This window comes from Variovorax sp. P1_G12 (assembly GCF_056405555.1).
Window position 1 is genome coordinate 112,425 of record NZ_JBFUBW010000006.1, and the last position, 108,553, is coordinate 220,977.

At 67.6% G+C, this 108,553-nt stretch carries 113 protein-coding genes, 1 tRNA gene and 1 other RNA gene (2 of these 115 only partly in view); 64 read left to right on the forward strand and 51 right to left on the reverse strand.

Annotated elements, in window-relative coordinates:
• Positions 1 to 422: the 5' end (the start) of a LysR family transcriptional regulator gene (locus tag AC1D2O_RS08855; RefSeq protein ID WP_478156745.1), read on the reverse strand. The gene continues 496 nt to the left of window position 1, outside the view; 422 of the gene's 918 nt are visible here — the first part of the coding sequence; it begins with the start codon at positions 420 to 422; its stop codon lies off the left edge, out of view.
• A 129-nt stretch (positions 423 to 551) separates the two neighbouring features.
• On the opposite strand from AC1D2O_RS08855, the gene AC1D2O_RS08860 reads away from it, so the two are divergent.
• Positions 552 to 1,199, forward strand: coding sequence for an FMN-dependent NADH-azoreductase (locus AC1D2O_RS08860; protein ID WP_478092303.1), 648 nt, complete (start codon positions 552 to 554; stop codon positions 1,197 to 1,199).
• 74 nt (positions 1,200 to 1,273) lie between these two features.
• Here AC1D2O_RS08860 and AC1D2O_RS08865 read toward each other — a convergent pair whose 3' ends face one another.
• The 10 genes from AC1D2O_RS08865 to AC1D2O_RS08910 form a co-directional block, all read right to left on the reverse strand.
• A complete protein-coding gene (locus AC1D2O_RS08865; protein WP_478156747.1) occupies positions 1,274 to 1,828 on the reverse strand; it encodes an NADPH-dependent FMN reductase in 555 nt (184 codons plus the stop codon).
• A gap of 41 nt (positions 1,829 to 1,869) precedes the next feature.
• Complete coding sequence (epsC, locus tag AC1D2O_RS08870; RefSeq protein ID WP_478094240.1) at positions 1,870 to 2,784, reverse strand: serine O-acetyltransferase EpsC; 915 nt, start codon at positions 2,782 to 2,784, stop codon at positions 1,870 to 1,872.
• A 75-nt stretch (positions 2,785 to 2,859) separates the two neighbouring features.
• Entirely contained in the window at positions 2,860 to 4,299 is a 1,440-nt protein-coding gene (locus tag AC1D2O_RS08875) for an amino acid permease (RefSeq protein ID WP_478094238.1), read from the reverse strand.
• A 542-nt stretch (positions 4,300 to 4,841) separates the two neighbouring features.
• A complete protein-coding gene (locus AC1D2O_RS08880; protein ID WP_028250350.1) occupies positions 4,842 to 5,057 on the reverse strand; it encodes a TOBE domain-containing protein in 216 nt (71 codons plus the stop codon).
• Positions 5,058 to 5,109: 52 nt separating this feature from the next.
• A complete protein-coding gene (locus AC1D2O_RS08885) occupies positions 5,110 to 5,940 on the reverse strand; it encodes an ATP-binding cassette domain-containing protein (protein ID WP_478091411.1) in 831 nt (276 codons plus the stop codon).
• Positions 5,937 to 6,779 carry an aliphatic sulfonate ABC transporter permease SsuC gene (gene ssuC, locus AC1D2O_RS08890; RefSeq protein WP_478091412.1) on the reverse strand — a complete coding sequence of 281 codons (843 nt, stop codon included), beginning with the start codon at positions 6,777 to 6,779 and terminating at the stop codon, positions 5,937 to 5,939. Before ssuC ends, AC1D2O_RS08885 begins: the two co-directional genes overlap by 4 nt.
• Positions 6,780 to 6,788: 9 nt before the next feature.
• Positions 6,789 to 7,958 carry an FMNH2-dependent alkanesulfonate monooxygenase gene (gene ssuD, locus AC1D2O_RS08895; RefSeq protein WP_478091414.1) on the reverse strand — a complete coding sequence of 390 codons (1,170 nt, stop codon included), beginning with the start codon at positions 7,956 to 7,958 and terminating at the stop codon, positions 6,789 to 6,791.
• A 149-nt stretch (positions 7,959 to 8,107) separates the two neighbouring features.
• Positions 8,108 to 9,064: a sulfonate ABC transporter substrate-binding protein gene (locus AC1D2O_RS08900; protein WP_478091415.1), complete on the reverse strand. Its 957-nt coding sequence runs from the start codon at positions 9,062 to 9,064 to the stop codon at positions 8,108 to 8,110.
• 267 nt (positions 9,065 to 9,331) lie between these two features.
• Positions 9,332 to 9,916, reverse strand: coding sequence for an NADPH-dependent FMN reductase (gene ssuE / locus AC1D2O_RS08905; RefSeq protein ID WP_478156749.1), 585 nt, complete (start codon positions 9,914 to 9,916; stop codon positions 9,332 to 9,334).
• 19 nt (positions 9,917 to 9,935) lie between these two features.
• Complete coding sequence (locus tag AC1D2O_RS08910; protein WP_478091418.1) at positions 9,936 to 10,964, reverse strand: sulfate ABC transporter substrate-binding protein; 1,029 nt, start codon at positions 10,962 to 10,964, stop codon at positions 9,936 to 9,938.
• 128 nt (positions 10,965 to 11,092) lie between these two features.
• On the opposite strand from AC1D2O_RS08910, the gene AC1D2O_RS08915 reads away from it, so the two are divergent.
• The 5 genes from AC1D2O_RS08915 to AC1D2O_RS08935 all read left to right on the forward strand — a co-directional run bounded on the left by AC1D2O_RS08915 (position 11,093) and on the right by AC1D2O_RS08935 (position 16,902).
• Positions 11,093 to 11,368, forward strand: a complete 276-nt coding sequence (locus tag AC1D2O_RS08915; RefSeq protein ID WP_478156751.1) for an oxidative damage protection protein — start codon at positions 11,093 to 11,095, stop codon at positions 11,366 to 11,368.
• 21 nt (positions 11,369 to 11,389) lie between these two features.
• Entirely contained in the window at positions 11,390 to 13,264 is a 1,875-nt protein-coding gene (gene mnmC / locus AC1D2O_RS08920) for a bifunctional tRNA (5-methylaminomethyl-2-thiouridine)(34)-methyltransferase MnmC2/FAD-dependent 5-carboxymethylaminomethyl-2-thiouridine(34) oxidoreductase MnmC1 (protein WP_478090726.1), read from the forward strand.
• A 79-nt stretch (positions 13,265 to 13,343) separates the two neighbouring features.
• Positions 13,344 to 14,240: a transglutaminase family protein gene (locus AC1D2O_RS08925; RefSeq protein WP_478090727.1), complete on the forward strand. Its 897-nt coding sequence runs from the start codon at positions 13,344 to 13,346 to the stop codon at positions 14,238 to 14,240.
• 217 nt (positions 14,241 to 14,457) lie between these two features.
• A complete protein-coding gene (locus AC1D2O_RS08930; protein WP_478090734.1) occupies positions 14,458 to 15,444 on the forward strand; it encodes a patatin-like phospholipase family protein in 987 nt (328 codons plus the stop codon).
• 3 nt (positions 15,445 to 15,447) lie between these two features.
• Positions 15,448 to 16,902: a GntP family permease gene (locus AC1D2O_RS08935; protein WP_478090728.1), complete on the forward strand. Its 1,455-nt coding sequence runs from the start codon at positions 15,448 to 15,450 to the stop codon at positions 16,900 to 16,902.
• Positions 16,903 to 16,911: 9 nt separating this feature from the next.
• Here AC1D2O_RS08935 and AC1D2O_RS08940 read toward each other — a convergent pair whose 3' ends face one another.
• Positions 16,912 to 17,175, reverse strand: coding sequence for a hypothetical protein (locus AC1D2O_RS08940; protein ID WP_478090729.1), 264 nt, complete (start codon positions 17,173 to 17,175; stop codon positions 16,912 to 16,914).
• A gap of 222 nt (positions 17,176 to 17,397) precedes the next feature.
• On the opposite strand from AC1D2O_RS08940, the gene AC1D2O_RS08945 reads away from it, so the two are divergent.
• From AC1D2O_RS08945 to AC1D2O_RS08990, 10 genes are all read left to right on the forward strand, one after another.
• On the forward strand, positions 17,398 to 19,464 hold the full coding sequence (locus tag AC1D2O_RS08945) for a carbon starvation CstA family protein (RefSeq protein WP_478090730.1): 2,067 nt from the start codon (positions 17,398 to 17,400) through the stop codon (positions 19,462 to 19,464).
• Positions 19,461 to 19,679 carry a CstA-like transporter-associated (seleno)protein gene (locus AC1D2O_RS08950; protein WP_478090731.1) on the forward strand — a complete coding sequence of 73 codons (219 nt, stop codon included), beginning with the start codon at positions 19,461 to 19,463 and terminating at the stop codon, positions 19,677 to 19,679. The genes AC1D2O_RS08945 and AC1D2O_RS08950 overlap by 4 nt, the downstream gene beginning before the upstream one ends.
• A gap of 52 nt (positions 19,680 to 19,731) precedes the next feature.
• Positions 19,732 to 21,348: an MFS transporter gene (locus tag AC1D2O_RS08955; protein ID WP_478090732.1), complete on the forward strand. Its 1,617-nt coding sequence runs from the start codon at positions 19,732 to 19,734 to the stop codon at positions 21,346 to 21,348.
• Between the two features lie 223 nt (positions 21,349 to 21,571).
• Positions 21,572 to 23,353, forward strand: a complete 1,782-nt coding sequence (locus AC1D2O_RS08960; protein ID WP_478091369.1) for a nitrite/sulfite reductase — start codon at positions 21,572 to 21,574, stop codon at positions 23,351 to 23,353.
• Positions 23,350 to 23,742, forward strand: coding sequence for a DUF934 domain-containing protein (locus AC1D2O_RS08965; RefSeq protein WP_478091370.1), 393 nt, complete (start codon positions 23,350 to 23,352; stop codon positions 23,740 to 23,742). Before AC1D2O_RS08960 ends, AC1D2O_RS08965 begins: the two co-directional genes overlap by 4 nt.
• A gap of 108 nt (positions 23,743 to 23,850) precedes the next feature.
• Positions 23,851 to 24,675 carry a phosphoadenylyl-sulfate reductase gene (locus AC1D2O_RS08970; RefSeq protein WP_478091371.1) on the forward strand — a complete coding sequence of 275 codons (825 nt, stop codon included), beginning with the start codon at positions 23,851 to 23,853 and terminating at the stop codon, positions 24,673 to 24,675.
• Positions 24,676 to 24,685: 10 nt separating this feature from the next.
• The gene (gene cysD, locus AC1D2O_RS08975) at positions 24,686 to 25,639 is read left to right on the forward strand and encodes a sulfate adenylyltransferase subunit CysD (protein ID WP_478091372.1); all 954 of its coding nucleotides are present in this window, start codon (positions 24,686 to 24,688) and stop codon (positions 25,637 to 25,639) included.
• A 125-nt stretch (positions 25,640 to 25,764) separates the two neighbouring features.
• The gene (locus AC1D2O_RS08980) at positions 25,765 to 27,093 is read left to right on the forward strand and encodes a sulfate adenylyltransferase subunit 1 (protein WP_478091374.1); all 1,329 of its coding nucleotides are present in this window, start codon (positions 25,765 to 25,767) and stop codon (positions 27,091 to 27,093) included.
• A 42-nt stretch (positions 27,094 to 27,135) separates the two neighbouring features.
• Positions 27,136 to 27,465 (forward strand): ferredoxin FdxA, encoded by a 330-nt coding sequence (fdxA, locus tag AC1D2O_RS08985; protein WP_478091376.1) that lies wholly within the window; start codon positions 27,136 to 27,138, stop codon positions 27,463 to 27,465.
• An 89-nt stretch (positions 27,466 to 27,554) separates the two neighbouring features.
• Positions 27,555 to 28,568 carry an NAD(P)/FAD-dependent oxidoreductase gene (locus tag AC1D2O_RS08990; protein WP_478156753.1) on the forward strand — a complete coding sequence of 338 codons (1,014 nt, stop codon included), beginning with the start codon at positions 27,555 to 27,557 and terminating at the stop codon, positions 28,566 to 28,568.
• A 41-nt stretch (positions 28,569 to 28,609) separates the two neighbouring features.
• On the opposite strand, the gene AC1D2O_RS08995 is transcribed toward AC1D2O_RS08990, so the two are convergent.
• On the reverse strand, positions 28,610 to 28,804 hold the full coding sequence (locus AC1D2O_RS08995; RefSeq protein WP_478091378.1) for a hypothetical protein: 195 nt from the start codon (positions 28,802 to 28,804) through the stop codon (positions 28,610 to 28,612).
• Positions 28,805 to 29,134: 330 nt separating this feature from the next.
• Here AC1D2O_RS08995 and AC1D2O_RS09000 point away from each other — a divergent pair, with 330 nt between their 5' ends.
• Both AC1D2O_RS09000 and AC1D2O_RS09005 read left to right on the forward strand, forming a co-directional pair.
• Entirely contained in the window at positions 29,135 to 29,467 is a 333-nt protein-coding gene (locus tag AC1D2O_RS09000; RefSeq protein WP_478091380.1) for a PRC-barrel domain-containing protein, read from the forward strand.
• Positions 29,468 to 29,870: 403 nt separating this feature from the next.
• Positions 29,871 to 31,208 (forward strand): purine-cytosine permease family protein, encoded by a 1,338-nt coding sequence (locus AC1D2O_RS09005; protein WP_478156755.1) that lies wholly within the window; start codon positions 29,871 to 29,873, stop codon positions 31,206 to 31,208.
• Here the strand turns inward: AC1D2O_RS09005 and thiD are convergent.
• Complete coding sequence (gene thiD / locus AC1D2O_RS09010) at positions 31,153 to 31,998, reverse strand: bifunctional hydroxymethylpyrimidine kinase/phosphomethylpyrimidine kinase (RefSeq protein WP_478092597.1); 846 nt, start codon at positions 31,996 to 31,998, stop codon at positions 31,153 to 31,155. The genes AC1D2O_RS09005 and thiD overlap by 56 nt on opposite strands.
• Before the next feature lie 139 nt (positions 31,999 to 32,137).
• Between thiD and AC1D2O_RS09015 the strand changes: the two genes are divergently transcribed.
• The 7 genes from AC1D2O_RS09015 to AC1D2O_RS09045 all read left to right on the forward strand — a co-directional run bounded on the left by AC1D2O_RS09015 (position 32,138) and on the right by AC1D2O_RS09045 (position 36,676).
• A complete protein-coding gene (locus AC1D2O_RS09015; RefSeq protein ID WP_478092598.1) occupies positions 32,138 to 33,235 on the forward strand; it encodes an FAD-dependent oxidoreductase in 1,098 nt (365 codons plus the stop codon).
• Between the two features lie 5 nt (positions 33,236 to 33,240).
• Positions 33,241 to 33,438: a sulfur carrier protein ThiS gene (gene thiS / locus AC1D2O_RS09020; protein WP_478092599.1), complete on the forward strand. Its 198-nt coding sequence runs from the start codon at positions 33,241 to 33,243 to the stop codon at positions 33,436 to 33,438.
• 11 nt (positions 33,439 to 33,449) lie between these two features.
• Positions 33,450 to 34,268, forward strand: coding sequence for a thiazole synthase (locus AC1D2O_RS09025; protein WP_478092600.1), 819 nt, complete (start codon positions 33,450 to 33,452; stop codon positions 34,266 to 34,268).
• On the forward strand, positions 34,265 to 35,182 hold the full coding sequence (locus AC1D2O_RS09030) for a thiamine phosphate synthase (protein WP_478092601.1): 918 nt from the start codon (positions 34,265 to 34,267) through the stop codon (positions 35,180 to 35,182). Before AC1D2O_RS09025 ends, AC1D2O_RS09030 begins: the two co-directional genes overlap by 4 nt.
• Before the next feature lie 102 nt (positions 35,183 to 35,284).
• Positions 35,285 to 35,360, forward strand: a tRNA-Asn gene (locus AC1D2O_RS09035).
• 177 nt (positions 35,361 to 35,537) lie between these two features.
• Complete coding sequence (locus tag AC1D2O_RS09040; RefSeq protein WP_478092603.1) at positions 35,538 to 35,720, forward strand: hypothetical protein; 183 nt, start codon at positions 35,538 to 35,540, stop codon at positions 35,718 to 35,720.
• A 272-nt stretch (positions 35,721 to 35,992) separates the two neighbouring features.
• A complete protein-coding gene (locus tag AC1D2O_RS09045) occupies positions 35,993 to 36,676 on the forward strand; it encodes a CDGSH iron-sulfur domain-containing protein (protein ID WP_478156757.1) in 684 nt (227 codons plus the stop codon).
• Between the two features lie 79 nt (positions 36,677 to 36,755).
• On the opposite strand, the gene AC1D2O_RS09050 is transcribed toward AC1D2O_RS09045, so the two are convergent.
• Together AC1D2O_RS09050 and AC1D2O_RS09055 are read right to left on the reverse strand one after the other, a co-directional pair.
• Positions 36,756 to 37,511, reverse strand: a complete 756-nt coding sequence (locus AC1D2O_RS09050) for an SOS response-associated peptidase (RefSeq protein ID WP_478091959.1) — start codon at positions 37,509 to 37,511, stop codon at positions 36,756 to 36,758.
• A 12-nt stretch (positions 37,512 to 37,523) separates the two neighbouring features.
• Positions 37,524 to 38,438 carry a protein NO VEIN domain-containing protein gene (locus AC1D2O_RS09055; protein ID WP_478091961.1) on the reverse strand — a complete coding sequence of 305 codons (915 nt, stop codon included), beginning with the start codon at positions 38,436 to 38,438 and terminating at the stop codon, positions 37,524 to 37,526.
• Between the two features lie 161 nt (positions 38,439 to 38,599).
• Here AC1D2O_RS09055 and AC1D2O_RS09060 point away from each other — a divergent pair, with 161 nt between their 5' ends.
• Positions 38,600 to 38,908 (forward strand): hypothetical protein, encoded by a 309-nt coding sequence (locus tag AC1D2O_RS09060; protein ID WP_478091963.1) that lies wholly within the window; start codon positions 38,600 to 38,602, stop codon positions 38,906 to 38,908.
• A 96-nt stretch (positions 38,909 to 39,004) separates the two neighbouring features.
• Positions 39,005 to 39,529: a thermonuclease family protein gene (locus AC1D2O_RS09065; protein WP_478091965.1), complete on the forward strand. Its 525-nt coding sequence runs from the start codon at positions 39,005 to 39,007 to the stop codon at positions 39,527 to 39,529.
• Positions 39,530 to 39,692: 163 nt separating this feature from the next.
• Here the strand turns inward: AC1D2O_RS09065 and AC1D2O_RS09070 are convergent, their stop codons facing one another.
• Positions 39,693 to 40,061, reverse strand: a complete 369-nt coding sequence (locus AC1D2O_RS09070) for a hypothetical protein (protein ID WP_478091967.1) — start codon at positions 40,059 to 40,061, stop codon at positions 39,693 to 39,695.
• A gap of 13 nt (positions 40,062 to 40,074) precedes the next feature.
• On the opposite strand from AC1D2O_RS09070, the gene AC1D2O_RS09075 reads away from it, so the two are divergent.
• A complete protein-coding gene (locus AC1D2O_RS09075; protein WP_478091969.1) occupies positions 40,075 to 40,248 on the forward strand; it encodes a hypothetical protein in 174 nt (57 codons plus the stop codon).
• Positions 40,245 to 40,847 carry a DUF2939 domain-containing protein gene (locus tag AC1D2O_RS09080; RefSeq protein WP_478091971.1) on the forward strand — a complete coding sequence of 201 codons (603 nt, stop codon included), beginning with the start codon at positions 40,245 to 40,247 and terminating at the stop codon, positions 40,845 to 40,847. The genes AC1D2O_RS09075 and AC1D2O_RS09080 overlap by 4 nt, the downstream gene beginning before the upstream one ends.
• 75 nt (positions 40,848 to 40,922) lie before the next feature.
• Here the strand turns inward: AC1D2O_RS09080 and AC1D2O_RS09085 are convergent, their stop codons facing one another.
• Positions 40,923 to 41,084, reverse strand: a complete 162-nt coding sequence (locus AC1D2O_RS09085) for a hypothetical protein (RefSeq protein ID WP_478091973.1) — start codon at positions 41,082 to 41,084, stop codon at positions 40,923 to 40,925.
• Between the two features lie 99 nt (positions 41,085 to 41,183).
• The gene (locus AC1D2O_RS09090) at positions 41,184 to 41,564 is read right to left on the reverse strand and encodes an FHA domain-containing protein (protein WP_478091974.1); all 381 of its coding nucleotides are present in this window, start codon (positions 41,562 to 41,564) and stop codon (positions 41,184 to 41,186) included.
• A gap of 119 nt (positions 41,565 to 41,683) precedes the next feature.
• On the opposite strand from AC1D2O_RS09090, the gene AC1D2O_RS09095 reads away from it, so the two are divergent.
• Positions 41,684 to 41,887, forward strand: a complete 204-nt coding sequence (locus AC1D2O_RS09095; protein ID WP_478091976.1) for a hypothetical protein — start codon at positions 41,684 to 41,686, stop codon at positions 41,885 to 41,887.
• Between the two features lie 11 nt (positions 41,888 to 41,898).
• On the opposite strand, the gene AC1D2O_RS09100 is transcribed toward AC1D2O_RS09095, so the two are convergent.
• The 5 genes from AC1D2O_RS09100 to AC1D2O_RS09120 all read right to left on the reverse strand — a co-directional run bounded on the left by AC1D2O_RS09100 (position 41,899) and on the right by AC1D2O_RS09120 (position 46,940).
• Positions 41,899 to 42,159, reverse strand: a complete 261-nt coding sequence (locus AC1D2O_RS09100; protein WP_478091978.1) for a hypothetical protein — start codon at positions 42,157 to 42,159, stop codon at positions 41,899 to 41,901.
• Between the two features lie 206 nt (positions 42,160 to 42,365).
• Entirely contained in the window at positions 42,366 to 43,856 is a 1,491-nt protein-coding gene (locus AC1D2O_RS09105; protein WP_478091980.1) for a Do family serine endopeptidase, read from the reverse strand.
• Between the two features lie 224 nt (positions 43,857 to 44,080).
• Positions 44,081 to 45,385, reverse strand: coding sequence for an ATP-binding protein (locus tag AC1D2O_RS09110; protein WP_478094950.1), 1,305 nt, complete (start codon positions 45,383 to 45,385; stop codon positions 44,081 to 44,083).
• An 83-nt stretch (positions 45,386 to 45,468) separates the two neighbouring features.
• On the reverse strand, positions 45,469 to 46,128 hold the full coding sequence (locus AC1D2O_RS09115; protein ID WP_478156759.1) for a response regulator: 660 nt from the start codon (positions 46,126 to 46,128) through the stop codon (positions 45,469 to 45,471).
• Positions 46,129 to 46,169: 41 nt separating this feature from the next.
• A complete protein-coding gene (locus AC1D2O_RS09120) occupies positions 46,170 to 46,940 on the reverse strand; it encodes an IclR family transcriptional regulator domain-containing protein (protein ID WP_478091203.1) in 771 nt (256 codons plus the stop codon).
• A gap of 122 nt (positions 46,941 to 47,062) precedes the next feature.
• On the opposite strand from AC1D2O_RS09120, the gene pobA reads away from it, so the two are divergent.
• Entirely contained in the window at positions 47,063 to 48,244 is a 1,182-nt protein-coding gene (pobA, locus tag AC1D2O_RS09125; protein ID WP_478091202.1) for a 4-hydroxybenzoate 3-monooxygenase, read from the forward strand.
• Between the two features lie 105 nt (positions 48,245 to 48,349).
• Here pobA and AC1D2O_RS09130 read toward each other — a convergent pair whose 3' ends face one another.
• Positions 48,350 to 50,698, reverse strand: a complete 2,349-nt coding sequence (locus AC1D2O_RS09130; RefSeq protein ID WP_478156761.1) for a xanthine dehydrogenase family protein molybdopterin-binding subunit — start codon at positions 50,696 to 50,698, stop codon at positions 48,350 to 48,352.
• A 111-nt stretch (positions 50,699 to 50,809) separates the two neighbouring features.
• On the opposite strand from AC1D2O_RS09130, the gene aat reads away from it, so the two are divergent.
• From aat to AC1D2O_RS09145, 3 genes are read left to right on the forward strand one after another with little or no spacing between them, the layout of a single operon-like run.
• Positions 50,810 to 51,562, forward strand: coding sequence for a leucyl/phenylalanyl-tRNA--protein transferase (aat, locus tag AC1D2O_RS09135; RefSeq protein ID WP_478091199.1), 753 nt, complete (start codon positions 50,810 to 50,812; stop codon positions 51,560 to 51,562).
• Positions 51,559 to 52,308 carry an arginyltransferase gene (locus AC1D2O_RS09140; RefSeq protein WP_478156763.1) on the forward strand — a complete coding sequence of 250 codons (750 nt, stop codon included), beginning with the start codon at positions 51,559 to 51,561 and terminating at the stop codon, positions 52,306 to 52,308. The genes aat and AC1D2O_RS09140 overlap by 4 nt, the downstream gene beginning before the upstream one ends.
• Before the next feature lie 30 nt (positions 52,309 to 52,338).
• Positions 52,339 to 53,133 carry an IclR family transcriptional regulator gene (locus AC1D2O_RS09145; RefSeq protein ID WP_478091196.1) on the forward strand — a complete coding sequence of 265 codons (795 nt, stop codon included), beginning with the start codon at positions 52,339 to 52,341 and terminating at the stop codon, positions 53,131 to 53,133.
• A gap of 81 nt (positions 53,134 to 53,214) precedes the next feature.
• On the opposite strand, the gene AC1D2O_RS09150 is transcribed toward AC1D2O_RS09145, so the two are convergent.
• Positions 53,215 to 54,252 (reverse strand): serine hydrolase, encoded by a 1,038-nt coding sequence (locus tag AC1D2O_RS09150; RefSeq protein WP_478156764.1) that lies wholly within the window; start codon positions 54,250 to 54,252, stop codon positions 53,215 to 53,217.
• Here AC1D2O_RS09150 and AC1D2O_RS09155 point away from each other — a divergent pair.
• Complete coding sequence (locus AC1D2O_RS09155) at positions 54,155 to 54,382, forward strand: hypothetical protein (protein ID WP_478156825.1); 228 nt, start codon at positions 54,155 to 54,157, stop codon at positions 54,380 to 54,382. The genes AC1D2O_RS09150 and AC1D2O_RS09155 overlap by 98 nt on opposite strands.
• Before the next feature lie 133 nt (positions 54,383 to 54,515).
• On the opposite strand, the gene AC1D2O_RS09160 is transcribed toward AC1D2O_RS09155, so the two are convergent.
• The 6 genes from AC1D2O_RS09160 to AC1D2O_RS09185 form a co-directional block, all read right to left on the reverse strand.
• Positions 54,516 to 56,054, reverse strand: coding sequence for a 2-isopropylmalate synthase (locus tag AC1D2O_RS09160; protein WP_478156766.1), 1,539 nt, complete (start codon positions 56,052 to 56,054; stop codon positions 54,516 to 54,518).
• A 10-nt stretch (positions 56,055 to 56,064) separates the two neighbouring features.
• Positions 56,065 to 57,768 carry a 2-isopropylmalate synthase gene (gene leuA / locus AC1D2O_RS09165; protein WP_478094021.1) on the reverse strand — a complete coding sequence of 568 codons (1,704 nt, stop codon included), beginning with the start codon at positions 57,766 to 57,768 and terminating at the stop codon, positions 56,065 to 56,067.
• Between the two features lie 445 nt (positions 57,769 to 58,213).
• Positions 58,214 to 59,038, reverse strand: a complete 825-nt coding sequence (pssA, locus tag AC1D2O_RS09170; protein ID WP_442283128.1) for a CDP-diacylglycerol--serine O-phosphatidyltransferase — start codon at positions 59,036 to 59,038, stop codon at positions 58,214 to 58,216.
• Between the two features lie 147 nt (positions 59,039 to 59,185).
• Positions 59,186 to 60,202, reverse strand: coding sequence for a ketol-acid reductoisomerase (gene ilvC, locus AC1D2O_RS09175; protein ID WP_478092247.1), 1,017 nt, complete (start codon positions 60,200 to 60,202; stop codon positions 59,186 to 59,188).
• A 44-nt stretch (positions 60,203 to 60,246) separates the two neighbouring features.
• A complete protein-coding gene (gene ilvN / locus AC1D2O_RS09180; protein ID WP_076998466.1) occupies positions 60,247 to 60,738 on the reverse strand; it encodes an acetolactate synthase small subunit in 492 nt (163 codons plus the stop codon).
• 130 nt (positions 60,739 to 60,868) lie between these two features.
• Positions 60,869 to 62,653, reverse strand: a complete 1,785-nt coding sequence (locus tag AC1D2O_RS09185; RefSeq protein ID WP_478156768.1) for an acetolactate synthase 3 catalytic subunit — start codon at positions 62,651 to 62,653, stop codon at positions 60,869 to 60,871.
• Positions 62,654 to 62,938: 285 nt separating this feature from the next.
• Between AC1D2O_RS09185 and AC1D2O_RS09190 the strand changes: the two genes are divergently transcribed.
• The 6 genes from AC1D2O_RS09190 (at position 62,939) to AC1D2O_RS09215 (ending at position 66,314) form a co-directional block, all read left to right on the forward strand.
• Complete coding sequence (locus AC1D2O_RS09190) at positions 62,939 to 63,505, forward strand: RNA polymerase sigma factor (protein WP_478092251.1); 567 nt, start codon at positions 62,939 to 62,941, stop codon at positions 63,503 to 63,505.
• Positions 63,502 to 63,936 (forward strand): DUF3619 family protein, encoded by a 435-nt coding sequence (locus AC1D2O_RS09195; RefSeq protein ID WP_478092253.1) that lies wholly within the window; start codon positions 63,502 to 63,504, stop codon positions 63,934 to 63,936. The genes AC1D2O_RS09190 and AC1D2O_RS09195 overlap by 4 nt, the downstream gene beginning before the upstream one ends.
• 13 nt (positions 63,937 to 63,949) lie before the next feature.
• Positions 63,950 to 64,744 carry a DUF3106 domain-containing protein gene (locus AC1D2O_RS09200; protein WP_478092255.1) on the forward strand — a complete coding sequence of 265 codons (795 nt, stop codon included), beginning with the start codon at positions 63,950 to 63,952 and terminating at the stop codon, positions 64,742 to 64,744.
• Positions 64,745 to 64,824: 80 nt separating this feature from the next.
• The gene (locus tag AC1D2O_RS09205; protein WP_478092258.1) at positions 64,825 to 65,319 is read left to right on the forward strand and encodes an RDD family protein; all 495 of its coding nucleotides are present in this window, start codon (positions 64,825 to 64,827) and stop codon (positions 65,317 to 65,319) included.
• On the forward strand, positions 65,316 to 65,705 hold the full coding sequence (locus AC1D2O_RS09210; protein WP_478156770.1) for a diacylglycerol kinase: 390 nt from the start codon (positions 65,316 to 65,318) through the stop codon (positions 65,703 to 65,705). The genes AC1D2O_RS09205 and AC1D2O_RS09210 overlap by 4 nt, the downstream gene beginning before the upstream one ends.
• 18 nt (positions 65,706 to 65,723) lie before the next feature.
• Positions 65,724 to 66,314 (forward strand): LOG family protein, encoded by a 591-nt coding sequence (locus tag AC1D2O_RS09215; RefSeq protein WP_478156772.1) that lies wholly within the window; start codon positions 65,724 to 65,726, stop codon positions 66,312 to 66,314.
• 132 nt (positions 66,315 to 66,446) lie between these two features.
• Here the strand turns inward: AC1D2O_RS09215 and AC1D2O_RS09220 are convergent, their stop codons facing one another.
• Complete coding sequence (locus tag AC1D2O_RS09220) at positions 66,447 to 66,785, reverse strand: P-II family nitrogen regulator (protein WP_286368035.1); 339 nt, start codon at positions 66,783 to 66,785, stop codon at positions 66,447 to 66,449.
• The gene (locus tag AC1D2O_RS09225; protein WP_478089721.1) at positions 66,782 to 68,476 is read right to left on the reverse strand and encodes an NAD+ synthase; all 1,695 of its coding nucleotides are present in this window, start codon (positions 68,474 to 68,476) and stop codon (positions 66,782 to 66,784) included. Before AC1D2O_RS09225 ends, AC1D2O_RS09220 begins: the two co-directional genes overlap by 4 nt.
• A 167-nt stretch (positions 68,477 to 68,643) precedes the next feature.
• On the opposite strand from AC1D2O_RS09225, the gene AC1D2O_RS09230 reads away from it, so the two are divergent.
• The 6 genes from AC1D2O_RS09230 to AC1D2O_RS09255 all read left to right on the forward strand — a co-directional run bounded on the left by AC1D2O_RS09230 (position 68,644) and on the right by AC1D2O_RS09255 (position 76,985).
• Positions 68,644 to 69,558 carry a DMT family transporter gene (locus AC1D2O_RS09230; protein WP_478089720.1) on the forward strand — a complete coding sequence of 305 codons (915 nt, stop codon included), beginning with the start codon at positions 68,644 to 68,646 and terminating at the stop codon, positions 69,556 to 69,558.
• On the forward strand, positions 69,555 to 70,814 hold the full coding sequence (locus AC1D2O_RS09235) for a GNAT family N-acetyltransferase (protein WP_478089719.1): 1,260 nt from the start codon (positions 69,555 to 69,557) through the stop codon (positions 70,812 to 70,814). The genes AC1D2O_RS09230 and AC1D2O_RS09235 overlap by 4 nt, the downstream gene beginning before the upstream one ends.
• Before the next feature lie 49 nt (positions 70,815 to 70,863).
• Positions 70,864 to 71,217, forward strand: a complete 354-nt coding sequence (locus AC1D2O_RS09240) for a cobalt-zinc-cadmium resistance protein (protein ID WP_478089718.1) — start codon at positions 70,864 to 70,866, stop codon at positions 71,215 to 71,217.
• Between the two features lie 72 nt (positions 71,218 to 71,289).
• The gene (locus AC1D2O_RS09245; protein ID WP_478156773.1) at positions 71,290 to 72,564 is read left to right on the forward strand and encodes a TolC family protein; all 1,275 of its coding nucleotides are present in this window, start codon (positions 71,290 to 71,292) and stop codon (positions 72,562 to 72,564) included.
• On the forward strand, positions 72,561 to 73,832 hold the full coding sequence (locus AC1D2O_RS09250; RefSeq protein WP_478089716.1) for an efflux RND transporter periplasmic adaptor subunit: 1,272 nt from the start codon (positions 72,561 to 72,563) through the stop codon (positions 73,830 to 73,832). The genes AC1D2O_RS09245 and AC1D2O_RS09250 overlap by 4 nt, the downstream gene beginning before the upstream one ends.
• A gap of 12 nt (positions 73,833 to 73,844) precedes the next feature.
• Positions 73,845 to 76,985, forward strand: coding sequence for a CusA/CzcA family heavy metal efflux RND transporter (locus AC1D2O_RS09255; RefSeq protein ID WP_478089715.1), 3,141 nt, complete (start codon positions 73,845 to 73,847; stop codon positions 76,983 to 76,985).
• Here the strand turns inward: AC1D2O_RS09255 and ppa are convergent.
• Positions 76,975 to 77,502 (reverse strand): inorganic diphosphatase, encoded by a 528-nt coding sequence (gene ppa, locus AC1D2O_RS09260; RefSeq protein ID WP_478156775.1) that lies wholly within the window; start codon positions 77,500 to 77,502, stop codon positions 76,975 to 76,977. The two genes, AC1D2O_RS09255 and ppa, sit on opposite strands and share 11 nt — an antisense overlap.
• A 252-nt stretch (positions 77,503 to 77,754) precedes the next feature.
• Here ppa and AC1D2O_RS09265 point away from each other — a divergent pair, with 252 nt between their 5' ends.
• Both AC1D2O_RS09265 and AC1D2O_RS09270 read left to right on the forward strand, forming a co-directional pair.
• A complete protein-coding gene (locus tag AC1D2O_RS09265) occupies positions 77,755 to 80,268 on the forward strand; it encodes a sodium-translocating pyrophosphatase (protein ID WP_478156776.1) in 2,514 nt (837 codons plus the stop codon).
• A gap of 5 nt (positions 80,269 to 80,273) precedes the next feature.
• Positions 80,274 to 80,642: a nuclear transport factor 2 family protein gene (locus tag AC1D2O_RS09270; RefSeq protein WP_478089819.1), complete on the forward strand. Its 369-nt coding sequence runs from the start codon at positions 80,274 to 80,276 to the stop codon at positions 80,640 to 80,642.
• Positions 80,643 to 80,652: 10 nt separating this feature from the next.
• On the opposite strand, the gene AC1D2O_RS09275 is transcribed toward AC1D2O_RS09270, so the two are convergent.
• The 4 genes from AC1D2O_RS09275 to AC1D2O_RS09290 form a co-directional block, all read right to left on the reverse strand.
• Positions 80,653 to 81,219, reverse strand: coding sequence for a hypothetical protein (locus AC1D2O_RS09275; protein ID WP_478089818.1), 567 nt, complete (start codon positions 81,217 to 81,219; stop codon positions 80,653 to 80,655).
• Between the two features lie 235 nt (positions 81,220 to 81,454).
• The gene (locus AC1D2O_RS09280) at positions 81,455 to 81,700 is read right to left on the reverse strand and encodes a hypothetical protein (protein WP_478089817.1); all 246 of its coding nucleotides are present in this window, start codon (positions 81,698 to 81,700) and stop codon (positions 81,455 to 81,457) included.
• Positions 81,693 to 82,043, reverse strand: a complete 351-nt coding sequence (locus AC1D2O_RS09285) for a hypothetical protein (protein WP_478089816.1) — start codon at positions 82,041 to 82,043, stop codon at positions 81,693 to 81,695. Before AC1D2O_RS09285 ends, AC1D2O_RS09280 begins: the two co-directional genes overlap by 8 nt.
• Positions 82,044 to 82,103: 60 nt before the next feature.
• On the reverse strand, positions 82,104 to 83,681 hold the full coding sequence (locus AC1D2O_RS09290; protein ID WP_478089815.1) for a phospholipase D-like domain-containing protein: 1,578 nt from the start codon (positions 83,679 to 83,681) through the stop codon (positions 82,104 to 82,106).
• Between the two features lie 93 nt (positions 83,682 to 83,774).
• On the opposite strand from AC1D2O_RS09290, the gene AC1D2O_RS09295 reads away from it, so the two are divergent.
• The 6 genes from AC1D2O_RS09295 to AC1D2O_RS09320 are packed head-to-tail and all read left to right on the forward strand — an operon-like array spanning position 83,775 to position 89,475.
• The gene (locus AC1D2O_RS09295; protein ID WP_478089814.1) at positions 83,775 to 84,329 is read left to right on the forward strand and encodes a peroxiredoxin; all 555 of its coding nucleotides are present in this window, start codon (positions 83,775 to 83,777) and stop codon (positions 84,327 to 84,329) included.
• A 37-nt stretch (positions 84,330 to 84,366) separates the two neighbouring features.
• Entirely contained in the window at positions 84,367 to 85,800 is a 1,434-nt protein-coding gene (locus AC1D2O_RS09300; RefSeq protein WP_478156778.1) for an aldehyde dehydrogenase family protein, read from the forward strand.
• A 54-nt stretch (positions 85,801 to 85,854) separates the two neighbouring features.
• Entirely contained in the window at positions 85,855 to 86,973 is a 1,119-nt protein-coding gene (gene moaA, locus AC1D2O_RS09305; protein ID WP_478089812.1) for a GTP 3',8-cyclase MoaA, read from the forward strand.
• A gap of 11 nt (positions 86,974 to 86,984) precedes the next feature.
• The gene (mobA, locus tag AC1D2O_RS09310; protein WP_478089811.1) at positions 86,985 to 87,635 is read left to right on the forward strand and encodes a molybdenum cofactor guanylyltransferase MobA; all 651 of its coding nucleotides are present in this window, start codon (positions 86,985 to 86,987) and stop codon (positions 87,633 to 87,635) included.
• 13 nt (positions 87,636 to 87,648) lie between these two features.
• Positions 87,649 to 88,956: a molybdopterin molybdotransferase MoeA gene (moeA, locus tag AC1D2O_RS09315; RefSeq protein WP_478089810.1), complete on the forward strand. Its 1,308-nt coding sequence runs from the start codon at positions 87,649 to 87,651 to the stop codon at positions 88,954 to 88,956.
• A 36-nt stretch (positions 88,957 to 88,992) separates the two neighbouring features.
• Positions 88,993 to 89,475 carry a Crp/Fnr family transcriptional regulator gene (locus AC1D2O_RS09320; protein ID WP_478156779.1) on the forward strand — a complete coding sequence of 161 codons (483 nt, stop codon included), beginning with the start codon at positions 88,993 to 88,995 and terminating at the stop codon, positions 89,473 to 89,475.
• A 244-nt stretch (positions 89,476 to 89,719) separates the two neighbouring features.
• Here AC1D2O_RS09320 and rnhA read toward each other — a convergent pair whose 3' ends face one another.
• A complete protein-coding gene (gene rnhA / locus AC1D2O_RS09325; protein WP_478089808.1) occupies positions 89,720 to 90,169 on the reverse strand; it encodes a ribonuclease HI in 450 nt (149 codons plus the stop codon).
• Positions 90,166 to 90,957, reverse strand: coding sequence for a class I SAM-dependent methyltransferase (locus AC1D2O_RS09330; RefSeq protein WP_478156781.1), 792 nt, complete (start codon positions 90,955 to 90,957; stop codon positions 90,166 to 90,168). The genes rnhA and AC1D2O_RS09330 overlap by 4 nt, the downstream gene beginning before the upstream one ends.
• On the opposite strand from AC1D2O_RS09330, the gene AC1D2O_RS09335 reads away from it, so the two are divergent.
• Both AC1D2O_RS09335 and AC1D2O_RS09340 read left to right on the forward strand, forming a co-directional pair.
• A complete protein-coding gene (locus tag AC1D2O_RS09335; RefSeq protein WP_478089806.1) occupies positions 90,956 to 91,438 on the forward strand; it encodes a hydroxyacylglutathione hydrolase C-terminal domain-containing protein in 483 nt (160 codons plus the stop codon). The two genes, AC1D2O_RS09330 and AC1D2O_RS09335, sit on opposite strands and share 2 nt — an antisense overlap.
• The gene (locus tag AC1D2O_RS09340) at positions 91,435 to 92,985 is read left to right on the forward strand and encodes a transglycosylase SLT domain-containing protein (protein WP_478156782.1); all 1,551 of its coding nucleotides are present in this window, start codon (positions 91,435 to 91,437) and stop codon (positions 92,983 to 92,985) included. Before AC1D2O_RS09335 ends, AC1D2O_RS09340 begins: the two co-directional genes overlap by 4 nt.
• Before the next feature lie 63 nt (positions 92,986 to 93,048).
• On the opposite strand, the gene AC1D2O_RS09345 is transcribed toward AC1D2O_RS09340, so the two are convergent.
• The 6 genes from AC1D2O_RS09345 to dnaX form a co-directional block, all read right to left on the reverse strand.
• Positions 93,049 to 93,882: an ABC transporter permease gene (locus AC1D2O_RS09345; RefSeq protein ID WP_478156784.1), complete on the reverse strand. Its 834-nt coding sequence runs from the start codon at positions 93,880 to 93,882 to the stop codon at positions 93,049 to 93,051.
• Positions 93,883 to 93,884: 2 nt separating this feature from the next.
• The gene (locus AC1D2O_RS09350) at positions 93,885 to 94,700 is read right to left on the reverse strand and encodes an ABC transporter ATP-binding protein (RefSeq protein ID WP_478094243.1); all 816 of its coding nucleotides are present in this window, start codon (positions 94,698 to 94,700) and stop codon (positions 93,885 to 93,887) included.
• A gap of 49 nt (positions 94,701 to 94,749) precedes the next feature.
• The gene (locus AC1D2O_RS09355) at positions 94,750 to 95,784 is read right to left on the reverse strand and encodes an ABC transporter substrate-binding protein (RefSeq protein WP_478094245.1); all 1,035 of its coding nucleotides are present in this window, start codon (positions 95,782 to 95,784) and stop codon (positions 94,750 to 94,752) included.
• A gap of 205 nt (positions 95,785 to 95,989) precedes the next feature.
• Positions 95,990 to 96,580: a recombination mediator RecR gene (gene recR, locus AC1D2O_RS09360; RefSeq protein WP_478094246.1), complete on the reverse strand. Its 591-nt coding sequence runs from the start codon at positions 96,578 to 96,580 to the stop codon at positions 95,990 to 95,992.
• Between the two features lie 17 nt (positions 96,581 to 96,597).
• Entirely contained in the window at positions 96,598 to 96,930 is a 333-nt protein-coding gene (locus AC1D2O_RS09365) for a YbaB/EbfC family nucleoid-associated protein (protein WP_442283093.1), read from the reverse strand.
• Positions 96,931 to 97,145: 215 nt separating this feature from the next.
• Positions 97,146 to 99,002: a DNA polymerase III subunit gamma/tau gene (gene dnaX / locus AC1D2O_RS09370; RefSeq protein WP_478156786.1), complete on the reverse strand. Its 1,857-nt coding sequence runs from the start codon at positions 99,000 to 99,002 to the stop codon at positions 97,146 to 97,148.
• Between the two features lie 113 nt (positions 99,003 to 99,115).
• Between dnaX and AC1D2O_RS09375 the strand changes: the two genes are divergently transcribed.
• Positions 99,116 to 100,237: a M12 family metallopeptidase gene (locus AC1D2O_RS09375; RefSeq protein WP_478092692.1), complete on the forward strand. Its 1,122-nt coding sequence runs from the start codon at positions 99,116 to 99,118 to the stop codon at positions 100,235 to 100,237.
• A gap of 39 nt (positions 100,238 to 100,276) precedes the next feature.
• Positions 100,277 to 100,373: signal recognition particle sRNA small type (ffs, locus tag AC1D2O_RS09380), an RNA gene on the forward strand.
• A gap of 125 nt (positions 100,374 to 100,498) precedes the next feature.
• Here ffs and AC1D2O_RS09385 read toward each other — a convergent pair.
• The 3 genes from AC1D2O_RS09385 to AC1D2O_RS09395 all read right to left on the reverse strand — a co-directional run bounded on the left by AC1D2O_RS09385 (position 100,499) and on the right by AC1D2O_RS09395 (position 103,105).
• Positions 100,499 to 100,792 (reverse strand): GYD domain-containing protein, encoded by a 294-nt coding sequence (locus AC1D2O_RS09385; RefSeq protein WP_478092694.1) that lies wholly within the window; start codon positions 100,790 to 100,792, stop codon positions 100,499 to 100,501.
• Positions 100,793 to 101,072: 280 nt separating this feature from the next.
• Positions 101,073 to 101,465 (reverse strand): hypothetical protein, encoded by a 393-nt coding sequence (locus AC1D2O_RS09390; protein ID WP_478092695.1) that lies wholly within the window; start codon positions 101,463 to 101,465, stop codon positions 101,073 to 101,075.
• A 401-nt stretch (positions 101,466 to 101,866) separates the two neighbouring features.
• On the reverse strand, positions 101,867 to 103,105 hold the full coding sequence (locus AC1D2O_RS09395; RefSeq protein ID WP_478156788.1) for a TIGR03862 family flavoprotein: 1,239 nt from the start codon (positions 103,103 to 103,105) through the stop codon (positions 101,867 to 101,869).
• A 129-nt stretch (positions 103,106 to 103,234) separates the two neighbouring features.
• On the opposite strand from AC1D2O_RS09395, the gene trxA reads away from it, so the two are divergent.
• Entirely contained in the window at positions 103,235 to 103,567 is a 333-nt protein-coding gene (gene trxA, locus AC1D2O_RS09400) for a thioredoxin TrxA (protein ID WP_183023723.1), read from the forward strand.
• Between the two features lie 183 nt (positions 103,568 to 103,750).
• A complete protein-coding gene (rho, locus tag AC1D2O_RS09405; protein WP_442283085.1) occupies positions 103,751 to 105,013 on the forward strand; it encodes a transcription termination factor Rho in 1,263 nt (420 codons plus the stop codon).
• A 34-nt stretch (positions 105,014 to 105,047) separates the two neighbouring features.
• On the opposite strand, the gene AC1D2O_RS09410 is transcribed toward rho, so the two are convergent.
• On the reverse strand, positions 105,048 to 106,109 hold the full coding sequence (locus tag AC1D2O_RS09410; RefSeq protein WP_478156789.1) for an oxidoreductase: 1,062 nt from the start codon (positions 106,107 to 106,109) through the stop codon (positions 105,048 to 105,050).
• A gap of 145 nt (positions 106,110 to 106,254) precedes the next feature.
• On the opposite strand from AC1D2O_RS09410, the gene AC1D2O_RS09415 reads away from it, so the two are divergent.
• The 3 genes from AC1D2O_RS09415 to AC1D2O_RS09425 all read left to right on the forward strand — a co-directional run.
• Entirely contained in the window at positions 106,255 to 106,524 is a 270-nt protein-coding gene (locus AC1D2O_RS09415; RefSeq protein ID WP_478156791.1) for a type B 50S ribosomal protein L31, read from the forward strand.
• Positions 106,525 to 106,608: 84 nt separating this feature from the next.
• Complete coding sequence (locus AC1D2O_RS09420; protein ID WP_478156793.1) at positions 106,609 to 108,348, forward strand: hypothetical protein; 1,740 nt, start codon at positions 106,609 to 106,611, stop codon at positions 108,346 to 108,348.
• Positions 108,341 to 108,553: the beginning of an MATE family efflux transporter gene (locus AC1D2O_RS09425; RefSeq protein ID WP_478156795.1), read on the forward strand. Its footprint extends 1,128 nt past the window's final position; only the first 213 of its 1,341 coding nucleotides appear in the window; its start codon is at positions 108,341 to 108,343; the stop codon falls past the right edge of the window. Before AC1D2O_RS09420 ends, AC1D2O_RS09425 begins: the two co-directional genes overlap by 8 nt.

Consider the following 108,553-nt stretch of genomic DNA (forward strand, 5'->3'; position numbering starts at 1 on the left):
AGGTCGACCCCCTCCTCGACCGGGTCGACCGGCCGGTTCATCACGCGCATCTCGACCCGGACCTGCGGATAGCGCCGAAGGAACTCGGGCAGCAGCGGACCGACGCTGCTCTGCGCCAGCGTGACCGGACAACTCAGGCGCACCGTGCCGCTCGGCTCGGTCTGGACCTGTGCGACCGCCTCGGAAGCCGCCTGCGCCGCGTCGCGCATCGCGGCGCAATGCTTGAGGTAGATCTCGCCCGCCGGCGTCAGGGACAGCCGCCGGGTGCTGCGCTGCATCAGCTGGACACCGAGCTGAGCTTCGAGCTCGGCCACCCGCCGCGACAGGCGGGACTTGGGGATGCCGAGCGCCCGGCTGGCGGCCGCGAAGCCTCCGCGCTCGGCCACCTCGGCGAAGAACACCATGTCGTTCAGGTCTTGCACGGGATGACTGTCCTATTTTTGGAACGAAGTAAGCCATTTTTACAGACTTATCATTCAATCGCCACAAAAATAGAATACTTCCAACGCCGACCGATTTCAGTGCCGGCGCTTTCAAGGAAAGCATTGATCATGAAGCTCCTGCACGTCGATTCCAGCGTCCTCGGTGGCCATTCCGTCTCCCGCCAACTCACGGCCGAAGTGGTGGCCGACTGGCGCAAGCTCCACCCGAACACGACCGTCGATTACCTCGACCTCGCGGTGGACACCCCCAACCATTTCAGCGCCGATGCGCTCGGCATCAAGGTCGGCGTCCAGGCCGAGCCCACCGAAGCCCAGCGCCGCGAGAACGAAGTCTCCGAGCGCCTGGTGAGCCAGTTCCTGGCGGCCGACGTGATCGTCGTCGGCGCCCCGCTCTACAACTTCACGGTGCCGACCCAGCTCAAGGCCTGGATCGACCGCCTGGCGCAGACCGGCCGCACCTTCAAGTACACCGACAAGGGCCCCGTCGGCCTCGCGACCGGCAAGACCGTGATCGTGGCTTCGAGCCGCGGCGGCATGTACTCGACCAGCGAAGGCGGCCAGGCGATGGAGCACCAGGAGAGCTACCTGAAGGTGGTCTTCGGCTTCTTCGGCATCACCGACGTGCGCTTCGTGCGCGCCGAAGGCGTCGGCATGGGCGATGCCGCCAAGGCTGCGGCGCTCGCCGCCGCGCGCGCCGACATCGCCGTGGCGACCGGTAAGGCGGCGAATCAGGACCAGGCCACCCTGGCGGCCTGATTCGGATCGGACGCTTGCGCGTCCGCATCAAGGAAGGGGCGGTCCGCATCCGAGCGACCCGCCCCTTTTGGCGTTTACTTCCCCGTGTGGGTTTTGATCCAGGCTACGTACCTGTCGACCCAGCCCTGCAGGAATTGCTTGCTGCCTTCGGCGATATGGCCCTTGTCGTCGAACAGGCCCTCCTTGTTCTGCAGGAAGACTTCGGGCTGGCCGAGCGTCGGCACGTCCAGGTAGGCCAGGATGCCGCGCAGATGCTGTTGCGCGACGGCGGTGCCGACGGCGCCGACCGACACGCCGACCACGCCCGCCGGCTTGCCGGCCCAGGCGCTCTGGCCGTAGGGCCGCGAGGCGTTGTCGAGTGCGTTCTTGAGGACGCCCGGAACCGAGCGGTTGTATTCGGGCGTGACGAACAGCAGGCCGTCCGCCGCGGCGACCTCGGTCTTCAGTCGCTTGACCGCAGGCGCCTGGTTGCCGTCTTCGTCCTGGTTGTACAGCGGCAGGTCGTCGATGCGTACATGCTCGAAGGTGAAATCCTCGGGCGCAAGATGCGCAATGGCGAGCGCGAGCTTGCGGTTCAGCGAATCCTTGCGCAGGCTGCCGATGACGACGGCAATTTTTTTCTGGCTCATGAAGACTCCTTGAGAACGGGTTGAGGGAATGGGACGATAGCTCAGGGCCGGCGCCGCTGCGGCGCGTTCTGCAGGCTGGCCTGCGACACGCTGGCCCCGGGCGGCACGTCATCGGTGATCCAGACGTTGCCGCCGATGGTCGCGCCCTTGCCCAGCGTGACGCGGCCGAGGATGGTCGCGCCGGCATAGATCACGACGTCGTCTTCCACCACCGGATGGCGCGGCAGTCCCTTCTGCAGATGGCCTTCGACGTCGGTCGGGAAGCGCTTGGCGCCGAGCGTGACGGCCTGGTAGATGCGCACCCGCTTGCCGATCACGGCGGTCTCGCCGATCACGACGCCCGTCCCGTGGTCGATGAAGAAGCCGGCGTCGATGCTGGCGCCCGGATGGATGTCGATGCCGGTCTGGCTGTGCGCGAGTTCGGCCGCGATGCGCGCGAGCAGCGGCAGGCCCAGGCCATAGAGCTGGTGCGCGAGGCGGTGGTGGATCATCGCCAGCACGCCCGGGTAGCAGAGCAGCACCTCGTCGACGCTGCGGGCCGCAGGATCGCCCTGGAAGGCGGCGAGCACGTCGCCGTCGAGCAGGCGCCGGATCGATGGCAGCGCCGCCGCGAACTTGCGCACCGCGTCGGTGGCTCGAGCGTCGATCTCGTCGCCACCGCCCGGCGCGTGGCGCGCCATGTAGCGCAGTTCGAGCCGCGCCTGGTTCAGCAGTGAATTGAGCGCCGCGTCGAGTGTGTAGCCGACGTAGAAATCCTCGCTCTCGTGGCGCAGTTCGGGCGGGCCGAGCCGCATCGGGAACAGCGCGCCCTTGAGCGACTCGACGATCCCGGCCAGCGCCTCGCGGGAGGGAAACTCGCGGCCGCCGGGCTCGCGCGAGCGCCGCTGCGCATCGCGCCACTCGTCGCGCGCATCGCGCAGCGCGCCGACGATCTCGCCGATATCGAACAAGGGCATGCAGACTCCTTCAATCGTGGGGGCATCGACGATGCATCATCGCGCAAGACCCCACGAACTGCGGGTCTTGGCCGCTCAGAACTGCTTTCTCAACTTGCTCCCGTCGACTTCCGCCAGCATGGTGAGCGGGATCTCGCGGCCCTTCACGATCTTCAAGTAGACGATCGACAGGCCGACGATCCAGATCACGCCACCGTACAGGGCGGGCCGGGAGGCCTCGTTGACACCGAGCAGGACGATGGTGAAGACCAGGAAGCCGATCGCGGCCGCCGGCGCGACCGGCCACCAGGGCACCGGAAACCGCAGCGCCCCAGCCACTTCCCGCGGCATCTTCCGCCGCATGCACCAGTGCGACAGCAGGATCATCAGCCAGACCCAGACCGTGGCGAACGTCGCCATGGCCGCCACGATGAAGAACAGGCCTTCCGGGTAGATCATGTGCAGCACCACGCCGGTCAGCATGGCGGCGAGCATCACGATCACCGGAATCACAGGCACGCCGGCCCGCGACACCGTGCCGAGCGCGTCGGGCGCATGCTTGTGCCTGGCGAGGCCATACATCATGCGCGCGGCCCCGAACAGGTCGCTGTTGATCGCGGAGACCGCGGCGGTGATCACGACCACGTTCAGGATATGGGCGGCCGACGTGATCCCGATGCTGCCGAAGATCTGAACCAGCGGACTGCTGGCGCCGGTGATCTCGTTCCATGGATAGATCGACATCAGCACGAACATCGTGCCCACGTAGAAGACCAGGATCCGCGCGGGCACGCTATTGATCGCCCGCGGCAGGCTTCTTTCGGGATCCTGCGCCTCGGCGGCAGTCAGGCCGATGATCTCGATGCCGCCGAAGGCGAACATCACGACCGCGAACGCCGACACGAATCCGAGCACGCCATTGGGAAACCAGCCGCCATGCGACCAGAGGTTGGCGATGCCCGAGGCCGCGTTCCGCACCACGGTGCCGTCGGAATGGGTCGACGTGTAGCCGAAGAAGATGATCCAGGCGCCGCCGGCGATCATCGCGCAGATCGCGACCACCTTGATCAGCGACAGCCAGAACTCCATCTCGCCGAACATCCTGACCGCGCACAGGTTCAGTTCGGCAATGATCAGCGTGATGCCGAGCGACCAAATCCAGGGCGGCACATCGGGGAACCAGAGCCCCATGTAGATCGAGAAGGCGATCACATCCGCGATGCAGACCAGGACCATCTCGATGATGTAGGTCCAGCCGGTGAGGAAGCCCGCCAGCGGGCTCAGGTAGTGGCTGGCATAGCCGCCGAAGGAACCGGGAAGCGGCTGGTGGAGGATCATTTCCCCCAAGGCCCGCATCACGATGAAGACTGCGGCACCGGCCAGCAAATAGGCGAAGATCACCGACGGGCCAGCCAGCTGTATGGCCTTGGCCGAGCCATAGAAAAGCCCGGTGCCGATCGCAGAACCCAATGCGATGAAGAGAATGTGGCGGCGATTGAGTCCCTGCTTCAGTTCCTGGTCTTGTGTGTTGCTCATTCTTGTTTCTCCCTCGTGATTTGGCTGTGGTGCGGATCAGGCAAGGACCATAGGTTCGCTTTCGATCGGAAGGTGAAAGGTGCGGCCGGCGACAAGGCGCGGCTGCGCGCGCGACGGTGCCCCGGGTACCGGGAACGGACACGTGGGAGGCGAAGCCGCTCGCGCGCTGGGCCGGCGACAGCTCAGCTGCCGGCTTCGGCGGCGGTGGATGGCGTGGAAACGGTCAGCGCGCTACAGCGGCGGCAGAACGGGTGATCGGCGCAACGAGGCCGGATCGCACGAAAGCGCACGAAAGCGCGCGGATGGGGCCGGCGTGCGTTGCGTCGTGACCGACGACAAGCGCTCGTGCATTCGGTGGCATTCGCCACGCGTTGTCTGGTGCATTGCTTCCACTCCCTGGATGAGTCTCCACGCCTGTGCCCAGATCGATTCGCCGAGCTTCAGACGCGATTCGAGCACCCGCGGGTGCTCGAATGAATGCAGATGGTAGATGCTCAAGCCCGCGAAAGCAATCGGCGACGCTTTCGAGGACTTGAGCGGGCTCACAGCTTCGCGATCGACACCTCCGTCGACTTCACCAGCGCCACGACGTCGGAGCCGGGCTTGAGCTGCAGTTCGTCGACCGAGCGCGTGGTGATGACCGAGGTCACGATGCCCCACGCGGTTTCGACGTCGACTTCGGAGACGACGTCGCCGCGGATGATCTCGCGCACCTTGCCCTTGAACTGGTTGCGCACATTGATGGCCTGGATGGACATGGAAGACTCCTTCGGGTTGGAAATGGGATGGATCAGCAATGAATGAACGGGGTCACACGGCCCAGCGCAGCACATGCGCCGGCCCGTCGGTCCAGCGGATGTCGTTGGCCGGCTCGGCGTCTGCGTCCGCCGGCTTCTGCAGCACCCGGTCGAGGATGCGTTTCTCGATCGCCGCGAAGGCTGCGTCGCCCTGCGACCGTGGCCGTGCCAGCGCGATGTGTTCATCGAGCGCGATGCGGCCGTCCTCGATCAGGATCACGCGATCGGCCAGCGCCACCGCTTCCTGCACGTCGTGCGTGACCAGCAGCGCGGTAAAGCGGTGGCGCAGCCACAGGCGCTCGATCAGGCGATGCATCTCGATGCGGGTGAGCGCGTCGAGGGCGCCCAGCGGCTCGTCGAGCAGCAGCAGCCGCGGCTGATGCACCAGCGCCCGGGCCAGCGCGACCCGCTGGCGCTGGCCGCCCGACAGACGTGCCGGCCACTCGCCGCGGCGCTCGGCCAGGCCCACCTGCGCCAGCACCTCCTCGCCGCGTGCCCGCCCCGCCTCGGGCAGGCCCAGCACGACGTTGTCGAGCACGCGCCGCCATGGCAGCAGGCGCGCTTCCTGGAACATGATCCGCGTGTCGTCGTGCAGACCGTCGACGGCCTGGCCCTCGACCTGCAGCGAACCTGCCGTTGCCTCTTCGAGACCGGCCACCAGGCGCAGCAAGGTGCTCTTGCCGCAGCCGCTGCGGCCCACGATCGCGATGAACTGGCCGGGTTCGATGGCCAGCTGCGTGTTGCGCAGCACCTCGCGCTCGCCGTAGCGTTTGCTCAAGGATCGGATGTCGAGGCGGACGCCGCCTGCATCGCCGGCGTGTGTTTGCTGAAGCCGCGCACTCATTTCGTCACTCCCGTCACTCCGTAGGCCGGATGCCAACGCAGCCACCAGCGTTCAAGACCGCGCGCGAACAGGTCGGCCAGCTTGCCGAGCAGCGCGTACAGCAGGATGCCCACCAGCACGATGTCGGTCTGCAGGAACTCCCGCGCATTCATCGTGAGGTAGCCGATGCCCGACTGCGCCGAGATGGTCTCGGCCACGATCAGGATCACCCACATGAGGCCCAGCGAGAAGCGCAGGCCCACGAGGATCGAGGACATCGCGCCCGGCAGGATCACTTCCCGGTAGAGCTGCCAGCGCGTGAGGCCGTAGGTGCGGCCCATCTCGATCAGTTGCGGATCGACATTGCGGATGCCGTGGAAGGTGTTGAGGTAGATCGGGAAGAACACCGACACCGCGATCAGGAACAGCTTGGCCGATTCGTCGATGCCGAACCACAGGATCACCAGCGGGATCAGCGCCAGCGCCGGAATGTTGCGCACCATCTGCAGGGTCGAATCGAGCAGCGTCTCGGCGAATCTCACCGAGCCGGTCAGGAGGCCCAGCGCGAGCCCGAGTCCGCCGCCGATCACCAGCCCGGTCAGCGCCCGTGCCGCGCTCACCTTGACGTGGGTCCAGAGTTCGCCCGAGGCCGTGAGCCGCCACGCAGCCTTGACCACGTCGATGGGCGCCGGCAGCACGCGGGTGGAGAGCCAGCCGAGCGACGACGCGGCCTGCCACGCGACGACCAGCGCGACGGGCACCAGCCACGGGACCAACCGCCGGGCGACGCCGATGGCGAAGCCCCTGGCGGCATCCAGCGAGGGCGCGGCCACGGGCAGGGCCTGTACTTGTTGATTCATGCGTGTCCTTCAGCTCTGGGAGACGAGCCGCGAAGGCGCATCGAGATTGGCGACCGCTTCGCCGAATGGCCCGCCCGGCACCGGGCCCGGCAGCCCCGGGCGCCGCTTGCGCGGCAGCAGCGGGAACACCAGCTCGGCGAAGCGATAGGACTCCTCCAGGTGCGGGTAGCCCGAGAGGATGAAGTGGTCGATCCCGAGCGCTGCGTATTCCTCGATGCGCGCCGCGACGGTCTTCGGATCGCCCACCAGCGCGGTGCCTGCGCCGCCGCGCACCAGCCCGACGCCGGCCCACAGGTTGGGGCTGATCTCGAGCTCCGCACGGGTGCGCCGGGCGCCGCCGGCGTGCAGCGCGGCCATCCGGCGCTGGCCTTCGGAATCCATGCGCGCGAAGGCGGCCTGGGCGCGGATCACGGTCTGGTCGTCGACCCGGCTGATCAGCGATTCGGCGGCCCGCCAGGCTTCGTCCTCGGTCTCGCGCACGATCACATGCAGGCGGATGCCGAACTCCACCGCCCTGCCCTTGCGATGCGCTTGCTCCCGCACGTCCGCGATCTTCTTCGCCACCTCGGCCGGCGGCTCGCCCCATGTGAGGTACGCATCGACCTGCTCGGCCGCCAGGTCGTGCGCCGCGGCCGACGAGCCGCCGAACCACACCGGCGGATGAGGCTTCTGGACCGGCGGGAACAGCAGCCTGGCGCCCTTCACGCGCAGGTGCTCGCCGTCGTAGTCGAAGCTCTGGTTGTCATGGCTGCGCGTGATGATCTCGCGCCAGATGCGGATGAACTCGGCCGACTGCGCGTAGCGTTCGGCATGGCCGAGGAACACGCCATCGCCCTCGAGCTCGGCCTGGTCGCCACCGGTCACGAGGTTCACCAGCAGGCGCCCGCCCGACAGCCGGTCGAAGGTCGCGGCCATGCGCGCGGCCAGGCTCGGCTCATGCAGCCCGGGTCGCACCGCGACCAGAAACTTGAGCCGCCGGGTCGCACCAATCAGGCTGGACGCGACGACCCAGGGGTCTTCGCACGAACGGCCGGTCGGAATCAACACGCCTTCATAGCCGAGCGAGTCGGCCGCGCCGGCGATCTGCTGCAGGTAGTCCAGGTCGACCGCGCGCGCGCCCTCGGTGGTGCCGAGGTAGCGGCTGTCGCCGTGTGTGGGCAGGAACCAGAAGATTTGCATCGGAATTCTCAGTCAGTGGAGGACAGGGAAAAACTGCTGCGCAGTTTCTTGGTCTGTCCCGCAAGGTTTTTGGTCAGTTGAGGACAGAGCAAAAACTGCTTCGCAGTTTCTTGGTCCGTCCCGCAAGTCTTGGTCTGTCCCGCAAGGTCTCAAGAGGTACCCGCGGCCGCGGCGTCGAGCAGGTTGATCTTCTTGGGGATCAGCCCGAGCGCGAGGAAGGTGTCGGCGATCTGCTGCTGCTCGGCCAGGATCGCCCTGGTGATCGGGCCGGTGCCGAACCGGGTGCGCGACACCGAGAGCTCGACCACCGGTTGCGGCAGGCCCCACAGCGCCGCGAGTTCGGCCGCGAAGGCACCCTTGTTGGCCTGGGCCCACTGGTCGACCTTGTCGAGTTCCTCGATCAGGATCTTGATCACGTCGGCGTTCCTGCCGGCATAGTCGAGCGACGAGAAGTAGAAGGCCCGGTTCCCCACCACGCCCGTGGCGTCCGCGAGCAGCCTGGCGTCGAGCGTCTTCTGCGCCGCCGCGAGAAACGGATCCCAGATCACCCAGGCGTCGATCGAGCCCTTCTCGAAAGCGGCACGCGCGTCGGCAGGCGGCAGGAAGACGACGTTGACGTCGCCATAGGCGAGGCCGTGCTTCTCGAGCAGCTTGACCAGGAAGTAGTGGACATTGCTGCCCTTGTTGAGCGCGACCTTCTTGCCCTTGAGGTCCTTGACCGACTGGAGGGTCGAGGCCTTCGGCACGATCACCGCTTCGGATTGCGGACGCGGCACGGTCGCCGCCACATAGGCCAGCGGGGCGCCCGCGGCCTGCGCGAAGATCGGCGGCGCCTCGCCGACGTCGCCGAAGTCGATCGAGCCGACATTGAGCGCTTCGAGCTGCACCGGCCCCGCGGTGAACTCGGTCCACTTGATGCTGACGCCCAAGGGCGCGAGGCGTTTCTCGAGCGTGCCGCGGCCCTTGAGCAGGCTCAGGTTGCCCTTCTGGTTGCCGATGCGCAGCGTGCGCGCGGGAGCCTGGGCGAAGGCGGCGAACGCCGGCAGCGCAACGGCTGCGGCTGCGCCCTGGATCAGTCGTCGGCGGATCGATGAATGCGAGGTCATGGTGATGCTTTCGTTCGGAGGGCAGGAGTTACAGGGGAGCAGCCGTGGTCGCGAGGAAGCCGGTGATCAGCACGGCCGCGGCCACCACCAGCGGGCTGATCGCGAGTCGGCGAGGATCCAGCGCAGCGGGCGCGAATCCTGGAAGTCGTCGGTGAAAACGGGCGGCATGTGTTTCTTTCAGGCAAAGGAAGTCCCGCGCCGCTGGGCGGCGAGTTCGTTCGGGACGGGGTTCTGGGGGAAGGGGCGCCGCGCGGGACGCCAGGCGCGTCAGACGCTACATCGCACGTGCGCGAAATCGATCGCCTCGAAGCCCCAGGCCGGCGGCAGCCTGAGCCCCTCGCTCGCCAGCGTCTCGACCGCGTCGTCGAGGCGCTGCGCGAGCTCGGCCTGCAGCTGGTAGGCGCCCTCGGGCTGCAGCGTCACCTGGCCGTCGGTCGCATAGACGCCCGGCAGGATGTGCCGTGCCGCCAGCGACTGCAGCACCGGGCGCAGCGCATAGTCGAGCGCCAGCATGTGGTGCGGACTGCCGCCGGTGGCCAGCGGCAGCACGGTCTTTCCCTTGRGCGCGGTCTGCGGCAGCAGGTCGAGGAAGACCTTGAGCACGCCGCTGTAGGCCGCCTTGTAGACCGGCGTCGCGATCACGACCACATCGGCGCGTCGCAGCTGGTCGACCGCATGCTGCACCGACGGGTGCGAGGCCTCGCCGAGCAGCAGCGCATGCGCGGCGAGTTCGCGGATCGCGAGCAGCTCGACCGGGACATGGCGCTCGGCGAGCCGCGCGGCCACCGCATCGAGCAGCACCGCCGAACGCGAGGGCGCGGAAGGACTGCCGGCAATCAGGAGAACGGACATCGGTGGCCTTGCGCGTGCGTTACTTCTGCTTGCTCAGGTAGATCTGGTCGAAGGACCCGCCGTCGGCGAAGTGCGCCTTGTCGGCCTTGGCCCAGCCGCCGAAGGCCTCGTCGATCGTGAACAGCGTGAGCTTCGGGAACTGCGTCGCGTACTTGGCCTTCGCCTTGTCGGAGGTCGGGCGGTAGTAGTTGCGGCCCGCCACATCCTGGCCCTCGTCCGAATAGAGGTACTTGAGGTATTCCTCGGCCACGGCGCGCGTGCCCTTCTTGTCGACCACCTTGTCGACCACCGTCACGGTGGGCTCGGCCAGGATGCTGATCGAAGGCACGACGATGTCGAACTTGTCGGGGCCGAATTCCTTCAGCGCCAGGAAGGCCTCGTTCTCCCACGCGAGCAGCACGTCGCCGACGCCGCGCTGCACGAAGGTGATGGTCGAGCCGCGCGCGCCGGTGTCGAGCACCGGCACGTTCTTGTAGAGGCTGCCGACGAACTCCTTGGCCTTGGCCTCGCTGCCGTACTTGCGCTTGGCGAATTCCCACGCCGCCAGGTAGTTCCAGCGCGCGCCGCCCGAGGTCTTCGGGTTCGGCGTGATCACCTGCACGCCCGCCTTGGCCAGGTCGTCCCAGTCCTTCAGGCCCTTGGGGTTGCCCTTCTTCACAAGGAAGACGATGGTCGAGGTGTAGGGCGCCGAGTTGTGCGGCAGGCGTTTCTGCCAGTCGGGCTTGACCAGGCCGCCGTGCGTCACCAGCGCGTCGGTGTCGCCGGCCAGGGCCAGGGTGGCGACATCGGCGTCGATGCCGTCGATGATCGAGCGCGCCTGCTTGCCGGAGCCGCCGTGCGACTGCTTGATCGTGACGTCCTGGCCGGTCTTGGCCTTCCAGTACTTGGCGAAGGCCTGGTTGTAGTCGACGTAGAGCTCGCGGGTCGGGTCGTAGGAGACGTTGAGCAATGTCACGCCCTGCGCGAACGACGGCATTGCCGTCAGGGCGATGCTGGCGGCAGCGGCGGCGCCGAGGGAAAGCTTGATAAAGTCGCGGCGAAGGCGCATGGTCTTGTGCTCGTAAATGGCATAAAGCTGAAGCCACGTATTCTGGATACGGCATATGGAATCGAGAACGACTGAGTTCTCAGTTCCAAATAACGAAATCAACTAAGACACCCACAAAGGCATCCAAAATGGCACGTATGGTCCAGTGCATCAAGCTCGGCAAAGAGGCCGAAGGCCTCGACTTCCCGCCCTACCCCGGCGAGCTCGGCAAGCGACTGTGGGAAAACGTCAGCAAGGAGGCCTGGGCCGCCTGGCTCAAGCAGCAGACCATGCTGGTCAACGAGAACCGCCTGAACCTGGCCGATGCGCGCGCCCGCCAGTACCTGGCGCGGCAGATGGAAAAGCACTTCTTCGGTGAAGGCGCCGACGTCGCGCAGGGCTACGTGCCGCCGCCCGCCGCCTGAGCTTTTAGGGTTTCCGTCCCCATGGCCGAGCCCGTCGATTGGCGCGCCGACGGCATTCCGCGCAGCGCGCGATTCGACGACATCTACCACTCCGAAAGCGGTGCTCCGGCGCAGGCCCGGCAGGTGTTCCTGGGCGGATGCGGCCTGCCCGCGGCCTGGGCCCGCCAGCCGCAATGGCGGATTCTCGAAACCGGATTCGGTTTCGGCCTCAGTTTCCTGACCAGCTGGCAGGCCTGGCGCGAGGATCCCGAGCGCCCGCACCTGCTGCACTTCGTCTCGATCGAGGCCTTTCCGGTCTCGCGCGACGATCTGCTGCGCGCCGCCACCGCCTACCCGGAGCTTCTTCCCCTGGCCGAGTCGCTGGCGGCGCAGTGGCACGGCCTGCTGCCCGGCTTCCACCGCCTGTCGTTCGACGAAGGACAGGTGCTGCTCACGCTGTGCATCGGCGACGTGCAGCCCATGCTGCGGGCCCAGCGTTTCGAGGCCGACAGCATCTTCCTCGACGGCTTCAATCCCCAGCGCAATCCGGCCATGTGGTCGGCCGACACGCTCAAGGCGGTGTCGCGCTTCGCCCGGCGCGGCACGCGGCTCGCCACCTGGACGATTGCGCGCGCGGTCTGCGACGCGCTGGCGCAAAACGGCTTCCAGCTCACCAAGGCGCCCGGCCTGCCGCCCAAGCGGGACCGTCTGCAAGGCGTGTTCGAGCCGGCCTGGCAAATCCGGCAGCGCGGGCCCGGACCGACCCAGCCGGCGACGGCTGGCCGTTGCGCGGTCATCGGCGCCGGCCTGGCCGGCGCGGCGGTCTCGGCCAGCCTGGCGCGCCGGGGCTGGGAGGTGCAGGTGCTCGAAGCAGCCGATCATCCGGCGGCCGGCGCATCCAGCCTGCCGGCCGGGTTGCTGGCGCCGCATGTCTCGCCCGACGACGCTCTGCTCTCGCGCCTGACGCGCGCCGGCATTCGCGCCACCTGGCAGCAGTTGGCGCAGTGGCTGGTGGAAGGCTCGGACTGGCGCGCGAGCGGCGTGCTCGAGCGGCGGGCCGCCGGCGACGATCGCCTGCCGGCCGGCTGGTCCGCCCAAGGGCCCAACGAGTCGTGGCATGCCGGTGCGGACCGGCTTCGCGCGTCGGGCCTGCCGGCCGGTTCCGCGGCCCTCTGGCATGCGCGCGCCGGCTGGGTCCGGCCGGCGCGGCTGGTCGAGGCCTGGCTCGCCCGGCCCGGCATCCGCGTGCAGACCGGCTGTCGCGTGGCACGGATCGAGCGCATCGGCACCGACCGCCCGCAATGGGCCCTGCGTGACGCGAGCGGCAAACTGCTGGCCGAGGCCGACCGGGTCGTCATCGCGGCCGGCTTCGAGAGCCGCGCGCTGGCGCCCGACTTTCCCCTGCAACCCGTGCGCGGCCAGGTCGAGTGGGGCCGCATGACGGGCGGCCTGCGCCTGCCCGACGCGCCGGTGAACGGCGACGGCCACCTGATCGCGGGCGTGCCGGGGGCCGGGGGCGCCCTGTGGTGCACAGGCGCCACCTTCGACCGCGACAGCATCGATGCCTCGCCGCGCGCCGCTGACACCGCCTTCAATCGCGAGCGGCTGGCGCGGCTGCTGCCCGAGGCCGCAGCGCAGCTCGATCGCGCGTTCGCGGACGGCGCCACCCAGGCCTGGACCGGGGTGCGCTGCGCCTCGGCGGATCGACGGCCGCTGGTGGGCCCGCTGTCGCCCCAGCTGGCCGACGGCATCTGGCTTTGCACCGCCCTCGGCTCGCGCGGACTCAGCTTCGCCGCGCTGTGCGCCGAGCTGCTGGCCGCGCGGTGGCACGGCGAGCCATTGCCGCTGCCGCTCAAGCTGGCGCAGGCGCTGGACAGCGCGCGAGCGGCCGATCAGAGGTTGGCCAGCGCCATGTAGTCGAGCGGGGTCGACACCCTGGTCCCGGTCGGACGCATCCCCAAATGGAACGAAAAGGCCGGCGCGGCCACAATGTCCCATGGTCATCCAGTACAACATCACCCACACCACCGTCTACCGCTACCGGACGCCCGTCACCTTCGGGCTGCATCGCGTGATGTTCAGGCCGCGCGACAGCCACGACCTGCGGGTGCTCGCGACCGACCTGGAAGTCAGCCCCAAGGCCTACGTGCGGATGATCCAGGACCCGCATTCCAACTCGGTGGCGCTGGTGCAGCCGATGGGCGAGGCGACCGAGCTGCGCATCGTCTGCTCCTTCACCATCGAGCACGTGCCCGCACGGCTGGATGAACTGGCGCTGGAGCCTTCGGCGGAACTGCTGCCCTTTGCCTATTCGCTACAGGAACGACTCGATCTCGAGCACTACCTGCGACCGCACCACGACGACCCCGACGGCACGCTGATCCGCTGGGCGCACCAGTTCCTCCATACCGACCAGCCCAACAGCACGCGCGAGGTGCTGACGCGCATGAACGCGCACATCGGCCAGAGCCTGCGCTATGTCGCGCGCGACGAGGAAGGCACGCAGACACCGCTGCAGACACTGGCGCTGGGCAGCGGCAGCTGCCGCGACTACGCGCTCCTGATGATGGAAGCCGCGCGCCGCCTGGGCGTCGCGACACGCTTCGTGTCGGGCTATCTCTACGACGCGGCACTCGACACCGGCGAAGCGGAGCCGGGGCAGGCAGTCACCGGTTCCGGCAGCACGCATGCGTGGCTGCACGCCTACCTGCCGGGCGCCGGCTGGATCGCCTTCGATCCCACCAACAATCTCATGGGGAGCACCCAGTTGATTCGCGTCGGCGTGGCCCGCGACCCGGCCCTGGCGGCGCCGATCTCGGGCAGCTGGTACGGCGACGCCGAGGCCTATGAGGGGCTGGAGGCGAGCGTGGTGGTGCGGCGAGTGACGAGCTGAGCCCCGCAGGAAGCGTCGCTTGCAGGCGCCTCATGACATTCGCGTGTCGGTCGCATGAAGCTTTCATGAAGTTGCCGGCACGCGAATTGCGTTGCCGTGGGCGGGTCGGGCCGCCGGATTCGGAATTAGGATCCACCCCAACCAACAAAAACCGCACGTCCCGTGCGCCACAACGCCTGAGGAGGGCCCATTGAAGATTGTTCCCATTGACCTTGCCTTGCAGGGTGGCGGTTCACACGGTGCTTTCACGTGGGGCGTTCTCGATCGCATGCTGGAGGAGCCATCGGTGCGTCTCGACGGCATCTCGGGCACCTCGGCGGGCGCGATGAATGCCGCGGCACTGGTGTCCGGCCATGCGGCGGGCGGCGCCGAGGGCGCCCGTGAATCGCTCGACAAGTTCTGGCGCGGCGTCGCCGATGCGGCCAAGTACAGCCCTTTCAAGCGGGGCTGGATCGACATGATCACCGGCACCTGGAGCCTCGAGAACTCGCCGGCCTTCATGGCCGCAGAGCTGGCGACGCGCCTGTGGTCGCCCTACGACCTGAATCCGCGTGGCATGAATCCGCTGCGCGGCATCCTGGCCGAGCTGATCGACTTCGACCGCCTCGCGGCCTCGCCGATCAAGCTTTTCGTCACCGCGACCAATGTGCGCACCGGCCGCGGCCGGGTGTTCCGCAATGCCGAAATGACGCCCGAGGTGCTGATGGCGTCGGCCTGCCTGCCGACGATGTTCCACGCGGTCGAGATCGATGGCGACCCTTACTGGGACGGCGGCTACTCGGGCAATCCGACGATGACGCCGCTGATCCGCGAATGCCAGGCGAGCGACACGATCCTGGTCCAGATCAACCCGATCGAGCGGGCCGGCGTGCCGCGCAGCGCGAGCGAGATCAACGACCGGCTCAACGAGCTGTCGTTCAACTCCCCGCTCTTGAAGGAACTGCGCATGATCGCCCTGCTGCGCCAGGTGGCGGACCCGGGCAAGGGCGAAGGCGCGGCCTGGGCCCGCATGCGCATCCACCGCGTCGCCACCGACGCGATGCTCGAACTTGGCGCCTCGTCGAAGATGATTTCGGAGTGGCCCTTCCTGTGCAAGCTGCGCGACGAAGGTCGACGCTCGGCGCAGGCGTTCATCGACGCACACAAGGGCGACATCGGGAAGCGCTCGACGCTCGATCTCGACGCTCTGCTCGAAGGAGTCTGAACGATGGGACTCCTTGGCATCTTCCTCGGCCTGGGTCTGCTGATCTGGCTCTCGTACCGCGGCTGGAGCGTGCTCGTGCTGGCACCGGCGGCCGCGCTGATCGCCGCGCTGTTCGCCAGCGAACCGCTGCTGGCGCACTGGACCCAGACCTTCATGGGCGCGGCGGCCGGTTTCCTGGCCCAGTTCTTCCCGCTGTTCCTGCTCGGCGCCGTCTTCGGCAAGCTGATGGACGACAGCGGCTCGGTGCAGACCATCGCCCGTTTCATGACCGAGAAGCTGGGACCCAAGCGCGCGATGCTCGCCGTGGTGCTGGCCGGCGCGCTGGTCACCTACGGCGGCGTCAGCCTGTTTGTCGCCTTCTTCGTGCTCGCACCGATGGCGCAGGCGCTGTTCCGCGCCGCCGACATACCGGCGCGCCTGATGCCGGCCGCGATCGCGCTGGGCACCTCCACCTTCACCATGTCGGCGCTGCCAGGAACTCCGGCGATCCAGAACGCGATCCCGATGCCCTTCTTCGGCACCACCGCCTTCGCGGCGCCGGGACTGGGCGTGATCGCCTCGGCCATCATGCTAGGCTTCGGCATGTGGTGGCTGCGGCGCGCCGAGTCCCGCGCGCGCGCCGCCGGCGAGAGCTTCGGCACCCTGACGTCGGACGCGCATATCGATGCCGCCGTCGATCCGGTGGTGCGAGAGCGCGCGACCACGGCCGGCAGCTTCGACCCGGCCGAGGTCCGGCACGGCGAACACGGCGCCGGCCAGCCCGGCATCGTCGTGGCGCTGGCACCGCTGGTGGTGGTGGTGCTCGTGAACCTGCTGATGGCGCTGGTGGTGCTGCCGAGCATGGACACCGATTTCCTGGCCGAGCCCCGCTTCGGCGGCATCAGCCTGGCCAACGTGGGCGGTGTCTGGGCGGTGCTGGTGGCGCTCGCCGCGGCGATGGCGGTGCTGGTCGCGCTCAACTGGAAGCGCCTGCCCTCGCTGCGCGCCACGGTCGACGCCGGCGCCAATGCCTCGGTGCTGCCGGTGGTCTGCGTCGCCAGCCTGGTGGGCTTCGGCGCCGTGGTGGCCGCGATGCCGGCCTTCGAGATGGTGCGCGAATGGGTGCTGGGCATCGGCGGCGGACCGCTGGTGTCGCTGGCGCTGTCCACCAACATCCTGGCCGCCCTCACCGGCTCGGCCTCGGGCGGCCTGACGATCGCGCTCGACGCGCTGGGCGGCACCTTCATGCAGCTGGCCGCCACCACCGGCCTCGATCCGGCGCTGATGCACCGGGTCGCGGTGATCGGTGCCGGCACGCTCGACAGCCTGCCGCACAACGGCGCGGTCGTCACGCTGCTGGCGGTCTGCGGCACCAAGCACCGCGAGAGCTACTTCGACATCGTGATGGTCGGCATCGTCGGCGCGCTGATCGCACTGGTCGCCGTGATCGTGCTCGGTTCGGCCGTCGGCTCGTTCTGAGCCGCCGGCTCAGCTCACTCGCCGCTGCAAGCCGGCGACGTGCAGCTCCGGCGGGGCCGCGAGGCGGCGCGCATAGGCCGCCTCGGCCTCCTCCAGCGCTTCGCAGAGGCGGTCGAGCGCCCGGATGTCCTGCACGCCCGGCGGCACCCCGCTGCCGCACATGAAGTCGCCGAGCGACTCGATCATCGCCTCGCGCGCGGCCGCCACCGCCAGCCGGCAGCGCACCGTTTCGCCCCGCAGCCTGGCCAGTTGACCTCTTTTCGACCGATGCACGGCATCTCCCCGGTTGTTATTCGACGACTTCGGAAGCGACGAACCTTAGGGCCTGGGCGGCGCCGGGTCCATATGACTTAGGCCCTATCCACTCCGGGCAGTCGCAATCCGATTCAATCTGCGCCTTGCGCCGGGGCCGCCGCCGCAGGAAGATGGCTGCCGCCGAAGGAGACATGCCGACGGCCATGTCCGAATCGGCGGCCTCGAGACAGGAGCCGCGCCATGAACAAGCTGACCTCCCTGCTGCTGTGGCCGGCGATCGCCCTGCTCGGTGCCTTCTCCTTTGCCGCGCTGGCGCTGGGCCGCGGCGAGAGCGTCAACGCGGTCTGGCTGGTCACCGCGGCACTGTGCGTCTATTTCATCGCCTACCGGTTCTACAGCAAGTTCATCGCCGACAAGGTGCTGCGGCTGGACGACTCGCGCGTCACCCCGGCGCTGCGCCACAACGACGGCATGGACTACGTGCCGACCAACAAGTGGGTGCTCTACGGCCACCATTTCGCCGCCATCGCGGGCGCCGGGCCGCTGGTCGGGCCGGTGCTGGCGGCGCAGATGGGCTACCTGCCCGGCACGCTGTGGATCCTCACCGGGGTGGTCCTGGCCGGCGCGGTCCAAGATTTCATCGTGCTCTTCGCCTCGGTGCGGCGCGACGGCAAGTCGCTCGGCGAGATGATCAAGATGGAGCTCGGCCCGGTGCCCGGCACGCTGGCGCTGGTCGGCGTGCTGGCGATCATGATCATCATCCTGGCGGTGCTGGCGCTGATCGTTGTGAAGGCGCTGACCGGCAGCCCCTGGGGCCTGTTCACGATCTTCGCCACCATCCCGATCGCGCTGCTGATGGGCGTCTACATGCGCCTGATCCGGCCCGGTCGCGTCGGCGAGGCCTCGATCTTCGGCGTGGTCCTGCTGCTGGCCTCGATCTTCCTCGGCCGCGTGGTCGCCGAGAGCCCGGCCTGGGCGCCGTGGTTCACCCTCACCGGCCCGCAACTGGCCTGGGCGCTGATCGGCTATGGCGCAATCGCCGCCAGCCTGCCGGTGTGGCTGATGCTGGCGCCGCGCGACTACCTCAGCACCTTCTTGAAGATCGGCACCATCGTCGCGCTGGCGCTCGGCATCTACTACGTCGCGCCGATGCTCGCGATGCCGGCCACCACGCGCTTCATCGACGGCAGCGGCCCGGTGTTCTCGGGCAAGCTGTTCCCGTTCCTGTTCATCACGATCGCGTGCGGCTCGGTGTCGGGCTTCCATGCCCTGATCTCCTCGGGCACGACGCCGAAGATGGTCGAAAAAGAGTCGCACATGCGCTTCATCGGCTTCGGCGGCATGCTGGCCGAGTCCTTCGTCGCGGTGATGGCGCTGACCGCCGCCAGCGTGCTCGACCCCGGCATCTACTTCGCGATGAACGCGCCGGCCGCGGTGATCGGCACCACCGCCGCCCACGCGGCCGAGGTGATCTCGGGCTGGGGCTTCACGATCACGCCCGAAATGATCAACCAGACGGCGATCGACATCGGCGAAACCAGCATCCTGTCGCGCGCCGGCGGTGCACCGACGCTCGCGGTCGGCATGGCGCAGATACTCGGCCAGGCCTTCGGAGGCAAGTCGATGGAGGCCTTCTGGTACCACTTCGCGATCCTGTTCGAGGCCCTCTTCATCCTGACTGCGGTCGATGCCGGCACCCGGGTCGGCCGCTTCATGATCCAGGACATGCTGGGCCACCTCTACAAGCCGCTCGGCAACACCGAGTTCCTGCCCGCCAACATCCTCGCCACGCTGCTCTGTGTCGGCCTCTGGGGCTACTTCCTGTACCAGGGCGTGGTCGACCCGCTCGGCGGCATCAACACGCTGTGGCAGCTGTTCGGTGTCGGCAACCAGATGCTGGCGGGGATCGCGCTGCTGCTGTGCACCAGCGTGCTGGTGAAGATGAAGCGCGAGCGCTACGTGTGGGTCACGCTGGTGCCGACCGCCTGGCTGCTGGTCACCACGCTCACCGCGGGCGTGCAGAAGATCTTCCATCCCGACCCGGCCATCGGTTTCCTGGCGCTGGCGCGCAAGTTCGGCGACGCTGCCGCGCAGGGCACGCTGATCGCGCCGGCCAAGTCGATCGCCGAGATGCAGCGCGTGGCCTTCAACAACACCCTCGACGCGGTCGTCTGCAGCTTCTTCGTGCTGCTGGTGCTTGCCATGTGCGTCTTCGCGGCCAAGATCTGCCTGCAGGCGCTCAAGCAGGCCCGACCGACCGCCCAGGAGATCCCGCCGATGGCAGGCGCCCGGGGAGCAGCGCCATGAACGAGGCCCTCGACGTCGACGACCGGCGCCCAATGGGCGCGCGCTGGCGCCGCGTCTGCTCGGCCTGCCGCCAGGTGTTCGGCATGCCGGACTACGAGCGCTATCTCGAACACGCCGCCGCCCGCCACCCGGGTGCGCCGGTGCTGTCGCGCAACGACTACTGCGCCACGGTGATCGAGCGCCGCTACGGCCAGGGTGCGGGCCGCTGCTGCTGAATTCCCGGGACCTCCGGCGGACGGCTAACATCCGGGCCCGAAAGCAGGCCCCGTGAAACCCCAGAACTTCGACTTCCACCATCCGCTCGCCTTCTGGACCGGCTGTGTCGCCATCATCGGCGGCGTGCTTGCGCACCTGCCGATGTTCATGATGGGCAGAAGCACCGGCTATCAGATGGTCGGCATGGAGATGGACGCCACCATGCTGACCGGCATGGCGATGATCCCATTCGGCGTGCTGCTCGCGGCCTATGGCCTGATGCCGCGCATCTCCGGCATGCGCAAGAGCCTGCACGGCGACAGCCACCTGCAGTTCCACGTGGCCGACGGCGTTCCGCTCAATCGCGAGCACTGGAAGCTGGTGCTCGTGCTGGTGGTTGCGCTGGCGGTCGACGTGCTGAAACCGGCCACGCTGGGCTTCGTGATGCCGGGCATGACGCACGAATACGAGATCAGCCGCGAGCGCGCCGGCGTGCTGGCCCTGGTGGCGCTCACCGGCACCACCGTCGGCTCGGTGCTCTGGGGCCGGCTGGCGGACCTGTTCGGGCGCCGCTCGGCGATCCTGCTGTCGGCCCTGATGTTCATCGGCACCGCGATCTGCGGCGCCATGCCCAGCTTCGAGTGGAACCTCGTCATGTGCTTCCTGATGGGCGCATCGGCCGGCGGGCTGCTGCCGATCACCTTCACGCTGATGGCCGAGACCGTGCCCGCGGCGCACCGCGGCTGGCTGCTGGTGGCGTTGGGCGGCATCGGCACCTCGGCCGGCTACCTGCTGGCGGCCGGCTCGGCGGCCCTGCTGGTGCCCGAGTTCAGCTGGCGCGCGCTGTGGCTGCTCGGCCTGCCGACCGGCCTGCTGATCGTGTTCCTCGGCCGCTACATCCCGGAGTCGCCGCGCTTCCTGTCGAATGCCGGGCTGGCCGACGAGGCCCGCGCCGTGCTTGCCCGCTTCGCAGGCGGGCAGCCGTCAGGCACGGGCGCCGCGGTCGCCGCCGCGGTGGTGGCCGAGGAGGAGGTCCCCGCCGGCGGCATCGCCCAATTGCTGCGCGGCGGCCACGCGCGCGTCACCTGGGGCCTGGCGGTCTGCGGCGTGGCCTGGGGACTGGTCAACTTCGGCTTCCTGCTGTGGCTGCCGACCAACCTCGGCAGCATGGGCATGGACGCCAGCGCCGCCAGCGCGCTGCTGGCCCGCTCCGCCCTGCTCGCCCTCCCCGGCATCGCGCTCGTGATCTGGCTGTACCACCGCTGGAGCAGCATCAAGGCGCTGGTGCTCTTCATCGGCCTGACGGCCGCCACGCTGCTGGTGTTCTTCGCACTCGGCCTGGCGCAGGTGCATTCGGCCCTGGCGATGGTCGTGACCACGGCCCTGCTGCTGGTGAGCTCCAGCGGCGTGATCGCGATGCTGATCCCCTATGCGGCCGAGATCTACCCGGTGCACCTGCGCGGCACCGGCTCGGGCGTGATCGCGGCCAGCTCGAAGTTCGGCGGCATCCTCGGCGCCGGCTTCGGCGTCGCCGGCGTGTTCGAGCACTTCACGGCCTCGGCGCTGCTGATCGCGCTGCCGATGGCCGTGGCGGCCCTGATGCTGGTGCGCAGCGGCATCGAGACCCGCGGCCGGCGGCTCGAGGACATCCAGGCGGCCTTCGCGGCGGCGCGAAGGCCGCTCCCCTGACTCCCGGACGCGCGCTTCCCTGGCTTCGCTCGCCTTCCGACCCGGTTTCGCCTTATCCGAAAAAGCCATCGAATCGCCTCGAAACCCGCATGGCGACTGGTGAATATGCTTATCCGCATAAGGCGCGAACCAAAAAATAGTTTGTTTCCATAAGCCTCGCTTTTACATTCCTCGCTCGCTTCGACGAGCAGTGGACGCACCGCTTTCCAGCTACTGACACACGATGTACCAATACACAGATTTCGACCGCCAGTTCGTGCACCTGCGTGCCGCCCAGTTCCGCGACCAGCTCGAACGCTGGCAGACGGGCAAGCTCGCGGAGGACGAATTCCGACCGCTGCGCCTGCAGAACGGCTGGTATGTGCAGCGCTACGCACCGATGCTGCGCGTGGCCGTGCCCTATGGCGAGCTGTCGAGCCGTCAGCTGCGCGTGCTGGCGAAGATCGCGCGCGTCTACGACGAGCCCGAGGCCGAGGTCTACAAGAACGCGCTGGCCACCCAGGGCAAGCTCGGCACGCACAAGCTGCCGACCCACTACGCCCACTTCACGACGCGCCAGAACGTCCAGTACAACTGGATCCCGCTGTCGAAGTCGGCCGACGTGATGGACCTGCTGGCGACGGTCGACATGCACGGCATCCAGACCAGCGGCAATTGCATCCGCAACATCACGAGCGACGAGCGTGCCGGCGTCGCGGTCGACGAGATCGCCGACCCGCGCCCGTTCGCTGAAATCATGCGGCAGTGGAGCACGCTGCACCCCGAATTCGCCTTCCTGCCGCGCAAGTTCAAGATCGCGATCACGGGTGCCACCGAGGACCGCGCCGCCACCGGCTGGCACGACGTCGGGCTGCACCTGCTCAAGAACGCGGCCGGCGAACTGGGCTTCCGGGTCCAGGTCGGCGGCGGCATGGGCCGCACGCCGATCATCGGCACCGTGCTGCGCGAGTTCCTGCCGTGGAACCAGATCATGAACTACCTTGAAGCGGTGGTCCGGGTCTACAACCGCTACGGTCGGCGCGACAACATCTACAAGGCCCGCATCAAGATCCTCGTGAAGGCCGAAGGCCAGCGCTACATCGATGACGTCGAGGCCGAGTACAAGCAGGTGATCGAGCACGACGGCGCGCCGCACACCATCACCCAGGCCGAACTCGACCGCGTGAGCGCCTCTTTCGTGCCGCCGACACTGGCGACCCGCGTGTTCCGCAGCGCCGAGGAGACCGATGCCGACCTGCGCGCCCAGGCCGCCGACGACGTGATGTTCGCGCGCTGGCTGCAGCGCAACGTGGCGCCGCACCGCAATCCCGCGCTGCGCGCCGTCACGCTGTCGTTCAAGCGCCTGCTGCAGGCGCCCGGCGACGCGTCGGCCGACCAGCTCGACACGGCAGCCCTGCTGGCCGACCGCTTCAGCGCCGGCGAAGTCCGCGTCACGCACGACCAGAACCTGCTCTTGCCCTGGGTCCATGCGGAAGACCTGCATGCGCTGTGGCTGGCGGCCCGCGAGGCCGGCTTCGCGAGCGCCAACGTGCACCTGCTGACCGACATGATCGCCTGCCCCGGCGGCGACTTCTGCGCGCTGGCCAATGCGCGCTCGATCCCGATCGCCGAAGCCATCACCGAGCGCTACCAGGACCTCGACGAACTCGACGACCTCGGCGAGATCGATCTCCACATCAGCGGCTGCATCAACTCCTGCGGCCATCACCACAGCGGCCACATCGGCATCCTCGGCGTCGACAAGGACGGCAAGGAGTGGTACCAGGTCACGCTTGGCGGCTCCGACGGCTCCACGCTCAGCGGTGCGGCGCAGGCCGGCAAGGTGGTCGGCCCGTCGTTCTCGGCAGCCGAAGTGCCCGACGTGATCGAGGCCGTGCTCAACACCTACCGCGACACCCGCGAAGCGGGCGAGACCTTCATCGACGCGCTGCGCCGGGTCGGTATCGAGCCGTTCAAGGCCGCCGCCAACGGCGCACGCTTCAAGGTCGAGGAGGTGGCTGCATGAACAAGACGCTTCGACTCATCGCCGCCGAGGACCACGTCGACAACGGCGAGCCGAATGTGCTGCAGCTGCCCAACGACGCCGACCCGCTCGCGATCGAGGTGTGCCTCACGGACGTCGAGCGCATCGACCTGAACTTCCCGAAGTTCACCGATGGCCGCGCCTACAGCCAGGCCTTCCTGCTGCGCCGCCGCCTGGGCTTCCAGGGCGACATCCGCGCCACCGGCGACGTGCTCATCGACCAGCTGGTGCAGATGCAGCGCACCGGCTTCTCGAGCGCGGTGCTGAAGGAAGGCGTCGACGCCTCCGCCGCCCAGCGGCAGTTCGACCGCTTCGCCGCCTTCTACCAGGGCGACGCAGTGCAAGCCACCCCCATCTTCAAACGGGCATGAAACCCACCCCCGTTGCTTGCTCACTGCGTGTCGCCGCCTCCCCCCTCAAGGGGGCAACGCCAGCGGCCCGGCAAAGCCGGTTCCGCGGCGTTCCCCGAAAAGACTGATATGAACGCCATCTCGCTCTACGCCAAGCCCTCTGCCGATTTCGACGACAAGCTCGCCGAGAGCGTGGCGCTGCTGCGCGGCGCAGCGACCGAATTCACGCCGATCACGCAGGCCTCCAGCCTCGGCGCCGAGGACATGGTCGTGACCGACCTGCTGCACCGCTTCCAGGTGCCGGCGGGCGTCTTCGTGCTCGAGACCGGCAAGCTGCACGCCGAGACGCTGGACCTGCTGGACCGGCTGCAGGTGCATTACGGCCGCCAGGTCGATGTCTACCGTCCGATCGAGGCGGATGCCGCCGCCTTCGTCGCCGAGAACGGCGAAGAGGCGATGTACCGCAGCCTCGAACTGCGCAAGGCCTGCTGCCACATCCGCAAGATGGAGCCGCTCGAACGCGCGCTGGCCGGCAAGCGCGGCTGGATCACCGGCCTGCGCCGCGAGCAGTCGGGCGCCCGCGCCGAGGTCGAGTTCATCGAGGAACAGGCCGAGCGCGTCAAGGTCAACCCGCTCGCGCGCTGGACCTGGGGCGACGTCTGGCACTACATCTCGCTGCATGAAGTGCCCTACAACCCGCTGCACGACCAGTTCTATCCGAGCATCGGCTGCGCGCCCTGCACGCGGGCCGTGACCCTGGGCGAGGACTTCCGCTCGGGCCGCTGGTGGTGGGAGCAGGAAAGCGCCAAGGAATGCGGCCTGCACGTGGCGGCCGATGGCAGCCACGAAGGCGAGGAGCCCGCGGCCTTCGAACCCTTATCCGCAGTTTCCGCAGTCTCCGCCGTCTCTCCACTGCCGAACCGCGCCATCCCCATCCGTGCCATCCCGAACTGAACCCCGCCTCATGAACGCCCGTACCGAACCCGATCTGCTGCTGCCGACCACGCAGTCGCTCACGCGCCTGTCCAACACGCAGCTCGATGCGCTCGAGGAGGAAACCATCTTCATCCTGCGCGAGGTGGCGGCCTCCTTCGAGCGGCCGACGCTGCTGTTCTCGGGCGGCAAGGATTCGCTGGTGTTGCTCAAGTGCGCCGAGAAGGCCTTCGGCATCGGCCGGATTCCCTATCCGCTGCTGATGATCGACACCGGCCACAACTTCCCCGAAGTGACGGCCTTCCGCGACGCCCGCGCCAGGGAACTCGGCGCCGAGCTGATCGTGCGCAACGTCGAGGACTCGATGAAGCGCGGCACGGTGCGCCTGGCCCATCCGGACGAATCGCGCAATGTGCACCAGTCGGTCACGCTGCTCGAATCCATCGAGGAGTTCCGCTTCGACGCGTTGATCGGCGGCGCCCGCCGCGATGAAGAAAAAGCGCGCGCCAAGGAGCGCATCTTTTCACACCGCGACAGCTTCGGCCAATGGCAGCCGAAGGACCAGCGCCCCGAGTTGTGGACGCTCTTCAACACGCGTCTCGCACCGGGCGAACATTTCCGCGTGTTCCCGATCTCGAACTGGACCGAGCTCGACGTCTGGCAGTACATCGACCGCGAGCGCATCGCCCTGCCCTCGATCTACTACACGCACAAGCGCGAAGTGATCGAACGCCGCGGGCTGCTCGTGCCCGTGACCGCACTCACGCCGCCGCGCGACGGCGAGCAGATCGAAGTGCGCGACGTGCGCTTCCGTACCGTGGGCGACATCACCTGCACCTGCCCCGTGGACAGCCTCGCAGCCGATGCGGCCGACGTGGTGATCGAGACGCTGGCGGCGGACGTCAGCGAACGCGGCGCAACCCGGATGGACGACAAGACTTCCGAAGCCTCGATGGAAAAGCGCAAGAAAGACGGGTACTTCTAGCTCGCCCCCAGGTTGGGCTCACTGCGTGCAGCCCGCCCACCCCCTACCGGGGGCAACACCAGCGGCCCGGCGGAGCCGGTTCCGCGGTGTTTCACGAACAGGACAGCGCATTGCAGAGAATGAATATGAACGCGACGATTTCAACCCTTGAACAGCATGCCGAGACCGGCGCCGCATTGCGCTTCATCACCTGCGGCAGCGTCGACGACGGCAAGAGCACCCTGATCGGCCGCCTGCTGGTCGACAGCAAGACCGTGCTGCAGGACCAGCTGGCCGGCGTCCAGCGCGGCGGCGAAACCGATCTGGCCCTGCTGACCGACGGCCTTTCGGCCGAGCGCGAGCAAGGCATCACGATCGATGTCGCCTATCGCTACTTCTCCACCGCGCATCGCAAGTTCGTGATCGGCGACGCGCCAGGCCATGAGCAGTACACGCGCAACATGGTCACGGCCGCATCCAGCGCCGACGCCGCCGTGGTGCTGGTCGACGCCACCAAGCTGGCCTGGGCCGCCGAGGTCGGCGACGGCGAAGTGGTCAGGCGCGAACTGCTGCCGCAAACCCGCCGCCACACGCTGCTGTGCCATCTGCTGCGCGTGCAGTCGATCGTCTTCGCGGTCAACAAGCTCGATGCGATCGACGACGCCGAACTCGCGTTCGAGCGCATCGCCGCCGCGCTCTCGAATTTCGCCGAAGCCGCCGGCGTGCAAGTGGCCGCCACGGTGCCGATCTCGGCGCTCAAGGGCTGGAACGTGGCCTCGCGCCATCCCGCCTGGGCCGGCTACGAAGGCCCCAGCTTGCTCGAACTGCTCGAGCAATTGCCGGTCACCGCCCAGGACGAGGCCGTCCCCTTCGCCTTCCCGGTGCAGTGGGTCGAGAAGTTCTCCGCCTCGGCCGACACCTCGCGCGGGCGCCGCGTGTTCTGGGGCCGGGTCGCCAGCGGCCATGTCGAGCCCGGACAGCGCGTCACCGTGCTGCCGAGCAACCAGCACGCCACCGTGGCGCAGGTACTGAGCCACACGCGCGATCCGAAGGCCGTGCATGCGGGTCACAGCGCCGGCATCGTGCTGGACCGGGAACTCGACGTCTCGCGCGGCGACTGGCTGCTGGCGCCCGACGCCTTCGAGCCGGTTCGCGAGATCACCGCGACCGTCGCCTGGCTCGACGACGAGCCGCTGGTCGCTGGCCGGGTGTACTGGGCGCTGCAGGGCCACCGCTGGGTCAAGGCCAAGGTGGCGCGCATCGTCGACCGGCTCAACATCACGACCCTCGATGCCGAGCCCACGGAGCGGCTCGAAGCCAATGCCATCGGTGACGTGGTACTGGCACTGCAGCAGCCGCTGGCCGTGCTGCCATTCACGCAATCGCGCACTCTGGGCTCGCTGATCCTCGTGGACACCGCTTCCCATCGGACCTCCGCCGCAGTGCTCGTGCGGCCCACCGCCACAAAGGCCTAAAATTCGGGGTTTCCCCGATCATTCCCCCCGCTTGCCAAGACCATGACCCACGTCGTCTCCGAATCCTGCATCCGCTGCAAATACACCGATTGCGTCGACGTCTGCCCGGTCGACTGCTTCCGTGAAGGGCCGAACATGCTGGTGATCGACCCCGACGAATGCATCGACTGCGCGGTCTGCATCCCCGAGTGCCCGGTCAACGCGATCTACGCCGAGGAAGACCTTCCGGCCGACCAGCTGGCCTTCATCAAGCTCAACGCCGAACTGGCGCTGGCCGACGGCTGGAAGAGCATCACCAAGCGCAAGCCGGCGCTGCCCGACGCGGAAGAGTGGAAGGACAAGACCGGCAAGATCTCGGAGCTGGTGCGCTGAAGCATGCGCCCCCCACGCTTCGCACTGCGTGTCATCGCTGCCCCCCGAGGGTGCCGCAGGCCGCCTAGGGGCGGCTCGGCGCCGGCCTGATGCCTCCGGTCGAAACCGACGCGCTGATCATCGGCGCCGGACCGGTCGGCCTGTTTCAGGCCTTCCAGCTCGGCCTGCTCGAGATCTCCTGCCACATCGTCGATGCCCTGCCGCGTGCCGGCGGCCAATGCGTCGAGCTCTACGGCGACAAGCCGATCTACGACATCCCGGGCACGCCGATGACCACCGGACGCGCACTGGCGGAATCGCTGCTGCAGCAGATCGCACCGTTCAAGCCGCAATTCCATTTCGGCGAGCAGATCGCGACCCTCGCCCGCCAGCATGATGGCCGGCTGCTGCTGGCCACGTCGCGCGGCAGCTCCTTCCTGGCCAAGACGGTCTTCATCGCCGCGGGCGTCGGCGCCTTCGTGCCCAAGCGCATCGCCGTCGAGGGCATCGAGCGACTCGAAGGCACCAGGCTCTTCTACCATCCCGACACCCTCGATCGCTTCGCGGGGCAATCGCTGATCGTCCAGGGCGGCGACGAGGCCGCGCTCGACACCGCGCTCGCGCTCGCGCCCCTGGCGAAGAAGGTCACGCTGCTCCACCGCCGCGACGTCTTCCAGGCCGACGAGCAAACGCTGCGAACACTGCGCGAGCGCATCGCAGCCGGCGCGATCCACCTGCAGATCGGCCAGCCCGTGGGCTTCGATGACACGCAGCTCCAGGTCGCCACGCCGGACGCGCAGACCGTGGCGCTGCCCTTCGACGCCTTGATCGGCTGCCTCGGCATCTCCCCACGCCTCGGACCGGTCGCTGAATGGGGCCTGGCGCTCGAGCGCAAGCAGGTGCCGGTCGACACCGAGAAGTTCGAGACGCGCGAGCGCGGCGTCTTCGCCGTCGGCGACATCAACACCTACCCCGGCAAGAAGAAGCTCATCGTCTGCGGCTTCCATGAGGCCACGCTGGCGGCCTGGGGCGCCACCGCGATCGTCTTTCCCGACAAGGCGATTCCGCTGCAATACACCACCACCAGCACGCGCCTGCACACGCTGCTCGGCGTCGCGCACTGACCTGCGGCTGCCGCCAGCGCTCGCATCCCCCGGTTCTGGTTCTAATTGCTCGCCGCCCCGATACGCAGGTGCTGCGGCGCGACCTGCGTGGTGGCGGTGCCCAGATCAACGGGCTCTTCGTCAGCGAAGAAGTTGTACACCAGTGTTCCGACCGCCACCAGGATCACGGCAACCACACCCCAGCGAAATGCAATGTCACTGGCGTTCTCGCCCATCTCTGCCTGCTCGGATTTCATGGCGATCCTCCATCCTGATGAGGTCGAAGGCGTGAAACTACGCCTGACCGTTGCAAAGATCTGTCGGACAAGAGCGCAGCGCGCTGTCGAGAAAAAAGCGGGCGCGAGGCCACTGCCGTTGCCTGCGCGGCGCTCGGGCGAGGTGCGCGCCGCTCTATCCCGGCGAAGCGGCTGCCGACCGGCGCCATTCAAGACGCAGTCTGATGGGGGAACGCCTACATCAAGACAAATCGAAAACCTATGCGGGCCGCCCTGCGTTGAGGCGATACATCGATTGCTGGGCTTTGCACACCCGCCGGTAGCCCCAGCCATCCCGGCATGGAGAAACTCATGGCTTCTGATGTCATTTCTTCCGACCGCGTGGAAAACACGAAGGTCTACAACGTCACGGGCGACAAGCTCGGCACGATCGACGACCTCATGATCGACAAGGTATCAGGTCAAGTGCGTTATGCCGTCTTGGAGTTCGGCGGTTTCCTGGGAATGGGAGCGGATCGCTATCCCATTCCATGGAGCATCCTCAAGTACGACACATCGAAGGATGGCTACGTGGTTCCGCTTGACAAGGCCCAGCTGGAAGGCGCGCCGCGCTATTCGACAGATGTTGTGCCTGACTACGACGAGATCTACCGGGCGAACGTCGACAAGTACTACGGCTCCTAGCCGCTTTGGGCCTGCGACACGTTGTTGAGAACCCGCCCCGCGCACGCCCGGCGGGTTCTTTTTCGTACGGCGCCACACGGATCCGTCTGACGGTGCGGAGTTCGGAAGGCCTGATTGCCACTGCTGCGTGAACTGCATTCAAAACGCGTCCCCTTCAGAGCCCGCGCAGACGCGGGCTTTTTTTGTCCGGAACTACAATGCGCGCATTCGCTGGGGGTGCTGGCCCGATCACTCGGGCCGGCTGAGATCACACCCTTTGAACCTGTTGTGCCACTGAGTGATTTTGGTGACTTGAGGTAATCCTCGCGCAGGGAAGCTGGTCCGGCGGCCGCCACGTTTCTCGCGCGGCGGTTCTGCTGCCGGCCTCGCCCACCTGCCAAACAATTTGCATGGGAGCAAATGGATGGCAAGAACGAACGACCCGACTGCGCCGCCCGGGGCCAACGAGGCACTGACGCCGCTGCGCGAATCCGGCCGCGTCTTCCAGTGGCACGACCACATGGCGCTGTGGTTCAGCCTCGGCGTGGGTCTGCTGGTGATGCAGATCGGCGCCTACCTGGTTCCGGCGGTCGGCACCCGCGACGCCGTGCTCGCGATCGCGCTGGGCTCCTGCATCGGCGCCGGCCTGCTGGCCTGGACCGCGCGGCTGGGCTGCGAGAGCGGGCTGGCCAGCGCCGGGCTGATGAACGCAACCTACGGCAGCGCCTTCGCGCGCCTGCCGGTGATGCTCAACATCGTGCAGCTGATCGGCTGGACCACCTTCGAAATCGTGATCATGCGCGAAGGCACCCAGGCGATCGGCGGCCAGGCCTTCGGCGGGTCGCTCGGCGGCCCCCTGGGCACGGTGCTCACCACGCTGCTGTGGGGCGCGGTGCTGCTGGCCCTGCTCGCAGGCTCGATGGTCAAGCTGGTGAGGCGATTCGTGAGCCGCTTCGGCCTGCCGCTGGTGGCGCTGTCGCTGGCCTGGCTGACCTGGCAGTTCGCGACCCGGCTTCATGCCAAGGGGCTGGAGGCTTTCTGGTTGCGGCCCGGCGACGGCAGCATGGGCATGTTCGGCGCCCTCGACCTGGTGATCGCGATGCCGGTCTCGTGGCTGCCGCTGGTGGCGGACTACGCGCGTCACGGCAAGCGCAGCACGGGCGGTCTGGGCGGCGCCTTCAACGGCACCTGGATCGGCTACGTGCTGGCCAACATCTGGTGCTATGCGCTCGGCGTGATGGTGGTGAGCGTCGCCGAACCCGGCACCAACCTGGTCGCGGCCCTGCTGCTGGCGCAGGGTGGCCTGGTGGCGCTGGGGCTGATCCTGATCGACGAGCTCGACAACGCCTACGGCGACGTGTACTCAGGCTCGGTTTCGGCCCACAGCCTGCAGCCGCGCTGGAGCGTGCGCCGCTGGGGCCTGCTGCTGGCCTCGATCTGCATCGCCTTCGCACTGGTGCTGCCGATGCACACGCTCGAACCCTTCCTGCTGCTGCTGAGCTCGGTCTTCGTGCCGCTTTACGGCGTGATCCTCGGACGGCTCGGCACCGGCAACGCACCGGTGCCGGTCGGCACGCGCCGCGTGGACCTGCCGGCGGCCGCGATCTGGATTTCCGGCATCGCGATCTACCACGCCTGCGCGGCCTGGGCCCCTCAGTGGGGCTCGGCGCTGCCGACCCTTGCGATCACCTTCGCGCTGGGCTGGATCACGCGCCAGTCGACGGCAGGCGGACGCTCGGCACTGGCGCAAAGCCGTGGTTGAGGGGACCGTGCCCCGCGCCGACTTTCACATCCGCCCCCGCCGCCATGGCGGCGACCACGTAGCCGCGCGCGCGCTCCACCGCCTGCGGCAGCGCGAATCCGAGCGCCAGGTGGGCGGCGATGGCCGACGACAAGGTGCAGCCGGTGCCGTGCAGGTTGCGGCTCCGGATGCGGGTCGAGGCCAGCTGCAGCCGCTCGCCGTCGGCCTCGGCCAGCAGGTCGACCACGTCGTCGCCCGGCAGGTGGCCGCCCTTGAGCAGCACCGCGCGGGCCCCGAGCGCGAGCAGTTCGCTGGCGGCATCGTCGAACGCATCCACACCGTCGATCGCATGGCCGATCAGCAAGGCCGCCTCGTCCAGGTTCGGCGTGACCACCACGGCACGCGGGAACAATTCGCGCACCAGCACCGCCACCGTTTCGGCGGCGATCAGGCGGTCGCCGCTGGTGGCGATCATCACCGGGTCGAGCACCACGTTCGGCAGTTTGTAGTGGTCGATGGCCCAGGCCACCACTTCGACGATCTCGGGCGCATGCAGCATTCCGAGCTTGACCGCGTCGACGCCGATGTCCTCGACCACCGCCTGGATCTGCGCCTTGAGGAACTCCGGCGGCACGCCGTGAATGCCCGACACGCCCAGCGTGTTCTGGGCGGTCAGCGCGGTGATGGCGGTCATCCCGTAGCAACCCAGCGCCGAGAAGGTCTTCAGGTCGGCCTGGATGCCGGCGCCGCCGCCGCTGTCGGAACCGGCGATCGAGAGTACGCGTGCGTAGCGAGAGAATGCAATGGTCATGTTGAAAATTATCGAGCAGGAAGGCTCCTCCCCAGGTTGCCCGCACGTCGTGTCGGGCGCCCACCCCCTACCCGGGGCAGCCCCGGCGGCCCGGCAAAGCGGGTTCCGCGGTGTTCCTGGAACGGGCAGCGAGATGGCGATGCGTGAAGCACTGCCCTTCCGCTCAGCCGCCGTGCTCGGCGCCGGGCTCATGGGGCGCCTGCTCGCGCTGACGCTGGCGCAGGCGGGCTGCGAGGTCGACCTGTTCGAGGCCGGCGGACCGGAGGCCGAAGGCGCGGCCGCGCGGGTCGCCGCCGCCATGCTCGCGCCGCTCGCCGAATCGGCCGTGGCGCCGCCCGCCGTGGTCCGAATGGGGCACTACGCACTCGACCGCTGGCCGGCGTTGATCGCGCCGCTGGCCGCGCCCGTGTTCTTCCAGCGCGAGGGCACTCTGGTGCTGTGGCACCGCCAGGATGCCGCCGAGGCCGCCCGGCTCAAGCGCGTGCTCTCGCACACCGGCGAGCTGGTGCCCGAGCTGCCCGCCATGCAGGTGCTCGACGCTGCCGGCATCGAGGCCGCCGAGCCTTCGCTGGGCCGGCGCTTCGCGCAGGGCCTGCTGCTGCCCGATGAAGGCCAGCTCGACAACCGCGCGCTGCTCGCCTCGTTGCTCGCCACCTTGCAGGCACTGCCGAAGGTGCGCCTGCACTGGCATTCGCCGCGCACCGTCGACGACTTCGCGCCCGGCGGGCCGGGCCAGCCCGATCGCGTGATCGACTGCCGCGGCCTCGGCGCCAAGCCGCAGTGGAATGCCCTGCGCGGCGTGCGCGGCGAAGTCATCCGCGTGCACGCACCCGAAGTGACGCTGAGGCGGCCGACGCGCCTGGTGCATCCGCGCTATCCGCTCTACATCGCGCCCAAGCCCGACCACCTGTTCGTGATCGGCGCGACCGAGATCGAATCGGACGACATGTCGCCGGCCAGCGTGCGCTCCACGCTCGAGCTGCTGAGCGCCGCCTACGCGGTGCACAGCGGCTTCGCCGAAGCGCGCATCGTCGAGATCGCGACCCAATGCCGGCCGACCCTGCCCGACAACCTGCCGGCCGTGCGCCAGCTGCGCCCGAAGGTGATGCAGATCAACGGCCTCTACCGCCACGGCTTCATGATCGCGCCGGCGATCCTCGACGTCGCAATGGAACTGCTCGCGACAGATTGCTCCGCGCTCGCCGGCCGCTTCGGCCTCGCGACCCGCCTCGAATGACATCCATGAACCTCCGGATCAACGACACGCCCTGCACGCTGCCTGCCGACGCGAAGGTGGCGGACGCCCTCGCGCTCATCGACGCCAAGCCGCCGTTCGCGGTGGCCGTCAACCGCCAGTTCGTGCCGCGTTCGAACTACGCCTCGCATGCCCTGCAGGCCGACGACCGCATCGAAGTGATCCGCCCCGTGACGGGCGGCTGAAAGAGAAGACCATGACCCTTGCCTCCGCCAACGACCCGCTCGTCCTCTACGGCCAGAGCTTCCAGAGCCGACTGCTGCTGGGCACCGCGCGCTATCCATCCCCCGACGTGCTCGAGGCAGCCGTCCGGCGCGCGCAGCCCGCGATGCTCACGGCGTCGCTGCGCCGCCAGACCGCGACCCCGAACGGCAGCGGCAGCGACAACGGCTTCTGGGACCTGCTGCGCCGGCTGGGCGTTCCGGTGCTGCCCAACACGGCCGGCTGTCACAGCGTGCAGGAAGCCATTGCCACGGCCCAGATGGCGCGCGAGTTGTTCGACACGCCCTGGATCAAGCTCGAACTGATCGGCGACGACTACACGCTGCAGCCCGACACGCTGAACCTGGTCGACGCCGCATCGCAACTGATCCGCGATGGCTTCCAGGTGCTGCCCTACTGCACCGAGGATCTGGTGCTGTGCCAGCGCCTGGTCGATGTCGGCTGCCAGGCCGTGATGCCCTGGGCCGCCCCGATCGGAACCGGCCGCGGGCCGGTCAATCCGTATGCGTTGCAGGTGCTGCGCGAGCGGCTCGCGGTGCCGCTGCTGGTCGATGCCGGCCTCGGCCTGCCCTCGCATGCCTGCCAGGTGATGGAGTGGGGCTACGACGGCGTGTTGCTCAACACCGCGGTGGCGCTGGCGCAGGACCCGGTCGCAATGGCCGGCGCGTTTGCCGATGCCGTGCAAGCCGGTCGCTGCGCCCATCACGCCGGCGCGATGGCGGCGCAGGATTCGGCCCAGCCGAGCACGCCGGTGCTGGGCACGCCGTTCTGGCATCACGCGTCTTCCCAATGACCCCCATGACCGACTCCCCTTCCATCGCGCGCGCCATCGTTGCGGCGCATGGGTCGCGCTTCGGCGAAGCGCCGAATGCAACCGCATCGTTCTCCTCGGACGACGTGCTCTACCAGGGCGTGAAGCAAGCCTGCGCAACGCTGGGTTTCATCGACATCGACGCCGAGTGCCTGGCACGCGCGTGGCGAGCGCAGACCGATCGCAGCGGCAACTTCGATCCCGAAGCCTGGCCCGAATCGCCAGCCGATTTCGGGATGCGCCCCTTTCCGCCGACGACGCGCGACGATGCGTTTCCGCCCTGCCCGACGAAGCTCGGCCTCTATGCGGTGCTGCCCGATGCGCACTGGGTCGCACGCATGGCGCGCGCCGGCGTGCCGACGGTGCAGTTGCGCTTCAAGTCCGACGATGCAGCAGCCATCGAGCGCGAGGTGGTCGCGGCGGTCGAGGCGGTGCGCGGCACCGGCGCCCTGCTCTTCATCAACGACCATTGGCGCAGCGCGATCGCGGCGCGCGCCTACGGCCTGCATCTCGGACAGGAAGACCTCGATGCGCTGACGCCCGAGGAACTGAAGACGATTCGGGCCTCCGGCCTTCGCCTGGGCGTCAGTACCCACGGCTACGCCGAGATGGTGCGCGCCGATGGTGCCAGCCCGAGCTACATCGCGATGGGCGCGGTGTACCCGACCACGCTCAAGCGGATGGCCACCGCGCCACAAGGCATCGCGCGACTTGCCGCTTACGCGCGCCTCATGCACGGCTATCCGCAGGTCGGCATCGGCGGCGTCGACGAGCAGCGCATGCCCGAGGTGCTGGCGACCGGCGTCGGCTCGGTAGCCGTGGTGCGTGCCCTGGTGGCCGACCCGGAACCCGAAGCGGCGGCGGCCCGTTTGATGGCGCTCTGCAACGGCGCTTGAGCCCCCGCGCGTCACGACCTTCAAAAAAAGTTGGAGAAAAATGTCGATTCGATCGGCGTCGGCCAAAGAGCCCAAAAAAGGACGCTATAATCTGAGGCTTGTTCCTCGATAGCTCAGTTGGTAGAGCGCCGGACTGTTAATCCGTAGGTCCCTGGTTCGAGCCCAGGTCGAGGAGCCACTACACGCCGCAAGGCCACTGGATGCCCCGCTACTCAAAAGGTAGCGGGGCATTTTCATTTGTGGCACCTTATTTGGCAATCGCCAAACATCCAGTGTGATGAGCCTCCGCGAAGAAGGCCGTCCAGCCCCTGGGCTACTTCGGCAGGGCGTGGCGATCAGGGATTTGGATTGACCGATGAATATGACTGACGAAATGCTCGTGGCCGCGATGAAGGAAGCGGTCAAGCAGGGCCTGGTGCCCAAGCACGCGGCCGACGACGAGGCCTACCTGAAGTACTGGCAGGCCGTCGAAGCGGTCGTGCGCGCAACGCTTGAGGCTGCCATCCGTTCCCGGCTGGAGGAAGACTCCGCCACGTAGGCTATGCAGCCGCGCAGGGACAACCAACGCGGCGGTTGATTGGGGTTCTCCACCAGCCCCGTGGACAGCCCTGTGGAAAACTGCATGCGAAACGTCGGGAATCGACTCCAGATGGGGCTTCCAACGCGATGCCTCAAAAACAGGCACTGTGGCGCCCGGACCGATTCGACTCGCGATGAGGTGATAGACCACGTCGTCCTCTCGGGGCCTTGTACGCGGGCTGGCGTCCGCGCACACTTGCGGCAGACCTTAAGGCCTGGAGGACTTGCAAGATGAAGCAGCACCCGGTCGCGGTCGTCGCGGATGGAGCGGGGAGCCATCCCTCTCCGGCGAAGACAAGACCCTGCATCAAGCTGTCGCGCAATGGGCCCTGTCTGGTCACCGTCGACGACCTGACAAACTCGAAGGGGGAGCGGCTCGATGGGTCGCACGGCATCGCGTTGTGTCGTTGCGGCGCGTCGAAGCGGAAGCCGTTTTGTGACAGCTCTCATATCCGCATCGGGTTTTCGGACGAGCGGCGCCCGGACCACACGCCGGATGGCGTCATGGACTACCCAGGCGCCGCCATCGTCGTGAGTTTCAACCGTCTCCAGTGCTCGGCGTCGGAGCGGTGTGCGAAAGCCCTGCCGCTGGTCTTCCGCGAAGGCCGAACGCCCTGGATCCAGCCGGATCAGGCAGACGCGGAGACCCTCATCGAGGTCGTTCGACGCTGCCCATCGGGCGCGCTTCGATACACACGCGATGGCCAACCCGGACCCAATGACGTGAATGCCCCGAGCATTCGTATCGCACGAAACGGCCCCTATGAAGTTCAGGGCTTTGATCTTGACACCGAGGCTTGGAGCGAAGGCGCCTCGCGTGAGCGCTTTACCCTGTGCCGCTGCGGCGGATCGAAGAACAAGCCGTTCTGCGACGGTACGCACCGGAGCATCAAATTTCAGGACGACGACAACTGAATGTGGGACGGCTTGCCATCGTCTGCTGGCGAGCCCGAGCCGGTTTTCCCGCGACGACGACCGCTTGCCTTGGATCCTCTCAGAAGAGGGATGGCTGCGGAGGTTCCTTCCTGACGCGCCCCGCCTTGGCCTTCGGCTCCTTTGGCGGCGGCGGTTCCGCCGTCATGGCCAGACGCTCGGCCGGGTACTGGTTCATGAAATCCATCGAGCGTTGCGCCGGTGCGTCGAGCCACTCTCCGTACTGCGCCTCCGGCAGGATCACGACCATCCGCTTGTCCTGCTGTTCGAGCGGCCGCTTCAGGTCCGGCCGGTGCATGAGCCGGAACAACGCGTGGTGGTCGGCATTGATCGTCAGCATGGTGAAGCTCAACTCCCAGGCATCCGTCTCCGGATTCCGCCACGGCGCCCACAGACCGGCCACGCCGAGCGTCTCGTCGTTGGCCGCGGTGAACCGCGTCGGGATGAAATCACCCGTGCGCCAGTCAGGCTCGTAGATCGCCTCGCACGGCACGATGCAGTGTCGGGCCTTCGCCCAGGCGTTCTTGAAGCTCGCCAGTTCGCGGACGGTCTCGGTGCGTGCGTTGTAGGTTTGAAGGCCGTACTTGGCGTCCTTCGCAAAGCCGGGCAGCAGCCCGAAACGCGCCTCCACCAGCTCGAAATCCGGCACGGCCTCATCGCCCGATCCGCGCTCGGGCGGCCGGCGGATGATCGGCGCCATCTGCGTGGGGTAGATGTGCAGGCCTCCAGGCGGCGGCTCCCAGTCGGGAGGCAGCGTGATCCCGAAGTGTTTTTCGATCTGCTTGCGGCGCTTCTCGGCCTGGTAGTGGCTGCACATCGGCAGATTGTGCTACTCCAGCAGCGGTTCGAGGCCGGGGGCCTTGTCGACCTCGGAGGGCTTGTAGAGTTTGTGCTGCGCCGCGGGTCCAATGGCGTCCGTGACCACCGCAAGGCGCCAGGGATCCCCTCGCTTTGCGCAGGCGCGCTCTTCGCCCGTGAGCTGGAAGCCTGCCATTCCTGCGACAGTGCCCTTCACCGCGAGCTTGAGCAATGTGGCGCCCTTCTTGTCCGACACCTCGATGTCGTAGCCCAGCTTCTGACCGGCGACGTTCTCGGTCTTGTAGCCGTAGCCCGCGAAGTGACGCGTCAGGTAGTCCATCGCGGCCGCCTGCACCTCTTCTCGCGATGCCTGGCCAGATGGGGCTTCGGGCGCCGCGGCCGGAACGCTGCCCCGCGCCCGTGCGGCCAGCATGTCTTCTTCGGTCGGCAGCCACCCGCGCGGGCCGCGGACCAGGACCGCGATCTTCTGCTCGGGATCCCACGTCGCGATGTGCCACTCCTGGTCGTCCGGCACCCGCATCGAAACCTTGGCAGCCTTGTCGGTCTCCAGATCGGAAATTGCGACTCGATTCGTCTGCAGGACGATCCTCAACCCCTGGCCCGCGTCCAGCGAGCGCTTGAGCAATTGGAGCCGGTCCTTGGCCCGCTGGATTTGCAGCGCACTTCGCTCGCCGCCGGCCAGCCGATGTTGCGTATCCAGGGACTCGAGATAGAACCATCGCCCGCCGGCTCCGATGCTCACGAACTCCGCCCACATGGTGGCGATGACGTTGTCGCCCGTTGCCAGCCAGGCGTGTTCGGACGCCTTCTCGCGCGCATCGAACACACCCATCTTGGCAATGATTTCGACGGGTGTGCGCTTCTCGCCCAGCAGGCGCTTTTCGTTGATGACCGCAAGTACCGCGGGGTCGACTTCTTTGTCCATTCGGAAGAATTCAAGTGTGTTGTGACCGCTTCAAGTATGCCGCGAAGCGCAGTGCAACTCTTCAGCAAATCCGCCATGGGGGATTTGGCGAGATCGCCGGAGTTGCTGTATACGGTGAGGCTGCTTTGGCGTACAAATACGCCGCAATCCAAGGAGTCAACATGCCTGCTTGCAGTCGTTCCGTGGCGGTCGCCATCGCCTTCGGCGCCATCGTCGGTGGTTGCGCCAACTACCAGCCCCCGGCGGTATTCGCCGGCTTCGCCTCGCCGCAGGTGTCGCGCACCAGCTGCATCGACGCCGTCTCCCGCGAGTACAAGGTGCCAAAGGCAAGCGTGACGCCGACCAGCGATGCGAGCACCATGAAGGACGGCATCTACGTCGTCACCCTCAGCATCGGAGCCGGACAACCGGCGATCAACTGCACCGTCAACGAGAACGGCAACGTCTCCGACGTGATTCGCGCGCGCTGAGCGCCGCCCGTTGGGCCGGAGACCGGGTCAGTTCGCGATCCTGGCTTCTTCTTGGAAGCCAGGATCGAACGATGGGTTCGACGCGAGAATCGTTCGATGCGACAACTTCTTGCGATTCTCCTGCTCACCCTGCCTCTTGCCATCCACGCCGCGCCGCAGACTTGCCTTGTCGTGGGCGTTTCGGACGGCGACACGCTCAAGGCGCGCTGCGGCCCGGGCGGACGCTACAAGGCGATCAAGGTCAGGCTCAACAGCATCGACGCGCCCGAGCGGCGCCAGCCCTTCGGCGAGCGCGCCAAGCGGGCCATGTCCAGCCTGGTCTACATGCGAGAGGCCGAACTCGACTGCATCGATGTCGATCGCTACGGACGCAGCGTCTGCAAGGTGATGGTGGCGCCCGCCTCGGCGCCGGGCGGGCCCAAGACGCTGGACGCGGGCCTGGCGATGGTCACCCTCGGGATGGCCTGGTGGTACCGGGCCTATGCCCGCGAACAAACGGCCCAGGAGCGCGGACAGTACGAGTTTGCCGAGGCGCAAGCCAGGGCGAAACGTGTCGGGCTCTGGCGCGACGCCGACCCGATGCCGCCGTGGGAATGGCGCCAGGCTGAACGCGGCGATTGACGCACCGAGTCCAACTCAGTGCTCCATGACGCCATCGCGTGACCCGCGACACATGAAACTGGCGCAGCCCAAGTCCAGGAATACCGCGGAACCGGCTTTGCCGGGCCGCTGGTATTGCCCCCTTGAGGGGGCAGCGCCGCAGGCGCTTCGGGGGTGCTTCATCCTAGTCCCGATCGCCGCGGTCATCCCAATCCCGGCGATGGTGATGCCGATGGCGCCAACGCTCGCCCTGTTCGTAGTAGCCCTGCGCAGGTGCTCCGTAGTACACCGGCGCCGGACGGTAGTACACAGGCGGCGGGTTGTAGTACGCGGGAGGCGCCGGCTGATAGTAGATCGGAGCCGGGCGCGAATAGACCGGTGCCGGCTCGTAGTACACGGGGCCAGGCTCGGCGACGCCGACCGACACACCGGGCACGTTGACGCCGACCGACCAGTTGACCTGGGCATTGGCCGACGCGGCAGCGAAAAGTGCACCGGCGGCCACGACACCGGCAGCGGCCCGTTTGAAGAAAGCAGATCGATCGACGTTCAAGGAGATTCCCCAGATGACGAGGGCGAAAATCGCCCCCTGTGCAGCACACAACGTGCGCCACCTCCAAGGGGCCTACGTCCGCACGGTGAAGATGGTTGCCGAACGTGACAACGGCAACCTGCGCAAGCGCCTTGACATCCGGCTCACCGGCTTGCGAACACCGGCACCGGGCAGAATCGGCGCATGAAAAAACGCCAAGCCGCCGCCGTCGCCCTCCTCCTGCTCCTGGCTCTTGCGGCCTACTGGTACTGGTCGCCCTTCCTGGCCGTTCGCCAGTTGCAGCAGGCGGCGCAGCGCGCAGACGCTGAAGCCTTCAATGCGCACGTCGACTATCCGAAGCTGCGCGAAAGCCTCAAGGGCCAGTTCTCCGTCCTGCTCGCGCAGAAGCTGGGTGCGCCCGGTGATGCGGGCAATCCGTTCGCGGCGCTGGGAAGCCTGATCGGGACCGGATTGGTCAATCAGCTGGTGGATGCGATGGTCCGGCCTGAAACGGTCATGGCCGCGATGCAAAACGGGAAGCTGGGCAAGACGCCTTCCGAGCCCTCGGCTGCACCGACGCCTGCCGGCACGCCGGGCCCTGCAGGCGACGCCGCGCCCGAGAAGAAGGAGAAGGCCCGCTGGGTCATCGACCGCCAGGGCGCCAGCCAGATGACGGCCTATGCGGTCGATCCCGCAAAGCCCGACGAACCGAACGCCGATCGGCTGGCCCTGGTGTTCGAGCGCAGCGGCTTCGTCGACTGGAAGCTCACGGACATCCGGATGCCGCCGTCGACCTTCAGGAAGTAGTCCGGCGCACCCCAGGCCGGCGCCAGGCGTCCCCGTGGCGTGCGATCCACACGAAGTGGGGCCGCGTGAGGTCCCTCACGGCAGCGGCACGCCGCGTATCGTGTCGAGCGACTTCTTGATCTGATCGGCCATCTGGCGCTGTAGCGGCGACGGGTCCCGATGACTGAGCAGGTCGATCAGCCAGCCTCCGGCAACCAGGATCGCCAATGCGCCAAGGGTCAAGACCTCTGAGTCCATGCTGTGCTCCTGCAATCGTCAAGGGTCGGACTGTGCGCCAGAAATGCGCGTGCGGGCATCCTCCAAACGGAGGGTGTTGCCATCCGAAAAGGCGTGCGCTCAGGGTTTCGCGCCGAGCCTTTGCAAATCGATGTCCGTCAGCCGGCCCGGCACGGTCACGAGCCGGAGCGCTTCCGCAGGAGCGATCGGACCGTCCTGCGACAGAAAGCGGATCTGGTAGCCGCCGATCTTGACCTCGTCGCCGTTGCGCAGCACGACGGATTCCATCCGCTCGCCGTTCACGTAGGTTCCGTTGTGGCTCTCCAAGTCGCGCAGCGTGAGCGCGTCGCCCACGGCCTCGAACACGGCATGGGAACGGCTCACGAGCGGGTTGTCCAGCACCAGGTCGCAGCTGTCGGCGCGACCGATGACGAAGGGAGTGTTCGTCACGTTGACCTGCCTGGCCGAGCCATTCTTCTGCAGCACGATCAGTCTTGTCATATCCATGTCCTTTGATTGCTCTGAAGGCGGTGCCCCCTTCCGGCCTATGTCGCTTTGGGGGTGCCCTGCCCCCTTCGGAGAGATTGGCGAAAGCGCGGCAGCCGCGTACCGTCAGGATCATGCAACATCCCTTCACGCTCGCTGCCAGGTTTCTGCTGCCGTTCGCGGCGGTCGGCTTCCATCGCAGGTCCCCGGCGCGCAGCATCGCGCCGACACCGCCGCGGCTGGTGCTGCGTGGCCTGTCCCAGCAATGCACCATCCGCTCGCAGGCGGCGCGGGTGATCGCGGTCACGGCGCTGCATTTCGACGCCCGGGACCACTAAGTTCCAGAGCGCTACAAGACCGAGTGGTCGGTCGTGAACATGCAGGAGTCCGGATCGTCGGACATGGCCGCCGAATGGCCCAAGTCGGGCGAAGCGCTTTCGCCGATGCTCACCGGCGTCTTCGGCTTGCCGAACGGAGCGAGGCCTTGCAGCACGCGAAGTGCCGAGGCCCCCTGGATCAGGGCTTCCGAATAGTCCGGAACCCCTTGTGTCGAACAGTCGACAGGCCGGAATCCCAGGCATTCCTCGGACTCGGCCTGGACTGCTTCCATCAGAACCCAATGGAATTCGTTGGGCTCGAGCTCAAGAACAGTCAGTGCAATATCGCGAAGTGCCACCGGGAAACCCCTTATTAAGTTGTTGCCGGATTGTTACTGTTCGGTGTTTTTCATGCCAAGGCACTTTTGCACGGTGCCTTGACGATGAACCCGCGAACCGGCACTTTGTCGCACTTGGGCCCGCTGCGCGCGGACCTGCTTCAGCCCAGGCGCACCGGCACGAAGATCTTGTTGCCGTCGCGCTGGATCAGCAAGGCCACCGACTTGTCGGCCTTCGCCACCACCTCGCGCACCTGCTCGATGCTCTTCGCCGGCGTGCCGTTGATGGCCAGCAGCACGTCGCCGGTCTGGACCCCAGCCAGCGCCGCCGGGCCGCCGACATCCGCGATCAGCAGACCGCCGTCGACGGCGGCCTCACGCTGCTCCTGCGGCTGCAGCGGGCGCAGTGCGAGGCCGAGCTTGCCCTGGTTGGCGCCACTCTCCTCGTTCTTCGCCACGGTGGCTGGCTTCTCGGCCGCGTCGCCGAGCTTGGCGGAGATTTCCTCGCGCGCGCCCTGGCGCCAGATCTCGAGCGTGATCTTGCTGCCCGGCTTCTTCTGGCCGATCAGCGCCGGCAGGTCGCCCGAAGCGACGATGGATTCGCCGTCGACCTTGCGGATCACGTCGCCCGAGCGCAGGCCGGCCTGGTCGGCCGGGCCGCCCTTCTCGACGTTCGACACCAGCGCGCCTTCGGGCTTGTCCAGCTTGAACGAATCGGCGAAGGCCTGGTTCACTTCCTGCACCGCGACGCCGAGACGGGCATGGGTGGCACGGCCGGTGGCGACGATCTGGTCCTTGACCTGCATCGCGACCTCGATCGGGATCGCGAACGACACGCCCTGGTAGCCGCCGCTGCGGCTGTAGATCTGCGAGTTGATGCCGACCACCTGGCCGCGGGTGTTCAGCAGCGGGCCTCCCGAATTGCCGGGATTGATCGCGACGTCGGTCTGGATGAAAGGCACATAGCCGTCATCGGGCAGCGAGCGGCCCTTGGCGCTGACGACGCCGGCGGTCACGGTGTTCTCGAAGCCGAACGGCGAGCCGATCGCGAGCACCCATTCACCGGCCTTCAGTTCCTTGGTGCTGCCCACCGAGAGCACCGGCAGGTTCTTGGCCTCGATCTTGATCACGGCGACGTCGGTCTTGGGGTCGGAGCCCAGCACCTTGGCGCTGAACTCGCGGCGGTCGGTCAGCTTGACCGTGACTTCCTTGGCGTCCTTGACGACGTGGGCGTTGGTCAGAATGATGCCGTCGGCGCTCAGGATGAAACCCGAGCCCTGACCGCGCACCGGGGTCTCGCGCTGCGGCTGCTGCTGGCCGCGCGGGCCCTGGCCGCCGCCGAAGCGGCGGAAGAACTCGTACATCGGATCGTCCGGGTCCATCTGCGGGCCGCCCTGCGCGCCGGCGGTCTTGGTGCTGCCGGTGACGCTGATGTTGACCACCGCCTGGCCGTCGCGCGCGGTGATGGTGGAGAAGTCGGGCATGGTCACCACCGGGGCGGTGGTGCCGGCGACGGCAACAGCAACAGGTTGCGCCGGCGGCGCGGCCACGGCACGGGCGCTGGTGTAGGCGCCGGTACCGACGGCACCGATCACGCCGGCGGCTGCCAGCGAAAGCACGAGCGCGCGGGGCGAGGTCAAACCGGTTTTCATCAGGAATCCTTTCGAGTGTTGGAACAGAGCACGAAAGGAATGTCGGGCCGGACCCTTAAAAAGGGCTTAAGGCTCGCCCCCAGGTTGCCCGGCACTTCGTGTCCGGGCGCCCACCCCCTACCGGGGGCAACACCAGCGGCCCGGCGAAGCCGGTTCCGCGGTGTTTCACCAACGGGCCTGGCTGCGCCGGCCGGGTCCACGCTCCGCGTCGGCTTGGAGCTAGCTCAGTTCGGGAAGCGCACCAGAACGCGCAGGCCGCCGAGGGGGGAGCGGTCGAGCGACACGGTCGCGACGTGGAGGTCGGCGATCGACTTGACGATCGCCAGACCCAGGCCGCTGCCGGGGGCCTGGGCTTCGCCCACGCGGTAGAAACGATCGAGAACGCGCTCGCGCTCGCTCTCGGGCAAGCCGGGCCCGCTGTCGTCCACGCTCAGCGCGATCCCGCCCGCGCCGGCCGCGATTCCGAGGTCGACGCGACCGCCGGGAGGCGTGTACTTGACCGCGTTGTCGAGCAGGTTGCGCAGCAAGGTGCGCAGCGCTTCGGGCTGGCCCTGCACCATGGCCGGGTCGGCCCGCGCGATGCCGATATCGATGTCGCGCGCCTGGGCCGCGGCCACAACGTCGGAAATGGCCAGGCGTGCCACCTCGGGCAGGCTGACGCGTTCCGGCTGCAGCCCGGCTGCCGCGCTGGCCTCGTGCCGCGCCAGCGCCAGCATCTGCTCGACCAGCCGGGTCGCGCGGTCGATGCCGGCCGCCAGGCGGGCCACGGCGAGTTCGCGGGCCGCGTCGTCGCCCGCCCGCTGCAGGCCCTGGACCTGGAGCTTGAGCGCCGCCAGCGGGGAGCGCAATTCGTGTGCGGCATCGGCGACGAAATGCTTCTGGGCCTCGAAGGCCTGGCGCACGCGCACGAACAGCAGGTTCAATTCGTGCACCAGCGGACGCACCTCCTCGGGCAGGTCGCCTTCGCTGAGCGGTGACAGGTCGTCGGCCTGCCGTGCGGCCACCTGCCGGCGCACGCGCGCCACCGGCGCCAGCGAGCGGCTCACGACCCACCAGACGACCAGCATCAGCAGCGGCGCCGCCAGCACGATCGGGCCGACGGTGCGCAGCGCCAGCGTGCCGGCCATCCGGCGGCGCGCCGCCATGTCCTGCGCGACCTGGATCACCAGTGCGCCGGTCGCCAGCGAAAACACCCGGTAGGTGGTGCCGCGCGCCTGCACGTTCGAGAAGCCGAGCACCGCGCGCTGCGGCAGGGCCGCCTGGGCCGCCGATTCGAAGATCCGGATGCCGTCCAGCGTCCAGACCTGGACGATGAATTCGAAGTTCTCATCGCCGCCGCCAAGGCCGCCGACCGCGGAACTGGGCGGCAGCCCGGCCCGCAGCGACAGTGCCATCTGACGCATGTGGTGGTCGAAGATGCCGTCGGCCTCCTCCAGCACCGCGCGGTAGGCCACGAAGGCCTGCGTGCTGGCCGCGAGCACGATCGCCGCCAGCAGGAACCACAACAGGCGCGCCCTCAGCGATTTCATGGGCCCCCACGCCCTGTGCTGCACTTCCTCGCTGTCCGCCGAAGGGATGCTCGCTGGCTTGGGGCGGCCCGGCCCGGCGCTCGTCATTCCTTGGGCACCATGTAGCCCACCCCGCGCACGTTGCGGATCAGGTCGGCACCGAGCTTCTTGCGCAGCCCATGCACGTAGACCTCGACCGCATTGCTGCTGATCTCGTCCTTCCAGCTGTAGAGCTTCTCCTCGAGCTGGGCCCGCGACAGCACCATGCCGGGCCGGGCCAGCAGCGATTCGAGCACCGCCCATTCGCGCGCCGAAAGCAGCACCGGCCGGCCGCCCACCGTGACCTCGCGCGTGGCCGGATTGACGCTCACGCCCATGTGTTCATAGACTGGCTCGGCCCGACCCGAGGCGCGCCGCAGCAGCGCCCGGATCCGCGCCAGCAGCTCGTCGAGGTCATAGGGCTTGAGCACGTAGTCGTCGGCGCCGGCATCGAGCCCCTCGATGCGCTGCTGGACCGAGTCGCGCGCGGTCGCGATCAGCACCGGCATGCGCTGCTTGCGGGCGCGCAGGGCGCGCAGCACCTCCAGGCCGTCGCGCCGCGGCACGCCGAGGTCGAGCAGCACCAGGTCGTATTGCTGGGTGCGCAGCGCGGTGTCGGCGGCGTCGCCGTCCTTGACCCAGTCGACCGCGTACCGCTCCGCGCGCAGCAGGTCGAGCACGGCTTCGCCGATCATCACGTCGTCTTCGAGCAGCAGCAGTCGCATGGTTCATTGATCCGTGTTGGGCTGCCCGAGATGGTAGCGGCTCACAACAGCGCCCTGACCTCTCGCGCCGCCTCGAACAGGAGCGGCAGCAGGTCGCGGCGCAGGGCCTCCTCCTGATGCCGGCCGCCGGACAGCACCACGTTGAGCGCCGCCACGGTGCGCCCCTGCATGTCGCGCAGCGGCACCGCCAACGCCTGCACGCCGAGTTCGTGTTCCTCGCTGGCGAAGCAGAAATCGTCCTTGCGCGCCTGCGCGATGCACTGTCGCAGCAGGCGTGCCTGGGTGATGGTCTGGGGCGTCAGCCGCGACAGCCGCCGGGCCTTGAGCCACTGCGTGAGCTGGGCCGGGCTCAGTGCGGCCAGCAGCACCCGGCCGGTCGAGGTCGCATGGGCCGGCAGCCGGGCACCGAGATGCAGGCCGTAGGCCAGCACGCGCGTCGGCGCTCCGTAGCTGCCACTGCGCGCGACGATGACCACCTCCTCGCCGTCGAGCACCACGGCCGAGAACGACTCCTGCGTTTGCGCCGCGAGCCGGTTCAGGGTCGGCTGCAGCGCCCGCGGCAGCCGCGACGAGGCCAGGTAGCTGCCCGAGAAGCGCAGCACCTTGGGCGCCATCCAGAAGTAGCTGCCGTCGGTCTCGAGGTAGCCCAGGTGGGCCAGCGTCAGCAGGTGCCGCCGGGCGGCCGCACGGGTCAGGCCAGCGCGCTCGGCCGCCAGGGTGGCGTTGAGCCGCTGGCGCTCGGTGTCGAAGCTCTCGAGCACGGCCATGCCCTTGGCGATGCCCTCGATGAAGTCTGCTTTTGCAATGGTCATGGAACGAACTGTTGCGCGATCATCGCGCAGGTGGTTTCATGATCGCACAGAGCCGCGCATCGCGGCACCCCGGATCGGCCTGACCGCCCTACGCTTGCCCGAAACCGCAACAGGAGACACGCATGCGAACACAAGTCGCCATCATCGGCGCAGGCCCCGCCGGCCTTTTGCTCGGCCAACTGCTCTACAAGGCCGGCATCGACAACGTCATCATCGAGCGCCAGACCGGCGACTACGTGCTGGGACGCATCCGGGCCGGCGTGCTCGAGCAGATCACGATGGACCTGCTGGCGCGCGCCGGCGTCGACAGGCGGGCCAAGGCCGAGGGGCTGCCGCACGAGGGCATCGAGCTGCTGTTCAAGGGCGCCCGGCACCGCATCGACATGCACGGCCTGACGGACGGCAAGCAGGTCACGGTCTACGGCCAGACCGAGGTGACGCGCGACCTGATGGAGGCGCGCCAGGCCGAAGGGCTCACGACGATCTACAGCGCATCCTCGGTCAGCCTGCACGACTTCGACGGCGCCCGGCCCCGCGTACGCTACGAGAAGGACGGCGCCACGCACGAAATCGAATGCGACTTCATCGCCGGCTGCGACGGCTACCACGGGGTCAGCCGTGCCAGCGTGCCGGCCGAGGCGCTTCACACCTACGAGAAGATCTACCCCTTCGGCTGGCTCGGCGTGCTGGCCGACGTGCCGCCGGTGTCGCACGAGCTGATCTACGCCAACACCTCGCGCGGCTTTGCCCTGTGCAGCATGCGCAGCGCCACCCGCAGCCGCTACTACGTGCAGGTGCCGACCGAGGAGAAAGTCGAGAACTGGAGCGACGAGGCCTTCTGGAACGAGCTGCGCCTGCGGCTCGACCCGGAAGCGCGCGAACGCCTCGTGACCGGGCCTTCGCTCGAGAAGAGCATCGCGCCGCTGCGCAGCTTCGTCGCCGAGCCGATGCGCTTCGGGAGCCTCTTTCTGGCCGGCGATGCGGCCCACATCGTGCCGCCCACCGGGGCCAAGGGCTTGAACCTGGCGACCGCCGACGTCGGCTACCTGTCGCGCGCGCTGGAGATCTTCTACCGCGAGAAATCGGCCTCAGCGCTCGACCGCTACTCCGATCTCTGCCTGCGCCGGGTCTGGAAGGCCGAGCGCTTCTCGTGGTGGTTCACCTCGCTGATGCACCGTTTTCCGGACACCGGCGAGTTTGGCCAGAAGATCCAGGAAGCCGAGCTCGACTACCTGGTGCACTCCCGCGCCGCCTCGACCTCGCTGGCCGAGAACTACGTCGGGCTGCCGCTCGAGAATTTCTAGCGCTTCAAAGCTGCGTCCAAACGGACTCGGCCCCTTCCAGGGATGCCGCGGAACCGGCTTCGCCGGGCCGCTGGCATCGCCCCTTTGAGGGGGGCGCCGCAGGCGCTATCGGGGGTGGTCCAAGGTTTCCGCCTGCATCAACTGCCAGACCCGGTCCGGCGTCAGCGGCATGTCCAGGTGCGGCGCCCGCCCGGCCATGCCGTTGCGCGCCAGGGCGTCCGCGACTGCGTTCACCACCGCCGGCGTGGCGCCGATGGTGCCGAGCTCGCCGACGCCCTTCACGCCCAGCGGGTTGTTCTTGCACGGCGTCGACTCGTCCATCTCCATGCGGAACATCGTGCCGATGATGTCGGCGCGCGGCGCCGCGTAGTCCATCAGGCTGCCGGTCAGCGGTTGGCCGGTCTCGGCGTCGTAGACCACCCGCTCGCACAGCGCCTGGCCGATGCCCTGCACTGCGCCGCCTTCGAGCTGGCCGCGCACGATCAGGGGATTGACCACGCGGCCGACATCGTTGACGGAGGCGTAGCTCAGCACGCTGATCTCGCCGGTCGGCGGATCGAGTTCGACTTCGGTGATGTGGCAGCCGTTGGGCCAGGTCGGGCCCGAGACGGTGCTGGTCGAGTCGACGAAGATCTCCCCTTCCGGCTGCTTGCCGGCCAGCGTGAACAGGTCGAGCTGAAGGTCGGTGCCCGCCACCTTGAAGACACCGGCGGCGTAGTCGATGTCGGCGGCGGCCACCTCGAGTTCCTTGGCGGCCAGTTCACGGCACTTGTCGATGGTGCGCTCGGCGCCGACCCGCACCGCCGAGCCGCCGGTGAACAGCGAGCGCGACCCGGCGCTGCCGAAGCCGTCGCCGCGGTCGGTGTCGCCCAGCACGATGTGCACCTGCTCGATCGGCACGCCGAAGGCGTCCACCACCAGCTGCGCCAGCGTGGTCGCGATCCCCTGTCCCATGGCGTTGACCGCCGAGAACACCTCGATGATGCCGTCGGGCCGCACCGAGACCGTGACGCGCTCCTCGAACACGTTGCCGCCGGTCCATTCGAGGAAGGTGGCGATGCCGAGGCCTCGCACCCGCCCCTGCTTCCTCGATTCGGCGGCCCGGGCCTCGAAGCCCTGCCAGTCGGCCAGCGCCAGCGCCTGGTCCATCACCGATTCGAAGGCGCCGGTGTCGTAGACCTGCTTCATCGGGTTGGTGTAGGGCATCTGCTCCGGACGGATGAAGTTGCGCCGGCGCAGTTCGATCCGGTCGATGCCGGTCTGGCGCGCGGCCTCGTCCATCAGCCGCTCGATGGTGTAGATCGCCTCGGGCCGGCCGGCGCCGCGGTAGGCACCTGTCGGCGCGGTGTGTGTCAGCACCGCCTTGAAGTGGAAATCGATGGTCTGGATGTCGTAGACGCTGGTCTGGACCCAGGGGCCGATCAGGAGCTGGATCGCGACCCCGGTACCGGTCGCGTAGGCGCCGACATTCGCGTGGGTCTTGATGCGCAGGCCGAGGATCTTGCCGTCGGCGGCCAATGCGAGTTCGGCCCGGGCCTCGATGTCTCGGCCATGCGAGGTCGAAATGAACTCCTCGCTGCGATCGGCCACCCACTTGACCGGCCGGCGCAGCGCCCGCGCCGCGAAGGCGATCGCGATGTCCTCGGGATAGGCGCCGGTCTTCATGCCGAAACCGCCGCCGACATCGCCCACAACCACCCGCACTTTTTGCTTCGCGAGACCGATCGCGTCGCATACCGAGTCGCGCACACCCGAGGGCATCTGCGTGCTCATGCGGATCGTGATCCGGTCGGAGGCGGCGTCGAAGTCGGCCAGCACGGTGCGCGGCTCGATCGTGAGCGCGACCACCCGCTGGTTGACGACGTCGAGCGCCACCACGTGGCTGGCCTTGGCGAAGGCCGCGGCGGTCGCCTCGGCACTGCCGTGGCGCATCTCGGCGGCGATGTTGCCGGTGGCCGGTTCCCAGACCTGAACCGCGCCCTCGGCGATGGCGCCCTGGAGGTCGACCACCATCGGCAGCGACTCGTAGTCGACCATCACCGCCTCGGCCGCGTCGCGCGCCTGCGAAGCCGTTTCGGCGATCACCATCGCCACCGGCTCGCCCACGAAACGGACCCGGTCGAGCGCCAGCACATGGCGCGGCGGCGTCGCGCAATCGGCGCCATCGGCGCGCTTGAAGGCCGCGGCGCCCGGCATCGGCTTGACGCCGGCCCCGGCCAGATCGGCGCCCGTGAAAACGCCCACCACGCCAGGCATGGCGGCGGCGGCCGCGGTGTCGACCGACGCCAGCCGGGCGTGCGGATACGGGGAACGCACGAAACACAGCCAGGTCTGGCCCGGCAGGGTGAAGTCGTCGGTGTAGCGGCCGGTGCCGGCCAGCAGCTTCTCGTCTTCCAGCCGCCTGACGGCCTGGCCGCTGCCGAAGCGCATGGGGTTCGTGTCAGTAGTCACCATGGTCCTTTGTCTTGATCATTTCTTCGCAAGCGCGACAACGACTATATGGGCTTCCGGAGCATTCGGCATGCGGCCATGCCGAGAGCCTCGAAGCCGTGTATACCTTCGACCATGCAACTGCCCTGGCTCGACCCCGGTGACCCCCTGCCCGATGCCGCCCTCGCCTGGGGCGAATCCGACCCCGTGCCCGGCCTGCTGGCGGCCGGCGGAGGACTGGATGTCGCCAGCCTGCTGCAGGCCTACCGCAGCGGCATCTTCCCGTGGTTCAGCGAGGGCCAGCCCATCCTCTGGTGGAGTCCCGATCCGCGCATGGTGCTCGATGTCTCGCGCTTCGCGCTGCACCGGTCGCTGCGCAAGACGCTCGAGCGCTTCCGGCTCGCCGGGGGCTGCGAGATCCGCATCGACCATGGCTTCGAAGCCGTGATCTCGGCCTGCTCGAAGGCCCCCCGGGCCGGCCAGTCCGGCACCTGGATCCTGCCCGAGATGGTGGCCGCCTACACCGCACTGCACCGTGCCGGACATGCCCACAGCGTCGAGACCTGGATCGACGGCGAACTCGCGGGCGGCCTCTACTGCGTCGCGATCGGGCGCGCGGTGTTCGGCGAATCGATGTTCACGCGCCGGCCCGATGCCTCCAAGATCGCGCTGGCGGCGCTGGTCGCGTTCTGCCGACGGCACGGGCTCGCGATGATCGACTGCCAGCAGAAGACCAGCCATCTCACCAGCCTCGGCGCCCGCGAAATGCCGCGCGAGGACTTCGTGTCGCACGTCGCCCACGCCCGCACGCTGAGCGCCCCTCGTTGGCGCTTCGAGCCCGTATACTGGACCGAACTCCTGCCCGCGCGAACCTCCTTCCCGACGTGACGCACCTCAAGGATCTCCCGCTCCACACGCTGCAGTTCTACGCAACGGCGCCCTATCCGTGCAGCTATCTGCCGGACCGGCAGGCACGTTCGCAGGTCGCCACGCCCAGCCACCTGATCCACAACGACGCCTACTCGGACCTGGTGCTGAACGGCTTCCGGCGCAGCGGCATGTTCACCTACCGGCCCTATTGCGATGGCTGCAGCGCCTGCGTGCCGCTGCGCGTGCTGGTCAACGAATTCAAGCCCACCCGCAGCCAGCGCCGAGCCCGGTCGCGTCATGCCGGCCTGCAGGCGCGGGTGCTCAAGCTGTGCTTCGTGCCCGAGCACTACCAGCTCTACCTGCGCTACCAGAACGGCCGTCACTCGGGCGGCGGCATGGACCACGACAGCATCGACCAGTACACCCAGTTCCTGCTGCAGAGCCGGGTCAACTCGCGGCTCGTGGAGTTCCGCGAGACGCTGCCAGACGGCAGCGCCGGCGCGCTCAAGATGGTGTCGATCCTCGACGTGCTGAACGACGGGCTGTCGGCGGTCTACACCTTCTACGAGCCCGAGCCGGGCGCGGGCTATGGCAACTACAGCGTGCTGTGGCAGATCGACCAGGCACGCCAGCTCGAGCTGCCTCACGTCTACCTCGGCTACTGGATCGAAGGCAGTTCCAAGATGACCTACAAGGCCCGCTATGCACCGCATGAAGTGCTGATCGACGGGCGCTGGCAGGCACCCACCCATTTCACCAAGTAAAATGTCGACCGGCCTTCAACCGCGTTGCACATGAGAAAACCACAATCCGACGTTCCAGCCACGCCCGTGATCCAGGTCATCGAGCGGATGTTCTCGCTCATCGACGTGCTGGCGTCCCGTGAAGAAGCGATTTCCCTCAAGGAGATCAGCGAAAAGACGGGGCTGCACCCATCCACCACCCACCGGATCCTCAACGACCTGGCGGTCGGCCGTTTCGTCGACCGTCCCGAGGCCGGCAGCTACCGGCTCGGCATGCGCCTGCTCGAACTCGGCAACCTGGTCAAGGGGCGGCTCAACGTGCGCGACGCCGCGCTGACGCCGATGCGCGAGCTGCACAAGCTGACCCAGCAGCCAGTGAATCTCAGCATGCGCCAGGGTGACGAGATCGTCTACATCGAGCGCGCCTACAGCGAGCGTTCCGGCATGCAGGTGGTGCGCGCCATCGGCGGCCGCGCCCCGCTGCACCTGACCTCCACCGGCAAGCTGTTCCTGGCGGCGGACGAGCCGCAGCGCATCCGCAGCTATGCCACCCGCACCGGGCTGGCCGGCCACACGCGCAACAGCATCACGCAGCTGCCGGCGCTGGAGCGCGAGTTGTCGAAGGCCCGCCAGTACGGCATCGCGCGGGACAACGAGGAACTCGAACTCGGCGTGCGCTGCATGGCCGCCGGCATCTACGACGATCAGGGAAGGCTGGTCGCCGGGCTGTCGATCTCGGCACCGGCCGACCGGCTGGACGAGGGCTGGCTGCCGAAACTTCAGGCCACAGCCAACGAGATCTCCAGCGCGCTCGGCTTCAAGGCCGACCAGCCGGCGGCCGCCTGAGACATTGCGGGGCAGACCAAGAAACTGCGCAGCAGTTCTTGCTCTGCCCTCAACTGATCAGAAGACCCCGCTCCCCCGCCCTCAGCTCGCAGCGTGCGCGAAGCTCTGCTGCAGGCCGGGGTTGGCGCGGGAGGTGGCTTCGACCCAGCGGCGAACGCGTTCGGCGTCGCCGATGCGGCTGAGCTTGCCGGCCGAATCGAGGAACACCATGATCAGCTTGCGGCCGGCGATCTTGGTCTGCATCACCAGGCATTGACCGGCTTCGGAGATGTAGCCGGTCTTCTGGACGCCGATGTCCCAATCAGGGCTCTTGACGAGCCGGTTGGTGGTGTTGAACTGCAGCACGCGGTTGCCGACTTCCACCTGATATTCCGGCGAGGTCGAGAGCTGACGCACGGTGGCGTCGGCATAGGCGGCGTTCACCAGCAACGCCAGATCCTGGGCGCTCGACTGGTTGCGGCTCGAGAGGCCGGTCGGCTCGACGTAGCGCGTGTCCTTCATGCCGAGCATCTTGGCCTTGGCATTCATGACGCTCACGAACGTGGCCAGCCCGCCGGGATAGGTGCGGCCCAGCGCATGGGCGGCGCGGTTCTCGCTCGACATGAGGGCCAGGTGCAGCAATTCGCCACGCGGCAGCATGGTGCCGATGTTCAGGCGCGAGCGGCTTCCCTTCTCGGTGTCGACATCGTCCTGCGTGATCGTGATCAGTTCATCCGACGGCAGCTTGGCCTCGCTGATCAGGAGACCGGTCATGAGCTTGGTCAGCGACGCGATCGGCAGCACCGCATGGTCGTTCTTGCTGAACAGGACTTCCTGGGTATCCTGGTCGATCACCAGGGCCACGCTGGACTTCAGGTCGAGCGCGTCTTCCGTGCTGTGCAGCCCGGCCATCTGGCCGAAGGATTGGCGCGCCGGCGTGGCGTCCACCACACGGACGATCGAACGGCGCTGCACGGCGACGACGGTCCGGCCGTTTTTCTGCCGGATCGATGCGACCACGTTGCGCCCGCCACTCACCACCTTGTCGGCTTTGTCAACCGTCGCGACTTGCCTGGAGCCTGCCCCGCGCTTCGAAGCCGCGGCCGAGGGCGCTGCTTTTCGCTTCGCATCCTCGCTCACCGACGTCTTCTTGGAAGCTTTCTTCGATTCCGTCGCGGCGTTCGCGCCGGGCAAGAAAAACGCCGTGGCGCAGAGCACGACGGCGGCGAGGCGAAGGGCGGGAAGGAACCGCTGGCTGGAAACTCGGTAGGAACGGGCTTCAGACATTTAATATTCTCCAGCGGCGACAAAAGGTCACCACAGTGTATCGAAATCAAAAAAGACACGCAATATCAGTTACTTGCACCCTCTTCTTCAATCGAAAACAAGGAGCACCGTAAAACCTAACCTTGTGCAGCAACTCTCTCAGCTTGGCTCTGTAACTTGTTGAGAGCACTTATGTATGCTTTTGCCGACGCGACCACGATGTCGGGGTCGGCACCGACCCCATTGACCACCCGGCCGGCATTCTGCAAGCGCACTGTCACCTCCCCCTGGCTCTCCGTCGATCCGCTGATCGCATTGACCGAATAAAGCACCATTTCGGCCCCGCTCTTCACATGGGACTCGATCGCCTTCAGTGACGCATCCACGGGACCGTTCCCGTCGGATTCGCCGGTGACCTCTTTGCCCTGCACAGTGAACACGATCCGCGCGTGGGGGCGCTCACCTGTTTCACTATGTTGCGACAAAGATACAAAGCCGAACTGCTCAGCAACGTGCGAGAGTGCCTCGTCGCTGACAAGCGCGAGGATGTCTTCATCAAATATTTCGCTCTTGCGGTCGGCGAGCTCCTTGAAGCGCGAGAACGCGGCGTTGATGTCGGCCTCGCTCTCCATTTCGACGCCCAGATCCTGCAGCCGCTGCTTGAAGGCATTGCGGCCGCTGAGCTTGCCCAGCACGATCTTGTTGGCGCTCCAGCCGACGTCCTCGGCGCGCATGATCTCGTAGGTGTCGCGGGCTTTCAACACGCCGTCCTGGTGGATGCCCGAGGCATGGGCGAAGGCGTTGGCGCCCACCACTGCCTTGTTCGGCTGCACCACGAAGCCGGTGGTCTGGCTGACCATGCGGCTGGCGGCCACGATGTGGCGCGTGTCGATGCCGACATCGAGCCCGAAGTAGTCCTTGCGGGTCTTCACCGCCATCACGATCTCCTCGAGCGAGCAGTTGCCGGCGCGCTCGCCCAGGCCATTGATGGTGCATTCCACCTGCCGGGCGCCACCGATCTTCACGCCGGCGAGCGAATTGGCCACCGCCATGCCGAGGTCGTTGTGGCAGTGGACCGACCAGACGGCCTTGTCGCTGTTCGGGATGCGCTCGCGCAGCGACTTGATGAAGTTGCCGTACAACTCGGGAACCGCATAGCCCACGGTGTCCGGCACGTTGATGGTGGTCGCGCCTTCGTGGATGACGGCTTCGATCACCCGGCAGAGGTAGTCGGGGTCGCTGCGATAGCCGTCCTCGGGGCTGAACTCGACGTCGGCCACCAGGTTGCGCGCGAAGCGCACCGCGAGCCGGGCCTGCTCGAACACCTCGTCGGGCGTCATGCGCAGCTTCTTCTCCATGTGCAGCGGCGAAGTCGCAATGAAGGTGTGGATGCGCCCGTTGGCCGCGCCCTTGAGCGCCTCGGCCGCGCGCGAGATGTCGCGGTCGTTGGCGCGCGACAGGCCGCACACGGTCGAGTCCTTGATCGCGTGGGCGATCGCGCTGACCGCGTCGAAGTCGCCGTTCGAGCTGGCCGGGAAGCCGGCCTCGATGACATCGACCCGCAGGCGCTCGAGCTGGCGCGCGATGCGCAGCTTCTCGTCCTTGGTCATGGAGGCGCCGGGCGACTGTTCGCCGTCGCGCAGGGTGGTGTCGAAAATAATCAGTTTGTCGGCCATCGTGGATCTCCTAGGCGGGTTCAGCCATCGATTGTGCGCTGTGCGCGCCCTGGGCCCGCGCCCGGGCCAGGCCCGACACGACGGCCTTCAGCGAGGCGGAAATGATGTTCGCATCGACGCCGACGCCGAAGAGCGTGATCGATTCGTCGACACGCAGTTCGAGGTAGGCCACCGCCTGGGCGTCGGCGCCGGCGCCGATCGCGTGCTGGTGGTAGTCGATCACGTGGATCGCGTGCCCGGTGGCGCTGGCCAGGGCATGGATGAAGGCGTCGATCGGTCCGTTGCCGCGGCCTTCGATGGCGCGGATTTCTCCTTCCCATGGCAGGTCCGCGCGCAGCAGCACCGAGGCGCCGGCGCCCTCGCCCTGCTCTTCGAGCACGCGGTGCTGGGGTCCGGCTGCGTCGCGCAGGCCGTACTCGCGCTCGAACAAGGCATGAAGATCGGCCGCGGTGAGCTCCTTGCCGGCGACGTCCATCACGCGCTGCACGGTCTGGCTGAACTCCATCTGCAGGCGGCGCGGCAACTCGAGGCCGTATTCGCTCTCCAGCAGGTAGGCGATGCCGCCCTTGCCGGACTGGCTGTTGACACGGATCACGGCCTCGTAGCTGCGGCCGACATCCTTCGGATCGATCGGCAGGTAGGGCATGTCCCAGAGGTCGCCCTCCCGGCGGGCGCCGAAGGCCTTCTTGATCGCATCCTGGTGCGAGCCCGAGAACGAGGTGTAGACCAGGTCGCCCACATAGGGGTGGCGCGGGTGCACCGGCAACTGGTTGCAGTGCTCGACCGTGGCCCGGATCTCGTCGATGTTCGAGAAGTCGAGTTCGGGCGAAACGCCCTGGGTGTAGAGGTTGAGCGCGACGTTCACGAGGTCGAGATTGCCGGTGCGCTCGCCATTGCCGAACAGGCAGCCTTCGAGGCGGTCGGCGCCGGCCATCAGCGCGAACTCGCCGGCGGCGGTGCCGGTGCCGCGGTCGTTGTGCGGGTGTACCGAGAGCACGATCGCTTCGCGCCGCGCGAGGTTGCGGTGCATCCACTCGATCATGTCGGCGAAGATGTTCGGCGTCGAATGCTCGACCGTCGACGGCAGGTTCACGATGCACTTGCGCTCGGGCGTCGGCGCCCAGACCTCGGTCACCGCATCGACCACGCGCTTGGAGAACGCAAGGTCGGTGCCCGAGAACATCTCGGGCGAATACTCGAAGGTCCAGTGCGTGTCCGGCTGCTTCGCGGCCAGCTCACCGAACATCCGCGCGTGCGTGGTCGCAAGTTCGACGATCTGATCCTCGTCCATGCCGAGCACCACGCGACGCATCACCGGCGCCACCGCGTTGTACAGGTGCACGATGGCACGCGGCGCGCCCTGCAGGGACTCGAAGGTGCGCGCGATCAGCTGGTCTCGCGCCTGCGTGAGCACCTGGATGGTCACGTCGTCGGGGATGCGGTCTTCCTCGATCAACTTGCGCACGAAGTCGAACTCGACCTGCGAAGCGGACGGGAAGCCCACCTCGATTTCCTTGAAGCCAATCGCCACCAGCGTCTCGAACATCTTCATCTTGCGGGCGATGTCCATCGGCTCCACCAGCGCCTGGTTGCCGTCGCGCAGGTCGGTCGACAACCAGATCGGCGCGCGGGCCAGCACGGCGTCGGGCCAGGTGCGGTCCTTCAAACCGATCGGAGCGAAGGCGCGGTACTTGCGGTTGGGTTGCTTCAACATCTTGGATTACTCGCTGTGGTTGGAATCCACCAGCAACCCCAAACAAAACGGCCCGTTGCTGGTGCGAACGGGCCGTGGTGAGGGATTTGCGCGCGCGCTCTACCGTCTCCGCCCGAAGGGGATCAGTAGTAGGGCCAGCGAAATCTTGTTCATGAGAGAAAGAATATAGCACACCCCCAGGTTGGCTCACTGCGTGTAGCCGCCCACCCCCTTGCAGGGGGCGCAGGCAGCGGCCCGGCGAAGCCGGTTCCGCGCCTGCCCACCAACAGGCGTGCTGCGCTGCGCGCAGCCGCCGAAGGCCGAAGAAGCGGAGTAAGTTTGTCGCGGCCGGCGCAGCCAGGCCTGTTGGTGAAACACCGCGGAACCGGCTCTGCCGGGCCGCTGGTGTTGCCCCCGGTAGGGGGTGGGCGCCCCGACACGCAGTGCGGGGCAACCTGGGGGCGAGCTAGTTATGCAATCCGCGTTCGTCGGGCTCGTCGGTCGAGATGCTGATCACGCTCACCTGCTGACCCTTGGCCTTGCGCCAGGCATAAACCACGTAGCCGCTCAAGCCATAGGCGACGAAGACCCCGAACAGCACGGTCGGCGGATGGATGTTGATGACCGCGATGCCGAGCGCGATCAGGACGATCACCGCGAAGGGCACGCTCTTCTTCATCTGGATGTCCTTGAAGCTGTAGAACGGCGCGTTGGTCACCATCGAGAGCCCGGCATACAGCGTGAAGCCGAAGGTGATCCAGGTGATCTGGTTCCACGAGAGGTACAGCACCTCGCCGCCGCGCTTTCCCCATTCGGTCATGAGCCAGATGAAACCCGCCACCAGCGCCGCCGCTGCGGGCGACGGCAGGCCCTGGAACCAGCGCTTGTCGACCACGCCGGTGTTGACGTTGAAGCGCGCCAGCCGCAGCGCCGCGCAGGCACAGTAGACGAAGGCCGCGATCCAGCCCCAGCGGCCCAGGCCCTTGAGCGACCATTCGTAAGCGATCAGCGCGGGCGCGGCGCCGAAGGACACCATGTCGGACAGCGAATCCATCTGCTCGCCGAACGCGCTTTGGGTGTTGGTCATGCGGGCCACGCGGCCATCGAGGCTGTCGAGGATCATCGCGGCGAAGACGCCGAGTGCCGCAAGGTCGAAGCGCGCATTCATCGCCATCACGACCGAATAGAAACCGCCGAAGAGCGCCGCCAGCGTGAACAGGTTGGGCAGGATGTAGATGCCCTTGCGGCGCTTGCGCGTGGGCACCTCGTCGGGAAGCGTGTCGTCATGCATGGGGTCGGCCTCCAGCGCAGAAGGGGCTCAGGTACGGGGCAGGACGGGGGGTGGCAAACATCGGTGGCAGTGTAGTTCAGGCGCAACGCGCGCCTCCATGAAAAAGGGCCACCGCGTGGTGGCCCTTCTGGCGTCGGAAGGCTCCGATCAGTTGCGGGTCTGGTCGACCAGCTTGTTCTTCTTGATCCAGGGCATCATCGCGCGCAGCTGCTCGCCGACGACTTCGATCTGATGCTCGGCATTGATCCGGCGACGGCTGATCAGCGCGGGCTGGCCGGCGGCGGCTTCGAGCACGAAGCTCTTGGCGTATTCGCCGGTCTGGATGTCCTTCAGGACCTGCTTCATGACCTTCTTGGTCTCTTCGGTGACGATGCGCGGACCCGTCACGTACTCGCCGTATTCGGCGTTGTTCGAGATCGAGTAGTTCATGTTGGCGATGCCGCCTTCATAGATCAGGTCGACGATCAGCTTGAGCTCGTGCAGGCATTCGAAGTACGCCATTTCGGGCGCGTAGCCGGCTTCCACCAGCGTCTCGAAGCCGGCCTTGATCAGTTCGACCGTGCCACCGCACAGCACGGCCTGCTCGCCGAACAGGTCGGTCTCGGTCTCTTCGCGGAAGTTGGTCTCGATGATGCCGGCCTTGCCGCCGCCATTGGCGGTGGCGTACGACAGCGCCAGGTCGCGCGCCTTGCCGCTCTTGTCGGCATGCACGGCGATCAGGTGGGGCACGCCGCCGCCTTGGGTGTAGGTGCTGCGCACGGTGTGGCCCGGAGCCTTCGGAGCGACCATCCAGACATCGAGGTCGGCGCGCGGCTGCACGAAGCCGTAGTGCACGTTGAAGCCGTGTGCGAAGACGAGCGAAGCGCCTTCCTTGATGTTCGGTGCGACGTCGTTCTTGTAGACGCTGGCGATCTGCTCGTCGGGCAAGAGGATCATGACCACGTCGGCCGACTTCACCGCGTCGGCCACTTCGGCCACCTTGAGGCCGGCCTTGCCGACCTTGTCCCACGATGCGCCGCCCTTGCGCAGGCCGACCACGACCTTGACGCCGCTGTCGTTCAGGTTCTGCGCGTGTGCATGGCCCTGGCTGCCGTAGCCGATGATCGCAACGGTCTTGCCCTTGATGAGGCTCAGGTCCGCGTCCTTGTCGTAATAGACTTTCATGAGAGTGCTCCTTCGTTGATTCGGTGGTGTGTGGATGGATGGGTTCAGACGCGCAGGATGCGCTCGCCGCGGCCGATGCCGCTGGCGCCGGTACGGACGGTCTCGAGGATCGCGCCGCGATCGATCGCTTCCAGGAAGGCGTCGTTCTTGCCGTGGTCGCCGGTGAGCTCGATGGTGTAGCTCTTGTCGGTCACGTCGATGATGCGGCCGCGGAAGATCTCGGCCATGCGCATCATTTCTTCGCGCTCCTTGCCGACCGCGCGCACCTTCACCATCATGAGCTCGCGCTCGGTGTAGGCGCCTTCGGTCAGGTCGACCACCTTGACGACCTCGATCAGCCGGTTCAGGTGCTTGGTGATCTGCTCGATCACGTCGTCCGAGCCGGCGGTGACGATGGTCATGCGCGAGAGGCTCGGGTCCTCGGTCGGCGCGACGGTCAGCGATTCGATGTTGTAGCCGCGGGCCGAGAACAGGCCGACGACGCGGGAGAGTGCACCGGGCTCGTTCTCGAGCAGCACGGCAATGATGTGTTTCATGTCAGCAGGACTCCTCTTTTCGCCGCCCTCCCCCGCGCACGGTAATGCGCGGGCTCGACAAGCAATAGATTCGCCAGGAAAAAAGTTAATGAAGGAGCCGAGTCCGCGCAGCGGACCGGCTTATCGTCTGTTAGAGGTCTTCGGACCCCAGCAGCATCTCGGTGATGCCCATCCCCGCCTTGACCATCGGGAACACGTTCTCGGTCGGGTCGGTGCGGAAATCCATGAACACGGTGCGGTCCTTGAGCTTGCGCGCCTCGCGCAGCGCCGGCTCCACGTCCTGGGGCCGTTCGATCAGCAGGCCGACATGGCCGTAGGCCTCGGCCAGCTTCACGAAGTTGGGCAGCGCGTCCATGTAGCTGTGGCTGTAGCGGCCCGAATACTCGATCTCCTGCCACTGGCGGACCATTCCGAGGTAGCGGTTGTTGAGCGAGCAGATCTTGATCGGCGTGTTGTACTGCAGGCAGGTAGAGAGCTCCTGGATGCACATCTGCACCGAGCCTTCGCCCGTGATGCAGAACACCTCGGATTCAGGCTTGGCCAGCTTGATGCCCATCGCGTACGGAATGCCCACGCCCATCGTGCCCAGGCCGCCCGAATTGATCCAGCGGCGCGGCTCGTCGAAGCGGTAGTACTGCGCGGCCCACATCTGGTGCTGGCCGACGTCGGACGTGATGTAGGTATCGGCATCCTTGGTCATGTTCCAGAGCGTCTCGACGACGTACTGGGGCTTGATCACATCCTTGTTGCCGCGGTCGTACTTGAGGCAGTCCTTGCCGCGCCATTCCTCGATCGTGCTCCACCAGCTGGCCAGCGCCCCGGCGTCGGGCCGGACCGTGCTCTCGCGGATCATCGAGATCAGCTCGGTCAGCACGTCCTTGACGTCGCCGACGATCGGGATGTCGACCTTGACGCGCTTCGAAATGCTCGAGGGGTCGATGTCGACGTGGATGATCTTGCGTTCGTTCTGTGCGAAATGCTTCGGGTTGCCGATCACGCGGTCGTCGAAGCGCGCGCCCACGGCCAGCAGCACGTCGCAGTTCTGCATCGCGTTGTTGGCTTCGATGGTGCCGTGCATGCCCAGCATGCCGAGGAACTTGCGGTCGCTGGCCGGATAGGCGCCCAGACCCATCAGCGTGTTGGTGACCGGGTAGCCGAGCATGTCGACCAGGGTGCGCAGCTCGTTGGTGGCGTTGCCGAGCAGCACGCCGCCACCGGTGTAGATGTAGGGGCGCTTGGCCGTCAGCAGCAGTTGCAGCGCCTTGCGGATCTGGCCGCCGTGGCCCTTGCGCACCGGGTTGTACGAGCGCATCTCGACCTTGTCGGGATAGCCGCTGTAGGGGGTCTTCTTGAAGGAGACGTCCTTGGGCACGTCCACCACCACCGGGCCCGGACGGCCGCTGCGTGCGATGTGGAAGGCCTTCTTCATCGTCATCGCCAGATCCTTCGGATCCTTGACGAGGAAGTTGTGCTTGACGATCGGCCGCGTGATGCCGACCGTGTCGCATTCCTGGAACGCGTCGAGCCCGATCGCCGCCGTCGGCACCTGGCCCGAGATGATCACCATCGGGATCGAGTCCATGTAGGCGGTGGCGATGCCCGTGACCGCGTTGGTCAGGCCCGGCCCCGAAGTGACCAGCGCGACGCCGACGTCGCCGGTGGCGCGGGCGTAGCCGTCGGCCGCGTGGACGGCGGCCTGCTCGTGGCGCACCAGCACGTGCTGGATGGTGTCCTGCTTGTAGAACGCGTCGTAGATGTAGAGAACCGCGCCGCCGGGATAGCCCCAGACGTACTTGACACCTTCGGCCTGCAGTGCCTTGACCAGCACTTCGGCGCCCATGAGTTCTTGGGGTTGATTGCCCATCCCTGAGGATGCGGCTGCTGCGGAAGCGAGTTCCGCCTTCGAGATTTCCATGATGAACCTTTGTGTTTTTTCGGGAACGAAAAACCTTGGGTGCCCCTTCGCCAGCTCTTTTGAAGCCGCGTCAGGACTTGAGGCCACAGCCATGGGCGTATCTGTATACCGCCGGACCGTGACCCGTTTGCCTTTTGACTTGCAAGGCGAATTATGACACCGGATCGGCGCCTCGCGGCTGGCCCCGGGCCCGATCCGGGCGCAGAGGCATAATCCGCGCGACAAAAAGACAAACGTCCCAGAGACACCTCCCCACGCGGCGCAGTTCCCCTGCGCCGGATTCGCTTGGCCACTGAACAAGAACTTTCCGATTTCCTGAAGAGCGTCGAAAGACGCGCTTTCAAGCGTTCCGTCTACCACGTGCGGGACGAGGAAGCGGCGCTCGACATCGTCCAGGACAGCATGATGAAGCTGGCCGAGCACTATGGCGACAAGCCGGCCAACGAGCTGCCGATGCTGTTCCAGCGCATCCTGTCGAACTGCACGCTCGACTGGTTCCGCCGGCAGAAGACGCGGCGGGCGCTGTTCTCCAACCTGAGCGACTTCGAATCGACCGACGACGACGGCGACTTCGACCTGCTCGAGCACGTCCAGTCCCCCACCGACACGCGCGAGACCGAGAGCGCCGAAGACACCACCCGAAGGGCCCAGATCTTCCACGAGATCGAGGAGCAGATCGCCGCTCTGCCCGGGCGTCAACGCGAGGCCTTTCTGATGCGTTACTGGGAGGACATGGACGTCGCCGAGACGGCCGCTGCGATGGGGTGCTCCGAAGGGAGCGTCAAAACCCATTGTTCGCGGGCCGTGCACGCCTTGAGCAAGGCGCTCAAAGCCAAGGGAATTTCGCTATGAACACACCAAACACTGCCCCGCCAGGGTCCGCCGTTGCCTTCGAAGAGCAATTCGGTCGCCGGGTCGCCGCGCGCCTGTCTGCCGGCAATCTCGAACTCTCGCACGAGGTCGGCGAACGCCTGCGGGCCGCCCGCGTGCAGGCGGTGGCGCGCCGCAAGACGGAGCCGCAGTTCAAGTCGGCACCGGTGGTGGTCTCCAGCGGAAGGGCAGCGGCCCTCGGCGGTGGCTGGTGGACCCGCATCGGCTCGGTGCTGCCGCTGGTGGCACTGGTCGCGGGCCTGATGGTGATCAGCGTGATCCAGGAAGAACGCCGCACCAACGAACTGGCGGAAGTCGACTCCGCGCTGCTGACCGACGACCTGCCGCCCGCTGCGTACACCGATCCCGGCTTCGCGCAGTTCCTGAAGACCAGCGACGCTGCCGAGCGCTGACTCCCCGCTTCGAATGCTGCGTTCTCTCCTCCCTTGCGCACAGGCGCTCCAGCCGGTGTACGCCTCGATGTCGGCAGCGCCTGTCTGGCTCGCCGCGCTGCTGACGCTGGGCGGCTTCGGGCTTGTGGCCGCCACGCCTGCCGGGGCGCAGCCCCTCAAGGCACAGACCCAGGCCACGAAGCCCCCGTCCAAGCCGACCTGGCGCGACCTGAGCGCCCGCCAGCAGCGAGCGCTGGAACCCCTGGCCTCCAGCTGGGACGAGTTGACCGAACCACATAAGCGCAAATGGCTCGTGATCGTGCGCGATTACGCGGAAATGTCGACCGCAGACCAGGAGATCCTGCATAGCCGCATGAAGGAATGGTCCAAGCTGAGCAACCGGGAGCGCGCTCAGGCCCGCCTGAATTTCGCCGATGCGAAGCAATTGCCCGCGGATGAGCGCAAGGCCAAATGGGAGGCCTACCAGGCACTCAGCGACGAGGAAAAGAACCGGCTCGCGGCCAGCGCCAGCCCGAAGGTGACGCCGGGTGCGGCCGCCACGATCCGGCCGGTGCCGGCGCAGAAGCTGGCGCCGGTGCCCTCGGCCGGTGCCGACGGCCAGCATGCGCCGCGCATTCAGCTCGCACCACCGCCGGCCGCCGCGCCGCCGGTGGCAGCAACGCGTCCGCCGGTTCCGGCGCCCTCTTCCGCCCCGGTCGCCGCCGAAGCGCAGGTGCCGCCGCCCGCCGCGAATACACCTGCCGCGGAGCCTCCGGTCACCTCGACGCCACCGGTTCGCTTGACCGAGCAACCCTCTTCGGCGCCCTGATCGGACACATGGCCCCCAGTTCCCCCGGCAACGCCGGACCCCACCCGGCCGCGACCGGAGACTCCACCGATCGACAACCCATGCACCTGGCCGCGCCCGGCCTCTGGCGCCGCATGGCCTGCTGGCTCTACGAGGGCATGCTGCTGTTCGCGGTGGTGTTCGTCGCCGGCTGGCTCTTCAGCACCCTGGGCCAGATGCGCGACGCGATGGATTCGCGCCGGCATCTGCTGCAGGCCTTCCTGTTCGTGGTCTTCGGCGTCTATTTCGTCTTCTTCTGGACCAAGGGCCAGACGCTGGCCATGAAGACCTGGGGCATCCGCGTGGTCGATCGTCATGGCAAGGCGCTGACCCAGGGGCGCGCGCTGCTGCGTTACCTGCTGAGCTGGGTCTGGTTCCTGCCGCCGCTGGCCGTCATTGCCCCCTTCAAGCTCGGCGGCGGCGAAGCGTCGGTGCTGATCCTCGGCTGGGTCGCGGTCTGGGCCCTGCTTGCCCGCTTCCATCCCGAGCGCCAGTTCTGGCACGACGCCTGGGCCGGCACCCGCCTGATCGCATCCAGGCCGATGAGCCGGCGATGAGCGGCACCGACCCCGCCAATCCGCAGGCCCTGCGGCGTGGCCTGACCCGCGTCTGGCATGCGGCGCTGATCTCGGTGAATGGTTTTCGCGCCGGCTGGCGCGAGGCCGCCTTCCGCGAGGAAGTGTTCTGCGCCATCGTGATGATCCCGGCCGCCTTCTGGGTCGGCCGCAGTTGGGTCGAGGTGGCGCTGCTGGTCGCCACGGTGGTGCTGGTGCTGATCGTCGAACTCCTCAACAGCGCGGTCGAAGCCGCCATCGACCGCATCGGCCCGGAATGGCATTCGCTGTCGAAGGCCGCCAAGGACCTCGGAAGCGCTGCCGTGCTGCTGTCCATTTTGCTGTGCAGCGGCGTCTGGATCGCGGCACTGTGGCAACGCTTCACATAAGCGCGGCATCATTGCGGGATGACTCCCTCTTTTTCGATATGCGTGTATTGCGGCTCGCGCCCCGGCGAGCGACCTGAATTCACGACCGTGGCGCAAGCGGTCGGCCGCTGGATCGGCGAGCGCGGCGGACAACTGGTCTATGGCGGTGGCCGGACCGGCCTCATGGGCACCGTGGCCGAGGCCACGCGTGCAGCCGGCGGCYGCGTGGTCGGCATCATCCCGAAAGCCCTGGTCGACAAGGAACTCGCCAACCGCCAGAGCGACGAACTGCATGTGGTCGACACGATGCACGAGCGCAAGGCCATGATGGGCGAACGCGCCGACGCCTTCCTGGCGCTGCCGGGCGGCATCGGCACCTTCGAGGAACTGTTCGAGATCTGGACCTGGCGCCAACTCGGCTACCACGACAAGCCGGTCGGCATCCTCAACGTCGGCGGCTATTACGACGGCATGCTGGCCTTCCTGGCCAACAGTGTGCGCGAAGGCTTCATGAACGACTGGCAGATGGACCTGGTGCGCACCGGCACCGACACCACCGCCCTGCTGGAAGCCCTGGCCGAAGAGGCGAGCCGTCACCCCAAGGGGGACAAACTCGCAGAAGTCCTTTGATCGCGCGGGGGCCGGCGCAGCCAGGCCCTCGTTGGTGGGACACCGCGGGCCCGGCTTCGCCGGGCCGCCGGTGTCGCCCCCGGTATGGGGTGGGCGCCCGGACACGAAGTGCCGAGCAACCTGGGGGCGAGCTTATACAGCGGCTTCGTCTTCTTCGCCGGTGCGGATGCGCACGACGCGCTCGACGTTCGTGACGAAGATCTTGCCGTCACCGATCTTGCCGGTGCGCGCGGCGCTGACGATGGCGTCGACGCAGCGTTCGACGTCCGCCTCGTTGACCACCACTTCGACGCGCATCTTGGGCAGGAAATCGACCACGTACTCGGCGCCGCGGTAGAGCTCGGTGTGCCCCTTCTGTCGGCCGAAGCCCTTGACTTCGGTCACGGTGAGCCCGGTGACGCCGACCTCGGCCAGGGCCTCGCGCACGTCATCGAGCTTGAACGGTTTGAGGATGGCGGTGATTTGCTTCATACGGTCTTTCTTCCGGCGGTTTCGTTGAACTTGCTGGTGATAGGGTAGCGCCAATCCTTGCCGAAGCTGCGATGGGTGACGCGGATACCCACCGGCGCCTGGCGTCTTTTGTACTCGTTGATCTTGATCAGGCGGGCCACCCGCTCGACCACGGCGCGCTCGTAGCCCGCCGCGATGATCTCGTCGATGCCCTCGTCGTCTTCCATGTAGCGCGCCAGGATGCCGTCGAGGATGTCATAGGGCGGCAGGCTGTCCTGGTCGGTCTGGTCGGGCCGCAGCTCGGCGCTCGGCGGCCGGGTGATGATGCGCTCGGGGATCGGCTCGGCGCCAGTGCCGTACGGATCGTGGGCATTGCGCCAGCGCGCCAGCGCGAACACCGTCGTCTTGAGCAGGTCCTTGATGACCGCGAAGCCGCCCGCCATGTCGCCGTACAGCGTGCAGTAGCCGGTCGCCATCTCGCTCTTGTTGCCGGTGGTCAGCACGATCGAGCCCAACTTGTTCGACAGCGCCATCAGCAGCGTGCCGCGGATGCGGGCCTGCAGGTTCTCCTCGGTCGCATCCTCGGCCAGGCCCTTGAATTCCTCGGCCAGCACGCCCCGGAACGATTCGAAAGTGTGCTTGATCGAGATCTCGTCATAGCGCACGCCGAGCCGCTTGGCCATTTCGCGCGCATCGATCCAGCTGATGTCCGCGGTGTAGGGCGACGGCATCATCACGGCGCGCACGCGGTCGCGTCCGAGCGCATCGACCGCGATCGCCAGCACCAGCGCCGAATCGATCCCGCCGGACAGCCCGAGGATCGCGCCGGGAAATCCGTTCTTGCCGATGTAGTCGCGCACGCCCACCACCAGCGCATCCCAGAGCTGAGCCTCGGCGTCGCGCGGGGCGGCAATGGCTGCGCCGCTGCGCGCGAAGCCGACGCCGGCAGCGCGGCGTTCGAGCTGTGCGAAGACCAGGCGCTCCTTGAAGCTCTCAGCCTGCAGCGCCGTTGCGCCATCGGCCTCGAGGGCGAAGGAGGCGCCGTCGAACACCACTTCGTCCTGGCCGCCGACGAGATGGGCATAGACCAGCGGCAAATTCACCGTCCTGGCGCGCTCGGCCATGCGCACGATGCGCTCGCCTTCCTTGCCGACATGGAAGGGCGAGGCATTGATGACCGCGAGGACCTCGGCGCCGGCCTCCTTCGCGAGTTGGGCCGGCGCGTCGAACCAGGCGTCCTCGCAGATCAGCAGGCCGACCGAGACGCCACCGGCCTCGAACACGCAGACGCCCTCGCCCGGCGTGAAATAGCGGCGCTCGTCGAACACCTGGTAGTTCGGCAGTTCGCGCTTGGCATAGGTGTCGAGAACGCGCCCCTCGCTGAGCACGCTGGCGGCGTTGTGGCGCAACTGCACCGCGACCGACCGGCTGCGCAGGCTGCCGCCCGTGGGATGCCCGACCACCACCACCATGCCGTCGAGATCGGCCAGTTCGGCGGCGACGGCGCGCACCGCGTCGTCGCAGGCGGTGACGAAGGCCGGGCGCAGGAACAGATCCTCGGCCGCATAGCCGCAGATCGACAGTTCGGGCGTGAGCAGCAGGCGCGCGCCCTGGCCGTAGGCGTCGCGCGCCGCGTCGACGATCTTGCGCGCGTTGCCGGCGAGATCGCCCACCACGAAATTGAGCTGCGCGATGGCAAGTTTCAGGGTCATATCAGAGCAGGAAAAGGGCTGGATGATTATGTCATCGGGGCCTGCCGCTCGCCCCGACGGCCCGGGCCCGGCGGCCGCGCGCCGTACGGCCGGCCTCGGGCGGCTTGCCCTGTTACCCTCGGAGGGCGATGCGCCCAGGTTCCTCTTTCGCCAGCTTCTTCGACTCCGTGCTTCCCAGGCCTCAGGGCCAGGCCTACCTGCTGCTCGTGTGCACCACCCTGATCTGGGGCGCCAACGCCGTGGCCGCGCGGCTGGCGGTGGGCGAGGTGTCGCCGATGATGCTGACCTTCTCGCGCTGGATCGTCTGCTGCGCCGCGCTGGCCATCACCGCGAGGCAGCCCATCGCCGAGCACTGGCGCGCGCTGCTGCCGTCCTGGCGCTCGATCACGCTGATGGGGGCCCTTGGCTTCACGGGCTTCAATGCGCTTTTTTATGCGGCGGCCCATCACACGACGGCGATCAACATCGCGATCATCCAGGGCACCATTCCGGTGCTCGTCCTGATCGGCAGTTTCTTCTTCTTCGGCACCCGGATCACGGCCCTGCAGATCATCGGCGTGGTGCTCACGCTCGGCGGCATCGCGGTCGTGGCCTCGCGCGGTCAACTCGCGCTGCTGGCCGACCTGGCCTTCAACATCGGCGATGTCTGGATCGTGGTCGCCTGCCTGCTGTATGCCGGCTATGCCCTGGGGCTGCGGCGACGCCCCGCGGTGCCCGCGATCGTTTTCTTTGCGGCGACCGCCGCGGTGGCCTGCGTGGTCTCGCTGCCGCTCGTCGCCGCGGAAATCGCGCTGGGGCAATTCTTCATCCCGACCGGCAAGGGCGTGGCGCTGGTGCTGTTCATCGGGCTCTTGCCCAGCTTCATCTCGCAGGTCACCTTCATCCACGCCGTGACGCTGATCGGGCCGGCGCGCGCCGGCGTCTTCCTCAACCTGGTGCCGATCTTCGGGCCGCTGCTGGCCGTCCTCATCCTCGGCGAGCCACTGTCGGCCTATCACGCGGTGGCGCTGGCCCTGGTGCTGGGCGGCATCTACATCGCCGAGTCCTTCGGGGCCGGCAAGCGCAAGACGGAACACCCTTGAGCACTCCGATCGTCCGCATCCACCGCTCGCCGACCGAGATCGACCCGGCGGCCTGGGACGGCTTGCTGGCCTTGCAGTCCGCCCCCTCCCCCTTCATGCGCCATGCCTACCTGTGCGCCCTGGACGCCAGCGGCTGCGCCTCGCCTGCGAACGGCTGGACGCCGCAGTTCATCACGCTGTGGCGGGGCAAGCAGCTCGCGGCGGCCTGCCCGCTCTACGTCAAGGACCACTCCTACGGCGAGTACGTCTTCGACTGGGCTTGGGCCAACGCCTACCAGCAGCATGGGCTGGCCTACTACCCCAAGGCGGTCGCCGCCGTGCCGTTCACGCCGGTGCCGGGCGCCCGCCTCCTGGCGCTCGACGCGGAAAGCCGCTTGCTGCTGGTGCAGGCCGCGGTCGCCTGGTGCAAGGAGGAAGCACTGTCCTCGCTGCACCTGCTGTTCGGCGCCGACGAAGACATCGCCGCCTGCGCCGAAGCCGGACTGATGCTGCGCCACACGGTCCAGTTCCACTGGATCAATGCAGCCCCCGCGGGGCTGCCCGGTGGGGGGACCACGGCCCCCACGCTCGGCACTGACGTGTCCTCGCTGCCCGGCGGGGAAACCAGCCCATGGAAGGACTTCGACGCCTTCCTCGCCAGCCTGTCGCACGACAAGCGCAAGAAGATCCGCCAGGAACGCCGCAAGGTGCACGACGCCGGGGTGAGCTTTCGCTGGTCGCGCGGCACGGACATCAGCGGTGCGGACTGGGATTTCTTCTATCGCTGCTACGACCGCACCTACCGCGAGCACGGCAACCCGCCCTACCTGAACCGCGAATTCTTCCACCGGATGGCCTCCGACATGCCGGAGGCCTGGCTGCTGTTCATCGCCGAGCGCGAGGGCCGACCGATCGCGGCCAGCCTGATCGCGCTGTCGGCCGGCCTCGGCGGCGCCGACGACTCGCCGGCGCCGCTGATCGCCTACGGCCGCTACTGGGGTGCGCTCGAGCGTGTGGACTGCCTGCACTTCGAGGCCTGCTACTACCAGCCGCTCGCGTGGTGCATCGCGCACGGCGTCGGGCGCTTCGAGGGCGGCGCGCAGGGCGAGCACAAGATGGCGCGCGCGCTGATGCCGGTGCGCACCACCAGTGCGCACTGGCTGGCACACCCGTCCTTCGCCGACGCGGTGGAGCGCTTCCTGGAGCGCGAAGGCGCGGGCATCGAGAACTACCTGGACCACCTGGGCGAACGCAGCCCGTTTCGCCACGACGAATGAAGGCCTGGGCGGCGCAGGGACAAGCGGCCCCCTTCTATACTCCGCGCCGATGTCCCGATTGCACCGATTCTGGTTCCTGCTCGCGCTGCTGCTGCCCCTGCAGCTGACCTGGGCCAGTGCCAGCGCCTATTGCGCTCACGAGAGCAATCCGGGCCACGCGACACACATCGGACATCACGGCCACCTTCATCAGGCCGACCCGCAGAAGGCCGCCTCGGGCCAGGGTCTGCTCGACAACGACTGCGGCGCCTGCCACGCGTCCTGCGCGCTGCCGCTGCCGGCATCGGACGGCTCGACCCACGCACCCGACCTCAGGCCAGGGCGCGCGTCGGTGCCGCCGCAGCACTACCTGTCCGCGCAGCCGCGCGCACCCGACCGGCCTCAGTGGCCCCGTCTCGCTTGACCGGCGAGACGCGCAACACACATCCCCGTTTCCGTCCCGCCGAATCCTCTGGTTCAACCCTCATGAGATTCGATGCGAAGACTTCTATGGCCGCTCGGGCTGGCGGCCGCCTTGTCCAGTCCCTTCCACGTCCAGGCCCAGCCTGAGACTTCTTCTTCAACTTCCCGCAGCCACGATCCTGCGAATGCGCTGACCCTGGCGACGGCCTCGGCCCTCGCGGAGGCCTACAGCCCGAGCGTGTCGGCGGCCCGCCGCGAGATCGAGGCCAGCGAAGGCGAGCGGCAGCAGGCCGGCCTGCTGCCGAATCCGGAACTGGCCCTGCTGGTCGAGGACGAGCGCCAGGCCTTTCGAACCACGACCACCCAGCTCAACATTCCGCTCGAGCTCGGTGGCAAGCGCGCCGCGCGCGTGGCGGAAGCCGAGCGAACAACCGACCTGGCCCGCGCCGCACTGGCCGGAGCGCAGGCCGATCTGCGCGCCGAGCTCGTCGCGGCCTTCTTTCGCGTGCTGGTGGCGCAAGAGCGCGTGACGCTCGCGGCCGGTTCGGCCGACCTCGCCGCCCGCGGCGCCGAAGTCACGGCCCGCAGGGTCACGGCCGGCAAGATCTCGCCGGTGGACGAAACCCGAGCGCGGGTGGAACAGGCCAACGCCGCGCTGGAACTGGCCGATGCGCAAGCCGAACTGCAAACCGCGCGACAGGCTCTGGCCTCGTTCTGGGGCAGCCCCGAACTGGCCTATGCCCAGGTGCGCGGCGACCTCGATGCCTGGCCGGTGCGGCCCGGGGTGCAGCAGCTGCTGGCCGAACTCGATACCTCGCCCGCGCTGACGGCGAGCCGGCTCGAATTCGAAAGACGCCAGGCCGGCGTGGACGTCGAGCGCAGCAAGCAGTACCCGGACCTCACGCTGAACGTCGGGACCAAGCGGCTCAACGAGACGCAGATCACGCAGGCCATCGTGGGACTCACCGTGCCCCTGCCCTTGTTCGACCGCAACCAGGGCTGGCTCCAGGCCGCCAGCAGCCGCGCGGCCAAGGCCGAGGACGACTTGCGGGCGGCGCGCACCCGGCTCGTGAATGAGGTGCAGCAGGCGTCGAGCCGCCTCGCGCGCGCCCGCGCGTCGGCCGAGATGCTGAAGGCCACGATCCTTCCGGCCGCACAGCAGGCACACGACGCGGCGACGCGTGGCTTCGAGGCCGGCAAGTTCGGCTTCCTCGACGTGCTCGACGCCCAGCGCAGCCTGCTGCAGGCGCGCGTGCGCTATGTCGATGTCGTGACCAGCGCCTACCAGGCCGCCACGACCCTCGACCGGATTCTCGGTCGCCAACCCCACGAACAGGCAGCGAAATGACACTCTCGAACAAGCAGAAGGTCGCGATCGCGGCCATCGTGATCCTGGGCGCGCTCGCGGGCGCCGCCATGCGGATGACCGGAGGCTCGCCGGAAAGCGCCGGTGCGGGCCATGGGCATGAAGAAGCCGCCGGCCATGACGACCACGAGCACCACGGCAAGGAATCCGCCGCCGGCCACAAGGAGTCCCAAGGCCATGGCGACAAGGCGAACGCCCACGGCGCAACGGAAGAAAAACAGGAAAGGGTCGAACTCTCCGCCGGGCAGATCGAGGCCGCCGGCATCGAACAGCAGGTGGCCGGCAGCGCCCGCGTGCAGGTCACGCTGCAGCTGCCGGGCGAGATCCGCTTCAACGAGGACCGGACCGCCCACGTGGTGCCGCGGCTCGCTGGAGTGGTCGAAAGCGTGCCCGTGCAACTGGGCCAGCAGGTCCGCAAGGGCCAGCTGCTGGCCGTGATCGCCAGCTCCGCATTGTCCGAGCAGCGCAGCGAACTGCTGACCGCGCAGCGGCGCCTCGAACTCGCCCGCTCGACCTACGAGCGAGAAGAGAAACTCTGGAAGGACAAGATCTCGGCCGAGCAGGACTATCTGCAGGCCCGTACGGCGCTGCAGGAAGCGCGGATCGCACTGCAGAACGCGCAGCAGAAGCTCGGCGCGGTCGGCGGCGCTGCGAATGCGTCGGGCGCGCTGAACCAGTTCGAGCTGCGCGCGCCTTTCGAGGGCACCATCGTCGAGAAGCACATGGCGCTCGGCGAGGCGGTGCGCGAGGACGCCAGTGTCTTCACGCTGTCGGACCTCTCCTCGGTGTGGGCCGAGATGGCCGTGCCCGCGCAGGACATCGACCGCGTCCGCGTCGGCGGCAAGGTGCTCGTGAGCTCCACGGCTTCCAGCGTCAAGGCCGAGGGCACCGTGTCCTATGTCGGCGCGCTGATCGGCGAACAGACGCGCACCGCGAAGGCGCGCGTCACACTGGCCAATCCGCAGCTCGCGTGGCGGCCCGGGCTGTTCGTCACGGTGACCGTGATCACGCAGGAGGCCGAGGCGCCGGTGACCGTGCGCGCCGATGCGGTGCAGACGCTCGACGACCGGAGCGTGGTCTTCCTGGCCGTGCCCGGCGGCTTCGTCGCGCAGCCGGTGACCCTGGGCCGCAGGGGTGGTCCTTTCGTCGAGATCACGCAGGGCCTGGAGCCGGGCGCCCGCTACGCCAGCTCGAACACCTACGTCCTCAAGTCCGAGCTCGGCAAAGCCGGCGCGAGCCACACCCACTGAGGCGCGAGACACATGTTCGAACGCCTCATACGCTTCGCCATCGAACAGCGATGGCTGGTGATCCTCGCCGTGCTCGGAATGAGCGCCCTCGGCATCTACAACTACGGGCGCCTGCCCATCGACGCGATACCGGACATCACCAATGTCCAGGTGCAGGTCAACACCTCGGCGCCCGGCTACTCGCCGCTCGAGATGGAGCAGCGCGTCACCTACCCGATCGAGTCGGTGATGGCCGGGCTGCCGGGCCTGGAACAGACCCGGTCGCTGTCGCGCTACGGCCTGTCGCAGCTGACCGTGATCTTCAAGGACGGCACCGACATCCACTTCGCACGCCAGCTCGTCAACCAGCGCATGCAGGAGGCCAGGGACAAGCTGCCCGACGGCGTGACGCCCACCATGGGCCCGATCTCCAGCGGCCTCGGCGAAATCTACCTGTGGACTGTGGAGGCCGATGACGATGCGAGGAAGCCCGACGGCACCCCCTACACGCCGACCGACCTGCGCGAGATCCAGGACTGGGTCATCAAGCCGCAACTGCGCAACGTGCCGGGCGTCACGGAGATCAACACCATCGGCGGCTTCGACAAGCAGTTCCAGGTGGCGCCCGACCTGGAGCGCCTCGCCGCGCGCGGCCTGAGCCTCCAGGACGTGGTCACGGCACTGGAGCGCAACAACGCCAACGTCGGCGCCGGCTACATCGAGCGGCGCGGCGAACAGTACCTGGTGCGCGCGCCGGGCCAGGTGAAATCGATCGACGACCTGCGCGAGATCATCGTCGGCAGCGCGCAGGGCCAGCCGGTGCGTATTCGCGACGTCGCCGAGGTATCGATCGGGCAGGAACTGCGCACCGGCGCGGCCACCGAGAACGGCCGCGAAGTGGTGCTCGGCACGGTCTTCATGCTGCTCGGGGAAAACAGCCGCGCGGTCTCGCAGGCGGTCGACCGGCAGATGGCCGTGATCAACCGCAACCTGCCGCCCGGCGTGAAGGCGGTCACGGTCTACGACCGCACGGTGCTGGTCGACAAGGCCATCGCCACCGTGAAGAAGAACCTGCTCGAAGGTGCGGTGCTGGTGATCGCGGTGCTGTTCCTGTTCCTGGGCAATATCCGCGCGGCGATCATCACCGCGCTGGTGATTCCGTTCTCGATGCTGTTCACTTTCACCGGCATGGTGCACTACCGGATCAGCGCCAACCTGCTGAGCCTGGGCGCACTGGACTTCGGAATCATCGTCGACGGCGCGGTGGTGATCGTCGAGAACTGCGTGCGGCGGCTCGCCCATGCCCAGGCGCACCACGGCCGGCCGCTGACGCGCTCGGAGCGCTTCCACGAGGTGTTCGCGGCATCCAAGGAGGCCCGGCGCCCGCTGATCTTCGGGCAGCTGATCATCATGATCGTCTACCTGCCGATCTTCGCGCTCACCGGCGTCGAGGGGAAGATGTTCCAGCCGATGGCCTTCACGGTCGTGATCGCGCTGGTCGGCGCGATGGTCCTCTCGGTCACCTTCGTGCCGGCGGCGGTCGCGCTGTTCATCGGCGACAAGGTCGCCGAGAAGGAGAACCGGCTGATGCAATGGGCCCGGCGCTGGTACGCGCCGGCACTGCGTCACAGCATCGCCAACACCCCCGTGGTGCTGACGGCCGTGGTCGTGATCGTGGCGCTGTCGCTGCTGGCGGGGAGCCGGCTGGGCCGGGAGTTCGTGCCCAATCTGAACGAAGGCGATTTCTCGATCCAGGCATTGCGCATACCGGGCACCAGCCTCACGCAATCGGTCGAGATGCAGGCGCGCATCGAAGAGCGGCTGAAGCAGAAGTTTCCCGAGATCGAACGCATCTTCGCGCGCACCGGGACGGCGGAAATCGCGTCCGACCCGATGCCGCCGAACATCTCCGACGGCTACATCATGCTCAAGCCCGAGTCGCAGTGGCCCACGCCGCGCAGGACGCGTGAAGAACTGCTGGCCGCAGTGCGCGAGGAGGTCGCCCAGCTGCCGGGCAACAACTACGAGTTCTCGCAGCCGATCCAGCTGCGCTTCAACGAACTGATCTCGGGCGTGCGCTCGGACGTCGCGGTCAAGGTCTTCGGCGACGACAACGAGGTGCTGAACGACACCGCCAACCGCATCGCCGCCGTGCTGCAGGCGGTCCCCGGAGCGACGGAAGTGAAGGTCGAGCAGACCACCGGACTGCCGATGCTCAGCGTGAACATCGACCGCGCCAAGGCCACGCGCCACGGCCTGAACATGAACGAGGTGCAGGAGGCGGTCTCGATCGCCATCGGCGGCAAGGAAGCAGGCACCTTCTTCCAGGGCGACCGCCGCTTCGACATCGTCGTGCGGCTGCCGGAGTCGGTGCGCGGCGACATCGAGGCGCTGGGCCGGCTGCCGATCGCGCTGCCGAAGGACGGCAACGGCCGCAGCGCCTTCGTGCCGCTGTCAGAGCTCGCCACGCTGGAGATCGCGCCCGGGCCGAACCAGGTCTCGCGCGAGAACGGCAAGCGCCGCATCGTGGTCAGCGCCAACGTGCAGGGCCGAAGCATCGGCAGCTTCGTGCCCGAAGCCGAGGCGGCGCTGCAGGCCGGGGTCAAGCTGCCGACCGGCTACTGGAACACCTGGGGCGGCACCTTCGAGCAGCTCGAATCGGCGACGGCGCGGCTCAAGGTCGTCATACCGGTGGCACTGCTGCTGGTCCTGGTGCTGCTGTTCGCGATGTTCGGCAACCTGAAGGACGGGCTGCTGGTCTTCACCGGCATCCCGTTCGCGCTGACCGGCGGCATCGTTGCGCTGTGGCTGCGCGACATCCCGATTTCGATCTCGGCCGCGGTCGGGCTGATCGCGCTGTCAGGCGTGGCGGTGCTCAACGGGCTGGTGATGCTGTCGTTCATCCGCAACCTGCGCGACGAGGGCCGCAGCCTCGACCAGGCCATCCACGAAGGCGCGCTGACCCGGCTGCGGCCGGTGCTGATGACGGCATTGGTGGCGTCGCTGGGCTTCGTCCCGATGGCCATCGCCACGGGCACCGGCGCCGAGGTGCAGCGGCCGCTGGCCACGGTGGTGATCGGCGGCATCCTGTCGTCGACCGCGCTGACGCTGTTGGTGCTGCCGCTGCTGTACCGTCTGGCGCATCGGCGCGAGGCCGACGACCCTACTTCTTGAAGTTCGCGATGCCGTCCATGATTTCCTTCTTGGCGGCATCGATGCCTTCCCAGCCCAGCACCTTGACCCACTTGCCGGCTTCCAGGTCCTTGTAGTGCTCGAAGAAGTGGGTGATGGCCTTCAGGCGCATCGGATTCACGTCCTCGACCTTCTTCCAGTGGCTGTAGATCGGCAGCACCTTGTCGGTCGGCACGGCGAGCACCTTGCCGTCGACGCCGGCCTCGTCTTCCATCATCAGGATGCCGATCGGCCGGCAGGGCACCACCACGCCCGGCACCAGCGCCCAGGGCGTGATCACCAGCACGTCGACCGGATCGCCGTCGCCCGACAGGGTCTGCGGCACGTAGCCGTAGTTGGTCGGGTAGTGCATCGCGGTCGTCATGAAGCGGTCGACGAAGATCGCGCCGGATTCCTTGTCGACTTCGTACTTGATCGGGTCGGCGTTCATCGGGATCTCGATGACGACATTGAAGGCTTCGGGGGCGTCTTTGCCGGGGGAAACTTGGCCGAGGGACATGGTCTGTCTTGGAGTAGTTGAAAGTGTTAGAGGGATGCGGACAAACCCGAAGTTTACTTTCCATGTCACAGCACGGTCGCACAGAAAGTCACTTTTGCCTGTAAATTGCCTACGTTGGCCAATCGGTCCCTGCCCTTCGCGGCACCGGGGCTTCGAGGAAGCAACGCGGCGGAAGCACTGTCCCGTACGCGTTGCGCACAGGGTCGGGCTTTCGTCTCCATTAGTTACAACGAACGACTGGAGAAGCAAGGCATGACTGGCAACACCCCTCTCGTCCTCGCCATCGTCTGCGGCCTGGTGGCCGTGGGCTATGGTTTCTGGGCGCGCAGCTGGATTCTGTCCAAGGACCCGGGCAACGCCCGAATGCAGGAGATCGCAGCCGCGATCCAGACCGGCGCTGCGGCCTATCTGGCCAAGCAGTACCGCACCATCGCGGTGGTCGGCATCGTGCTGGCGATCCTGATCGGGATCTTTCTCGACGTCACCACGGCGGTCGGCTTCATCATCGGCGCGGTGCTCTCGGGTGCCTGCGGGTTCATCGGCATGAATGTGTCGGTGCGCGCCAACGTGCGTACCGCGCAGGCCGCGACCCAGGGCATCGGCCCGGCGCTGGACGTGGCTTTCCGCGGCGGCGCCATCACCGGCATGCTGGTAGTGGGGCTCGGCCTGCTGGGCGTCTCGGCCTTCTACTGGTTCCTCGCCGGCAACGGCGCGCTGACGCCGGACAAGAACCTCGCGAACCTGCTCAATCCGCTGATCGGCTTCGCCTTCGGCTCCTCGCTGATCTCGATCTTCGCGCGGCTCGGCGGCGGCATCTTCACCAAGGGCGCCGACGTCGGCGCCGACCTGGTGGGCAAGGTCGAGGCCGGCATCCCCGAGGACGACCCGCGCAATCCGGCGGTGATCGCCGACAACGTGGGCGACAACGTCGGCGACTGCGCCGGCATGGCGGCCGACCTGTTCGAGACCTATGCGGTGACGCTGATCGCGACCATGGTGCTGGGCGCGCTGATGGTGACGGCGGCGCCCGTCAATGCGGTGATGTACCCGCTGGCGCTCGGCGGCGTGTCGATCATCGCGTCGATCATCGGCTGCTTCTTCGTCAAGGCCTCGCCGGGCATGGTGAACGTGATGCCGGCGCTGTACAAGGGCCTGGCGGTGGCGGGCATCCTGTCGCTGATCGCCTTCTGGTTCGTGACCAGCTGGCTGATCCCGGACAACGCCATCGCACCCTCGGGCAGCCAGCTGAAGCTGTTCGGCGCCTGCTTCGTCGGCCTGGCGCTGACCGCGGCGCTGGTCTGGATCACCGAGTTCTATACCGGCACCCAGTACTCGCCGGTCAGGCACATCGCGCAGGCCTCGACCACCGGCCACGGCACCAACATCATTGCCGGCCTCGGCGTCTCGATGCGTTCCACCGCCTGGCCGGTGATCTGCGTCTGCATCGCGATCCTGGCCTCGTACACGCTGGGCGGCCTCTACGGCATCGCAGTGGCTGCCACCGCGATGCTCAGCATGGCGGGCATCGTGGTGGCGCTCGACGCCTACGGCCCCATCACCGACAACGCCGGCGGCATCGCCGAGATGTCGGAGCTGCCGGCCAGCGTTCGCGACGTCACCGACCCGCTGGACGCGGTGGGCAACACCACCAAGGCCGTGACCAAGGGCTATGCCATCGGCTCGGCCGGCCTCGCGGCACTGGTGCTGTTCGCCGACTACACCCACAAGCTCGAAGGCTACGGGCTGGCGATCAGCTTCAACCTGAGCGACCCGATGGTGATCGTCGGCCTGTTCATCGGCGGCATGATCCCCTACCTGTTCGGCGCGATGGCGATGGAAGCCGTGGGCCGCGCGGCCGGCTCGGTCGTCGAGGAGGTGCGCCGTCAGTTCCGCGAGATCCCCGGCATCATGGAAGGCACCGGGAAGCCCGAATACGGCCGCGCCGTGAGCATGCTGACCGGGGCGGCGATCAAGGAAATGATGATCCCCTCGCTGCTGCCCGTGGTGGTGCCGATCGTGGTCGGCCTGGTGCTCGGACCCAAGGCGCTGGGCGGCCTGCTGATGGGCACCATCGTCACCGGCCTGTTCGTCGCGATCTCGATGTGCACCGGCGGCGGGGCCTGGGACAACGCCAAGAAGTACATCGAGGACGGCCACCACGGCGGCAAGGGCTCCGAGGCGCACAAGGCGGCGGTCACCGGCGACACCGTCGGCGACCCCTACAAGGACACGGCCGGCCCGGCGGTCAATCCGCTGATCAAGATCATCAACATCGTGGCGCTCCTGATCGTGCCGCTGGTGGTCAAGTTCCACGCCGGCGATGCGGGTGCGATGACGGCGCCGGCCGCGGCCCCGCCGCCCGTCACCGCACCGGCGGCGCCTGCCGCGGCGCCCGCTGCGGCGGCACCTGCGGCAGCGTCAGTGGCCGCGGCCGACGGCGGTGCCTCGATCAAGGCCGAGGGCGGCGTGATCAAGTTCTATTTCGCCACCAGCAGCGCCGAAGTACCGGCGGGCTCCAGCGCAGCGCTGGCCGAGATCGTGAAATCCGTGCAGAGCGGCGGCCGCGTGCTGGTGAGCGGCTACCACGACGCCACCGGCGACCCCGAGAAGAATGCCGAACTCGCCAAGCAGCGCGCGATGGCGGTGGGGGCAGCCCTCAAGATCGCCGGCGTGCCGGAAGACAAGGTCGAGCTCGCCAAGCCTGCCCAGGCCCAGGCCGACGGACCGCCGGCGGAAGCGCGCCGGGTCGAAGTGAAGCTGCAGTAGCAGCGATGCCTTCGACCGCGACGCTCGAAGCCTTCATCGCCGCAGTTGAGAGCGGCCAGCACGCGCAGGCGATCGAGGATTTCTATACCGAGGATGCGTCGATGCGCGAGAACCAGGCCGAGCCCCGGCGCGGCCGCGCGGTACTTGTGGCGCATGAACGCGCAGTGCTCGCCCGAACCGCTTCGGTGGTCTCGCATTGCGTGCGGCCGGTGTGCGTGAACGGCGACCATGTCGTGATCCGCTGGATCTTCGACTTCACCGGCAACGATGGGCGCCGCATGCGCATCGAAGAACTCGCCTGGCAGCGCTGGGACGGCGAGCGCATCGCGCAGGAAGAGTTCTTCTACGATCCCGTGCAGATGAAGCCGGACTGACTGGGGACGCTCAGTTCAGGCTGACGCCGCGGGCCGGCGGCGTGCTTTGCTCGGCACGCAGCGGCACGCCCTGCAGGGTGTCGAAATCGGACGGCGCCTCGGGCACGCGCATGTCCTCCAGCTCGTGCAGCGAGGCGACCCAGCGGCCGGCCGCGGACTCGGCCGGCTCGTCGTTGGTGAAGATGCCGTCGCGAATGTAGAAGGTCTCGGCCGCCGGCCGCTCCATGTGCAGCTCGATCAGCCGCGCGATCGGGAACGTATAGGTGACGAGCTTTTCCTTCGTCTTGCGGTCCTTGGCGCCGCAGTTGAAGAAACCCTCGGCGGCGATCACGATGCACGAGCCTTCCACCGAGCTGTCGATGTCGCCGCCGCAGCGCCAGATGGCGGTCGGCAGCCGGACACGCACCTTGTCGATGACCAGGTCGCGCTGCTTGTTGAGCGCGTTGAGCGGCGGCACCAGCGAGCGCAGTTGCCTGAGACGCTCGGCAAAGTTGTCGTCGATGCAGAACTCGACGTGATGCGTGGCGCCACCCGAGCGCTTGACGACCTGCATGATGACGTGACGCGGTGAGCTCACAGGGGCCGTCCTTTCGCGTGCATTCGACGCAGACCCGACCCGTTCGAAGCAGTGGTCTTCATTGGGATCATTGAAGCTACGATTAATTAGAACTTAGGTATTGACGCAACTATTCGCATCAATTGTTTCTAACTGTAGTTCGAATGTCCGCGACTGGATAGGCGGAATGAAGTATTAATTAGATGAAATCAATTGCCTCGCCAACCCTCATAGGCGAGGCATGTCCCACCAGTTCTCAGGCGGTCCCGGCCGATTCCATCAATTCGTCGAGCGCCTTGCAGGAAGGCGCGCAGACCGTCTGCGATTTTCCGAGCAGCTGGCGGGTCCGCATCTGGGAGCGCACGCGGTGCTTGCCGCACATGAAGCAGGACATCGTGGCGCCGCTGAACGAAGCCGAGGCACGAAACGGAGAACCCGGCGCCTTGGCCTTGTAGCGCAGCCCGTCGGCCACCACCGCGGTCTTGACGTCGGTCTTACTCATGGGCGGCTTCCGGGGGACCGTCGCTGTGCATGGCACGCCCGATGGCCGTCTTGGCGGCCAGTTCGGCCGCGAGCGAGGCATCGAGCGCCGAACGGCACAGGCCGGCGTGCTGGTAGTTGAGGTTCTCGTACACCTGCGAGGCGGCGGGATAGGCATCCAGCAGCTGGCCGAGTTCGGCGCCGGGCTCGGAATCGCGGAATTGATCGACCAGGTGCATCACGACCGACCGGTATTGCTCGGGGCCTACCGGCACGGCGCTGTGCTCCAGCCGCTCGAGGAGCTGGGCCAGGACATGCGTCACGGCCAGATCGGCCTTGTGCACGGGAGTATGGGTAGCGTTCATGCACAGCATGTGGGGCGGCGGCGGCGGATTGCAAGGGCGGAAAAGGACCATCCCCCGAGCCTACAGCAGCATCTCCGGCACGATCGGCGCGATCAGGGAGTTGTAGAACCGCTTGAAGAAGCCCGATTCGGGCTCCGACGTCAGGATCACTTCCTTCTCCCCGTCGGTGGTGAGCCACTCGATCGCGCCGGTGCGCTTGTCCAGCCGCAGGCGGTAGGAATTCTGCAGCTTGCTGATGTTGATGACCCGCAGCATCTCGCGCGCCAGTTGGGGGCTGTCGACCACCACGCCCATTTCGGTGTTCTGGGTCGCCGAGCGCGGGTCCAGGTTCATCGAGCCGACGAAGATGCGTCGGCGGTCGATCGCAGCCGTCTTGGCATGCAGCCGGCCGAGCGAGTTGCCGAACATGTCGAAGCGCTTGTTGGCGGTGGTGCGCTCCGGGCTCAGTTCGTACAGGTCGGCGCCCGTCGCGAGCAGGCGCTCGCGGTAGCGCGCGTAGCCGGTATGGACCAGCGGTTCGTCGTTGGCGGCCAGCGAGTTGGTCAGCAGCGTCAGCTTGACCTTGCGCCGCGACAGGTCCTCGAACGCGGCCATCCCCTTCTCGCCGGGCACCAGGTAGGGCGACGTCAGGTCGACCTCGGTCCTGGCGTCCATCAGCAGGCCCCAGACCTTCATGGTCACGCTGGTGGCGAGCGCGTCGTCGGCGCTCATGGTGGCCGGCTTGGTCGGCGGGTCGGCGATGGCGTGCGCCTCGCCCCAGAGGAGACCCATCCGGCCACCATCCAGCTCCTCGGCGATCGGTCCGTAGCCGAGCACGTCCGACGGCGGCAACACGATTTTTGGCGGCGGGGAACTCATGCCGATCCAGGCATCGAACTCCTCGGCGCCGGGCTTGCGCCCGCCCGGGCCGCGGACGATCTCGGCGATCGGCCAGACCTGTTCGGCATTCCAGTAGTCGTCGAAGATCGCCTCGAGTTCGGCCACCACCTTGCCGACGACCAGCGCGTCCATGTCGATGAAGTTCTGCGCCTCGCTGAGCACGAAATACTCATCCGCGATGTTGCGCCCGCCGACCACCGCCACCACGCCGTCGGCGATGAAGAGCTTGTTGTGCATGCGGTGGTTGAGCCGCCCGATCTCCTGCGGGGAAGCGAGGAAGCGCGACAGGAAGCCGTCCCGGCCGCAACAGAAGGGATTGAAGAGGCGAACCTCCACATTCGGCGTCTGCGCCAGCGCCAGCAGCGGCTGCTGGCTCTTCGCGGTGTAGAGATCGTCCACCAGCACCCGCACCTTCACGCCGCGCCCGGCGGCCTCGCGCAGGGCACGCATCAGGAGCCGGCCGGTGGCATCGTTCTCGAGCTGGTAGTACTGCACCACCAGCGACTGCTGGGCCCGCTGGGCGAGCTGGACGCGGGCGTCGAGCGAATAGACGCCCAACGGCATCAGGCGAAAGCCGGAGTGCTCCCCGGGCGGCGTCGAATCCGCGACGATCTTCGCCAGCCGGGTCGAGCGGTCGGGCGCCGCGGCGTATTCGGCCGGGCGGTCGCGCGAAATCGGCAGCGAGCCGCAGGCGCCCAGCAGCGCGATGCCGGCACAGGCCAGCGTCAGGCGGAGCCAGCGATCCAGGCCAATCGTCATGTCAATTTCCTCATTGCTGGCGCGCATGCATCGAACCGCCGCGAGACGGGATGCGGTCCTAGAATTCGAAACGCTCTCACCCGGGGTTACATCATGATGCTATCGATCGCCGCGCGCGCAACTTTCGTTGCCTTCGCCGCCGCCCTGGCCGCGCCCGCCCTCGCCGCCCTCGACATCGGCGACGCGGTGCCCAGATTCACCGCCACCGCGGCGCTGGGCGGCAAGACTTTCCGCTACTCGCTGGCCGACGCGCTCGCCCAGGGGCCGGTGGTGGTCTATTTCTTCCCGGCAGCGGACTCGAACGACTGCTCCATCGAGGCGCATGCCTTCGCCGAAGCCATCGACCAGTTCGCGGCGCTCGGCGCCACCGTGATCGGTGTGTCGGCCGACGACATCGACACCCTCGCGAAGTTCTCGGTCAAGTCCTGCCAAAGCCGCTTTCCGGTGGCGTCGGACCAGTCGAAGGCCGTGATCGAGGGTTTCGACGCGCTGATGCAGACCCGGCCGGATTTCGCCAACCGACTGTCCTACGTGGTCGCGCCCAACGGCAAGGTCGCCTACTACTACCAGAACCTGAATCCGGACAAGCATGTCGAGCGCATGCTGAATGCGCTGCGCGCGCTGCCGAAGGCAGCCGCTGCACGCTGAACGCGAAACGCGACGGCGGACCGTTACCATTTCCACCATGCAACTCAACTACATCGGCAACGAAAACGTTGCTTCCTCGTCCGGCCGCACCCTGCCGGTGATCGATCCGTCCGACGGCCAGGTCTTCGACGAACTGCAGCGCGGCAATGCAGCGGACATCGACGCCGCGGTGCGCGCGGCGCGCCATTGCTTCGAGACCACCTGGCACAAGGTCAGCGCGGCCGAACGCGGGCGGCTGCTCTACAAGCTGTCGCAGAAGATCGCCGAGCACGTCGACGAGCTGGCGCTGATCGAGCAGCGCGACTGCGGCAAGCCGGTCAAGCAGGCCCGGGCCGATGCGGTGGCGCTGGTGCGCTACTTCGAGTTCTATGCCGGCGCCTGCGACAAGCTGCACGGCGAGACCATTCCCTACCAGGATGGCTACAGCGTCTTCACCTGGCGCGAGCCGCACGGCGTCACCGGCCACATCATCCCGTGGAACTACCCGATGCAGATCTTCGGCCGCAGCGTCGGCGGCGCCCTGGCCGCGGGCAACGTCTGCGTGGTCAAGCCCTCCGAGGACGCCTGCCTGTCGCTGATCCGGGTCGCCCAGTTGGCGGCCGAGGCCGGCTTCCCAGCTGGCGCGCTGAACATCGTGACCGGCTACGGGCACGAGGTCGGCGACGCGCTGGCGCGCCACGAGGGCATCGACCACATCAGCTTCACCGGCAGCCCCAAGGTGGGTACGCTGATCCAGCAGGTGGCGGCCGAGCGCCATTGCCCGGTGACGCTCGAGCTCGGCGGCAAGAGCCCGCAGATCGTGTTCGCCGATGCCGACCTGGGCGCGGCGATCCCGGTGCTGATCAACGCCATCGTGCAGAACGCCGGCCAGACCTGCTCGGCCGGCTCGCGCGTGCTGATCGACCAGGCCATCTACGAGCCGCTGCTGCAGCGCCTGGGCCATGCCTTCGAGGCGCTGCGCGTCGGCCCCGCGGCCATGGACCTGGACGTCGGCCCGCTGATCCGCCAGACGCAGCAGCAGCGCGTGTGGGACTTCCTGTCGGACGCGCACGTGGCGGGCATCCCGATGGTGGCGCAGGGCGTGGTGGTCGACGAAGCGCCCGAGGCCGGTTTCTACCAGGCCCCCACCCTGCTGCGCGACGTGCCGGTGGACCACCGCCTGGCGCAGGAGGAAGTCTTCGGCCCGGTGCTGGCCGCGATGTCGTTCCGCGACGAGGACGAGGCGGTGGCGCTGGCCAACGCCACCCAGTTCGGCCTGGTCGCCGGTATCTGGACGAACGACGGCGGGCGCCAGTTCCGGATGGCCAAGCGCGTGAGGAGCGGCCAGGTGTTCATCAACAACTACGGCGCCGGCGGCGGGGTCGAACTGCCCTTCGGCGGCGTCAAGTCCTCGGGCTACGGCCGCGAGAAGGGCTTCGAGGCGCTGTACGGATTCACCACGCTCAAGACCGTGGCCGTGAAGCACGGCTGAGCAAGTGGCCCTGCGACGACAGCGGCCCCGGCGATGCGTTAAATTGACCCTCTCATGAACAAGCATGTCGTCCACGTCTCCGAGATCGGCCGCCCGCGCCGCGCCGCGCCTGCGCCCGAGCGCATGGTCGCGGCCACCGGCGTGCTGCTCGACCGGCTGGCCCGCCCCCTGACCGACCTGCGCATCAGCGTGACCGACCGCTGCAACTTCCGCTGCAGCTACTGCATGCCGAAGGAAGTGTTCGACAAGGACTACCAGTACCTGCCCCACAGCGCGCTGCTGAGCTTCGAGGAGATCACGCGGCTGGCGCGCATCTTCGCCAGCCATGGCGTGCACAAGATCCGGCTCACCGGCGGCGAGCCGCTGCTGCGCAAGAACCTCGAGGTGCTGGTCGAGCAGCTCGCGGCGCTGCGCACGCCGGACGGCCAGCCGCTCGACCTCACGCTGACCACCAACGGCTCGCTGCTCGCGCGCAAGGCCCAGGCGCTGAAGGCGGCCGGCCTCAAACGCGTGACCGTGAGCCTCGACGGCCTCGACGACACGGTGTTCCGCAGCATGAACGACGTCGACTTCCCCGTCGCCGAGGTGCTGGCCGGCATCGAGGCCGCGCAGGCGGCCGGGCTGGGCCCGATCAAGGTCAACATGGTGGTCAAGCGCGGCACCAACGAGCAGGAAATCCTGCCGATGGCCCGCCACTTCCGCGGCACCGGCGTGGTGCTGCGCTTCATCGAGTACATGGACGTCGGCGCCACCAACGGCTGGCGCATGGACGAAGTGCTGCCGTCGGCCGAAGTCGTGCGGCGGCTCGCCGAGGTGTTTCCACTGGCGCCACTGGAAGCCACCGTGGCCGGCGAAACCGCGCAGCGCTGGGCCTACGCGGATGGCGCCGGCGAGATCGGCGTGATCAGCAGCGTGACCCAGGCCTTCTGCCACGACTGCAGCCGCGCGCGACTGTCCACCGAGGGCAAGCTCTACCTGTGCCTGTTCGCCAGCCAGGGCCACGACCTGCGTCCATTGCTGCGCGGCGACGCCGACGACGCGCAGATCGCGTCCGCCCTCGGGCACATCTGGCAGGGCCGCAGCGACCGCTACTCCGAACTGCGCGCACTGCGCGCGCCCGACACCGACAGCAGCGCACCGCGCCGGGTCGAGATGAGCTATATCGGCGGATGAGCGCGGCAGCAATGAATCCATCGACTGCCATCGACGCCGGCGAGATCACCGGCCTCGTGCTCGCCGGCGGCCGCGGCTCGCGCATGGGCGGCATCGACAAGGGCCTGCAGAACTTCAACGGCACGCCGCTCGCGATGCACGCGGTGCTGCGCCTGGGACTGCAGGTCGGCGACATCATGGTGAACGCCAATCGCAACCTGGCCGCCTACGAGTCCTTCGGCGTGCCGGTGTGGCCGGACGGCCTGGCCGACTACGCGGGGCCGCTGGCCGGCTTCCTGACCGGTCTGGAGCGCTGCGAGACGCCCTACCTGCTCACCGTGCCCTGCGACACACCGCTGTTCCCGCTCGACCTGGCCAGCCGCCTGGCCGCCGCCCTGGCGGCCGAGGACGCCGACATCGCGATGGTCAGCGCGCCCGAGGCCGCGGACGATCCGGCCGCCGCGCCGGTGCTGTTCCCGCAACCGGTGTTCTGCCTGCTGCGCGCCACACTGCTCGAAAGCCTGGTGCGCTTCACGCAGAACGGCGGCCGCAAGATCGACAAGTGGACCGGACAGCACCGCACGGTGCTGGTGCCCTTCGATCGCCCCGGCGATGCCGCCAATGCGTTCTTCAACGCCAACACGCTGGCCGAGCTGCACGCGCTCGAAGCCCGGCGTTGCTGATTCTCTTGTTGCCATGAGCCGAATTGCCGAGATTGCCGCCGCGCTGGCGGGCTACGACCCCAAGGCCCTGGGCGTCGACGCCGTGCAGGCCTTCCTGGCGCAACTGGCCGAGCCCGCGGTCGTCACGCAGGTCGAGCGCCTGGCCCTGCGCGATGCGCTCGGACGGGTGCTGGCCGAGGACGTCGTCTCGCCGGTCAGCGTGCCGCCGCACGACAACTCGGCCATGGACGGCTTCGCCTTCGACGGCACGGTGCTCGCCGCCGCCGGCGACGCCACGCTCACGCTGCGCGTGGTCGGCACCGCGCTGGCCGGCGCCGCCTGGCGCGGCACGCTGGGGGCCGGCGATGCGGTCAAGATCATGACCGGCGCGGTGATGCCGGCCGGACTCGACACGGTGATCCCGCAGGAGTTCTGCACGGTCGAAGGCGAGCGCGTGAGCTTCCCGGCCCGGGCGCTGCGGCGCGGCGACAACCGCCGCTTCGCCGGCGAAGACCTGATGCAGGGCCAGCCCGCGCTGCGCCGCGGCCAGATCATCACACCGGCCGCGCTCGGCATGGTGGCCAGCCTCGGATTGCCGATGGTGCCGGTGCTGCGGCGCCTGCGCGTCGCCTATTTCTCCACCGGCGACGAGATCCTGAGTCTCGGCGAACTGCCGCGCGAAGGTGCGGTCTACGACAGCAACCGCTACACCGTGTTCGGCCTGCTCACCCGACTGGGCTGCGAGGTGATCGACCTCGGCCTGGTACGCGACGATCCGGCGGCGCTCGAATCCGCGCTTCGCCGCGCCGCGGCGGATGCCGACGCCATCATCACCAGCGGCGGCGTCAGCGTCGGCGAGGCCGACCACACGCGCGCCGTCATGCAGCGGCTCGGCGACATGGCGTTCTGGCGCGTCGCGATGCGGCCCGGCCGGCCGATGGCGGTCGGCCTGATCCCGGCGCCGAACGAACAGCGCGGGCCCGCGGTGCTGTTCGGCCTGCCGGGCAATCCGGTGGCGGTGATGGTGACCTTCCTTGCCTTCGTGCGCCCTGCGCTGCTGCAGATGATGGGCTGCAACGCAGCCTGCGCCGCGCCGCCGCCGCTGCTGCGCGCCACCAGCGTGGATGCGATCCGCAAGAAGCCCGGACGCACCGAGTACCAGCGCGGCCGGGTGCAGGCGGTCGCGGGCGCGCTGCCCGAGGTGCGCATCGCCGGCAATCAGGGCTCGGGCGTCCTGAGCTCGATGGTCGAGGCCAACGGCCTGGTGGTGCTGCACCACGACCAGGCGAGCGTGGCGGCGGGCGACGCGGTCGATGTGATGATCTTCGACGGCGTGGTGTAAGGTCTCTGCCCGCCCCTGGCCTCACGGGAATTGCGCATGGCCGCCACCAGAATCGAGTTGATGCAGCAGATGCCGATCTTCGGCGCCATCGGTGCGGAAACCATCGAGTTCCTGCTGGCGTCCGCGCCGGTCGTCGAAGTGCCGGGCGGCAGCTACTTCTTCCGCGAAGGCGATCCCGGCCACGGCATGTTCGTGCTCGAAACCGGCAGCGTGACCGTGTCCAAGAGCTGGCAGTCGCACGAGCTGCTGCTGGGGCACCTGGTCCGGGGCGACTGTTTCGGCGAGATGGCCCTGCTCGACCTCTTTCCGCGCAGCGCATCGGTGCGCACCGATGCCGACTGCGTCGCGATCGAGCTCACTTCGGCCAACCTGTACCGCCTGTTCGAACGCGACGTCGAACAGTTCGCGCTGATCCAGATGAACATCGCGCGCGAGATGAGCCGCCGGCTGCGCGTCGCCGACGATCGCCTTTTCCGGGCACAGATGGGCGAATGCCTGGAAGCGCTGAAGCGCATTTGAACCCGCCCTCAGCCTTCGCGCACCCGAAGGGCCGGCGAAGCCAGGCCGGTTTCGTGAAACACCGCGGAACCGGCTTCGCCGGGCCGCCGGTGTTGCCCCCGGCAGGGGGTGGGCGCCCGACACGAAGTGCGGGCAACCTGGGGGCGAGCAACAGTGCCACCGCGGAACCGGCTCCGCCGGTCCGCTGGTGTTGCCCCCGGTAGGGGGTGGGCGGCTACACGCAGTGAGCCAACCTGGGGGCGAGCTAAATCCTTCCGAGTGCGCGCTCGACGCCCTTGTTCGCGAGCGCATCCGCGCGCTCGTTCCCCGGATCGCCCGAGTGGCCCTTGACCCAGCGCCATTCGATCTGGTGGCCGCCCTCGGCCACCAGCTTGTCCAACTGCTGCCAGAGCTCGACGTTCTTCACCGGCTGCTTGGTCGAGGTGCGCCAGCCCTTGGCCTTCCAGCCCTTGATCCATTCGGTGATGCCCATGCGCACGTACTGGCTGTCCAGGTAGAGGACGACCTTGCACGGCCGCTTGAGCGCGCCGAGGCCCTCGATCACCGCCTGCAGCTCCATGCGGTTGTTGGTGGTGTTGAGTTCGCCGCCGAAAAGCTCCTTCTCGGTGGCGCCCGACTTGAGCCATGCGCCCCAGCCGCCGGGACCGGGGTTGCCCTTGCAGGCACCGTCGGTGTAGATCTGTACTTCGTTCAAAAACCGTTTCCTTCTCGATGTCCCCGATTGTCGCGTCCCCGGTGCATCTTTCCCGCGATCGGCACCGGCGCGCTGGCGCGCGAGGCGGCGCGGCGCCAGTCGGCGCTCAGCAGCCGCAGCCCCCGCACCCGTTTCACCGCCACGAGGAAATAGACAGCACCGAAAATCGGCCACCAGCGCTCGCCGGCGGCATCGAACCAGCGGCAGCGCTCCAACCAGGCTTCGCTGCGGACGGCAGGTCGATAGACGCCGAAGCGCCCCGACTCGACCTCGAAGCTCAGCAGCCGCAACCAGTCGCGCATGCGCCGGTAGCCGATGAAATCGCCGGCTTCGGGCAGGAACAGCTCGCCGAATCCCAGCCGTCGAAAAAGACGGGCCCGGCGCTGCCGCATGCCCCAGAGGCTGGCCGGATTCAGGCCGCAGATGACGACGCGGCCCTCGGGTACCAGCACCCGCTCGACCTCGCGCAGGGTCGCGTGCGGGTCGGGACTGAGCTCGAGCGCATGCGGCAACACCACCAGGTCGAGGCTGTTGGCCGAAAAAGGCAAGGCCGAGAAGTCCGTCACCAGCGCGCTGGCGCTGGCCTGGGCCGGATCCGACAGCGCCAGCCAGCGGTGCGGCATGCGATTGGCGCGCAGTCCCTCGACTTCGGACAGGCCCAGCTGCAGCGCGTGGTAACCGAACACGTCGGCGACGGCCTGGTCGAGCTGCGCCTGCTCCCAGGCCAGCAGATAACGGCCGGGGGGGGTCTCGAACCAATCGTGCAAACCTATAATTTGACCGCTCATGACCCTCGTTCCGCTGCCCGCCTTCGCCGACAACTGCATCTGGATGTCGCAGGACGGGCACGACGCGATCGTGGTCGACCCAAGGGACGCCGGGCCGGTGTCCGAAGCACTCCCGCGCGGCAATCTGCAACTGGCCGCGATTCTAGTCACGCGCCATCATGCCGATCACACCGGCGACGGGGCGGCGCCGTACGCGGACTGCGGCCACGAAGACACGCTTGCTTTTCCGAGATTTGCACAAAGCGTGGAACCCGGCAACCCGGATCTCACTCACTACACGGCGCACTGCGAAACATTGCGTGCGCGCGGCCAGCCGACGCTGCCCCCGCAGCGGCTCACCGGGCGCCGAATCCATCCCTCACTTCGCAGCTGCGAAGCCACTGTCAGTCAGTCGGTCCAGGCTCATGCCGGCCATTGCGCGCAAGCCGCGCCGGCCGAAGTGTTCCCCGCGCTGCGCCAATGGAAAAACGACTTTCGATGAAATTTCTGCTAGCCGCCTGCCTCGCGGGCTCCTTGTTTCTCGCGGGCTGTGCCACCGGCACCGGGTCAGCGCCGGGTGGCGCTTCGGCCGGCGGCACGCCGGTCTATCCGGGCGGCAACCTGACGCCGATCACCTCGGGCAACACCAAGTCGCGTGCCGTGGTCACGCTGGCCCCGCCCACCGACATGTGGGACCGCATCCGCCGCGGCTTCAAGATGCCCGATCTCAGCAGCGATCTGGTGCGTGACCGCGAGCAGTGGTATGCGAGCCGGCCCGACTACATCCAGCGCATGACCGAGCGCTCGAACCGCTACATCTTCCACATCGTCGAGGAGCTCGAACGCCGCGACATGCCGACCGAACTCGCGCTGCTGCCCTACATCGAGAGCGCCTTCAATCCGCAGGCCGTGTCGAGCGCTCGCGCGGCCGGCATGTGGCAGTTCATGCCGGCCACCGGCACCGACTACGACCTGAAGCAGAACATCTTCCGCGACGACCGGCGCGACGTCGTGGCGTCGACCCGCGCAGCACTCGACTACCTGCAGCGGCTCTACGGGATGTTCGGCGACTGGCAACTCGCGCTGGCCGCCTACAACTGGGGCGAAGGCAACGTCGGCAAGGCGATCGCGAAGAACCAGCGCGCCGGCCTGCCCACCACCTACAGCGACCTCACGATGCCCGCCGAGACCCGGCTCTACGTGCCGAAGCTGCAGGCGGTCAAGAACATCGTCGCCGATCCGGCGCGCTTCAATGTCGACCTGCCGCTGATCGCCAACCACCCCTACTTCCAGACCGTCGCGCTCAAGCGCGATCTCGACGTCGCGCTGGCGGCCAAGCTGGCCGACGTGCAGATCGAGGACTTCCGCGCGCTCAATCCGTCGGCGCACAAGCCGGTGCTGCTGGCCGCCGGCACGCCGGAGATCCTGCTGCCGTGGGACAACGCCGCCGTGTTCCAGCGCAACTTCGAGGCCTACAGCCAGGGCCAGTACGCCAGCTGGACCGCCTGGACGGTGCCGGCCACGATGACCGTGGCCGATGCCGCGCAGCGCTCGGGCATGAGCGAAGCCGACCTGCGCGCGGTCAACAACGTGCCGCCGCGGATGTTGATCAAGGCCGGGTCGACGCTGATCGTGCCGCGCAGCGCCCGGGTCCAGGAAGACGTGGCGGCGCTGGTGGCCGATACCGGCCAACTGAGCTTCCAGCCCGAGATCGTCACGCGCCGCACCGTGATCAAGGCGGGCCGCCTGGACAGCGTCGCGAGCATCGCCCACCGCTACAAACTGAGTCCGGCCAGCGTCGCCGAATGGAACGACGTCAAGCCAAGCCATGCCTTCCCGCGCGGCTTCGAGGTGGTGGTGTTCCTGCCCGTGCGGGCCTCGCGGGCCGCCAGCGTGGGTTCCGGCTCCGGCCATGTGCGCGCTGGGGCAGCGTCCAAGAGCAGCGGCGCGGCGACGAAGGGCAGCTCCGCCAAGGCGACCAAGGGTTCGAGCGACAAGCAAGTCGTGCAAGAGAAGCGCGGCGGCACGCCGTCGAAGAAGAAGCGCTGAAGGCCAGGCCGGCGCCGGGCCGCCAGCGCGGCCTGGTCCGCGCTGCGCGCAGAGGGGCGGGCTTCAGAGCTTCTCGGTCTCGCCGCTGCGGGGCTGCCATTTCATGAGGCGCTTCTCGAGCACGCCGACGATCGCGTCCAGCAGCAGCGCGAAGGCCGTGAGCACCACGATGCCGGCGAACACCGTGTTGACATCGAAGGTCCCCTCGGCCTGCAGGATCAGGTAGCCGACGCCGCGAGCCGAGCCCAGGTACTCGCCGACCACCGCGCCGACGAAAGCCAGGCCCACCGAGGTGTGCAGGCTCGAGAACACCCAGCTGGTCGCGCTCGGCAGGTAGACGGTGCGCAGCAGCTGCCGCTGGTTGGCGCCGAGCATGCGCGCATTCGCCAGCACCACCGGGCTCACTTCGCGCACGCCCTGGTAGACGTTGAAGAAGACGATGAAGAAAACCAGCGTGACTGCCAGCGCCACCTTGCTCCAGATGCCGAGGCCGAACCACAGCGCGAAGATCGGCGCCAGGATCACGCGCGGCATCGAGTTGGCGGCCTTGATGTAGGGGTCGAAGACCAGGCTCGCGGTCGGGGCCAGCGCCAGCCAGAGCCCGCAGGCCAGCCCCAGCACGGTGCCGATCACGAAGGCCAGCACGGTCTCGAGCAGCGTCGTGCCGAGGTGGACATAGATGTCGGCATTGCCCGCCAGGCCTTCGGGGAACAGCGGATTGGGCGGGATCGCGACCGGCATGAACCAGCTCCAGACCCGGCCTGCCACCTGGACCGGTTCGCCCAGGAAGAAGGCGAACTGCGGGTTGCGCGAGGCCAGGTGCCAGCCGACCAGCAGCAAGACCAGGACGGTCAGCTGCCAGAAGCGCGCATTGCTTTCGTCAGGGCGCAGCCGCATGTTCAGGCCGCCTTCTTCAATTGCTGCGCATAGCCCTTGAGCACCTCGTCGCGCAGCACGTTCCAGATCTGCGTATGCAACTCGACGAAACGCGGATGGGTGCGGACCTCCGCCACATCGCGCGGACGCGGCAGGTCGATCGCGAATTCTCCGATCGGATGGGTCGCGGGTCCGGCCGACAGCACCACCACGCGATCGCTCATCGCGATCGCCTCATCGAGGTCGTGCGTGATGAACAGCACCGCCTTCTTCTTTGCGGCCCACAATTCCAGCACCTCGTTTTCCATCAGCTGCCGCGTCTGGATGTCGAGCGCGCTGAACGGTTCGTCCATCAGGATGATGTCGGGGTCCAGCGCCAGCACCTGGGCCAGCGCGGTGCGCTTGCGCATGCCGCCCGAGAGCTGGTGCGGATAGCGGTCGCCGAAGCCGCTCAAGCCGACACGCGCGAGCCAGCCCTCGGCCTGCGCCCTCGCCTGCGCGTCGGGCAGGCCGCGGTACTGGAGGCCCACCATCACGTTGTCGAGCGCGCTGCGCCATGGCATCAGGGCTTCGCTCTGGAACATGTAGCCGGCGCGCGCGTTGACGCCCGCGAGCGGCTGGCCGAAGACCCGCACCGTGCCCGACGAGGGCTCGAGCAGCCCGGCGCCGACATTGAGCAGGGTCGACTTGCCGCAGCCCGTGGGCCCGACCACCGACACGAACTCGCCCTCGCCGATGCGCAGCGTGGTGTCGGCAACCGCCGTGTAGCGCTGGCTGCGGTCGTCCTTCGAGCGGAAGGTGCAATGGATGTCGATCAGTTCGAGCGCGTGGTCGGCCATGGGCTTGGAAGAAAAAACCCGGCCGAAGCCGGGTTGCAGGACGCCACGGTCAGGCTTTGAACCGGTCCTTGGCACGCCGCGCAAAATCGTTGGTATAGAGCTTGGCCAGGTCGATCTTCTCGGCCTTGACCGTGGGATCGAAACTGGCGATGGCTGCGAGAGCTGTCCTGGGGCCTTCGGCCGGCACCAGCCCGTCGATCGCGATCGCCTCGCGCACCTTGTCGAAGGACGCCAGGTACAGCGCGCGGTCGCCCAGCAGGTAGGTCTCGGGCACGGTCTTGATGATGTCGCCCGGCCCGGCGGTCTGCAGCCACTTGAGGCCATGCACGATCGCGTTGGTGAGCGCCTGGCAGGTGTTCGGATGCTTCTGGATGAATTCCGCCGAGGCATACAGGCAGGCCGCCGGCATCAAGCCTCCGAACACCTCCTGCGTGCCCTTGAGCGTGCGCGTATCGCTGATGATCTTCACGTCGCCCTTCTGCTCGAGCATGGTCATCACGGGATCGGTGTTGCTGATCGCATCGATCTGGCCGGAACGCAACGCAGTAAGTGCGCCGGCCGCGACACCGACACCGATGAAGCTCACGTCACTGGCCTTGAGCCCACCGCGCGACAGCACCAGGTTGGCCACCATGTTGGTGGAAGAGCCCGGCGCCGAGACGCCGATCTTCTTGCCCTTGAGCTCCGCGATGCCGGTGTAGCCCGGCATGTTCTTGGTCGACACGCCGATGGCGATCTGCGGCGCGCGGCCCTGCAGCACGAAGGCCTGGAAGAACTGGTTCTTGGCCTGCAGGTTGATGGTGTGCTCGAAGGCCCCCGAACAGACGTCGGCCGAGCCGCCCACAACAGCCTGCAGCGCGCGCGCACCGCCCGAGAAATCGGAGATCTCGACGTCGAGTCCTTCGGCCTTGAAGTAGCCGAGCTGCTCGGAGATCGTGAGCGGCAGGTAGTAGAACGCCGCCTTGCCGCCGACCGCGATGGAAACCTTGGACTTCTCGAGCTTGGCCTGGCCGTGGACCAGTGGCGCGCCGATGGCAGCGGCGCCCAGCGCGGCGGCTGCGGTGAAGGTACGGCGATTGAGCATGAGTGGGGCCCGCGGGCTCTGTTCGTGTGATTCGAATCGAGCTTAGAGGCACCCCCCCGCCCCTGCATCGGGAACATCCCGTGCGGGTTTTCACGTAATCACGAAGACCGCTAGCGGCCCGCGAACAGGATGGCTGCGTGGGCACCGAATGCGAGCGCCCGGACCGCGCCTGCGTCGCGACGATCAGCGTCTGCCGGTTCGATGCTCAGCGGCGGTCCACGAGCGCGTGGGCGATGGTGCCGAGGTCGACGTACTCGAGCTCGCTGCCGGCCGGCACGCCGCGCGCGAGCCGGGTCACGGCGAGGCCGCGCTGCTTGAGCGCATCACCGATCACGTGGGCCGTCGCCTCGCCCTCGGCAGTGAAGTTGGTGGCGAGGATCACCTCGGTCACGGTGCCGTCGAGCGCGCGCTCGAACAGCTTCGAGAGCCCGATGTCCTTGGGCCCGATGCCGTCGAGCGGACTCAGCTTGCCCATCAGCACGAAGTAGTAGCCCCGGAACACACCGGTGCGTTCGAGCGCGGCCTGGTCGGCCGGCGTCTCCACCACGCACAGCTTGCTGGCGTCGCGGCGCGCATCCTGGCAGACGCTGCAGATCAGGCCTTCGGTGAAGGTGTTGCAGCGCTCGCAGTGCTGCACGTTGCTGGCCGCCTGCTGCAGGGCGCGCGCGAGCCTTTGCGCGCCTTCGCGGTCGTGCTGCAGCAGATGGAACGCCATGCGCGAGGCCGACTTCGCGCCAACGCCGGGCAGTCGGCGCAGCGCCTCGACCAAGGCCTCGAGCGAGCTGGAATCCGCCATCGAGGGCTGATGAAAGCTCAGAACGGCAGCTTCATGCCGGGCGGCAGGCCAGGCATGCCGGAAGTCAGCTTGCCCATCTTCTGCTCGCTGGTTTCCTCGGCCTTGCGCACCGCGGCATTGAAGGCCGCTGCCACCAGGTCTTCGAGCATGTCCTTGTCGTCGGCCAGGAGGCTCGGATCGATGGTGATGCGCTTGACGTCGTGCTTGCAGGTCATCACGACCTTCACCAGCCCGGCGCCGGATTCGCCCTCGACCTCGATGGTGGCCAGTTCTTCCTGGGCCTTCTTGAGGTTGTCCTGCATTGCCTGCGCCTGCTTCATGAGGCCGGCCAGTTGTCCTTTGTTGAACATGTGGGTCCTGTCGATCGTTGAAATAAAGAGTTTAGTCAGTTGAGGACAGAGCAAAAACTGCTGCGCAGTTTCTTGATCTGTCCCGCGAGGTATCAGTCAGTCGAGGACAGAGCAAAAACTGCTGCGCAGTTTCTTGGTCTGTCCCGCAAGGTTCTAGTCAGTTGAGGACAGAGCAAAAAACTGCTGTGCAGTTTCTTGGTCTGTCCCGCAAGGTATCAAGCGGGCCGCAGCGTACCCGGGACGATCCTCGCGTCCCAGTCGCGCATCATCGACTGCACCTCGGGGTCGTTGCGTATCGCTTCCTCGGCGACGCGCTGGCGCTCGTCGGCCGCCTGCTTGTTGCGGCGCGCCGGGCTATCGACCACGGCGCCGATCTCGATCGCGATCTTGACGCCATGGCCCAGCGTCGCCAGCGCGGCCTGGAGTTTTTCGCGGCTGCTGGTCTGATTGAGCGACTCGCGCTCGACCCGCAGCAGCCACTGGTCGACATCGCGGGCCACCAGCTGCGACTGCAACGCGAGCTCGCGCGCCAAGGCGTTGATGGCCTCGGCCACGACCATCTGGGTCACCGTGGCGTGCCAGAAGTCGCCCTCCTCGCTGGGCGGAATCGGCGCCGAGGGGGCGGAGGGCACGCCCGCCTGGACCTCGCGCGCACCGGGCGGCGGCTGCACGCGCACCGGCATCGCCATCAGTTTCGCGGCCGTGGGTGCCGAGTCGTCGGCAGCGGCTGCCGGTCTGGGCGGTACCGACGCGTTCAGCGCCGGGCCATCGACCACCGGCAGCCGCTGGCCCGGCGGCGTATGTGCGGCGACGGACGTCATCGCTGCGGGCGCGGGGGCCGGGGCGCGCGGAGCGTCTGCGGTGATCGGACGCGCCGCTTCGACAGCAGGAGGCGCGGCCCGGGGCGCATCGGCGACCGGCCGCGCAGGCTCATTCAGAGTTTTTTTTTCCGTGCCGGCCGCAACGGCGGGCTTGAAGGCCAGCAGGCGCAGCAGCACCATCGTGAGCGCCGCGTACTCGTCGGGCGCCAGACCGAGTTCGCCACGCCCGTGCAGGCAGAGGCTGTAGAGCAACTGCGTCTCGTCGGCCGGCAGCAGCGCCGCAAGGCGCGCGGTCTCGGCCGCGTCGGGGTCGGTGCCGTCACGCGACTCGGCGCGCGAAGGTACGGCCTGCAGCACCGCCATGCCCTGCAGCACGGTCGTCATCTCCTCCAGCGTGGAGGCGGCCGACAAACCGTCGCGGCGCAGACCTTCGGAGGTCTCGACCACTGTCTTTCCGTCACCCTGCGCGAGGGCCTCGATCAGCCGGAACACATGGCCGCGGTCGACGCTGCCGAGCATCTGCCGCACGCCGGTCTCGAGCAACTCGCCATTGCCGAAGGCGATCGCCTGGTCGGTCAGCGAGAGCGCATCGCGCATCGAGCCGCGGGCAGCGCGCGAAATCAGGCGCAACGCGAGCGGCTCGGCCGGCACGGCTTCGGTCTGCAGCACCTGCGTCAGATGCTCGAGCACGGTCTCGGGCGCCATCGGCCGCAGGTTGAACTGCAGGCAGCGCGACAGGACGGTGACCGGCACCTTTTGCGGGTCGGTGGTGGCCAGCACGAACTTGAGGTATTCGGGCGGTTCCTCGAGCGTCTTCAGCATCGCGTTGAACGCGTGGCCCGTGAGCATGTGCACTTCGTCGATCATGAAGACCTTGAAGCGGCCCTGCACCGGCTTGTAGACCGCCTGCTCCAGCAGCGCCTGCACCTCGTCGACACCGCGGTTGGAGGCCGCATCGAGTTCGGTGTAGTCGACGAAGCGGCCAGCGTCGATGTCCTTGCACGCCTGGCATAGGCCGCACGGCGTGGCCGTGATGCCGCCCTGGCCGTCGGGCCCCTGGCAGTTGAGCGACTTGGCCAGGATGCGCGAGACCGTGGTCTTGCCGACGCCGCGCGTGCCGGTGAACAGGTAGGCGTGATGCAGACGCTGCGAGGTGAGCGCGTTTTCGAGCGCCTGGACGACATGCTCTTGGCCCACCATCTCGCTGAAGGTTCGGGGACGGTGTTTGCGAGCGAGCACGAGATAGGCCATCGGCGCATTTTAGGTCGACGCGGCGACCCGCCCCGCGCAACGGCCTAGGCCATCTTGCAGATGGCTTTCGCGGCCCCCGCACCTAGCATGAAAAACCCTCCGAGGAGATCGACATGTCCACTGCGACGCGCAAGGCGGCCCGCCCGGCCACAGCCAGCAGATCCAGCCAGCCGGGGGCCCTCACCCCACGGCGCTATTGCTCGCAGCCGGTGCAGCAGGTTCGCCATTTCGATCTCAGCGTCGCGGCCGGCCGCGCCCGTGCCATCATCGCCGCGAGCAAGAAGTGGGTGAACGGCACCCAACTCACCTACTACTGTTTCAAGCGCGGCGACGGCGTGCCCGCGGCCTGGCAGGGCAGCACGGCGGACATCGGCGTCGTCGACACCTCCTTCGAGACCTGGGCCAAGCTCGGCATCGGCATCAGTTTCAGGCGCACGGAAGCGCCCGAGGACGCCATGGTGCGCATCGGCTTCGATCCGCAGGATGGTTCCTGGTCCTATGTCGGGCGCGATGTGCTCAACACCAGGTCGCCGCAGGAGCGCACCATGAATTTCGGCTGGGCGTTGACCACCGCCTACGGCCACGACACGGCGCTGCACGAGATCGGCCACACGCTCGGACTCGAACACGAGCACCAGAACCCGAACGCCGGCATCTCCTGGAACCGCGAGGCGGTGCTCGCCTACTTCAAGGGTCCGCCGAACAGCTGGGACGAGTCGCAGATCGAGTGGAACATCCTGCGCAAGATCCCGGTGTCCGAGGTCAAGGGCACCACCTGGGATCCGGATTCCGTCATGGAATACCAGTTCGACGCCGGACTGATCATCGCGCCGGAGAAATACAAGGCCGGCCTGCAGCCCAAGGGCGGGCTCTCCTATGCGGACAAGGCGTGGGTCGTGGAGTCGTACCCGGGCGTCAGGGCGCCCTCGACCGCCACGTTGAAAGTCGGGCTGTCGCAACTGCTCAAGCTGAAGGCCGGCGAGACGCGCACCTTCGACTTCACCCCGGCCCGCACGCGGACCTACAACATCGGCACCTTCGGCACCTCCGACACCGTGCTGGTGCTGTTCGAGGTCACGCCCAACGGCAATGTGCAGATCGCGGGCGCGGACGACAGCGGCACCGACCTGAACGCCAAGGTCAGCATGCGGCTGAACAAGGGCCGCCGCTACCAGATTGGCGTGCGCCTCTATTACGCGGACGCGGCGCTCGAAACCTCGTTGATGGTCTGGTGAAAAAAGCCGGGGCGCCCGAGTCGCCTACAATCCCGAGTTGACGGGCCTCCCCGCATGGTGAAGCGGCCAAACGGGTCAGGTGGGGAACCAAGCAGCCCTAACTGCGTAGTCAGTGCCGGGGGTAAGGCTCGTCAACCTCACATCAAAAAGCCTTGAGTTCTCGATAACTTGAGCGCCATCAACCGCTAGGGCGGGAAATAGTCCTGAAGCAAAACGACCCCAGGTGTCACCACATGGGGCCGCGTGAGGGAAATCGGACAACTACGGGAGCTTGGCCAGTATCTTGTCCATTTCCTGGCTCGAATACGCGCGCATCGAAGCGATGCGCACATTCCCCTGGCTGGCCGTCGCGATGCTGAACGCCGCCAATGCGAGTTCGTCCTCTGCCTCGAGCACGCAGACGAGGTCGTACTTGCCCATGGTCCAGAACAGTTCCCGCATGGTGACTCCGCCCTTTTTTGCAGCTTCCTTGGCGGCAGCGGCCCGTTTGGTCGTGTCCTTGACCGATTGAATGCCCTTGTCGGTGAAGCTCATCAAGCCAATGTAGGTGATCATGTCAACCTCCTTTGAGCTGAAAGTAGGTGGCCTTGCCGACTGCCTCGAACCGACGCGGCCACCTGCCGTCGATCCAGATCACGACCAGTGAAATGACCTGCTGGTCCCTGGCCAGGAGCGCAGCGTCACAGGAGCGAACCTCGCGCAGGGCGGCAAGGAGTTTCACTGAGGGGCGACCCGGCGCATGCTACGCGCTTGGTCGGCGGTGGCAAGGCTGGTCCGATGGGCGGGAAGCACGATGTCCACCGGGCATGACGCCCTCCTGGTGGACCGGATCGCGTCATCCGGCGCGCTGCATCTCGGCCGCAATGACCTCGAGTTCGTCCAGGAGCGCCCAGCCCTCGCCTTCCTCGCCCTCGCGGCTCTCGGTCAGCAACTCGACCGCGAACTCCATCTGCATCGGCGTGAACAGATGGGCCATCATGCCCCTGAGTTGGTGGGCACTGCGCGGCGGATGGCCTGAGGCCTTCTCCGCCAGGTGGATGGCGCGAATCAGGTTCACCTGCGGATAGCTCAGTGCTTGTTCGCCGCAGTGGCCCAGATAGGCAGTCAGGGAGCGCGCGGCACGCTTGCAGGCCTGCCGCGTCTCGGCGCCGAGGGCTGCGGTCTGCGCATCCGCGCGGCGCCCCTCCGCCAGGATGTCTGGGGCAGAGGTCTCGTTGTTCTGGGTCATGCTGTGGTGGAGCGGGAGTGGGCCGATCGGGGTGCGCAGGCGGTCCGGTCTGGTGGACCGATCCCGCCGCACATGACTCCGAGCTTCGGCGATCTCCCTGAAGGCAGCCTTAAACGAAGTACCCGCTCAAGCGCAAAATACTGTATTTTTATACAGTCATTTTGCTAGAATGGACCGCCTCCAATAACAAGACAACGGCGAGACCATGCCCCCCTTCACCCCTTCCCTGGCAGCTGGCCGGGTGCTGCCTTCACGGCCTCCGCCGCGCCCAGCTCGCCCCTCCTGGCCCTTTCGAGTGGCCCGCGAGCCGCCTCCGGCCCCTCAGATCAGGGCGCAGGCGGCGCGGGTCATCGCAACCACCGCACGGCACTGGGGGGTCGACGAAAACTGAGATTCGAGCACTACTTCAAGCGTTCCAGCACGCCGCGCGCGGCCGCTGCGCCGCTCGCCATCGAGGCGGTCAGCAGATAGCCGCCGGTCGGCGCTTCCCAGTCGAGCATCTCGCCCGCAAAGAACACCCCCGGCAGCGCGGCCCCCATCAGCTTGTCATCGAGCGCATCGAAGCGCACGCCGCCGCCGGTGCTGATGGCTTCGTCGAGCGGCCTCGGCGCCAGCAGCCTGAGCGGCACCGCCTTGATGGTTTCGGCCAGCTTGTCGGGCGATTGCATTTCTTCGCGCGTGAGCACTTCGTGCAGCACACCGGCCTTGATGCCCTCGAGGCCGAGGCGGCTTTTCAGGTGACTGGCCAGGGATCGCGCGCCGCGCGGATGCAGCACTGCGGCGCGCACCTGTTCGGCGCTGCGATCGGGCAGCAGGTCGAGCATCAGGAGGGCGCTGCCGCTCTCGGTGATCTCGTCGCGCAACAAGGCCGAAGCCGCATAGATCAGGCTGCCTTCGACGCCGGTGGCGGTCGCCACGAACTCGCCCTTGCGCGCGAAGCGCCGACCCTGGGCATCGCTGACCGTGATCGCCACCGACTTGAAGGGCATGCCGGCGAAGCGCTCGGCGAAATGCGGGGTCCAGCCCAGGTCGAAGCCGCAGTTGGCCGGCACCAGCGGAGCGACCGCCACGCCGCGTCCTGCCACCCACGGCACCCAGGCGCCGTCGGAACCCAGCCGCGACCAGCTCGCGCCGCCGAGCGCCAGCACCACGGCATCGTGGGCGGCAACGACTTCGGCGCCGGGCGCGGCGAAGTGCAGCGTGGTGGCCGGCATCGACGCATCCGGCCAGCCCAGCCAGCGGTGGCGCATGTGGAACTGCACGCCGGCCTGCCGCAGCCGATGCAGCCAGGCACGCAGCAGCGGCGCAGCCTTCATGTCCTTCGGGAACACGCGCCCCGAAGTGCCGACGAAGGTCTCGATGCCGAGTCCATGTGCCCACGCGCGCAGTTGATCGGGGCCGAACCGTCGCAGCAGGGGCTCAAGCGCGGCGCGCTGCGGGCCGAAGCGGCCGACGAAGACCTCGTAAGGCTCCGAGTGCGTCAGGTTGAGGCCACCACGGCCGGCCAGAAGGAACTTGCGCCCGACCGAGGGCATGGTGTCGTAGAGATGCACCTCGACGCCTTCGCCGCCGAGCACTTCGGCAGCCATCAATCCGGCGGGGCCGCCACCGACCACCGCGACTTTCTTTCTTTGATTCATGCGTCGAGTGTCACCGCTTTGGCTATCGACGCCATAGCTTGCGCGTCGACCACGGCATCACTTGGTTTCTGTCACAATGACCCGCACTTTAGCTGCACCGAAACTCTCCGCGCAGAAGGACACACCCCCATGGCCAGCGACCTCATCAAACACATCTCCGACTCTTCTTTCGAAGCCGACGTGCTCAAGTCCGGCAAGCCTGTGCTGGTCGACTACTGGGCCGAATGGTGCGGTCCCTGCAAGATGATCGCGCCGATCCTCGACGAGGTCTCCAGCACCTATGAAGGCAAGCTGCAGATCGCCAAGATGAACGTCGACGAGAACCGCGACATCCCGGCCAAGTTCGGCATCCGCGGCATCCCGACCCTGATGCTGTTCAAGGACGGCCAGCTGGCCGCCACCAAGGTCGGCGCCATGAGCAAGGCGCAGCTCACGGCCTTCATCGATCAGCAGCTCGCCTGACGTGCCCGGGGCTGCCCGCGCGCAATGCGCCGGCAGCCTTCCTTTTTCCTGTCATAATCTCCCACAGATCACCGGCCCTCCCAGGGACCCGGTTCGAGTTCCCCGGTTTGTGAGGCATCTCTCGCCTCTCCTCAAACCTCCCCCTCCTGGTTCCAGACTGATTTCCCCACACGGGGTCATTCCATGCACTTAAACGAACTCAAGGCACTCCACGTGTCCGAAGTCTTCAAGCAGGCTGAAGCGCTTGAAATCGAAAACATCGGCCGTATGCGCAAGCAGGAGTTGATGTTCGCCATCATCAAGAAGCGGGCCAAGGCCGGCGAGCAGGTCTTCGCGGACGGCGTGCTCGAGATCCTGCCCGACGGCTTCGGCTTCCTGCGCAGTCCGGACACCAGCTTCACCGCCAGCACGGACGACATCTACATCTCGCCGAGCCAGGTCCGGCGCTTCAACCTGCACACCGGCGACATGATCGAAGGCGAAGTGCGCACGCCGAAAGACGGCGAGCGCTACTTCGCGCTGACCAAGCTCGACAAGGTCAACGACGGCGCCCCCGAGGCCAACAAGCACAAGGTCATGTTCGAGAACCTGACGCCGCTGTTCCCCAAGGAGCAGATGCGTCTCGAGCGCGAGATCAAGGGCGAGGAGAACCTCACCGGCCGGATCATCGACATCATCGCGCCGATCGGCAAGGGCCAGCGTGCCCTGCTCGTGGCGCCGCCCAAGAGCGGCAAGACGGTCATGATGCAGCACATCGCGCATGCGATCAGCGCCAACTACCCCGACGTCCACATGATGGTGCTGCTCGTCGACGAGCGCCCCGAAGAAGTGACGGAAATGCAGCGCACCGTGAAGGGCGAGGTCATTGCCTCCACCTTCGACGAGCCCGCAGCGCGCCACGTGCACGTCGCCGAAATGGTCATCGAGCGCGCCAAGCGCCTGGTCGAACTCAAGAAGGACGTGGTGATCCTGCTCGACTCGATCACCCGCCTGGCCCGCGCCTACAACAACGTCGTGCCCTCCTCGGGCAAGGTCCTGACCGGCGGCGTGGACTCCAACGCGCTGCAGCGCCCGAAGCGCTTCCTCGGCGCCGCGCGCAATGTGGAAGAAGGCGGCTCTCTGACCATCATCGGCACCGCGCTGATCGACACCGGCAGCCGCATGGACGAAGTGATCTTCGAAGAGTTCAAGGGCACCGGCAACTCCGAAATCCACCTCGACCGCCGCCTCTACGAGAAGCGCGTGTTCCCGTCGATCCAGCTCAACCGCAGCGGCACCCGCCGCGAAGAGTTGCTGCTGCCCCCCGAGATCCTGCAGAAGACCCGCATTCTTCGCCAGCTCATGTACAACATGGACGAGATCGAGGCGATGGAGCTGATGCTCAAGAACATGAAGGCGACCAAGACCAATGTCGAGTTCTTCGACATGATGCGTCGCGGGGGCTGATCAAGCTTGATCGCCTCCTCGCGCTGACGGCCTGTCAGCGCGCCGCCAGGGCCCGGCCTTCCGCCGCGCTCTGGCGTCCCAGGTCGAGCAGTTCCATCAGCTCGACCGCCTGCTCCGGCATCACCGGATTCGGGCCCTTCCCGACGATCGCATCGCGCACCGCCGCGTAGTAGGAGACATAGTTGCCCGCCTGCGTGGGCCGCTTCTGCGTCTGCGCACGGCCGTCGATCCCCACCAGCGTCAGTTCGCCTTCGACCGGGTCGACGCCCCATCCCGCTTCGCCGGGCCGGCCGCCAGCGCGCAGTGCGTCCTCCTGCGGGTCGACGCCACGCTTGATGTAGCTGCCGCGCGTGCCGTGCACGATGAAACGCGGCGCTGGAAAGGCCGCCAGCGTGGTCGCGTGCAGCACCACGCGCAAGGGCGCGTGCTCGCCGCTTTCGTAGCGCAGGACGGCATGGAAGTAGTCCTCGACCAGCGCGCGCTCGCGCAGCGCGGCGATGTCGAGTTGCAGCGTATCGGGCTGGCCGAAGAGCTGTACCGCCTGGTCGAGCAGGTGCGAGCCGAGGTCGACCCAGAGGCCCGCACCGGGCACCGGCTGTTCCCGCCAGCGTTCGCGCACCTGCGGCCGGAAGCGGTCGAAATGCGATTCAAAATACACCGGGCGACCGAGTTCGCCGCCCGCCAACAGCTCGCGCAGGCTCAGGAAGTCGGCGTCGAAGCGACGATTCTGGTAGACCGACAGCAGCCGCCCCTTTCGCTCGGCCAGCGCGGCCAGTTCGCGCGCCTGGGCTGCGTCGAGCGTGAAAGGCTTGTCGACCACCACGTGCTTGCCGGCTTCGAGCGCCAACCTGGCAAGCGGATGGTGCTGGGCATTGGGCGCGGCAATGACGACCAGATCGATGTCGCTTCGACGCAACAGAGTGGCGACGTCGGGGACCACGTCCACGCCGGGCCAGTCCGCATGAACCTTGTGCGGCTGCGAACTCGCGACGGCGCCGAGTTCGAGCCCCGGGACGGCCGACAGCACGGGCGCGTGGAAAGTCTGGCCGGCGAATCCATAGCCGACCAGGCCGGCGCGCAAGTTGGAGAACGGCATGGTAAGGGAGCCCCTGGCGCGGAAAACGCCCAGTATGCGATAATTGCGGGCTTAGCGAAAAGTGCTGCGCGGCCTCCTGCCGCGGCTTGACGGCCCCAGGCCCTCGACACCCAGTGGCTCTCGCATCGACCCCAAAGGAAAAATCATGGCTAAAGAAGGCATTCACCCCAACTACCGCGAAGTTCTGTTCGTCGACCTGTCGAACGGCTTCAAGTTCGTGACCCGTTCGTGCGCGAACACCAAGGAGATGGGCAAGACCGACGACGGTCGCGAACTGCCTCTCTACAAGCTCGACACCTCGAGCGAGTCGCACCCCTTCTACACCGGCACGCAAAAGTCGGTCGACAACATGGGCGGCCGCGTCGAGAAGTTCCGCAACCGCTTCGGCAAGACCACCGGCGCCGCCTCCAAGTAAGGAGGGCGCTTCTGCGTCGAGGGCAGCCCGGTTTACCGCGCTGCCCTTTTTTTCTTTGGCCCCCGCACGCCCCACACCCGACCCTTGAATCAGCCGACGCCAGCGATCGTTGCCCAGAGCGCCGTGCGCCGCCTGCCGCGGATCGCGTTGGTGCTGCTGTGCGCGGCCTACCTGATGCCGGGGCTGGTGGGCCGGGGGCCATGGAAGAGCGCCGACATCGCGGCCTTCGGCTTCATGGCCGAACTCGCGAACAGCACCGCAGGCATCGCGCGCTGGCTGGATCCGATGCTGCTCGGCCTCCGGCCCGAGACGCCGGCGCTGCTGCCCTACTGGATCGGCGCCTGGGCCATCAAGATGGCACCGGCCTGGCTCAACCCCGACCTGGCGGTGCGCATCGCCTTCGCACTGATGCTCTGGGGTGCCTTCAGCGCCACCTGGTATGCCGCGTACTACCTGGCACGCACACCGCGCGCGCAGCCGGTGGCCTTCGCCTTCGGTGGCGAGGCCCGCCCGACCGACTATGCGCGCGCCATCGCCGATGGCGCCGTGCTGGCGCTGATCGCCTCCCTGGGACTCGCGCAACTCGGTCACGAGACCACGCCCGCGCTGGCCCAGCTGTTCTTCGCCTCCCATCTTTTCTTCGGCGTCGCGGCCCTGCCCTATCACCGCATCGGCGCCTTCATCGCGCTGCTGATCGGCAGTTTCGGGATGGCGCTGTCCGGCGGGCCAACGGTCGGGCTGGGACTGGGCCTCGGCTGCGTGCTGGTGCTGGCTGCGGAGCGCAGGCGCAGCAGCGCCGACCAGACCTCCGAATCCGAACCGACCTACAGCGTCGGCGCGATCGCAGCAGTGCTGGCCGCCACGCTGTTGGCGGCAGCCCTCGCGGCCGCACTCGGGCTCTTCCAGTGGAAGATCGAACTGCCGGTCGGAGGCCCCAACGCCCGCGTTTTCGCCGAGGTACGCGGCCAGGCCAAGTTGCTGCTGTGGTTCACCTGGCCGACCTGGCCGCTGGCGGTCTGGACCCTCTGGCGCTGGCGCCGGCAACTGACGGCACGCCACGTCGCGCTGCCGCTGTGGTTCGCGCTGATGCCGCTGCTCGCCACCTGGACCACCAACTTCTCCGAGCGCTCGCTGCTGCTCGCGCTGCCCGCCCTCGCGACGCTCGCCGCCTTCGCGCTGCCGACCCTGCGGCGCAGCGTGGCGGCGCTGATCGACTGGTTCACGCTGCTGTTCTTCAGTGGTTCGGCCATCATCATCTGGGTGATCTGGGTGGCGATGCAGACCGGTGTGCCGGCCAAGCCCGCGGCCAATGTCGCCAAGCTGGCGCCGGGTTTCGTGCCGCATTTCTCGGTGGTCGCCTTCATCTTCGCCGTGGCTGCGACGCTGGCCTGGGCCTGGCTGGTCCGCTGGCGCACCGGACGCCATCGTGCCGCGCTCTGGAAGACCCTGGTGCTGCCGGCCGGCGGCGCCGCGCTGTGCTGGATGCTGCTGATGACGCTGTGGCTGCCGCTGCTCGACTACGCGCGCAGCTACGTGCCCCAGGTGCGCGCGATCTCGGAGAAGGTCAGCCAGACCGAGTGCATTTCCGAACTTGCCCTCAGTCGGCCGCACATCGCGGCGCTGCGCTACCACGGCGGCTTCAAGCTGCGCTCGCTCGGCGCCGACGCGCCCTGCCCCTGGCTGCTGGTCAGCCCGGAGGCGATCGCGCGCCTGCGCGACATCGTGAACCTCGACGGCTGGCGCCTGATCGGCACGCTGCGGCGACCGACCAGCCCGAGCGACGACCTGCTGCTCTACCAACGGATCGTCCCGGCCGGTGGCTAGCGAGCGGCGGGTGATCGCGCGCCACGCCGCGACGGTGCTGGTCGGCCAGCTTGCGGTGATGGCCTTCGGCGTGACCGACACGATCGTGGCCGGCCGCTATGCCGAAGGCGCGTTGGCGGCGCTGTCGGTCGGCTCGGCGATCTTCATCAGCGTCTTCGTCTCGCTGATGGGCGCACTGCAGGCGCTGCTGCCGATCTGGGCCGAG

Excerpts from the sequence above, each read along its gene's own strand:
- AC1D2O_RS08860 (WP_478092303.1), top strand. The coding sequence starts at position 552 with ATGAAGCTCCTGCACGTCGATTCCAGCGTCCTCGGTGGCCATTCCGTC.
- AC1D2O_RS08865 (WP_478156747.1), bottom strand. The coding sequence starts at position 1,828 with ATGAGCCAGAAAAAAATTGCCGTCGTCATCGGCAGCCTGCGCAAGGAT.
- epsC (WP_478094240.1), bottom strand. The coding sequence starts at position 2,784 with ATGCCCTTGTTCGATATCGGCGAGATCGTCGGCGCGCTGCGCGATGCG.
- AC1D2O_RS08875 (WP_478094238.1), bottom strand. The coding sequence starts at position 4,299 with ATGAGCAACACACAAGACCAGGAACTGAAGCAGGGACTCAATCGCCGC.
- AC1D2O_RS08880 (WP_028250350.1), bottom strand. The coding sequence starts at position 5,057 with ATGTCCATCCAGGCCATCAATGTGCGCAACCAGTTCAAGGGCAAGGTG.
- AC1D2O_RS08885 (WP_478091411.1), bottom strand. The coding sequence starts at position 5,940 with ATGAGTGCGCGGCTTCAGCAAACACACGCCGGCGATGCAGGCGGCGTC.
- ssuC (WP_478091412.1), bottom strand. The coding sequence starts at position 6,779 with ATGAATCAACAAGTACAGGCCCTGCCCGTGGCCGCGCCCTCGCTGGAT.
- ssuD (WP_478091414.1), bottom strand. The coding sequence starts at position 7,958 with ATGCAAATCTTCTGGTTCCTGCCCACACACGGCGACAGCCGCTACCTC.
- AC1D2O_RS08900 (WP_478091415.1), bottom strand. The coding sequence starts at position 9,064 with ATGACCTCGCATTCATCGATCCGCCGACGACTGATCCAGGGCGCAGCC.
- AC1D2O_RS08910 (WP_478091418.1), bottom strand. The coding sequence starts at position 10,964 with ATGCGCCTTCGCCGCGACTTTATCAAGCTTTCCCTCGGCGCCGCCGCT.
- AC1D2O_RS08915 (WP_478156751.1), top strand. The coding sequence starts at position 11,093 with ATGGCACGTATGGTCCAGTGCATCAAGCTCGGCAAAGAGGCCGAAGGC.
- mnmC (WP_478090726.1), top strand. The coding sequence starts at position 11,390 with ATGGCCGAGCCCGTCGATTGGCGCGCCGACGGCATTCCGCGCAGCGCG.
- AC1D2O_RS08925 (WP_478090727.1), top strand. The coding sequence starts at position 13,344 with ATGGTCATCCAGTACAACATCACCCACACCACCGTCTACCGCTACCGG.
- AC1D2O_RS08935 (WP_478090728.1), top strand. The coding sequence starts at position 15,448 with ATGGGACTCCTTGGCATCTTCCTCGGCCTGGGTCTGCTGATCTGGCTC.
- AC1D2O_RS08945 (WP_478090730.1), top strand. The coding sequence starts at position 17,398 with ATGAACAAGCTGACCTCCCTGCTGCTGTGGCCGGCGATCGCCCTGCTC.
- AC1D2O_RS08950 (WP_478090731.1), top strand. The coding sequence starts at position 19,461 with ATGAACGAGGCCCTCGACGTCGACGACCGGCGCCCAATGGGCGCGCGC.
- AC1D2O_RS08960 (WP_478091369.1), top strand. The coding sequence starts at position 21,572 with ATGTACCAATACACAGATTTCGACCGCCAGTTCGTGCACCTGCGTGCC.
- AC1D2O_RS08965 (WP_478091370.1), top strand. The coding sequence starts at position 23,350 with ATGAACAAGACGCTTCGACTCATCGCCGCCGAGGACCACGTCGACAAC.
- AC1D2O_RS08970 (WP_478091371.1), top strand. The coding sequence starts at position 23,851 with ATGAACGCCATCTCGCTCTACGCCAAGCCCTCTGCCGATTTCGACGAC.
- cysD (WP_478091372.1), top strand. The coding sequence starts at position 24,686 with ATGAACGCCCGTACCGAACCCGATCTGCTGCTGCCGACCACGCAGTCG.
- AC1D2O_RS08980 (WP_478091374.1), top strand. The coding sequence starts at position 25,765 with ATGAACGCGACGATTTCAACCCTTGAACAGCATGCCGAGACCGGCGCC.
- fdxA (WP_478091376.1), top strand. The coding sequence starts at position 27,136 with ATGACCCACGTCGTCTCCGAATCCTGCATCCGCTGCAAATACACCGAT.
- AC1D2O_RS08990 (WP_478156753.1), top strand. The coding sequence starts at position 27,555 with ATGCCTCCGGTCGAAACCGACGCGCTGATCATCGGCGCCGGACCGGTC.
- AC1D2O_RS08995 (WP_478091378.1), bottom strand. The coding sequence starts at position 28,804 with ATGAAATCCGAGCAGGCAGAGATGGGCGAGAACGCCAGTGACATTGCA.
- AC1D2O_RS09000 (WP_478091380.1), top strand. The coding sequence starts at position 29,135 with ATGGCTTCTGATGTCATTTCTTCCGACCGCGTGGAAAACACGAAGGTC.
- AC1D2O_RS09005 (WP_478156755.1), top strand. The coding sequence starts at position 29,871 with ATGGCAAGAACGAACGACCCGACTGCGCCGCCCGGGGCCAACGAGGCA.
- thiD (WP_478092597.1), bottom strand. The coding sequence starts at position 31,998 with ATGACCATTGCATTCTCTCGCTACGCACGCGTACTCTCGATCGCCGGT.
- AC1D2O_RS09015 (WP_478092598.1), top strand. The coding sequence starts at position 32,138 with ATGCGTGAAGCACTGCCCTTCCGCTCAGCCGCCGTGCTCGGCGCCGGG.
- thiS (WP_478092599.1), top strand. The coding sequence starts at position 33,241 with ATGAACCTCCGGATCAACGACACGCCCTGCACGCTGCCTGCCGACGCG.
- AC1D2O_RS09025 (WP_478092600.1), top strand. The coding sequence starts at position 33,450 with ATGACCCTTGCCTCCGCCAACGACCCGCTCGTCCTCTACGGCCAGAGC.
- AC1D2O_RS09030 (WP_478092601.1), top strand. The coding sequence starts at position 34,265 with ATGACCCCCATGACCGACTCCCCTTCCATCGCGCGCGCCATCGTTGCG.
- AC1D2O_RS09040 (WP_478092603.1), top strand. The coding sequence starts at position 35,538 with ATGAATATGACTGACGAAATGCTCGTGGCCGCGATGAAGGAAGCGGTC.
- AC1D2O_RS09045 (WP_478156757.1), top strand. The coding sequence starts at position 35,993 with ATGAAGCAGCACCCGGTCGCGGTCGTCGCGGATGGAGCGGGGAGCCAT.
- AC1D2O_RS09050 (WP_478091959.1), bottom strand. The coding sequence starts at position 37,511 with ATGTGCAGCCACTACCAGGCCGAGAAGCGCCGCAAGCAGATCGAAAAA.
- AC1D2O_RS09055 (WP_478091961.1), bottom strand. The coding sequence starts at position 38,438 with ATGGACAAAGAAGTCGACCCCGCGGTACTTGCGGTCATCAACGAAAAG.
- AC1D2O_RS09060 (WP_478091963.1), top strand. The coding sequence starts at position 38,600 with ATGCCTGCTTGCAGTCGTTCCGTGGCGGTCGCCATCGCCTTCGGCGCC.
- AC1D2O_RS09065 (WP_478091965.1), top strand. The coding sequence starts at position 39,005 with ATGCGACAACTTCTTGCGATTCTCCTGCTCACCCTGCCTCTTGCCATC.
- AC1D2O_RS09075 (WP_478091969.1), top strand. The coding sequence starts at position 40,075 with ATGACGAGGGCGAAAATCGCCCCCTGTGCAGCACACAACGTGCGCCAC.
- AC1D2O_RS09080 (WP_478091971.1), top strand. The coding sequence starts at position 40,245 with ATGAAAAAACGCCAAGCCGCCGCCGTCGCCCTCCTCCTGCTCCTGGCT.
- AC1D2O_RS09085 (WP_478091973.1), bottom strand. The coding sequence starts at position 41,084 with ATGGACTCAGAGGTCTTGACCCTTGGCGCATTGGCGATCCTGGTTGCC.
- AC1D2O_RS09090 (WP_478091974.1), bottom strand. The coding sequence starts at position 41,564 with ATGACAAGACTGATCGTGCTGCAGAAGAATGGCTCGGCCAGGCAGGTC.
- AC1D2O_RS09095 (WP_478091976.1), top strand. The coding sequence starts at position 41,684 with ATGCAACATCCCTTCACGCTCGCTGCCAGGTTTCTGCTGCCGTTCGCG.
- AC1D2O_RS09100 (WP_478091978.1), bottom strand. The coding sequence starts at position 42,159 with ATGGAAGCAGTCCAGGCCGAGTCCGAGGAATGCCTGGGATTCCGGCCT.
- AC1D2O_RS09105 (WP_478091980.1), bottom strand. The coding sequence starts at position 43,856 with ATGAAAACCGGTTTGACCTCGCCCCGCGCGCTCGTGCTTTCGCTGGCA.
- AC1D2O_RS09110 (WP_478094950.1), bottom strand. The coding sequence starts at position 45,385 with ATGAAATCGCTGAGGGCGCGCCTGTTGTGGTTCCTGCTGGCGGCGATC.
- AC1D2O_RS09115 (WP_478156759.1), bottom strand. The coding sequence starts at position 46,128 with ATGCGACTGCTGCTGCTCGAAGACGACGTGATGATCGGCGAAGCCGTG.
- AC1D2O_RS09120 (WP_478091203.1), bottom strand. The coding sequence starts at position 46,940 with ATGACCATTGCAAAAGCAGACTTCATCGAGGGCATCGCCAAGGGCATG.
- pobA (WP_478091202.1), top strand. The coding sequence starts at position 47,063 with ATGCGAACACAAGTCGCCATCATCGGCGCAGGCCCCGCCGGCCTTTTG.
- AC1D2O_RS09130 (WP_478156761.1), bottom strand. The coding sequence starts at position 50,698 with ATGGTGACTACTGACACGAACCCCATGCGCTTCGGCAGCGGCCAGGCC.
- aat (WP_478091199.1), top strand. The coding sequence starts at position 50,810 with ATGCAACTGCCCTGGCTCGACCCCGGTGACCCCCTGCCCGATGCCGCC.
- AC1D2O_RS09145 (WP_478091196.1), top strand. The coding sequence starts at position 52,339 with ATGAGAAAACCACAATCCGACGTTCCAGCCACGCCCGTGATCCAGGTC.
- AC1D2O_RS09160 (WP_478156766.1), bottom strand. The coding sequence starts at position 56,054 with ATGGCCGACAAACTGATTATTTTCGACACCACCCTGCGCGACGGCGAA.
- leuA (WP_478094021.1), bottom strand. The coding sequence starts at position 57,768 with ATGTTGAAGCAACCCAACCGCAAGTACCGCGCCTTCGCTCCGATCGGT.
- pssA (WP_442283128.1), bottom strand. The coding sequence starts at position 59,038 with ATGCATGACGACACGCTTCCCGACGAGGTGCCCACGCGCAAGCGCCGC.
- ilvC (WP_478092247.1), bottom strand. The coding sequence starts at position 60,202 with ATGAAAGTCTATTACGACAAGGACGCGGACCTGAGCCTCATCAAGGGC.
- ilvN (WP_076998466.1), bottom strand. The coding sequence starts at position 60,738 with ATGAAACACATCATTGCCGTGCTGCTCGAGAACGAGCCCGGTGCACTC.
- AC1D2O_RS09185 (WP_478156768.1), bottom strand. The coding sequence starts at position 62,653 with ATGGAAATCTCGAAGGCGGAACTCGCTTCCGCAGCAGCCGCATCCTCA.
- AC1D2O_RS09195 (WP_478092253.1), top strand. The coding sequence starts at position 63,502 with ATGAACACACCAAACACTGCCCCGCCAGGGTCCGCCGTTGCCTTCGAA.
- AC1D2O_RS09200 (WP_478092255.1), top strand. The coding sequence starts at position 63,950 with ATGCTGCGTTCTCTCCTCCCTTGCGCACAGGCGCTCCAGCCGGTGTAC.
- AC1D2O_RS09205 (WP_478092258.1), top strand. The coding sequence starts at position 64,825 with ATGCACCTGGCCGCGCCCGGCCTCTGGCGCCGCATGGCCTGCTGGCTC.
- AC1D2O_RS09210 (WP_478156770.1), top strand. The coding sequence starts at position 65,316 with ATGAGCGGCACCGACCCCGCCAATCCGCAGGCCCTGCGGCGTGGCCTG.
- AC1D2O_RS09220 (WP_286368035.1), bottom strand. The coding sequence starts at position 66,785 with ATGAAGCAAATCACCGCCATCCTCAAACCGTTCAAGCTCGATGACGTG.
- AC1D2O_RS09225 (WP_478089721.1), bottom strand. The coding sequence starts at position 68,476 with ATGACCCTGAAACTTGCCATCGCGCAGCTCAATTTCGTGGTGGGCGAT.
- AC1D2O_RS09240 (WP_478089718.1), top strand. The coding sequence starts at position 70,864 with ATGTCCCGATTGCACCGATTCTGGTTCCTGCTCGCGCTGCTGCTGCCC.
- AC1D2O_RS09245 (WP_478156773.1), top strand. The coding sequence starts at position 71,290 with ATGCGAAGACTTCTATGGCCGCTCGGGCTGGCGGCCGCCTTGTCCAGT.
- AC1D2O_RS09250 (WP_478089716.1), top strand. The coding sequence starts at position 72,561 with ATGACACTCTCGAACAAGCAGAAGGTCGCGATCGCGGCCATCGTGATC.
- AC1D2O_RS09255 (WP_478089715.1), top strand. The coding sequence starts at position 73,845 with ATGTTCGAACGCCTCATACGCTTCGCCATCGAACAGCGATGGCTGGTG.
- ppa (WP_478156775.1), bottom strand. The coding sequence starts at position 77,502 with ATGTCCCTCGGCCAAGTTTCCCCCGGCAAAGACGCCCCCGAAGCCTTC.
- AC1D2O_RS09265 (WP_478156776.1), top strand. The coding sequence starts at position 77,755 with ATGACTGGCAACACCCCTCTCGTCCTCGCCATCGTCTGCGGCCTGGTG.
- AC1D2O_RS09270 (WP_478089819.1), top strand. The coding sequence starts at position 80,274 with ATGCCTTCGACCGCGACGCTCGAAGCCTTCATCGCCGCAGTTGAGAGC.
- AC1D2O_RS09280 (WP_478089817.1), bottom strand. The coding sequence starts at position 81,700 with ATGAGTAAGACCGACGTCAAGACCGCGGTGGTGGCCGACGGGCTGCGC.
- AC1D2O_RS09285 (WP_478089816.1), bottom strand. The coding sequence starts at position 82,043 with ATGAACGCTACCCATACTCCCGTGCACAAGGCCGATCTGGCCGTGACG.
- AC1D2O_RS09290 (WP_478089815.1), bottom strand. The coding sequence starts at position 83,681 with ATGACGATTGGCCTGGATCGCTGGCTCCGCCTGACGCTGGCCTGTGCC.
- AC1D2O_RS09295 (WP_478089814.1), top strand. The coding sequence starts at position 83,775 with ATGATGCTATCGATCGCCGCGCGCGCAACTTTCGTTGCCTTCGCCGCC.
- AC1D2O_RS09300 (WP_478156778.1), top strand. The coding sequence starts at position 84,367 with ATGCAACTCAACTACATCGGCAACGAAAACGTTGCTTCCTCGTCCGGC.
- moaA (WP_478089812.1), top strand. The coding sequence starts at position 85,855 with ATGAACAAGCATGTCGTCCACGTCTCCGAGATCGGCCGCCCGCGCCGC.
- mobA (WP_478089811.1), top strand. The coding sequence starts at position 86,985 with ATGAATCCATCGACTGCCATCGACGCCGGCGAGATCACCGGCCTCGTG.
- moeA (WP_478089810.1), top strand. The coding sequence starts at position 87,649 with ATGAGCCGAATTGCCGAGATTGCCGCCGCGCTGGCGGGCTACGACCCC.
- AC1D2O_RS09320 (WP_478156779.1), top strand. The coding sequence starts at position 88,993 with ATGGCCGCCACCAGAATCGAGTTGATGCAGCAGATGCCGATCTTCGGC.
- AC1D2O_RS09335 (WP_478089806.1), top strand. The coding sequence starts at position 90,956 with ATGACCCTCGTTCCGCTGCCCGCCTTCGCCGACAACTGCATCTGGATG.
- AC1D2O_RS09330 (WP_478156781.1), bottom strand. The coding sequence starts at position 90,957 with ATGAGCGGTCAAATTATAGGTTTGCACGATTGGTTCGAGACCCCCCCC.
- AC1D2O_RS09340 (WP_478156782.1), top strand. The coding sequence starts at position 91,435 with ATGAAATTTCTGCTAGCCGCCTGCCTCGCGGGCTCCTTGTTTCTCGCG.
- AC1D2O_RS09345 (WP_478156784.1), bottom strand. The coding sequence starts at position 93,882 with ATGCGGCTGCGCCCTGACGAAAGCAATGCGCGCTTCTGGCAGCTGACC.
- AC1D2O_RS09350 (WP_478094243.1), bottom strand. The coding sequence starts at position 94,700 with ATGGCCGACCACGCGCTCGAACTGATCGACATCCATTGCACCTTCCGC.
- AC1D2O_RS09355 (WP_478094245.1), bottom strand. The coding sequence starts at position 95,784 with ATGCTCAATCGCCGTACCTTCACCGCAGCCGCCGCGCTGGGCGCCGCT.
- recR (WP_478094246.1), bottom strand. The coding sequence starts at position 96,580 with ATGGCGGATTCCAGCTCGCTCGAGGCCTTGGTCGAGGCGCTGCGCCGA.
- AC1D2O_RS09365 (WP_442283093.1), bottom strand. The coding sequence starts at position 96,930 with ATGTTCAACAAAGGACAACTGGCCGGCCTCATGAAGCAGGCGCAGGCA.
- dnaX (WP_478156786.1), bottom strand. The coding sequence starts at position 99,002 with ATGGCCTATCTCGTGCTCGCTCGCAAACACCGTCCCCGAACCTTCAGC.
- AC1D2O_RS09375 (WP_478092692.1), top strand. The coding sequence starts at position 99,116 with ATGTCCACTGCGACGCGCAAGGCGGCCCGCCCGGCCACAGCCAGCAGA.
- AC1D2O_RS09385 (WP_478092694.1), bottom strand. The coding sequence starts at position 100,792 with ATGATCACCTACATTGGCTTGATGAGCTTCACCGACAAGGGCATTCAA.
- AC1D2O_RS09390 (WP_478092695.1), bottom strand. The coding sequence starts at position 101,465 with ATGACCCAGAACAACGAGACCTCTGCCCCAGACATCCTGGCGGAGGGG.
- AC1D2O_RS09395 (WP_478156788.1), bottom strand. The coding sequence starts at position 103,105 with ATGAATCAAAGAAAGAAAGTCGCGGTGGTCGGTGGCGGCCCCGCCGGA.
- trxA (WP_183023723.1), top strand. The coding sequence starts at position 103,235 with ATGGCCAGCGACCTCATCAAACACATCTCCGACTCTTCTTTCGAAGCC.
- rho (WP_442283085.1), top strand. The coding sequence starts at position 103,751 with ATGCACTTAAACGAACTCAAGGCACTCCACGTGTCCGAAGTCTTCAAG.
- AC1D2O_RS09410 (WP_478156789.1), bottom strand. The coding sequence starts at position 106,109 with ATGCCGTTCTCCAACTTGCGCGCCGGCCTGGTCGGCTATGGATTCGCC.
- AC1D2O_RS09415 (WP_478156791.1), top strand. The coding sequence starts at position 106,255 with ATGGCTAAAGAAGGCATTCACCCCAACTACCGCGAAGTTCTGTTCGTC.